We start from the raw sequence: 87,896 nt of genomic DNA, 5'->3' as shown, positions 1-87,896 counted from the left end.
CAGAGACAACCCCCCGTCGACCGACTGCGAAGGAGCCCCGTCATCGTCATCAATGACCACCCGCAGCGCCTCCGTCTCCGCGAACGCCCCACTCACCGCGTCAGCGAACACCCCGACATCGACAACCCCGTCAAGCCACACCAGGTCACACACACAGAACGCGGCAGAACCAGGGAACAACCGCTGGGCCGCCCAGTTCCCACGCTGCGCAAACGAGAGAGGCAGCCGCTTCCCACCACCCACCCCCCGATCAGAAGGAACATCTTCTCCAGCCGATGGACTCCCCGCATCCTCACGGGAATCCCCGACCCCGCTCATCGCGAACCCTCACCGCGCTGACCATCCATACCAACAGTGTAAGGTAACCTAACCTAAATTTACATAGCGCAGTCAGAGGCTGACGTCCGCTCCCAGCATCAGTCGTCCGTTGGCCGCTGAGAGCAGCGCGAGGCCCGCGAGCGTGCGCCGGAAGCGTGCAACATCGAGCCGGCCGCTGGTCAGCCCGTCGTACAACGCAGCGTGGCCGCGACGGTGCTCGGGTGCCAGGGTCAGATCGATCAATGATCTGACCGGCCCGTCGGTGCACAGCACCGCGTCCGCTATCGACCGGGAGGACCACAAGCCCCGGCACGCCGTCGAGTGCGGGGTCAACCGGCCCAAACGCCACCAGGCCGTGGCCACCCGGCACCCGGTTCGACGAACCCGCCGTCCGGGACGAGGCCACCCTCCACCTCGCCGTGATCGACGAATGGCTCCGGCCGGCGGCCGGGACTCTGGCCGCTGATGTGATGGACCAGGAAGCTTGCCGCGTAGGTCGGCGACCGTGCCTTGAGGACGGCGGGATGTCCGGTGATGCCGGCCACCCCGAGCACGCTGGTGGTCACGAACCAGGCGATCACTCTGAGCTCGCCGGAACCGCATCCCGGCCCGACCTCGACAGCCCGCCCGCCGGATGTGAGCCAGGCTGGCGGGCCGCACGCCTATCTGGCCATGCCGGTCGCCTCAGCCGACCCTGCGGTCAGTGTTGGACCAGTAGCGCGCGCGCAGCGCCTTCTTGTCCGGCTTTCCCACCGCGGTGAGCGGAAGGGTGTCGACGAAATCGACGCCCTTGGGCGCGTGGTGGGAGCCCTTCCGCTCCTTGACCAGTGCGGCCAGTTCCTCCGCCGCGACGGACGCGCCGGACCGGAGCACGACGACCGCCCGGACGGCTTCGCCCCACTTCTCGTCGGGCACGCCGATGACCGCGGCCGCGGCGACGGCCGGGTGCGTGGAGAGAACGTCCTCGATCTCACGGGGGAAGACGTTGAAACCGCCGCTGACGATCATGTCCTTCTTGCGGTCCACGATCGTGTAGAAACCGTGCTCGTCCATGCGGGCGATGTCGCCGGTGTGCAGCCAGCCGCCGGCGAGCGCCTGCGCGGTCTGTTCCGGCTTGTTCCAGTAGCCCTTCATGACGAGTGGCCCCTGGACGCAGATCTCACCGGGCTCGCCGTCGGGAACCGGCTCACCCTGATCGTCGAGCAGAGCCACCCGCACCCACGACACCGGACGCCCGCACGAGATCAGCCGGGCCGGATCGTCCGGGTTGTGTTCTTCCTTGCGCAGGACGAACACGGTCTGCGGGGCCTCGGTCTGCCCGTAGAACTGGAAGAAGACCGGGCCTATGCGCCCGATCGCCTCCCGCAGCCGGCCCGGCGACATCGGCGAGGAGCCGTAGAAGACCGTTTCGAGGCTGGAGAGGTCGGTCTCGGCGAAGCGGGGATGGTCGAGCAGGGCGTAGATCATCGACGGAACGAGGAAAACCGACGTGATGCGGTGCGCCTCGATGGCCTCGAGCACCTTGCCGGCGTCGAACTTGGGCACGACGACCACGGAGCCGCCCTGGTGCAGCACGGGAACGATGAACGGCGCGCCCGCGTGGCTCAGCGGTGTGCAGACGAGATGACGCAGCTCCTTCGGCCACTGCCATTCCGTGAGCAGGATCTGCGTCATCGCCGCGCTGCCGCGGTAGGTGGACATGACGCCCTTGGGCTGGCCGGTTGTGCCACCGGTGTAGGCGATCGCGGCGATCGCCTCCGGGTCGAGCCGGGGCGCGGTCAGCGGGCGTGGCTCGTAGCCTGCCGCCAGTGCGACCAGATCCGCGCCGACGTCGCTGGGCCCGAAGGACAGCAGCCGCTTCAGGGTCGGTACCCGCTCGCGCAAGGCGGCGGCACGCTCGGTGAAGGACGGGTCGAACACCAACGTCTCGATCTCGGCGTCGGCGAGAACGTAGACGTGGTCGTCGAGGGAGCCCAACGGGTGAAGCGCCGTGTTGCGCCCACCGGTGACCATGTAGGCGCCCATGGAGTAGAGGACCTCGGGCCGGTTCGTGGACAGCATGGCCACGCCACTGCCGGGCCGCACCCCCTGCGCCGTGTAGACCTGCGCGTACTGGCTGATCCGGGCGGCCAGCTCCCCGGCGGTGAGAACGCTTTCCTCGAGGTAGATGGCGGGCTTCGCCGGGTCGCGTCGCAGTGCGCCGATCAGAAGGTCCGGGAGGAACGCGCCGCGATAGAGGTCGTCCGCCGCCTCGGGTAGTCCGCGACTCATGATGGTCCCGTCTCCTGCCTCCCAGCCGCTCACTTGGCCGGGAATCGTTGTGCGCCGTCGAGCCGGATGTTCTCGCCGTTCAGATACGGATTGCGCAGGATCGCCTCGACGAGCAGGGCGAACTCCGCCGGGTGGCCCATGCGGTGCGGGAAGATGATGCTGGCGACGAGCTTGTTCTGCAGTTCCGCGGACGCGCTGCGCATCAGCTCCGTACCGATGGTTCCCGGGGCGATGGCGCAGACCCGGATGCCCAGCGGCGCCAGGTCGCGGGCGAGCGGCAGGGTCATCCCCAGGATCGCCGCCTTCGCCGACGCGTACGCGACCTGCCCGGCCTGGCCCTCCAGCCCGGCCAGCGAGCCGGTGTTCACCACGACCCCGCGCTGACCGTCCTCGTCGGGGGTGTTGGCGGCCATCGCGGCCGCGGCGAGCCGGGTGACGTTGAACGTCCCGACCGCGTTCTTGGCCATGGTGGCGACGTACGTCTCCAGGTCGTGCGGGCTGCCGTCACGGGCGACGGTGCGGGCCGGCCGGGTTCCGCCGCCGGCCACGTTGATGACGTACGACAGGGTGCCCAGCGACCGCGCCGCGGCGATGGCCGCCTGAACGTCCGCCTCGACGGTGACATCGCCGGGGACGGCGACGGTCATGCTCCCGAGCTCCGCGGCGAGGGCGGCGGAGCGCTCGCCGTCCAGGTCGACGATCGCCACGGCGACCCCCAGTCCGACGAGATGGCGGACGGTGGCCGCCCCCAGCCCGCCGGCCCCGCCGGTCACGATCGCCGACGCGCCCTGCAACCTCATCGGCCCTCCTCTCCAACCTCTGTAACTGGTCCAGATGTTTCGGGTCGGCCTGGCAAACCAGGCAAGCCGGACAGCTGCGTGCCGGCCGGAACCGTGATGGTCTTCGGCTCCAGGTAGGAGCTCAGCCCCTCGGGCCCCAGCTCCCGGCCCAGACCGGACTGCTTCATCCCACCGAACGGCGCCGCCGGGTCCAGCGACAGGCCGTTGACCCCGAACGTTCCGCTCCGGATGCGCCGCGCGACCGCGAGCCCACGCTGGATGTCGTCCGTCCACACCGTGCCGTGCAGGCCGAACGGAGTCCCGTTGGCGATCGCGACCGCGTCGTCGGTGTCCTCGTAGGGGATGAACGCGACGACCGGCCCGAAGATCTCCTCCTGCGCGATCCGCATGCTCGGGGTGACATCACGGAACACGGTCGGCTCGACGTACCAGCCGGTTTCGAGGCCGGCCGGCACCCCGCCGCCGGCGACGAGGGTGGCGCCTTCGCGCCGCCCGGTCTCGATGTAGCCGAGCACCTTGTCCCGCTGGCGCTGCGAGATCAGCGGGCCGAGGAACGTCGCGGGGTCCGTCGGGTCCCCGACCCGCAGCTTCGTCGTGATGGCGGCGAACCGCTCGACCGCCTCGTCGTAGCGCCGGGCGGAGACGAGGACGCGTGACTGGGCCGTGCAGAACTGCCCGCTCAGGAACAGGCTCACGGTCATCAGCCGGGCCATCGCCGCCTGCAGATCGATGTCGTCGAGCACGATCGCAGCGGACTTGCCGCCGAGCTCGAGGGTGACCCGCTTGAGCTGGTCGCCGGCGAGGCTCGCGATGCGCCGGCCGACGGCGGTGCTGCCGGTGAACGCGATCTTGTCGATGCCCGGGTGCGTGACCAGCTGCTCGCTGCCGCTCGGGCCGGCGGCGAGCACGTTCAGGACGCCCGGCGGCAGGCCCGCGGCGTCGGCGGCCGCCGCGACGATGTTCGCGTGCAGCGGCGTCTCGGGGGCGGCCTTGAGCACGACCGTGCAGCCGGCGGCCAGCGCGGGGGCGAACTTCATCGCGGCCAGGAAGAACGGGACGTTCCAGGGAACGATCGCGGCGACGGCCCCGACCGGCTCCTGGCGGACGACGACGGGGGAGTAGCGGCCCGCGCGCGGCGTCTCCACCGCCAGCGTCGCCGCGGCCTCGGTGTAGAAACGCAGGACGTCGAGGCCGTTGTCGACCTGGCCGGGTTTCACCAGCGACGTGGGTGTGCCGTTCTCCAGCGTGATCGTCCGCGCCAGCTCGTCGGAGCGCGCCTCCAGCTGGGCCAGGAACTCGGCCATGATCGCGGCTCGTTCGGCCGGCGGCAGGCCGGGCCACGGCCCGTGGTCGAACGCGTCGCGCGCGGCCGTGACCGCGGCCTGGATGTCGCCCGTGTCCGCGTCCGGGACCTGGGCGATGACCTGCCCGGTGCTCGGCGACCGGACCTCGATCTGACGTTCCGACGTCGCCGGAACCCACTTCCCGCCGATGAACACCTCGTTGGCCGCCCGCATGCGCGTGCTCCTCTCGTCGCCCGGTGCCCGCTCGCCGTGGCCCATGACCTGTGACCCGCCGTGGACCCCTGACTTGAGACAAAAACTACTAGATGTCGCACGGCACGTCGAACTATTGCGGGTGTCTCATTCGCTTCACCCCAAAGGTCGGACCAGGCGGCTCTACGATGGCTCCATGACGGTGATCACGGGCGACGAGGACGGGGGGCAGCGCGCACCGGGGTGGTGGGGCAGTGACAGCGCGCTGCTCGACGACGAGGAGGCGCGGCGGCGGCTTGTCGCCGCGACGGTCCGCTGTGTCCTGCGGCGTGGCTCCGGCCGGATCCGGGTCGAGGAGGTGGCGGTCGAGGCGGGCGTCTCGCGGTCCACCGTCTACCGGTATTTCAAGACCCGTGACGAGCTGATCCTCGCCGTCCTGCTCAGCCGGGTCGACGCGGCCATGAGCGGGGTGCTGGGCGGTTTGCGTGACCCGAGGGATGCGGCGGGGTCGCTCGTGGCGGTGTTCGTCGACTCGATGGCCATGGTGAACAAGGACACCATCAGTGAGGCTCTGTTCTCCGAGGGTGGCCGTTCCGCGGTGGAGCTGCGGGAACTGACCGCTGAGCCCATCGTCGACGCGGTGTACCGGCACCTGGAGCCGCTGCTGAACCGGTGGAGCGAGAGCGGCCAGCTGTACGAGGATCTGGACGTGCGCGAGACCGTTCGATGGCTGATCGCGGTCGGGTCCATCCTGATGGTGCCGCCGTGGTCCACCTGGTCGCCGCAGCAGCAGCGCGTCTTTGTGAACAGCCACGTCGTGCGCGCTCTGGTCAGGCCTTCCTGAGTAAGGCCTTCCTGGATGCGTCAAGTCGAACTTGACGTCAACCTCGACATACTTCTACGGTGCGGAAGCGCCCACTGCCCGGCCCGTCGAGGACGCGGGTTCACGAAAGGCGGCTGCCAGATGGTCAGTACACGCGCGGCGGTGCTCCACGGCCCCGGCCAGGATTTCAAAATCGAGACGGTCGAAATCGATCACCCGCGGGCTGGCGAGGTTCTCGTCGACCTTCGGGCCTGCGGATTGTGTCATTCCGACGAGCACGCCCGCACAGGCGACATGCCGATGCCGCACTATCCCCTGATCTGCGGCCACGAGGGCGCCGGCGTGGTGGAGGAGGTCGGCCCGGGGGTCACCTCGGTCCAGCCGGGGGACCACGTGGCGCTGTCGTTCGTACCGTCCTGCGGAGCCTGCCAGTGGTGCCGGACGGGCCGGGCCTTTCTCTGTAACGACGGCGCGAAGATGTTCGCGATCGGAATGATGACGGACGGGCGTATCGCCCACCGCCTCGGCGATCAGCCGGTCTCCCGTTACACCCAGCTGGGCGCGTTCGCCGAGCGCCAGCTGCTGGCCGAGACGTCGATCGTCAAGGTCGACCCGGAGATCCCGTTCACGGCCGCGGCGCTCGTCTCCTGCGGGGTCGCCACCGGTTTCGGTTCGGCGGTGAACCGGGCCGAGGTGAAACCGGGGGACACGGTCGCCGTCCTGGGCATCGGCGGAATCGGTGTCAGCGCGGTCCAGGGCGCGCGGATCGCCGGTGCCCGGCAGGTCTTCGCGGTCGACCCGGTCGAGTTCAAGCGCGAGCAGGCACTGCGCCTGGGGGCCACCCATGCGTTCGCCTCCCTGGCCGAGGCCACCGAGGAGATCAGGCGGCTCACCGACGGGGTCATGTGCACCTCGGTCATCTGCGCCTACTCGGTGATGCACTCCGAGCTGCTCGAACCGGCGCTCGCGCTGACCGCGAAGGACGGCACCTGCGTCATCACCGCGGTCGCACCGATCACCCAGAAACAGGCCGACGTCAACCTGTTCATGCTCGCGATGTCGAACAAGCAGATCCGCGGCTGCCTGTACGGTTCGCAGAGCCCGCGGGTGGCGATTCCGAAGCTGCTCGACCTCTACACCGCCGGCATCCTCAAACTGGACGAGCTGGTCACCCGCACCTACACCCTTGATCAGGTGAACGAGGGCTACGCTGATCTGGCGGCCGGCCAGATCCTGCGTGGCGCGCTCGTCTTCTGAGGCTCCCTTGTTCTGAGGTTCCCGCGCGCACCGAGTCCACAACCGGGAGTAGGTATGACGTCCGAGCAGTCGTTGGCCGGCCGGCGGATCCCGCTGGTCGACTACCTGGTGCTGGAAGGCGAACCGCATCTGGTGGCGCATGAATGCGTCACCTGCGCGGCCAGGTATTTCGACCGGCGCAACGCCTGCGCCTCCTGTGAGCAGGCCGAGTTCCGCGTGGTGGATGTGCCCACCGAAGGCGAGCTGCGCGCGTTCACGATCGTCTCGTTCGCCGCACCCGGGGTGCCGGTGCCGTTCGTGGCCGGGGTGGTCGACTGCGGCGGGACCACCGTCCGCGGCAACGTAGTGAACGTTGCGCCGGACCCGGAGCACATCCGGCTGGGAATGAAGCTGCGGCTGACCACGACGTCGCTTGGCACCGACGCCGCGGGCGTCGAGGCGATCGGGTACGGGTTCGAGCCGGCCGCCTGACGGCACACGCGAGAAGAGAACGAACGGGAGAAGTCGTGGCGGAGAACGTCTGGATCCTCGGCATCCACATGACGAAGTTCGGTAAGCACCCCACGCTCGACCCGGTCGACCTCGGCGTCGAGGCGATCCGGGGCGCACTCGCCGACGCCGGCCTGCGCATGCGGGATGTCGGAGTCCTCGCGGCGGGCAACCTCATGGGCCGGGGCGGCTCCTTCGGCCAGCAGCTGCAGAAGCAGACCGGGCAGACCGGCATCCCGGTGTTCAACGTCGCGAACGCGTGCGCCACCGGCGCGACGGCGCTGCGGGTCGCCGTCATGGCGATCCGGGCCGGTGAGACGGAGGTGGGCCTCGCGGTCGGCGCGGAGAAGCTGTCGGGGGCGGGCCTGCTCGCCGGCGGTGCCCGCGAGGCGGAGGGCGACACCTGGGCGCCGAAAGGCCGGTTCGGCGCGGTCGCCGCGCTCGACGGCCGGGTCGGCACCGAGACGATGCCCGGGGTGTTCGCGCAGATCGGGATGGAGTACGGGCACAGGTACGGGGGCACCAGCTTCGAGCTGTTCGCGCGGATCTCGGAGAAGAACCACGCGCACTCGACGCTGAACCCGCTGGCCGCCTACCAGAAGCGGTTCAGTCTTGAGCAGATCATGAACGACATCATGATCGCGTACCCGAACACCCGTCCGATGTGCTCGGCGAACTGCGACGGCGCCGCCGCGGCCGTGGTCGTCAGCGAGACGAAGCTGCGCACCCTGTCACTGGAACAGCAGCGCCGCGCCGTCAAGATCAGCGCCTCGGTGCTGACCAGCGACCCCTGGCAGGAGGCCTGCCAGGTCCTGCCCGACGTCAACACGCTCACCCGCGTCGCCGCCGAGCAGGCCTACGAGCAGGCCGGCGTGGGCCCGGAGGATCTCGACCTCGTCGAGCTGCACGACTGCTTCGCCACCGCCGAGCTCGTCCACTACGACAACCTGAAGCTGTGCCCGCAGGGCGGCGCCGTGGACTTCTTCAACTCTGGCGCGACCTGGCGGGACGGCAGGACCCCGGTGAACGTGTCGGGCGGGCTGGAGTCGAAGGGCCATCCGATCGCGGCGACGGGCATCGCCAACGTCTGGGAGGTCGCCACCCATCTGCGCGGCGAGGCGGGCGACCGCCAGATCGCCGGCGCCCGGGTCGGCCTCGCCCACGTCATCGGCCTCGGCAGCGCCTGCGGCGTGCACATCCTGGAGAAGGCGGCGGCCTGACCCCCCTGGGGAGCCGCGCCGCCGTCACCCGCGGCCGGCCCTATCTGATCCGAGGCCCGCCGGCCTCCGCCACGCTCAGCTGAGCAGCTTGCTGATCTCGGTGGAGGCCGCGCGGGCCTCGATCCGCATCAGGCCGAGGTTGGAGTTGAACGGGCCGGACAGCACCAGCACCGCCTGTTCACCCGCCGCGTACACCACCAGGTAGCCGTGGTCGCCGCGGACCACCGTCTCCTGCATCTCACCGAGTCCGGTCCGGTCCGAGATGCGCTTGCCCAGGCCGAGAGCCATCGCTGCCATCGCCGCCATTCGTTCGGCGTCCGGCTCGGGGAAGTCGTGCGCCACGGACAGCCCGTCCACCGACGCCACCATGGCGCCGTTCAGCTCCGGAATCGACCGCCGCAGCTCCGACACCACGCGCGACAGCTCCGACTGAATACTCACCGATGCACCTCTGTCCTGAACGGTTTCGATTGACCTGGGTGGCTCCGGCGCCGGCTCCGGAGACGGATCGTCCGGAGATGGATCGTCCGGGGACGGATCATCCGGCGGCACTGCTACGGCTGGCCGCACCCGCAAGGGCGTCGTGACATCCGCGAGGCGGGTACCGGGGACGGGCCGCGCCGCCTCGGCTGGCTGCCCCGCGCCGGGCGGCTGCCCCGCGGCGGGTGGCCCGCCGTCGTGGGCCTCCGCCTCGGCGGGCTGCGATGTCGTCGAGGTCGGGGCCCGGTTGCGCCACGACCGTTTCGACGTGCTGCGGTGCCGCGACGGACTGCCCCCCTCGTCCAGCATCGTGACCGGCCGCCTTCGTCCGCCAGAGACGTTCCGCGGAGGTCACGCTCGCCGAGCCGCCCTCGTCCGGTACCTGTCCGCGGCGGACAAACCGGCCTTGGCGGTCGACATTACCCGTCCGACTTGGACTTTCCGCCGGGGCCTTCCGCGGAGACGTCCCAGCCGCCCGACGGCGCCGTGTTCGGCTGCCGCACGACACGACACCGGATCCGCCAGGAGGTCGCTTTCGCTGGTCAGCGGCCCCGAGAGTCGTGGCGATCGGAATGCGGAATATTCTGCGTACGATGCCGACCAAGCCTGGCTGACGCCGGGAGAAGCGGTCAGCCACACCGCGGAACGACCGTCGGGTGTGACGCGGCGTGCGACTCCCGGGTTTCCCTGGACGGACCATCGACAAGGTTGGAGATGTACGTGCGGAAGCAGTCGGTGACCTCCATCCTGCGCGAGCTCAACGCGTCGTCCGAGGACATCGAGGCCTCCGCGCTGGTCTCGATGGACGGCCTGCTCATGGCGTCGATGCTGCCACCCGAGTTCGAGCAGGACCGCGTGGCCGCGATGAGTGCGGCCATGCTCGCCCTGGGCTCGCAGACGAGCATGGAGCTCAACCGCGGCGCGCTCGACCAGATCCTCATCCGGGGCCAGCGCGGTCATGTGCTGCTCACCCGGGCGGGCCCGGAGACCGTTCTGGTGGTCGTCACCCGGCCGAACGCCCAGCTGGGCACGACGTTTCTCGACGTGCGCCGGGGTGCTGAGGCGCTGTCCGCGGCCCTTTAGAACCCCTGGACCCATGGACCTCTGAACCTCTGAACCGCGTGCGCCGAACGGGCGGGACAGGCACCGGGCAACGGCGGACAACGGCCGGGCTGACAACGGCCGGTGGGGGCGCAGCCGGCCGTCCCGCGTGCTGGATCACTACAAAGCAGGAGACGACGGGTGGACGGCCACAGGGCGGACAGAGCGGAGCTCCCGGCGCCGCGACACGACGCCGGACCATTACGGCCGGCCCCGTACCCGTGGGCCGGTGCCGCGGCGTCGTCCCGCGGCGAACCGTCGATCACGGTTCGTCGCTATGACCCGGCGCGGTACCTGCAGGGACTGGTGGCGTCCGCATGGCGCCAGGCGGCGGATCGCGGCCAGGCGGTGTACATCCAGGGCGACTGGCCGGGAATCGCCGTCTACCCGCGCAGTCTCACCGCCGTCGTCTACGGAGGCGAGGACAGCCTGCGGCCGTACGCCGGGACGGAGGACCTCCCACTGCGCGCAGGTCTGGTCTTCTCACGTGAACCCGAATACGACCTCAACCACCCGGGCATGGTGCCGCTCGACGTCCTGTTGTGGAAGCTCGCGCTGGGAGCATCCCGGGGCAGGCTGCCGCTCGACACGCCCCTCGACACCCCGTGTGCCCTGTGGGAGTGGCCCAACTTCACCCGGCTGATCGTGACGCCGGGCGCGATGAGCGTGGCGGCCCTCTGGGCTCGGCAGGTCTGTACGCTCAGCGAGACGATCAGCCTGTTGCGCCTGCCAGCCGAGGACGTCTTCGTCTTCTACAGCGCCGCCGTCGCGGTCGACCTCGTCCACCCGGAGCTCCCGTCGCGGCCGGCCCCGCTCCGCTCGTCCGCGCAGCCGCAGCCGCAGCCGGTCGATGTCCCGTCGCCAAGACGAGGCCTGTTACGCAAGCTGTTCGACAGACTTCGCCCGACCGACAGCCCCTCCTCCGACACCACCCCTTCGAGTCATCCGTAGAGACACACGTGACCCACAACAAGATCGTTTTCTCTGGGCCGGTGGGTGCGGGGAAGACCACCGCGATCGCGGCCATCAGCGACATTCCCCCGGTCACCACCGAGGCCCGGCCCACGGATGGGACCAGGGACATCAAGGCGACGACCACCATCGCCATGGACTACGGCGTCGTGCGGCTCGGCGGTGCCGAGCGGATCCACCTCTACGGCACCCCGGGCCAGGACCGTTTCACCTTCATGCGGCACATCCTTGCCGAAGGGGCGATCGGCGTCGTCCTTCTGATGACCAACACCCGGCCGACACCACTCGCCGACCTGGCCGAGTTCGTCGGCACCTTCCGAGCGGTGATCGACGAAACGGCGCTGGCGGTCGGCGTCACCGGAATGGACCTCCGCCGCGCGCCCGGTCTGGACGACTACCACCAGGTCCTGGCACGGGTCGGCATCACCGCGCCGGTCTTCGAGATCGACGCGCGGCGCCGCGGGGACGTCGCCCTTCTCGTCCAGGCACTGCTCCTGAGCGTCGACCCGGGACTCGCCGGGGAGATGGCCCCGCCCGGCACCGGGCCGGGCACCGTCCAGCGCGCCGCCGGAGACTACTGGTGACGTCTCCGCGGCGGCTGCTGCCCGCCGACACCGGCGCTACCTGCGGATACTGTGGTCACCCGTCTCCGCGGCGTCTGTTCGTGACCGACGCGACGCCCACGAACCTCCTTCACGAAAGGCACCGATGACGCCGAACGGCCGCCAGGACAGCCACGTCGCGGCACCGGCGACAGCCCTGGTGCTGGGCGCGTTGGCCGGCACCCTCGCCAGCCGGCTTCTACGCCCCCGCTCCGCCGGCGGGCGAACACCCGAACTGAACGACGCCGGGACGTCCACCGGCCCGGTGGCCGCGCCAGGACGACCGGACGAGAGCTCGGCGAGGCTGCGATCGGTGACCCGCCAGCTCGACGAGACCCGAGCCGCTCTCGCCGAGGCCCAGGCCGAGATGCTGCGGATGAGCGGCACGACCAAGGCGATGACCGACCGGGCCGAGACCGAGATGGGCAGAATGGAGAGCGCCGCCATCACCGCCCTGGAGTCGGCGGCGGCCTCGAACCGCCAGGAGGTCGCGGGCCTGCGGCGCAGCCTGGCCGCTGCCGAGGACGCCGCACGGGTGCTGCGGGGCGACCTTGACGCGGAGCGTCGACGGGCGGCGTTGATCGAGTCGGCGCTGGCCGGCCGGGACGCCCAGCTCGCGGACCTGCGTGCCAGCCTCCGCACCGCCGACGCCGACGAGGTCTGATAGTCCGGCCCGCGAGCACCGTGCCTGTGCCCGTCCGCCCGTGCCCGTCCGCCCGTGCCCGTCCGCCCGTGCCCGACAGCCGCGGATGTCGGGCACGGGCGGACGGTGAGTGGCGTCAGATGAGCGCCCGGTGCGGGCGTATCTCAAAGGTGCAGGTCGGGTCACCGGCCCCCTCACAGGCGGTCTCGGTCCCCTGCATGACGATGCCGGTCACAGCCTGCAAGGCCCCGACGAACACACCCAGCGTGTAGGCGCACATCGGCTCCGTCGTCTCCATCTGGTGGCTGCACGCCCCTTCGACCAGCCGCACCACATACGTCCCGGCGTCGTCCGACGTCACCTCGGTCACCAGGCAGAGCCGGGTGCCCTCGATACCGAACGTGTCGACGAACAGGCGCAGGAGCTTCTCGTCATCCAGCCGGGACCCGTCCAGGCCGAGATCGGAGATGACGCCCTGCCCGCGCATCCGGCCAGCGCCCAGGACGGGCCCGCGGCCGACGAGATCCTCGGTGTAGATCCGCATCTGCTGCAGACAGGTGGCGGAGACCATCGGCCCCAACGTGGGACGCTGGTTGACAGGCATGGGATAACTCCCGGTTCAGGGCACGCGTCGAAGTGACGGGCGCGAGCCAGCGGCGCGGCAGGCACGCGGCGCTCACCGCAGGTCAGGCGCCGACTCTATCCAGCCCGGAGCAAAGCCGAAGAACCCGGACCTTCCGGCGGGATCTCAGCCGAGGGTGACCGGCAGGCGTTCCCAGCCGCGGGCGGTGGAGGTGTGGGCCAGCTTCGCGTTGCCCCAGTCGACGTCCCAGTCGGTCCAGCGGTTCAGCAGCTCGTCGAGAGCCACCCGCCCCTCCAGCCGGGCCAGCGAGGCACCGAGGCAGAAGTGGATGCCGTACCCGAACGACAGGTGACGGTCGATCCGGCGGTGGATGTCGAAGATGTCCGGGTCGGGGAAATGGCGCTCGTCGCGGTTCGCGGAGGCGTTGAGCAGCGTCATGATGCTGCCCTCGGGAACGGTCTGCCCGTACAGCTCGACGTCCCGGGCGACGGAGCGGGCCTGGATCGGTGACGGCGCCTCGAAACGCAGGATCTCCTCGATGGCGTTCGGGAGCAGTGACCTGTCCCGGGCGATCTCCCGGCGCTGGTCGGGATGCTCGGCCAGCAGCTTTCCGGTCCAGCCGATCAGCCGGGTCGTCGTCTCGTTCCCCGCGCCGGCCAGCAGCGTGACGTAGGTGAGGATCTCCTCGCGGGACAGCCGCCGGACGGTGCCCGTCTCGTCCTCGAACTCGGTGTTCAGCATCTCGGTCATCAGGTCATCCGACGGATGCTTCGCCCGCCAGTCGATGTACTCGGCGAACATGGAGCCGTCGAGGAACCCGTCGCCGTACATCTCCTCCGAGCTGGTCTCCTCCAGGTTCATGCCCTTGTCGAGGCGGTCACGGATCGCCTCCTGGTCGCTCTCCGGAATACCGAGCAGGAAACCGATGGTGCGCATCGGCATCTGCGCCCCGAGCTGCTGGATGAGGTCGAACGTGCCCGCCCCGACCAGGGGGTCGAGGCAGCGCACCGTGAACTCCCGGATCTTCGGCTCCAGCGCGCTCATCCGCTTCGGCGTGAACACCCGCGCGAGCAGCCCGCGGTGGATGTCGTGCAGCGGCGGGTCCTCGAACAGGATCACCCCCGGCGGGATCTCGATGTTCGCCCGGATGACCTCCAGTACGGACCCCTTCCCGGACCGGTAGGTCTGCCAGTCGGTGAGCGCGGGTGCCACGTCGGTGTATCGGCTCAGCGCGTAGAACTCGTACCGCTCGTTGTAGTAGAGCGGAGCCTCGTCGCGCAGCCGTCGCCAGACGGGATACGGGTCGTTGTCGATCTCGAAGTCGAAGGGGTCGTAGTAAAGGTCGTCCGCGCTGATGGTGGTCAACGGGCCCTGCCCTTCCACGTGCGGCTGTCGGACTATCCTGATCCCGAAGCCCAGCCCGGCTTCGGCACCCAGCGCCGGCCGGACGTCCGGGCACGCGACCACATACACGTACCTCGAACTTGACCTCGATATCAATTTCCTAGTCTCCGGCGAACGATCCGAGACGTCAACCCATCCGGGCCCCGGCCCACGGACCGGCGATGCGAACTGCTGGAACCCGGTTCGGGTCGTGCTCGTGCAGGTGCTCGATCCGAGTCCGGCGCCGGCGATCGCCGAGACCGCGCCGCACCCTGAGTGGGGAAGGGGAGCTCGGACTCCGCCGCTTCCGGGTGACTCCGGCCTTGACGGGCTGGCACACTCCCGCCGTGGGAATACGCCTGCCGGGGCTCGGTGCCGGGCGAAGACGGCCCGAACCCGTTCCGTTCCGGCTCGGCGTCGACGTCGTGTGGAAGGCATTCGCGGCTGGAGTCGTTCTGCTGGCCCTGGCGGCATACTGGTTCCACTGGAACGTGACCTACGCTGAAGACGGAACAGCCGTGACCGCCGAGGTGCTCGACGCCGGCGGACCGAAGGAGCGGCCGACGGTCCGTTTCGTCACCCGTAATGGCGTGCCGACTGTTACGCAGCTCACGGACTACGGTGATTATCCCAGTGTCGGGGAAATCATCACGGTGGAATACGACGAGCGTGATCCGGGTCGCGCCCGGCGATATGAAGGGTCGTGGTACTGGGCGTACCCCGCGGGCGTCACGGTGATCGGCCTCGCGGTTCCCGTTACAGCCGTGTGGATCTTCTGTCGGCGCCGTCGCGAGTTTCCCGGGTGGGAACCGCTGGCGATGGCCGACGTCACGGAGATCTTCTCGTCTCTTTCGGCACCCTGGTGGGCCGGGCCGCGGTCAGCCGGGTCCTCCGAGGGGAGCGTCAAGCAGAAGAGAAACGACTCCCGGGACTGTCAGAAAGCCCATGCCCTGATGCTGCGCCGAGACCAGCAGGAGATCCATCGGGCGTTGCCTGGCTGGGATCTCTGGGGGGTCGGAGCAGGGCCGAGTGTTGAGCGGTGGCGCGCCGGTCAACGGCTGAGCATGGCCTACGACGAAGTATGGTGCCGCCGTCGCCGTGGTGAGACATGGCGGCTGAAGATCAGTCTGGTGGAATCCGCACCGCCCACCGAGGCGACCGGCCGACAATGAGCCCGGTGGGGAGATGTCTGGTCAGGCTGGTGCCGGTGTCCGTGGTGCTGGTAGTCGTTCTGGTCGTTGCCGGTCGGCTGATCACCGATGGTGCCGCCGGGGTGCGGGCCGCGGACGAGGATGCGGCGCGTTGGCTCGCCGTTCACCGCGAGCCGTGGCTTCTCGATGTGACCCGGTGGGCGACGTACCTGGCTGACCTGTGGGTCGTGGTGGGCGCCGGCGCGGTACTGGTGGCGGTCACGGCCTGGTGGTCGCGTGGATGGTGGATACCGGCCGGCGTCGTCGCGCTGATTGCCGGCGAGGCGGCGATCTACGAGGTGTCGAACACCCTTGTGGCCCGGCCGCGCCCGGCCGTCACGCGGCTTGATCCGGGTGATCCGATGGCGAGTTTCCCCTCGGGTCATTCCGCGGCCTCGGTCTGCCTCTACGGTGGCCTGGCGTATGTGCTGCACGGCATCGCACGTCACCGGGCCGCTGGCCCGTCCTCCGAGCGACCCGCGGCTGCCCGGCGTGGGGTCACGATCGCCCGGTGGCTTTGGCTGCCGGCCGCGGTCGGCGCCGCGGTGCTTCCGCTGGTCGTGGCCTTCTGCCGGACCTACCGGGGAATGCACTACCCGTCCGACGTCGTCGCCGGCCTGCTCCTCGGAAGCTGCTGGTGCTTCGCGGTCAGCGCGGTGGTGCTGTCCCGAGCCTGGCGCACCAGCTCCCCGGAAACCGCCAGCTCCCCGGAAACCGCCAGCTCGCCGGAAACCGCCAGCTGCCCGGAAACGGGGACGTCGTTTTAGCGGGACGATCTCGGGTACCCGGCTTCTCGTGTCGCGATAGCTCCGCGAAGGCGCGAAAGGTCGGTGTGTTGTGTCCCTGCTTGCCTGGGCCATCCTGGTGGTCCTGCTTCTCGGTGCGGCCTTTGCCGCGGCCGTTCTCGTCGACCGCTCCCGTTCCGCCCGGCTGCGAAGCAGATTCGGGCCCGAATACGAACGAACACTTCAGGAGTCCGGCGACCGGCGGAGGACCGAACGGCGCCTCGCGGGTATCGCGCGTCGCCGGGACCGGCTCGACATCCAGCCGCTGGGGGCCCCGCGCCGGGGGGAGCTGAAGACGAGGTGGACCACCCTGCAGGCCCTGTTCGTGGACGAGCCGGTGACCGCCACCACCCGCGCCGACGAGCTGATCACCACTGTGCTGCGCGAGCGCGGGTATCCGACCGACGACCGTGCCGAGACCGCGGACCTGCTCGCCCTGGACGATCCTGCGCTGGCCGCCGGGCTCCGCAGGACGCGTGACGGAACAGCCGGAGCGGGCGCCCCCGGCGGCAGCGCCGGGGCGGGCCCGGCCGGGACCGGCACGGAGGCGATGCGGCTGCGATTTCTGGCACTGCGAGCGGTGTTCGACGGCCTCATCGCGCCGGCCGAGGAGCACTCCGCCCCTGGCCCGGCGGGCCTGTCTCGTTCGACCGACACGGGCTTGCGGGCCTCGGCCGGTGCGCCTCCCACAGGCCCCGGAACGGGCAGTGGTGAGGCCGGTGATCCGGCGCCTCACGCGATTTCGTCCACCGACGGCCCGCCGGCGCGGGTAGCGGCGCTTCCTGGCCGTCGGCAGCGTTCCTGAGAGCTCCGAGAGTGGGAGGAAGTTCGATGAACCTCGACGATCGCTCAACCCGCACCGGTATGTATCCCGCCGTTCCAGGAGCCGTCGCCGACCGTCCGGCACACCGCCCGCCTGGCGTCGGCGCCGAAAAGGCGGAGAGGGGGAAGGCGGAGACGGAGCAGGAGAAGGCGGAGAGGGAGAAGACAGCGCGGCCGGAGGGACTCGGCAAGGCCGAGAGGACGGAGACGGAGGCGACCGCGTCCGGCCGGTTGCGGGAGCGGTGGCAGGAGGCGCTGCTGTCGTTCGTCGACGATCCGCGGGAGGCGGTGCGGCAGGCCGACCAGGTGCTCGACGACGCGGTCAACCAGCTCACCGCGGCGGTGCGACGGGAGCAGGAGCGGCTGCGTGCGGCGTGGCGGGAGGACGGGGACGCGTCGACCGACACGCTGCGTGAGGCGCTGCGCGGCTACCGCGACTTCCTGGAACGAGTGGTGGCGACGCCACGCTGAGGTGCTGCTTCTGCCGGGCTTCCGGTGACCTTTCGAGGCGGATTGGCCACGCTGGCAGAACGTCCTCCGAAGCGTCGGTGGTCACGCCCAGGAAGATCAGTGAAATGTGATTCTGTTCTCATTTCCGAGATCGTCGCCATCGTGGGAAACGGCGGGCTAACACACGTGGGTTCCCTGTTTCCGCGAGGTCTCGGTGGGGTGCGGCGAAGGGAAATCTTAACGCGGTGTGATCTCAAGGTTCATGTTCGCCCGGCAGCTCTGGTACTGGCAGTTCGGCATAGTACGGAGATTCCGAAACTCCGAGATTCGGACTTCTTCGGCCTCACTGGTGTCGCCGACTGCCAGTATGAAGATTTTCTGTGAGGGTGTGTTCCTGTGACGACTCACATCGAGCCGGTGGCGCCGGCTGTACGGCGGCGCGCGGTTCGGGCCGCCCAGGGCCTGGCGCCGTTCGACCTGCTGCTGACCGGCGGGACGGTCGGCGTCGTCGACGGCGACACGGGAACGATCGTGCCCTCCCTGCTTGTGTCTGCCGCGGCGAGCGCATGACCATCCATCGAGAACCGTTCTGGCGGGAGGTCAGGAAATGAGCGGTCCGGTTCCGGCCACGACCGAGGAGACCGGGGTTCCGGTCATCGACATCGCGGGGCTCGCCGACCCCGGGCTCCGCCCGCCGATCGTCGCCTCGATCGGGGCGGCCTGCGAGCGCGTCGGCTTCATCGTGATCACCGGCCATGGTGTGCCGGGCGAGCTCATCGACCGGATGTACCAGGTCAACCGGGAGTTCTTCGAGCTGCCGCTGGAGCACAAGCTGCGGTCCGCCTCCGCGCGCGGCAACCTGTACCGCGGGTACGGGTCGGTCGAGGCCTTCGGCCGGGAGTCCGTCGTCGAGGGCTTCGAGAACGGCCGGTTCGACGACGCGGCGGACGTCGCCGCGGCGGGGTACGGCGCCGAATGGTCGGAGGACTTCGAGGGCAACATCTGGCCCACGCAACCGTCGGCCTTCCGCCCGGTCTGGCGCGAGTACTACGAGGTGATGGAGGGGCTGTCGGCCCGGCTGATGGCCGCGTTCGCCGAGGCCCTCGACCTGCCGGCCGACTGGTTCGACGACAAGTTCGACCGGCACACCTCGTATCTGAACGCGAACTTCTACCCGGCCCAGCCCGAACCACCGGAGGAAGGCCGGATGCGCCGCGGTGCGCACACCGACATCGGCAGCCTCACCATCCTCTACCAGGACGGAATCGGCGGCCTGCAGGTCTTCGACCGCAGCGGGCGGTGGTGCGACGTCCCGCCGGTGCCCGGCTCGTACGTGATCAACCTGGGCGACATGCTGGCGAAGTGGACGAACGACCGCTGGGTCGCGACCGAACACCGGGTGGTGAACCCGCCGGCCGAGATCGCGCACCAGCCGCGCATGTCCATCCCGTATTTCCAGCACCCGAACTTCGACGCGCTGATCGAGTGCATTCCGTCGTGCACCAGTGCGAACAATCCGCCCCGCTACCGGTCGGTGCTGGCCGGCGACTGGTCGAAATACCGGATGAGCCTCGCCGTATGAAGAGCCCCGCCCGGCCCAGCTCGAACGGGCAAGCCCGCTCCACAACTCCGCCGGCACGCCGGGGTGGCGCCCACCGAGCGGCGAAGGCGCACGATCATCCCACCGAGACGGCTTTTCCGGCTTCAGGCGACGTGACGCGGCCGCCTTCGGCCGGCGCACCGACCACCGGATCGGGCAGGTGCGTCCGCCGGGGCAGGCACAGGGGAGTGCCGAGGAGGAGGACGCCGGCGGCGGTGATGGCGGTGAGCGGGCTGGTGAACGTCGCCAGGCCACCCCAGATCGCCATGAGCGACGCCTGGGCGACCTTGCTGCTGATGCTCCATGCACTGAGGATCTGTGCGGTGTGGTCGGCGGGCGCACGCCGCAGGCGTTCTGTGGCGCTGATCGGATTGAAGACGCCCATACAGATGATCAACAGGGCCTCGGTGATGATCACGATGACGAGTCCGGCGACGCCCGGACGGGTCAGGGCGAGGCCGAGCGGAAAAATCGAGCGCAGCCAGCCGGAAACCATCAGGACGCGGTACTGCCCGTAGCGGGTGACCAGTCGTGCGCAGCTACGGGCACCGGCGAGGCCGCCGAGGGCGGGGAGGCCGAAGGCGAGGCCGTACTGCCACGCGGGCAGGTGGTATTCGTCCAGCAGAAGGACGGTGAGAAGCGGGCTGGTGGCCATGATCAGACCGTTGACGGTCATCGCGTTCAGGAACAGACGTCGAAGCGCGCGGTCGCGGAAGATGAACCGCCAGCCGTTCAGCATGCCGAGGGCACGTGCGCTGGTGGCCGCCTCGTGGGGCGCGGCGGTGCGGGCAGGTGCGGTGCGGGCAGGTGCGGTGCCGGGCACTGGGGTGAGGAGCACCTGGGTGCGGGGCGCTGCGACATCGCCACCACCGATTTGGAGGATCCCGAGCGCGGAGAGCAGATAACTGACGGCATCGGTGGCTACGGTGACGACCGGGCCGAGCAGCCCGATGAGCGCGCCGCCGAGTGGCGGGCCGGCCGCGGTCGCCATCCAGCTCGTGCCTTCGAACCTCCCGTTCGCGACGAGGAGATGCTCCGGGCCGACGAGGTGTTTCAGGTACGCGCCGGAGGCGGCGGTGAAGGCGATTCCCGCCGTCGCGGAGATGACGGAGACGGCCAGCAGCTGGCCATAGGACAACAGGTCGAAAAGGTAGGCGGCCGGAACGCTCGCCATGGCGAGGAAGCGAACCAGATCCATCGCGATCAGCACGGAGCGCTTGTTCCGGTGTTCGACCCACGGACCCAGCGGAATCGCCACCCCGGCGGCGACGACGAGGCTGGCCGCGCCCAGAAGGGAGACGGCGAAGGCCGGCGAGTGCAGCACGCGGACCGCGAGGAGCGGGAACGCCCCGAAAGCGATCCACGTGCCGTAGGTGCTCACAGCGTAGGCCGCCCACAGCCAGCCGAACCCGGCCCCCAGTCTCGTGCGCACACGGCTCCTTCTGACAACCAGCAGTTCGGATGCCCGAATCAGATCAGCCGCGCCACGAGACGATCAAACAACGACTTCTCGGCGTGTCACAACGATCGGTTGTGTGCTCCTAAGGTGAGCCGGTGGACACCGAGGCAGTGCGATCGTTCGTCCGGGCCGCCGAGCTGGGCCAGCTGCAGCAGGCGGCCGACGAGCTGGGCGTGACTCAGCAGGCGGTCTCGAAGCGGATCGCGGTGCTGGAGCGCGAGCTGGGAGTCCGCCTGTTCACCCGCTCCGCCCGCGGGGTTGAGCTGACGCTCGACGGCCAGGCGTTTCTCCCGCACGCGCGGAGCATCGTCACCGGGGTCGACCGCGCCATCGCCGCGGTCAGGCCGGGCTCCCGGGCGCTGCGGATCGACGTGCTGGGCCTGCGAAGCGCGCAGGCCGTCGTTCTGCACGACTACTGGCGGTCGCATCCCGGGACCGACCTCGACGTGGTGACCCTCAGGGTCGACGACCCGCGGGTGGCGGCCGCCGCTGTCGGGACAGGCGAGATCGACGCCTCGTTCCGCACCGTCACCGACCAGGCCCTGCTGCCGCGCGACGTGCGGATGATCCACGCGTTCGACTCGCCGCTGGAACTTCTCGTGGGCCCGAGACATCCACTCGCACCCGCGCGGAGCGTGACACCGGCGCAGCTGCGCGGGCATCGGATCTGGATTCCGGGCATCGCGCCCGGCAGCGAATGGTCGGATTTCTACGACCAGCTCGCGGCCGACTTCGATTTGCGCATCGACGCGGCCGGCCCGCACTTCGGCGACGAGGTGCTCCTGGACGTCCTCGCGGATTCCGCCGACGCGGCCACTCTCGTCGGGGAACGCGACCGGTACCTCTGGCCGACGAACCACGACCTGCGCCGCATCCCCATCGTGAATCCGACGCCTGCCTACCCGCTTTCGCTCATGCTCCCCAGAACGAATCCCCACCCGGGGCTTGATGCGATCATCACCCATCTCGGCAGCCTTCCGAGGCTCCCCGCGACGGCCTGGCGCCCGTCCTGGGCAGGACGGTGACGACGCCGGCCCGTTGCTGAAGCGGTGCGCGCGCCCGATCCAGGACGGATGGAACTCCTCAGCTGGTCGTGGCCGTGGAGCCCGCGAGCAGGTCAGGGAAGCTGCGCAGGGTGTGCCCGCCGTCGACGGCGAGGTGCTGGCCGGTGATCCAGGACGACTCCGGGCCGGCGAGGAAGCGGATGGCCGCGGCCTGGTCGTCGGCCTCGCCGTGTCGGGCCAGAGGCTGGCCGGCGAGAAACGTGGTGCGCACGATCTCGCTGGCGAACATGCCGGTGGTGCTGTCGGTCCGGGTGAGGCCGGGGCGCACCGAGTTGACCCGGATACGGCGGGCGCCCAGTTCGTCGGCGGCGATCCGCACCAGGGCGTCGACCGCGGCCTTTCCTGTGCCGTAGCTGGCAAGGCCACGGGTGGAGAACGCGGCCGCGGTCGACGAGGTCGCGACAATCGACCCGCCGGCCGTCATCGCCGCCGCGGCGTATCTGATCAGCAGGTAGACGGGCCGGATGTTCAGGTCGACCTCGCGGCTGAACTGGTCCGGGTCGTAGGCGAGCACGGGGGAGAAGGAGCCGCCGCCGGGCACGGTCACCGCGATGTCGAGGCGCCCGTCGGCGTCACCGGCCGCGATCTCGACGGCCCGTTCGACGTCGGTGGCGACCATGGTGTCGCAGCGTGCTGCGCGCAGGCGCAGGCCCTCGGCGTCCGCGAGCCGCGCCGCCGCGGCGTCCAGCTTTGCCTCGGTGCGTCCGGCGATGGTGACCGTGGCGCCGTCCCGGGCGAGCTTCGTCGCCGTCGCCAGCCCGATTCCGCTACCGCCGCCTACGACCAGGGCTCGCAGCCCGTCCAGCCGACCCCAGGGCATCGAGTCTCCTCCCAGTCCTCGACACCAGGCGGTCGAGGGGCGATTGTTCGTTTCACTTCGTCGGGTCGTCGGGTCGTCGGGTCATCGGTTCGTCGGGTCACAGGGGTATCGGATTCGTCCGGTGTCGGGGTGCGTCGCCAGCTCGTACGCGCCGGAAATCAGCCCGGGTCGGCTGACGGAGCCGGCTCGGCGACGGCGGCGACCTCGTGGTCGAGCAGGCTGCCGGTGACGGGGTGCGTCGACTGCCAGAGCGCGGTCGCGGCCCGGTGTGCGAACCTCCACAGGCCGTCGTCGCCGCGTACGCAGTGGTCGGCGTAGCGGACGAGCATCCGCAGGTCGGTCGGCGTCCCGTCGGTTTCCCGGTACAGGTGGTGGGCGACGCAGTAGACCTCCGCGGTGGCGACACCGGCTGTCGCCGAGATCTGGGCGCGGTGGTTGCCGACGATGTGGAAGGTCGTCGTGAAGCGGGCGGCCAGGGCGCGCACCACGGCGGGCAGCCGCTCGGCGCCCGCGAACGTCGCGTACGGGTCGGCCTCCGGTGTCCCCTGGCGAACCGTCAGCGCCCCATCCGGGGTGAACAGCGCGACGAACAGGTCCGTGTCACGGGCGTCGACGGCGGCGGCGTAGCTTTCGGCGAGGTCACGCAGCGCCAGCCGGTCGGCGATCGGCCCCGCCGACCGCCCCGTGAACCTGCCTGGAGCTGGGGTCGGTGAGGTCAGCCCCACAGCTTCTCCCAGCGGCGGCCGAGGGCGGCGACCCAGGCCGGAACCGCCGCCGGATCCCGGACGAACGCCGCGACCGGCACCGATACCTCGGTGACACCGGCCTGCGCCGCCGCCCCGGCACCCGCCAGCGTGCGGTCGAGGCTCAGCCCGCCGTCGCCGTCGTGTTCCAGGGGCAGTGTGTGCCGCACCCGCGGGACCTCGTCCCCGCGCCCGGCGGACGCCCAGCTCTCGCGGATCCGGGCCACACCCTCGGCCACGCCGGCCATCGGCTCCCCCATGATCGGGATCCAGCCGTCGCCCAGCTCCACGATCCGGCGCAGGTTCCGGCGGGTCAGCGGGCCGCCGAAGAGCACGGCCGGGCCACCCGGCGACACCGGTTTCGGGTCGCACCAGATCTTCTCGAAGGAGATCGTCGGCAGGTCGACGGCGGCATCACCGCCCGGCGCCCACAACGCCCGGCAGGCCGCGACCGTGTCATCGAGCAGCTGGGCACGCGCACCGAAGTCGAGGCCCATGGTCTCGTACTCCTCCGGCTGCCAGCCGGTCCCGACACCGAGCTCGAGGCGGCCCCCGGACAGCGCGTCGAGGGTCGCCGCGGACTTCGCGAGCAGGGGCGCGCGGCGCAGCGCGGCGATCAGGATCCCGGTCGACAGCCGCACCCGCGACGTCGCCCCGGCGATCACGGCCAGGGTGGTGAGCGGTTCCAGCCAGGGCGAGCCGTGCGGGTACTTGAACGTCCCGAACGGGTAGCGGTCGGTGCGCTCACCCATCACCAGATGATCGCTCTGCACCAGCGTGTCGATGCCGGCGCCGTCGGCCGCTTTGGCGAGCTCGATGATCCGGTGCTGCTCGCCCGCGCCGTACACGGCGGTGGCGACCGGTAGCCCGAGCGCGAGCCGCGGGCGGGCGCCCGTCACGAGTGACACACTCGGACAAGGATGTATGTATATAGAGACAGTGTTCTCGACACAGGACACGGTAGGACGTGTCGCGAGGAGGCGTCAACGCATGCCCACCCAGCCGGCACGCTCCGTCCAGCGGGCAGCGCGGGTCCTGAAGGTGCTCGCCGCCACCCCGGAGACCGACCGGACCCTGTCCGACCTCGCGCGGGCGGTCGGTATGCCCCGTTCGTCCTGTCAGGCACTGCTGCTCGCACTGTGCGACGAGGGGCTGGCGCTGCGCCGGGAACCCGGGCCGCACTACCGGCTCGGCCCCGAGCTTCTCGGGCTCGGCCGGGCCGCGAGCCAGGCTGTCGTCCTCGCCGACATCCTGGCCGACGAACTGCCGCGGCTACGGGACGAGTTCCAGGCGACCGCGATGGCCGGCGCCGTCCACGGCGACGCCGTCGTCGTCACCGCGGCCTACCCCGTGCCGCATCCGTACGGACTCACCGCCAGAAGCGGGTCACGACTGCCGTTTCGTGCCCCGGTCGGCCCGATCTACGTCGCCTGGGCCGGCGACGAAGCCGAGGCCGGCTGGCTGGCCCGCGCCCAGCCGGCGCTGTCCGCCCCCCAGTGCGACGTCCACCGCGCGGCACTGGCCGAGGTGCGGGCCCGCGGCTGGAGCGCGACCGTCCAATCCCACCGCGATCAGGCCACAGCCCACGAGGCGGTGCAGGCCCACGACGTGCCCGCGGTCCACGAGATCACAGCCACGGACCTGGTCGCGACCCGGCTGCACGTGATCGGGGTGAGCGCCCCCGTCTGGGCCGCGGACGGGACGCTGGCCTGCTCCCTCGCGCTGACCGCCCTGCCCCGCGACCTCAGCGGTGCCGAGACGCGGCACATCGCCGCCCGCCTGGTCGAGGTCGCGGCACAGATCACCACGAACATCGGGGGCGCTCGCACCGCAGGCCCCGGCAGTCGCTGAGCTCGCTCCCGGTCGAAGCCCGACCCGCGCCGGACGATGCGAAGCGGCCCGCAGGGCCGATCGCGCGAGACTATCGACCAGCTCCACCGGGCGACCGCACGGCCGGAACCGACGCCGTGTCGCTCCCGCCAGTCCTGGGACTGGTGCTGGTGCCGGTGCTGGTGCCGTCGGTGGTGGCCGCGGCCGACGGCTTACCGTCCGACGACCCGCCGCTCAGCAGGGAGCGGGCCAGCTGCAGGCCTGTCGCGCCCTGGGAGAGCGCGGCGGCCAGGGTCTCGCTCAGGCCGGCCGCCCCGTTCAGGACGATCAGCTGGTCGATCGCGCTGAACTGCTTGGCCGCGGCCTCCACGATGGCCGGCCACTGCTCGGCGAGCTGCTGGCCGATGACGGCTTCCTGGTTTGTGGCGAGTGCGTCCGCGCGGGCCTTGATGGATTCCGCCTCGGCCAGGCCCCAGGCCCGCAGCGCCTCGCCTTCCGCCGCGCCGACAGCACGGCGGGCATGGGCGTTGGCGTCCCCGACCGCGCGGGTCGACTCCGCCTCGGCGGTCGCCAGCATCCGGATCTGGGTCGCCCGGGCGTCCGCGTCGGTGCGGATCCTGGTGGCGTCGGCGGCGGCGGCGAGCTCGACCTCCCGGGCCGCGGCCTCTGCCGCGCTGATCTGCGCGTCCCGGGTGGAGCGTGCGAGCGTGGTCTGCTCGTAGGCACGGGCGTCGGCAGGCTTGCGGATCGAGGCCTGCAGCCGCTGCTCCTCCAACTCGGCCTCGAGCTCGGCGACCCTCGTCTGCTCCACCACGACCTGCTGGTGCGCGGCGGCCTCGGCCAGCGGGCCGGCCTGGGCGGCGCGGGCAGTGGCCTCGTCGATCTCGGCCTGGAAGCCGGACTGCTTGATGGAGCTGTTGCGCTGCGCCTCGGCCTTCAGCGCCAGCGCGATCTGCTCCTGCTCGGTGGCCTCGCGGTCGGCCTCGGCCTCGGCGATCCGGGCCTGCGCGGCCACCGCGGCCACGTGCGGGCGGCCGAGGTTACGGATGTATCCGGTGGGATCGTCGATTTCCTGGACCTGCAGCGAGTCGACGATCAGGCCGAGCTTCTCCATTTCGGTGCCGGAGCTGGCCCGGGTCAGATGGGTCAGCTTCTCCCGGTCACGGATGAGGTCCTCGACGGTGAGCTGCCCGACGATGGCGCGCAGGTGGCCGGCGAAGACGTTGTGCACGCGGGTGTCCATCTTGTCCTGCTGGTCGAGGAAGCGGCGGGCCGCGTTCGCGATGGAGACGTAGTCGTCGCCGACCTTGAAGATGACCACGCCGCGGATTCCCACCGGAATACCCTGCTGGGTGACGCAGTCGATGCCGAGCTGGGCGGCCCGCAGATCGAGCGACATCCGGCGCACGGTCTGGACGCCGGGCGGAACCAGCACACCCTTGCCGGTGACAATCTTGAAGCCGAGGCTTTCGGCCACGGCGTCGTCCGCGCCCTTCCTGTCCAGGGCTTCGGGTTGGGAATCTTGGTGGCGAGAACAGTCGGGAATGACATGTCCGGTCGCGCCCGGTGAGATCGGGCCGGTCAGGACGGGTGGGCCGGGTCGGCGACGAAGCGCAGGTAGCGGTCCGCGGAGCGGTGCATGGCGGCGCGGCCGTCGGTGCGGACGATGGTCTGCCAGAAGGCACCGTAGATGGCCTCGAAGGCGAACGGCTCCAGCAGGCGGATGGCCCGGCGGACGGTCGCCGGCCGCTCCGGGATGTAGTTCGGGTACGAGTACATGAAGCTCACATACCGACGGTCGAGAACAACCTGCAGGATGTCCCCGGAGAACAGCGCCCCCTGGCCGTTCTCGCCGCCGGCGTGGTGCAGCACGGTGCCGCCGTCGAAATGCACGCCGCCGTTGACGAGGGTGAGGCCCTCGCCGACGGTGAGGGTGTCGCCCGTCCACAGCTCGACGGCGGGGGAGCGGCGGCCGAGCCACTGTTCGTCGGCGGCGTGGACGTAGACGGGCACATTCCCGAACGCGTGGCTCCAGTCGATCATCGAGCCGTAGAAGTGCGGGTGGCTGACCGCGATCGCGCTGATGCCGCCCAGAGCGTTGACCTGGGCGATCAGGTCGTCGTCGAGGTAGGGCACGCAGTCCCAGAGGATGTTGCCGCCCGGGGTGGTGACCAGCAGTGCCCGTTGGCCGATGGAGATCTTCGGTTCGGCGCCGATGCCGTACACGCCCGGGCCCTCGGGTTCCAGCCGGCCGTGGAAGCCCTCGGCGCGCAGCGTCCCCAGGGTGGTCCAACGCTGACCGTCCCAGCCGACGTACTGGCGCTCGTCCTCACAGACCGGGCAGTCGGGCCGCGGCGCGTCGTACTGCACGCCGCAGGTGGCACAGATCGGCAGGTCGGTGGCGAGGTCCATGGAGTGCCTTCCGTGCGGCGTTCGGCCGGGTGGATGGGCAGGTCGATGGGACGACCGGCCCCGCGGTCAGATCCTGCCAGCGCGTCACCGGCCAGAAGCCCGATCACGGTCCGGTGGATCCGGGCCCGCTGGGTCCGGGTCCGGTGGGTCCGGCGGGGCGGCGTGGGTCAGAACTCCAGCAGGTTGTCGCGGAAGTGGGGGTAGGAGTAGCCGTCGCGGATGAGGCCGCGGCGGCGCAGCGCCGGAGCGAGGCCGTCGGTGATCTCGCTGATCGCACGGCGGAACATCGGCTGCTGGATGAGGAAGCCGTCGCCGCCGACCTCGACCATCACCTCGCCCATCTGGGCGGCCACAGCGTCCGGCGTGCCGACCAGTTCGACGGCGCCCCCGGACGGATACGAGGCGAACTCGCGCAGCGTCAGGCCGGTGCTTTTCGCCTGCAGGTTCTGCGTGGTGCTGCGGCTGGCGTTCGTGTGCATCTGCGGCATCGGGGCGTCCAGGTCGAACTTCCCGAAGTCGATGCCGCTGTAGTAGGACATCCAGCCCAGGTTCGACTCGATGTTCGCCTCGCGGGCGGCGACCGCCGCGGCGCGCTTTTCCTCGGCCTCCCGCTGGGTTTCCCCGAGGACCGGGGCGACGTTGAACATCACCTTGCAGGAGTCGGGTTTGCGGCCGAAGGTCTCCAGCCGGGCGACCAGGTCGTCGCGGAAGGCCTTCATGGTGTCGATGCCGGTGACGTTGGTCATCACCAGGTCGACGTTGCGCGCGGCGAAGTCCTTGCCGCGGCCCGATCCGCCGGCCTGGGAGAACACCGGGCGCCCCTGCGGTGGGTGCAGCGAGTTCAACGGGCCCCGGGAACGGTAGAAGCGGCCGGAGAAATGGATTTCGTGGACCTTCGCCGGGTCGACGTAGACGCCGTTGTCGCGGTCGACGGTGAGCGCGTCGGCGTCCCAGGAGTTCCACAGCTCGGTGACGAGCTGCACCCATTCGTCACCCTGGTCGTAGCGCAGGTCGTGGTCGGCCTGTCCGTCCAGGCCGAAGTTCTGCGCGGTGCGGTCGTTGTGCGACATGACCAGGTTGGCGCCGCCGCGCCCGCCGGAGAGGTGGTCGAGGGTGGCAAGCGTGCGGGCCGCCATGTAGGGCGGGTGGAAGGTGGTCGTCAGCGTGGGGAGGATCCCGAGGTGCTTCGTCGCGGTGAGCATGAACGGCGTCATCACGAACAGGTCCATCTTCGGTGCGTGGAAGCCGTTCTTCAGGGCGAAGTCGGTGTTGCCGCGGAAGACGTCGGGAACGAAGTGGGCGTCCTCCAGGATGATGCAGTCGAAACCGGCCCGCTCGACCGCCCGGGCCACGTCGATGTAGAGCTGTGGGCTCATCCAGTCGGTCGCTCCCTCGCCCGACCACATGTCCTTCCAGGACTGCACGCCGCATCCGGTGAACAGGCCGAGGTGGAACATCAGAACTCCAGCAGGTTGTCGCGGAAGTACTCGTGCGTGTACGACTCGCGGATGAGTCCGCGGCGCTTGAGGGCCGGGGCGAGGCCGTCGGCGATCTCGGCGATGCCGCGCCGGTCGAGCTCGTTGGAGATGAGGAAGCCGTCGCCGCCGACCTCCTCCATCGCCTCGCCCATCAGCGCCGCGACGGTGTCGGGGGTGCCGACGAGCTCGAGGGAGACGGTCGTCTCGTGGGTGGCGGCGAGCTCGCGCAGGGTCTTGCCGTCCTCGCTGTCCTTGGCGTAACGCGACATCGACGACTGGTGGCCGTTGACCTGGCCGGTGAGGTCGGGCAGCGGCTTGTCGAGGTCGAACTGGGAGAAGTCCAGCCCGGAGAAGTAGGACATGACGGCGAGCTGGGTGGCGATGGCGTCGTCGGTGCGCTGGGCGGCCTGGATGCGCCGGCGCTTCTCCCGGGCCTCGTCGTCGGTCGCGCCGAGCACCGGGCGCACGAGGTAGAGCACCTTGCAGTCGGACGGCTTGCGCCCGTTCGCGATGAGCCGGGCGGACATGTCGTCGCGGTAGGCCTTCATCGCCTCCACTCCCAGCGGCACGCAGATGACGGTGTCGGCGTTGCGGGCGGCGAACTCGCGGCCGGCGGGGGAGCCGCCCGCCTGGCAGATCACCGGGCGGCCCTGCGGCCCGGGCACGGCGTTCAGCGGGCCGCGGCAGCGGAAGAACTCACCCTCGAAGTCGACCGTGTGGACCTTGGTGTGGTCGGCGAAGGTGCCGGTCTCCTCGTCGAAGACGACCGCACCCGGCTCCCACGACTCCCACAGCCTCCCGACGAGGTCGATCCATTCGTCGGCCATCCGGTACCGCAGGTCGTGCTCGAAGTGCTTCTCGTAGCCGAAGTTCTGCGCGGCCCGGTGGCTGGAGGAGGTGACGAGGTTCCCGCCGACCCGGCCGTCGGTGAGGTGGTCCAGGGTGGCCAGCATCCGCGCCGCCATGAACGGCGGGTAGAACGACGTGGAAAGGGTGGGAATGAGCCCGATACGGGACGTCGCCTGGCCGAGAATGCCGATGAGCGCGGTCGGGTCGTGCCGCGGGGACTCCATGTTGTACTTCAGGTAGGCCTGCATGTTCCCCTGGTAGGCGTCCGGGATCATGAGGCCGTCCTCGAAGATCATGTAGTCGAAGCAGGCCCGTTCCAGGGAGCGGGCCATGTCGACGTAGAGATCGGGCTTCATCCATTCCCGGGCACCGGAGCCGCCCCACGTGCCGCGCCACGACTGGACGCTGAAGCCTGACCCGACGAACCAGCCCATGTGGAACATGTTCTCTCCCTCGCCCGGGGCATGAAGCCCGTCCATCCGCGCGTCGCGCGGCCCGTTCTTTCCTGCAGAAAATCCCAGCCGTGTTTCGGTCGGGGTGCCGCCGGGTTCGTCCGGAATTACGCCGGCGGTCGTGGGTGGGGAGTGCGGTCCGGCCCGCTGCGTGGCCGCAAAGGAATCCGCCGTGCCGGCGAAATTGCGCCGGCACGGCGGAGGGAAAGCGGGAGCCAGGCGGCTACTGGGTCTTCGAGAGCGCGGCGAAGTCGATCGCGCTGTCCGAGCGGTAGTAGTAGCCGTCGATACCGGCGCCGAAGACCACGTTCGGCTGGATGAACGCGACCGGAACGGTCGGCTGCTCGTCCTGCCAGATCTTCACGGCCTCGTTCCAGGCCGTGCCGGCTGCCTCCGACAGCGGGTCGCCGGCGGCGACGCCCTTGTCGACAGCGGCGTAGTAGGCGTCGTTCGCGAAGCCGGTGGCGTTGAGCGGCGAGCCCTTCGTGAACGCGAGCAGCAGCTCGTACGGCGGCGACTGGCTGATCGCCTTGTCGGTCACCAGCTGGATGTCGTACGTGCCGTTGGAGCGCTGGTCCTGCACCGCGGTGGCCGGCTGCTTGTCGATGGTGAAGTTGAAGCCGGCGTCCTTGGCGTACGACTGGATCTGGACCGCGGCCTCCTCCAGCGCCGGAATGCTGTTCTCGACGAGGATCTTCGCCGAGACACCGCTGACACCGGCCTGCGCGAGCAGGCTCTTGGCCTTGTCCGGGTCATACGATCCGGTCCGCAGGCCGTCGGTGGTGTATCCGGGGTAGCGGGGGTTGATGAAGCCGGTCATCGCGTCGGCACGGCCGAGGAAGACCTGCTTCATGATCTCGTCGTAGGGGATGGCGTAGCTCAGCGCCTGCCGCACGAGCTTGTCGTCGAACGGTGCCTTCTTGATGTTGATGTTGGTGTTCAGGTACTCGATCGAGTCGATGTTGAAGGTCTGCAGGCTGTCGTCGTCCTTCATCCCGTTGACGTCCTGCGGGCGAAGCTGGACGGCGATGTCGGCATCACCGTTGGTCAGCAGGTTGGTGCGGGTTCCGGGGTTGGCGACCACCCGCTGCGTGATCGTCTTGATCGCCGGCTCGCCCGCCCAGTAGTTCGGGTTCGCCTTCAGTGTCAGGCTCTGGCCGGACTTCCAGTTGTCGAGCACATAGGCGCCGTAGCCGAAGTTCCCGTTCTCGGCCGACCACTTGACCGCGTACGGATCGTCCGTTGTCACGTGCTGCTTGAGCAGGTCGCTGTCGAAGATGTCGCCGCTGACGTTGGCGAGCAGGGACAGCAGCGTGAAACCGTCACCGGCGCGGTCGATGGTGATCGAGACCGTGTAGTCGTCGATCTTCTTGAACTGCTTCGCCGGGTCGGTGATCGCCGGGGCCGAGATGGCCGGTGCCACCGACGTCGAGTTCCACTTCCGCTCGTACGACCAGAGCACGTCGTCGGCGGTGAGCTCGTTGCCGGCGAACGACTTCACGCCCTTGCGCAGGTGGAAGGTGTAGGTCAGCCCGTCGGCGCTGACGTCGTAGCTCTCCGCCAGCTCGCCCTCGAACTTGAAGAAGTCCTGCTCCTGCGACCCGTCGGCGCGGTCCGCCGTCACGATCGGGTTGCGGATGAGCTGCGCCTGGGTGTTGATCTGGAACTCGAAGCCCTCGTAGGTGAACGCGCCGGCGTCGTAGGCGAACGCGGTCGGCAGCGCGGCGACAGCCTCGACGATGCTGTCGGCTCCGTTTGAGGAGCCCTCGGACGACGAGGAGGTCGTCTCGCCGGAGCAGGCGGCGATGAGCGCGATCGCGACTCCGCCGGCGGTGATCGCGGCGCCCGCGCGGCGCAGGCGCCGCCCGTGCTGCCCTCGAGAGCTGGTCACGACGGGTATGGCGACCGGATCACCGGCGCCATCATTACCCCCTGGTCGGAGGGTGTTGTGGGCAGGCATGAGAGAGCTCCTGTCGATGGTGAGAGATCTGCGGTGGCCACCACGTCGGCGTAGTGGTGCTGCTGGACGGACGGCCGCCTGATCGGGAGGCAGCCGGTGGAGGTGGTGGTGGCTGATGCGGTCCCGGCATCAGCCACCAGCCGCTAGCGGCGGCGGCCGAACAGTTTCGCGGCCGAGGAAGCCATGATCGCGACGGTGAGAATCAGGGCGATGGTGGGGAAGGTGGCGGGCCACCAGCGGCCGACGGCCGCGTCGGTCGCACCGCGGGAGATCATCGATCCCCACTCCGGATGGGGCGGGGGCAGCCCGGCGCCGAGGAAGCCGAGCGACGCGGTGAGGATGATGCTCACCGCGAAGATCACCGAGATGTTCTCCAGCGCCGGCCGGCAGGAGTTCGGCAGGACATGGCGCAGCGTGAGCCGCAGCTCGCTCAGCCCGGCGAGCCGGGCCGCGTCGACGTAGGCGTCCGACCGGACCCGCAGGACCTCGGTGCGCACCAGCCGCGCCTGCAGCGGCGCGAGCACGATCGCGAGCGTCGCGACCAGCGTGGTCAACGAGGCCCCGTAGAAGGCCACCGCGACCAGGCCGACCAGCATCCCGGGCACGGCCTGGACGAAGTCGACGGCCCGACCGATGATCCGGGCCAGCACCCCGCGCGGGCCCCGCGACGACTCGTTCATCCCGGTCAGCAGGCCGAGGAACGCGCCGCCGACGGTGGCGAGCAGGACGACGACGGTGGCCACCCCGACGTTGGTACGGGTCGCGGCGAGCAGCTGCGACAGGACGTCCAGCCCGGAACCGTCGGTGCCGAACCAGTGGTCGCCGCTCGGCCCCTTCGACGACGGCCCCGCGACCCGCTCGGGGTCGTAAGGCGTGATCCACGGGCCGATGACGGCGACGACGGCGAGCAGGACCAGCGGCAGCAGGCTGATCAGCAGGCGCAGCCAGCCCGGGCGCCCGCCGCCGGCGGCCACGGATGCCGCGTCGGTCGGAGCCGGGGCAGGAACCGCGGAAGTCGCGGTGGATGCGGGTGTCTCCGGACGATCGGCGGTGTCGACGACAGCCATGGTTACCCTTCCGCCCGCACGCCCGGCCGCCGGCGCGGGTCGAGCGTCATGTTGACCAGGTCGACAGCGAGGAAGACCAGCAGGGAGACAGCGGCGACGATGACGAGGAAGCCCTGCATCGCCGGGATGTCACCGGAGGAGACCGCGTCCGCGAGGTAGCCGCCGATCCCGGCGAAACCGAAGATCGACTCCATGATCACCGCGCCACCGAGGGTGTAGCCGAACAGGGTGCCGCAGGTGGTGACCGCGGGCGGCAGCGCGCGGCGGAACAGGCTCGCCCGCACCGTCGCCGCCGAGGCGCCCGTCGCGATCCGGAACCGGGTCGGCGCCGAGTCGACGGCCTCCTCCAGCCCGGCCAGCAGCATCTTGATCAGCACACCGGACTGGCAGATCACCAGCACGCCCACCGGCAGCACCAGGTGACCGAGCATCGACCAGGTCGCGTCGAAGCGCAGTGTCAGGACCGTGTCGAGGAACGGCATCCCGGTGACCTTCGGAACCTCCGCGATGTCACCGGAGAGACGTCCGAGCGGGGCGGGTGCCCAGTGCAGGGTGGCGTAGAAGACGAACACGGCGGCGACGGCCACCGCGAACTCCGGCAGTCCACCGGCGATCCGGGCGAAGCCGCGGACCAGGTAGGCGAGCGGGCTCTTCGGGCGCATCACTGCCAGGTAGGCGAACGCCACCGCGACCACGATCGACAGCAGCACCCCCATCAGCGCGAGTTCGACGGTCGCCGGGAGCCGCTCACCGAACTGGTCGGCGACGGACTGCCCGGACATGATCGAGTTGCCCAGATCGAAGTGGATGACGTTGCCCAGGTAGTGCAGCAGCTGGTGGAGCAGGCTGCCGTCGAGGCCGAGCTCCTTCTCGATGGCGGCGCGGTTCTCCTCGGTGGCCTGCCCGCCGGTCAGCACCGCGACGGGATCGCCGGGAATGCTCTGGACCAGCAGGAACGACACCGCCGCGAACACCAGCAGCTGAAACGGCAGCGCGACGATGCGGCCCAACCACCACCGCTGTCGGCGCAGGATCTCCATATGGCCGGTGGTCCTTTCTCCGGACGGACGGTCGGGCGAAGGGGGAGTGGAAGCGGAAGCGGACGGGACGTGCCGGGAACAGCGGCCGAAGCGGGAACAGCGGCCGAAGCGGGAACGGGAGCAGGAGTGGTCAGGCGGCGCTGCGGGCCCCGCCGCCGCGGAAGGCGGCGAGCAGGCTGGCGGTGTAGGGATGCTTCGGCTCGTGCAGCACCTGCCGGGTGTCGCCGTGCTCGACGACCTTGCCGTGCCGCATGACGACGAGCTCCGAGCAGACGAACGCGGTGGCCGGCAGGCCGTGCGAGACGAAGACGAGTGCTGCCCCCGACTCCAGGCAGTACCGCTTGAGCAGGTTGAGGATCGAGCCCTGCACCGACACGTCGAGCGCGGAGACCACCTCGTCACACACCAGCAGCCGCGGACGGACGACGAGCGCCCGGGCGATCGCGAAACGCTGCCGCTGCCCGCCGGAGACCTCCGCGGGATGCCGGTCCACCAGCGCCGGCGCCAGGCCCAGCAGGGCGACCGTCTCGTCGACCTTCGCGTCGGCGTCACGGCTGCTCAACCCGAGCAGATGCTGCGCCGGCTGGCGGATCGAGTCGCGCAACGTGCGCAGCGGGTCGAACGACGACGTGGTGTCCTGCGCGACGAACTGCACCTCCCGGCGCAGCTCCACCCGTGAGGCCCGCATCTTCAGCAGGGTGCCCATCGCGACGCCGTTGAAGGAGATCTCGCCGGCCGCCGGCCGCTCCAGGCCGACCATCATCCGGGCCAGGGTCGACTTCCCGGAACCGGACTCGCCGACCACGCCGAGGCGCTGGCCCGGCTCGACCGAGAGTGAGACGCCGTCGACGGCGGCATGCCGACTTCGGGCGGGCCCGAAGTACTTCACCACGGAACTGACCGCCAGCTGCGCGAAGGCGTCCACTCTTACTGCCCTTCTCGGCGATCGGTACGGATGAGGGGGCGCCGCTGTGCGGGCGCCACTGGCGTGCGCGCGGGTGCGGGCGGTGCGGGTGCGGGTGCCTTCGCGACGGGTGCCGTTGCGGGTGTCGGTGCCGGTGCGGCGGGTGCGCTCGCGGCGGCGACGCTCGCCAGCGTCGGGAGCTCGTCGAGCTCGGCGCTGTCGAGCGTCGGTACGCACCGCAGAAGGCCGACTGTGTACGGATGGGTGGCCGTCTCGGCGAGTTTCGCCGAACTGCGCTTCTCCACGATCCGGCCGCCGTACATGACGAAGGTGCGGTCGGTGTACTCCTGTGCCAGCAGAATGTCGTGGCTGATCACCAGTACCGACGCACCCGATTCCCGGGTGAGCCCGAGCAGCATTTCCATGGCGTCGCGGGCGAGGGAGGCGTCCAGCGCCGAGGTGGGCTCGTCGGCGATGAGCAGCCGGGGTGAGCCGCACAGAGCGATGGCGATCATCGCGCGTTGCCGCATGCCGCCGGACAGCTCGTACGGGCGGGCTCGCAGCACCCGGTCGGTGTCGCGCAGACCGACCTTTGTCAGCCAGTGGCGCGAGATCTCACGGATGGCCGCCCGGTCCGCCCGCCGGTGCAGCCAGCGGCGGCCAGCACCAGCACCAGCACCAGCGTCGGCCCCGTCGGTGCCGGTGGCGCCGGCGCGCTGAGCCCGGATGACGGCGGCGAGCTGGCTGCCGATCGTCCAGACCGGATCAAGGGTGGTCATCGCGTCCTGGAACACCATGGAGAGCCCGGGTGTCCGCACCGGCAGCCGGGTGCGGACCACGCGGGAGACGGGCACGCCGTCGAATTCCAGCCGCTCGTGCGTGATGTGTACGGACGGCTGGGTGAGGAAACCCGCCAGCGCCAGCCCGAGCGTGGTCTTGCCCGAGCCGGACTCGCCGACGAGGGCAACCCGTTCGCCGCGGCCGAGCGAGAAACTCACGTCGTCGACGGCGACGACGTCGCCACGAGACGAGTCGTAGCGGACGGTCATTCCCTCGACGCGAAGAATCGGTGGGCCTGATTCCTCGGCGAGATCCTCCCGCCGTGCGGTGTCGCTGATCACGGTGCCAGTGGTCATCACGGGCCACCTTCCGGTCGATCGCTGCCCCGAAGCCGTCCCGGTGCCGGGCGTCGGAGGCCTATATTTCCGCCGCATTGTTTCTCTGCGGCGCGGGAGCGGTAACCCGCGCTTTGCGCCACACGAAGTGTGGAGAAGTACCTGGCACACAGCGTGATCCAGATGATTGCGCCGCCTGCCGGGTGCCTGCTGGGCGGCCGGGAGCCGGCCTGGAAGCATGATCGAACGAGGTGCGGAGGGATGTTCATCGAAAGGCGGGGAATTTCGGCCTGGATAAGCCCTCCATACCCGGATGACGGAGATCCCGCGGGGGATTGGCGTCGGGTCGGCGAGGATTGCTGCCGGTCCTCGGAGGCGGATTGCCACCGGGCGCCGGCAGGACTATTCCGGTCGGGCCGTGGCGGCCGTGGCGGCCGTGGCGGCCGTGGCGGCGGTGGCGGCGGTGGCTCGCGATCCGCTCGCCGACCGGGCGCACAACACGCATGCGGCGCAGAGCAGAACGCACATCGTCGCGCCCAGCGGCAGAGCGCTGGCGGACCCGAAGGCGCCGGCGATCGGGCCGACCAGACCTCCGAGCGCGAACTGGATGAGCCCGAGCAGCCCGGAGGCCGTCCCGGCGTTCGCGGACTGGGAGCGCATCGCCTCGGCGGAGGCGACCGGCATGCACATGCCGATCGACGCGACGGTGAACCACAGTGCGGCGATCACCAGCGCCGCCAGGTGCGTGGCCGCACCCACCATGATCAGGAGACTGCCGAGGGCGGCTGTCGGCAGGCTGCGGCCCAGTGCGCCCAGCGAGCCGAACCGTGCCGACAGCGCGGCTCCGACCTGGCTGCCGCCCATGAAACCGAGCGCGTTCAGGGCGAACAGCAGCCCGAACTGGGTCTTCGACACCCCGTAGGCGTCGGTCAGCACGAACGAGGAGGACGACACGTAGGAGAACATCGCGCCGTAGGCCAGCCCGACGACCAGCGCCGCGGTCAGGAAGGACCGGTCGCCGGCGATCGTCCGGTACGTCCGGTACGTCGCGACCGGTCGCAACGGCACCCGCCGGGCCGGCGGCAGGCTCTCGCGGATGCTGACGGCGCTGGCGCCGGCCAGCACCACTCCGAGCAGCGCGAGCACCACGAAGACACCGCGCCAGTCGGTGACGGCGAGCAGCGCACCGCCGAGGTTCGGAGCCAGGATCGGGGTCAGGCCGCTGATGATCGCCATCCGGGCGAACAGGCGGACCAGGCGTTGGCCCTCGGCCAGGTCACGGATCGCCGCGCGGGCGATCGTCATGCCGAACCCGGCGAACATGCCCTGCGCGCAGCGCAACGCGGCCAGCGCGGGCACCGACCACATCAGCGCGCAGCCGGCGGACGCGGCGGCGTAGAGCGCCATCGCCGCCAGCAGCGGGCGGCGGCGCCCGGCCGCGTCCGAGATCGGCCCGGCGATCAGCTGGCCCACCGCGATCCCGACGACGCACGCGGTCATCGTCAGCTGGATGGACGGCTGGGAGGTGCGCAGGTCGTCGGCCATGTCGGGCAGGCCCGGCAGGTGCACGCTCATCGAGAACGGGCCGAGCCCGGTCATCGCGCCGAACAGCACCAGCGCCGCCAGCGGGACGGTCCGCGCCAGCCCGGTCTCGCGCGCGGCCACCTTCGGCTGGGACGTCGCCTGTTGCCGGAAGGCCAGCCGCGATCGGGACGTCGTCCGCGGGCACGCCACCCCGGATGCGGCGCCAGCCTCGGGTACCGCGCCAGCCTCGGATACCGCGGCTACCTCTGGTACCGCGGTCCCGTCAGGCAACGTCGGCCCGCGCGGACATCGCTCCCGCCCGCTGCGCGCCCGTAGCCGCCGCACCCGTCACGCGTGCGGCGGCCGCCGGGGCGCTCGCCCGTGCCGCCGTCGGCGCGTCGACACCGAAGGAGAGCGCGACGCGATCGCCGCGGAAATGGGTCCAGTGCAGGTCACGGGCACGTCCGCTGCTGTCGCGGACGACGACCTCCCGCAGCAGGACCGGGGTTCCCGGCGTGACGCCGAGCAGTCGCGCGGTGCGCTCCTCGCAGGGAACGGCCTCCACCACGGCCCGCCCGCCGCCGTACGGGGCGTCGAAGAGCTGCTCGAACAGGGCCTCGTAGCGCGGTGGGCGACGGTCGATGGCGACCACGTCGGCGAAGTAGCGCTCAGGTGTCGCGGGCAGCGGCACGTAGCCGGCCCGGACGCACAGCGGCTCGCCGTCGAGGCGGAAGACCTGTTCGATCATGACCACCTCGGCGTCCTCGATCTCCAGCCGCTCACGCAGCAGCCGGGTCGTCGGGACGACGCACTGGCTGATCTCCTCGATCTCCAGCCGACGCCAGCTCTCCTCCTCGTGCAGCTCGCGGGGCAGCATCTCGCCCTCGTGGACCTGGACGATGCCGCGCCGGACTGTGGTGCCCCGACGCGGGGCGCGGGTCACCAGGCCCTCGTCGGCCAGCATGGACAGGGCGCGGCGCACCGAGTTGCGGCTGATCCCGAGGGTGTTCACGAGGGTGTTCTCGGCGAGCTCCTCCGGGCCGTCGAAGTGCCCGGCGCGTAGGCCGGCGCGCAGCATCTCGTAGGCCCGCCGGGACGAGACCTGAAGCTGGCGCCCGGCGCTCTGCGCCCGTCGGGCGCGACTGAACTCGACTCGGGACCGCTCGATCTCCGCGGATCGGTCCGCTGCCATCGTGCCCTCCTGGTGCCTCGTCCTATCTGCCCTGCGCTACACACCGCTACCGATCCGTCCTCCATGCCTGGTGGCCCAGGTACGGCCCCAAGGCGGAAGAACTTCTCGACTCGCCGTCGACTGTATACGGTTGTGGCGTCACAGGGAATGCCGAGGGTTGGCGGGAATCGCGAAACATGCACGTCACAGCGTGTTCTCCCAGTGAACGGACGGCTGTGGGGGTAGCGGCGGAGCGGGGCTGTCGGTATACAGTCGACGAACTTCGTCGGAGGAACCGGGAGGGTTGAACGTGACCGTGGGCGACACAGTCGAATCGCTGCCAGTAGTCCGGCCACCGATCGTGACCAAGGCCTTCGACCACATCGTGTTGAACGTCGAGGATCCGGAGCGTTCGGTCCGGTGGTGGGTCGAGAAGTTCGGCATGCGGACCCACCGTCTCGAGGCCTGGCGCGAGGGCCGGGCGCCGTTCCCGTCGGTCGAGGTGGCACCAGGAGTGATCATCGACCTGGACGCCCGCACCCCGCGTGGTGGCCCCGGTCGCAACGTGAACCACTTCTGCGTCGTCATCGAGCCGTGTGACCTCGCCGAGCTCGCCGCGTCCGGGGTCTTCGACGTCGTCGGTGGCCCGTTCCATCGCTACGGCGCCTACGGCAACAGCGATCTGCTCTACATCCGGGATCCCGACGGCAACGTCGTCGAGCTCCGTCACTACGGTCCGTCCCAGCTGGACGGACCGTGCTGAGCCAGCCGGCAGCGACCACCGAGGTGACCTCCGGCGGGACGGCCTCCGGCGGGACGGCCGCGCCCTGGGCCGGGGACGCGGTCGGGCTGGTGGACAGCTACCGGCGTGGGGACCGCGACCCGGTCACCGAACTGGAACGGGTGCTGGGCGCGCTGGAGCGGTCGCGGCTGGGCGCGGTGTGCCATGTCGACGCCGACGCGGCGCGCCGGGCGGCCGCGCAGGTCGACCTCGCCCTGCCGCTCGCCGGCGTGCCGTTCGCGGTGAAGGAACTGGAGCAGGTCGCCGGCTGGCCGCGGGCTGACGCGTCGGTGCCCCTGCGGGGGAGGCGGTCCGCCCGCCACTCGACCCAGGTTCGGCGGCTCGTCGCGGCCGGGGCGATCCCGGTGGCGCAGACGACGTCCAGTGAGCTGGCCCGCGGCGCGCACACCGCGAGCCGCCTGCACGGCATCACCCGCAACCCGTGGCGGCTGACGGCGTCCGCCGGCGGCTCGTCGGGTGGCAGCGCCGCCGCGGTGGCCGGTGGCCTGTTCGCGCTGGCGACGGCGACGGACGGCGGCGGCTCGACCCGTCAGCCGGCGGCGATGTGCGGCCTGCCCGGGCTCAAGGTCAGCTGGCGGATCGTGCCCGGTGGACCGGAGCCGGTGCTGGAGCCGTTCACCGTGGTCACGACCACGCTGAGCCGTTCGGTGCGCGACATCGCCCGCGCGCTCGACGCCACCGCCGGCTTCGACCCGCGTGATCCGTTCAGTGCCCCGATCTCTGCGCGGTTCGAGGTCGGTCTCGGGACAGTGCCCACCGCGGGCCTGCGGGTCGCCTGGCTGCCCGACCTCGGTGGCGCCGCGCACGACCAGGGCGTGGTCACGGTGGTGGAGCGGGCGCTGCGCGACCTCGTCGCGGCCGCGGGCCTGCGGCTGGCCGCGCTGGCGACCCCGGTGGTCCCCGGACCGTCGGCGGCGTTCGCCGCGATCGGCGCGCTGCGCATCCGGCGGTTCCTGGGCCCCTACTGGCCCGCGTGCGCGGACGAGCTCACGACGGAGATCCGCGACGTGATGGTGGCCGCGGACAGCCTCGACGCCCGGGTCCTCACCGAGCTGGACACCTACCGGATCGACGTCATCGAGACCATGGCGGCGCTGTTCGACGACGTCGACCTCGTGGCCTGCCCGACGACGGGAGAGGCCTTCGACGCCGAGACGGGCAGCCCCGCGCCGGGCCCGCTTCCCCTGGCGAACATCAGCGGCTGCCCGGCGATCTCCATCCCGGTGGGGACGGGCCCGACCGGCCTGCCGGTGGGCCTGCACCTGTTCGCGCCGCACCACCGCGACGACCTGCTGCTCGAGCTTGCCGCGGCGGTCGAGCGCGACCGCCCCTGGCCACTCGTCGCGCCAGCCTCGCCATGGTGACGGCCGTTCGGCGCGTTCGCGCCGCCGCTGCCACACCGCTGACGCCTCCCGCGGCACTGACGTATCCGGTGGCACTGACGTATCCAGTGGCACTGACGTCTCCGGCGCTGCCGGCAGCCCTCGCGGTGCCGGCGCCATCGAGGGAGCCGGCACCGGCATCCCGGCTAGGCCGGCGGCTTCTCCTTCTGGTAGCGGTGCGCCGCGCCGTTGATGTGTGCGCGCATCTCCGCCTCCGCCCAGTCCGCGTCCCGGGCGCGAATCGCCTCCAGGATGCGGCGGTGCTCCTCCCAGGCGCGCCCCGAGCGGCGCGACACGCCGACGGAGAACAGCAGCTGCAGCCGGTTCTGCAGGTCACGCAGGACCTCGACGAGGTGGTTGTTGCCGCTGGCCCGCGCGAGCAGGTCGTGGAAGCGGGCGTTGAGCGCGGAGAGGCGCTCGTAGGCGCCCGCCTCGGTGACGCCTTCGCCCTCGACCAGCACCGCCTCGAGCTCGGCGTCGATCTCGGCGGTGATGCCCCTGGTCGCCGCCCGGCGTACCGCGGTGACCTCCAGCGCGGCGCGGACCTCGATGAGGTCGTCGGCCTCCTCGCCGCTGATCACCGTGACCATGACGCCCTTGCGCGGGGTGACCTCGACGAGGCCCTCCGACTCCAGCAGCCGGATCGCCTCGCGGACAGGGTTGCGGGAGACCCCCAGCTCCTCGGCGAGGCGGTCCTCGATGACACGGCTGCCCTGGGTGAGCTCGCCGCGAAGAATGCGACCGCGCAGCTCGTCGGCGACGAGCTGCCGCAGCGGACGGTAGGCCGCGCCGATCGTCGTCTTCATATCTCCCACCCGTGCACCTCAGCCGCAGAATTGTGGACAGTATACAGAAATGAATCGACGTCGTCGTCGGCTGGAGTGAGCTCCTGTCCCTGGCCGTCGAAACCACCCTGACGCACCCGGCGGAAACTCGTGTTCCACGGTGGAACCCCACAGTCTGGAACAGTTTTCGCACGATAGCACGAAAAATGTCTCAAGGCTGCACTTTCGACTGTGATTTCAGCGTCTACCGACGATATAGTTAGGTGGAGGTGCCGGTGCTCGCCGGAGTGAACTTCTTCCCCACGGTCTCGCCCGCCGAGAAGTCTGCTGTGCAGTTCTTTGACGAGGCTCTCGATCTGTCGATCCTCGCGGACCGCCTCGGCTACTCCTCGGTGAAGATCGTCGAACACTACTTCTACCCCTACGGGGGCTACAGCCCGGACCCCGTCACCTTCCTCGCGGCCGTCGCGACCAGGACCGAACGTATTCGGCTGATAACCGGTGCGAACATCCCGGCGTTCAACCACCCCATCAAGCTCGCGGGGCAGCTCGCGATGCTCGACAACCTGTCCCACGGCCGCCTTGACGTCGGCTTCGCGAGGGCGTTCCTCCCCGGCGAGTTCGAGGCATTCGAAGTCGACATGGACACCAGCCGGGCGCGGCACCAGGAAGGTATTGCCGCGGTCCTCAAGCTGTGGACCGAGACCGATGTGGTGTGGAACGGCACCTTTCACAGGTTCGGTCCGGTGAGTATGCTTCCCCTGACCTACCAGCGGCCCCATCCGCCGGTCTTCATCGCGGCGACGTCCACCCCGGAGAGTTTCGTCTGGGCGGGCAGCCAGGGCTTCAATCTGATGTTCATTCCGTTCACCTCGACGAACGAGAAGGTCGCCGGGCTGCTCGACCTGTACCGGAAGGCCCGCCTCGACGCCGGTTACCCGGCCGGCTCCGAGCGGATTCAGATGGGGATCCACTGCTTCGTCGACACCGACGGCGACCGGGCCCGGCGCAACGCCGCCGTGCATTACGCCGACTACGTCGACAAGATGGCCTCCACCTGGGAGGACTACATGGAGCGCAGCCCGTCGCAGTACGCGGGCTACGCCGACATGATCACCGGGATGCGCAGGAAGACGCTGGCCGAGCTCGAGGACAAGGCCCAAGTCTACGTCGGCACCCCGGCGGACGTCCGCCAGCAGGTGGCCGCGACCCTCGAGGTGTTCGGCGACGTCGAGCCCTCCATGCAGATCAACTTCGCGGCGACCCCGCTGTCGGATGCCCGCCGCACGCTGGAGCTCTTCGCCGCCGAGGTCATGCCCGCCTTCCCGGCGCCGGACAACGGTGTCGCGGCCGAGGCGGCGGCGGCGACCGCGGTCGCGGCGGCGTCGGTTCCGGTGACCGCGAGCAGCTGAAGAGGCTCAGCAGCCGAGCAGCTGAAAAGCTCAGCCGCCGAGCAGCTGAACGGCTGGGCGGGTCGAACAGAGCCGCCCGCTTGGCCCAGCCAGCCAGAGATACCGGATAGCCCGGCCGGCCAGTCGGTCGGCCGCACATACCTGAGGAGAAACCGTGCGCTTGTCCACTGTCCGTCGTCCCGGTGGCGAAACCGCCGCTGGTCGCGTCGAGGGTGACGAGATCGTCCTGCTCCCGTTCGCGAGCGTGGGCACTCTGATCGCCTCGGGCCCGGACTGGCGCCAGGCCGCCGCCGTTGACGGCGAGAGGATCGAGCGTGACGGCGCGGACCTGGCACCGCTGGTGCCGCAGCCGCCCAAGATCGTCTGCATGGGTCTGAACTACGCGACCCACCTGAAGGAGATGGGGCGCACCCCACCGACCCACCCGACGCTGTTCGCCAAGTACGCCAGCTCCCTGATCGGCGCGCGCGACGACATCATCGTGCCGCCGGTGAGCAGCGAGGTCGACTGGGAGGGCGAGCTCGCCTTCGTCATCGGCTCCACGGTTCGTTTCGCCGACGAGGACACGGCCCGCGCCGCCATCGCCGGCTACACCGTGATGAACGACATCACCATGCGGGACTGGCAGTTCCGCACCCTGCAGTTCCTGCAGGGCAAGACTTTCGAGGGATCGACCCCGCTCGGCCCCGAACTGGTTACTCCCGACGAGCTCGACAATGCGGACGACCTCGCCCTGCGCACCCTGGTGAACGGTGAGGTGATGCAGAAGTCGCGTACCTCGGACCTGCTTTTCCCGCCCGCCACGATCGTGGCCTACGTCAGCCAGTTCATCACACTCGCGCCGGGTGACGTCCTCACCACCGGAACCCCGGGTGGTGTCGGGCACGGCCGTGACCCGAAGGTCTATCTCGCCGACGGCGACGTGGTCACGGTCGAGATCGAGGGTATCGGCACCACGCAGAACACCGTCCGTTTCTCCTGATCTCCCGATTTTCCTTCCCATCCTTCTGTTCTCTTCGTCGGGGCTAATTCCCCGGGCGCGACCAGGTGCCGATCCGCCGCTGATCCGGCGCAGGGCCTGGTGCGAAGCGGGCCGTGATCCGGCGCGACATATCTGTTGTCAGCGTGACCGGCCGTGCCGAATCCAGTCAGCGCCGGTCTCCCGAACCGTCGCGCCGCGGTATCTCCGGAGCATTTTGGAACACGATTTCATGGCTCCGAGACAGACGAGACAAAACCCCGAAACATGGTGCACGGAGCATGAAAACCGCCGGCCGGGCGCCCGGCCGGCGGGGCTTCACGAATTCGGGCCGTGCCTCGGCGCGCGGCGGTTCGTGGGCTCATCCCGGCCCGACGGGGAGTCTCCCGGGACCGGCGCCCCTGGGGGGAACGGAAGGGCCGCGGCATCGCGGCACAGCGGCAAGCCACACCGGTGAGAGGTGCATCGTGCTCGTTCCCAACCAGGCCGCCGACGGCGGCACCCTCACAACCCTGTTCCGCCGTGCGCTCGAAGGCTGCGACGTGCGGCCCGGCGAGACGGTGGCCGTGCTCGGCAACGCCCAGTCGCCGCCGCTGTACCTGGAGACCACCGCGGCCGCGGCCGCGTCGCTGGGCGCCCGGGTCTTCACTGTCATGCTGCCGTCGATCACCCGCTCGGCCGCCACGGTCCCCGGGGTGGGCGAGGTGTACGGCCTGACCGGCCTGACCGGCCTGCGCCCGGTGGTCGAGGCGCTCAAGTCGGCCGACATGGTGGTCGACCTGTCCATCCTGCTGCATTCGGCGGAGCAGGAGGAGATCCTCTCCGCCGGCACCCGGATGCTGATGATCACCGAGCCGCCGGAGATCCTGGAGCGGCTGTTCCCGACGGACGACCTGCGGCGGCGGGTGCAGGCCAGCGTGGCCATGCTCAGCGGGGGCAGCGAGCTGCGGATCACCTCGGACGCCGGCACCGACATCACCTTCGGCCTCGGCCAGTTCGGCGCCGGCGGTGGCTGGGGGTTCACCAACGGCCCCGGCACCCACGCCCACCTCAGCGCCGGTCTGGCGGCGGCCTACCCGAACGAGGGCAGCGCCAACGGCCGCTGGGTGATCAACAGTGGCGACATCATCTTCCCGTTCAAGACCTACGTGAACGCGCCGATCACGATCGACGTCGTCGACGGGTTCATCCGCTCCATCGAGGGCCCCGGGGCGGACGCCGAGCTGTACCGGGACTACCTGGAGAGCTGGGGCGACCCCGAGGGCTTCGCGATGTCCCACATCGGGTGGGGTCTCAACGAGAAGGCCCGCTGGAACGCGCTGGCGCTGCTCGACCGATCCGCCACCCAGGGCATGGACGGCCGCTGCTTCGCCGGCAACGTGCTGTTCTCCACCGGGCCCAACAACGAGGCCGGTGGCAGCCGGTTCACCCTCGCGCACTCGGACGTCCCGGTACGCCGGTGCAGCGTGTGGCTCGACGGCCGGCAGATCCTCGACCACGGCCGTTTCGTCGTCGACGAGCTGCGGGTGGACGACGGCGCCGCCCGGCTCGGTGCCCCGCTCGTCGGCGCGCTCTGACCGGTCGGCCCCGGTCCGACCGCCTTGCCCGTCCTGATCACCCGTTCTGATCGCCTGCCCTGATCGTCCGTCCTGTCCGGAGGAGAGAACGTGACAGCTGAAGCCGTCGAGAGCCCCGCACCGGCCGCGTCCACCGGCGGGCCGCTGCTCGGGCCGCTGTCGTGGAACCTGGTGTACGTCGACGACCTCGCCGCCATGCGGGCCTTCTACGAGGGCGTCCTCGGCCTGCCGGTGAAGAACGCCTCGCCGTACTTCGCTGCCTACCACACCGGCGGCTGCACCCTGGAGCTGATGGCCCGCAAGGACAACGGGCCGGCCGCGGGCAGCCCGGCGCGGGGCTGGGACCGCAACCGCGTGCTGATGTCGTTCAAGGTCGAGAACATGACCGCGGTCGTCGCCGAGCTCACCCGGCGCGGCGCGACGCTGCTGCACGGCCCGTCACCGACGGTTTCCGCCGACGGGCTGCCGCCGGAGGGCCAGGTCGCGCAGTTCATCGACCCCGAGGGCAACATCTTCGAGCTCTGCGACGAGCCGCTGTTCTTCTGAGCTCAGCCCCCTCTCGTCTCGCCCCATCTCGCCCCTCGCCCCATCTCGTCCCTTCGACCTCCCGCCGAGGAGTGATCACGTGAGCATCAGCGTTCCCGAGCAGGCCTCGGCGAGCGAACCGACCCAGACCCAGGCCCAGGCCCGGCACACCGAGCCGACCGCCGCGGGCATGGCCATGGCCAACGAGCTCGCCGAGCAGACCCGGGACCAGGTCGACCGGGTCGAGGCCCCGCCGCGCCGGGCCAGGCCCTGGCAGCGTTACCTGGAGGCGAACCTGGGCCTGCGCGAGTACTGGTATCCGGCGGCACTGTCCGACGCGCTGCCCGAGGGCGGCACCCACGCGGTGACGATGCTCGGCGAGGAGATCCTGCTCGTCCGCAAGAACGGCAAGCTGTACGCGGTCGAGGACCGGTGCGCGCATCGTGGCACCCGCTTCTCCGAGCGCCCGCTGGTCCTGTCGGAGGACACCATCACGTGCTGGTACCACACGTGGACGTTCGACATGGAGAACGGCGACCTGCGCTGCATCCTCAACGAGCCGGAAAGCGCGCTGGTCGGCAGGACGGGCGTGCGCGCCTACCCGATCGTCGAGGCCAAGGGCCTGCTGTTCGTCTACATCGGTGACGAGGAGCCGCCGCCGCTGGAGGCGGACGTCCCGGGGAGCTTCCTGGCCGCCGACACGGTCATGCACTACGCCCAGCCGGACATCATCCGCGCGAACTGGCGGCTGGCGCTGGAGAACTCGTTCGACCCGGGCCACCACTTCATCCACAACTGGTCGCCGTACGTCATCGAGTCGGGCTTCCCGATGACGTTCGGGTACGTGGCGAAGAAGGGCGAGGAGGCCGGCGAGACGACCTACGTCGTCGACGCACCCGGCCCGAAGGGCTTCTCCCGCTGCACCGCGACCGCCGAGCTGATCTTCTCCGCGGTCATCCCGGGCAAGGACGGCCGCCCGGACACCACCTACACCGCGCCGGCGGCGGTCGGGAAGAGCCGGGAGGAGCTGATCTCCTCCTTCCTGGCGATGCCGCCGATCGAGGTCGGCATCTGGCTGCCGTCCTGCAACGAGACGGTGAACTTCCCGTCCGACATGATCACTTTTGACTGGCTGGTCCCGATCGACGAGAACCACACCCGCTCCTTCATGTTCGGGGCGAAGCCGTGCGCGACCGAGGAGGAGGCGGAAGCCTGGCGCGGCGAGACCGGCCACACCGAGTGGTACGTGCCGACCGTCGAGAAGTTCCTCATCGACGACAACAAGGCCCGGGAAAGCATGCAGACGTTCTACGAGAAGGAGAACGGCTGGGACCGGGAACGGCTCTACCGCCCCGATCTGGAGATCACCATGTTCCGCAAGTTCTTCAGCGAGCACGCCCGGGACATCCAGACTCCCGACAAGCTGATCAAGCCGCGCAGCCGCCGCAACCCGACCCGAGGACGGTCCTGATGGCCACGGAGCAGACCACCACCGGGCAGACCACCACCGGGCAGGCCGCCGCGGAGCCGATTCCCGGTTCGCTGCTGGCCGGGAAGGTCGCCCTCGTCGTCGGCGGCACCCAGGGCATCGGCATCGGGATCGCGCGGGCCTACCTCGCCGCCGGTGCCCGGGTCGCCGTCGCAGGCCGGGACAAGGCCCGGATGGACGCCGTCGTCGAGGACCTCGCGAGCGTCGCCGGGCCGGCGAACATCACCGGCATCCAGGTGGACGTCCTCGACGTCGCCGCGAACACCGCGGTCGTGCAGGCCTGCGTCGCCCACTTCGGCGGGCTGGACATCTTCGCCGCAGTCGCCGGCGTGTTCCGCCCCGCCGAGCTGGTGGAGGTCACCGAGGCCGACTTCGACGCGCAGATCGACCTCAACCTGAAGGGCACCTTCTTCGGCGTCCAGGCGGCCGCGCGGTACTTCCTGGCGGACAGGCGTCCCGGGAAGATCCTGACGGTGAGCTCGGTCGCCGGCAGGCGGGCGTTCCCAGGGTCGTCGGTGTACGGCGCGAGCAAGGCCGCCGTCGAACACCTCACGAAGGTCTTCGCCGGCGAGCTGGCCCCGCAGGGCATAAACGTGAACTGCCTGGTCCCGGGCAGCATCGAGACGCCGACGAACTGGCTGCTGAACAGGCCGGGCGCGGCCGAGGAGTCGGCCGCCGCCACCCCGGCGCGGCGCAACGGGCTGCTGGTCGACATGGGTGCCGCCGCGGTCTACCTCTCCTCCGGCGCGGCCGACTTCGTCCACGGCACCACGCTCGTCGTCGACGGCGGAGTCGCGGCCGTCGCCTGACCCTCCCGTCGCCTGACCACCGCGTCGCCTGACCACCCAGGTCCGCCGGTCCGCCGCTCCGTCTGCCCTCCCGGCCGGGCCGGCGGGCTGGCTGCTTCCGTCCAACGCATCACAGAAAGAGGCCACACGGCATGCCACTCGGAGCGATCAGCTGGAACCTCGTGTGGGCCCATGACATCAGCCTGATGACCGGCTGGTACCGCGACGGCCTCGGTCTCAAGGTGCTGTCGACCACCGAGCAGTCGGCGGTGTTCGACACCGGGCCCTGCATCCTCGTGCTCATCGGCCGGCACGACAACGGCCCGTCGGGCAACCCGGACCGCACGGGCTGGGAGCGTAACCAGGTCCTGTTCACCTTCAAGGTCGACGACATGGACGCCGAGCTTGCCGAGCTCGCCGAACGCGGCGTCGAGCCGATCCACGTCGCGCCGGTCGTCATCGACGGCATGGACGCCCCGCGCTGGCGGGTCGCGCAGCTGATGGACCCGGAAGGCAACATCGTCGAGCTGTGCGACGAGCCGGTTCGCTGGCACCCCCACATCTATGCCTGACCAGCCACCTGTGCCTGACCGGCAGCCGGGGAGCCCGAGCCCGAACCCGTCCGTGGAAGCGGAATCGGATCCGGGGGCGGGCGCGGGGGCGGCGCTCGCCGAGCTCGACCGGCTCCGGGCCCGGTTCGCGGCCTCCGGGATGGTCGGCCGGGTTGGCTGGGGTGAGGCACCGGCCGTCGTGGTCGTGGACCTGATCCGCGGCTTCACCGACCCCGCGTCGCCGCTCGGCGGCGACCTCGGTGATGTGGTCGAGGCGACCGGCGTGCTCGTCGCCACGGCCCGGCGGGTGGGCGTCCCGGTCTACTGGGCGGAGGTCGCCTACGCCCCGGACATGAGCGACGCCGGGGTCTGGCCACGCAAGATCAGCGCCCAGCGGCTGCTCGTCGAGGGCGGCGAGTGGACCGGCCTGGACACGCGGCTGACCCGCCGGCCGGGGGAGCCACGGGTGGTGAAGAAGCACGCCTCGGCCTTCCTCGGCACCGACCTCGCCGACCGGCTGCGCCGCGACGGCGTCGACACCATCCTCGTCGCCGGCTGCACCACCAGCGGCTGTGTGCGGGCCACGGTGGTGGACGGGTGCGGGCTCGGGTTTCGCCCCATCGTCGTGCGTGAGGCGGTCGGCGACCGTTCGGCGCTGGTACACGAGGTCAGCCTGTTCGACCTGGATGCCAAGTACGGCGATGTGGAGGACCTCGCCGGGGTGCTCGACACGCTGACGGCCGGCACCCGCGACCGGGGCGCGGCGTGAGCCTGCCAGCCAGCTCACCGACCCTTCCCGCAGGGTCGGCCCGCGACGTGCCGGCTGACGACGCACTGGCCGGGGGGACGTCTGCCGGCCGGATGCCGGCTGGCGGGATGTCCGGCGGCCGGATGTCTGCCGGCGGGATGCTGCCCGGGCTGGTCGCGACGGCGTGTCGGGTGCTCGCGGCCGACGGCCAGGACCATTTCTGCTTCGGGCATGTGAGTGCGCGCGGGGCCGACGGCGGCCTGTTCGTCAAGGCGGTCGGCCCGTCGCTGGCACGGGTCACCACCGCCCGGGTCGCCGAGATCAGCCCGGACGGATCACTGCGCACCCCCGGTCTGCGCCTGCACGAGGAGACCGCCCTACACCAGGCCGTGTACGCCGCCCGCCCGGACGTCGGCGCGGTCGTGCACACCCATCCGCTCGCGGTGCAGAGCGCGACGACGCTCGGCCCGTTGCCGGACGGTGTCTTCAGCCAGGACGAGGTGCCGTTCGCCGCCGGGCTCGCCTGGTACGACGACGCGGACCTGGTCGCCGACACCGCCCGCGCGCAGGGGTTCGCCACCTGCCTCGGCGGCGCGCGAGGCGCGCTGCTGCGGGCACATGGCCTGGTGACGGTCGGCGCCGATGTCGCGGAGGCCACCGCGCTCGCGCTGCTGCTGCACCGGGCGGTGTCGGTGCGGCTCGCGGCGATGGCGGTGGGCCGCCCGCGCCCGCTTCCACCGGTGACCCTCGACCGGCTCCGCGGCGCTTTCGAAGCCGGCCACCGCGGCCGGATGACCGCCATCTGGGCGGACGCCTGCGCCGGCATCGGAGCCGCCGCGGGTGACGGTGAGGGTGACGGGGAGGACCGATGAGCACGACAGCCGCGACACCCACGGACGCCGCGCCGCCCACGGCACCGGAGGCCCCGCCGGCGGCGTCGCCCGCGACCACCCGGTGGGCGCACCCGACATCGCTCGCCGAGGCGCTCGCCGAGCTGGCCGTGCCGGGCAGCGTCCCGGCCGCCGGCTGCACCCAGCTCGCCTTCGCGCTGGCCGACCCGCGCCGTCGGCCCGGCCGGCTGGTGGCGCTCGGGGGCGTCCCGGAACTTTCCGCCGTCCAGCAGATGAACTGGGCGGACGGCCGGGGAACGGTGGTGCTGGGCGCCGCGGTCACCCACGCCCGGGTGGCCGCCGACGCCGACCTGCGGGCGGCCGTGCCGCTGCTCGGAGACGTCTTCTCCCGCGTCGGCAACGTCCGGGTGCGGTCCGTCGCCACCGTCGGCGGTGTCCTCGCCGGCGCGGTCTACGCGTGGGATCCCCCGACGGTGCTGCACGCGCTCGACGCGCGGGTGCGCCTCGATGGCCCGAACGGGCGGCGCACGGTGGCCGTCGAGGACTTCTACCCCGCCGGGGGCATCACCGTGATCGAGCCGGGGGAGCTGCTCACCTCGGTGGAGATCGACGTCCCGCCGCCGCGGACGGTGAGCCGCTACCTGACGCTGAAGACCCGCTCGGCGGAGGACTCCTCGGCACTCGGGGTCGCGGTCGTGCTCGGCTTCGACCCGTCCGGGGTGTGCGTGCGGGCCCGGCTGGCCGTCGGCAGCGCGACGGACCGCCCCGTCACCTTCACCGACCTCGACGCGCTGCTGCTCGGTGAGGGCCGCGGCTCCACCTCGGCGAAGGCCGTCGCCGACGGGTACGCCGACCGGGTGACCTGCGTCGACGACCTGCGCGCCGGTGCCGCCTACCGGGTAGAGATGGTCCGGGTCTATGTCCGGCGGGCGATCGCCGCGGCCTACGAGGCGGGTGCGGCGTGATCGACCCGCGGACGAAGGTCGCCGGTGGGCTGCCGATGCTCGCCGACCTCATGGACGTCGGCCCGGGCCTGCTGCACGCCCGGCTGCTGACCGCCCCCGTCGCGCACGCCCGGCTCGCCGTCGACACCGCGGCGGCCCGGCTGGTGCCCGGGGTCGCCGCGGTGTTCTCCGGCCGCGAGCTGGAGGCGGCGCTCGGTGGACGTCCACTGCGCTTCGGCCCGGTGCTGCGCGACCAGCCGCCGCTGGCCGTCGAACGGGTCCGCTACGCCGGGGAGCCGGTGGCGGTCGCGCTGGCCACCGACCCGGATGACGCCGACGAGGCGCTGCGCCACGTCGGCGTCATCTACGACCCGCTGCCGCTGGTCACGGACCCGGTCGCGGCGCTGGACCTGCCGCCGTCCGGTGCGGTGCTGCACCCGCGCGACGCCGAGCCGTCCGCGGCGTTCCCCGAGATCCGGCTGCGCCGGGAGCCGGGCACCAACCTGGTCAACCACTTCGTCATCCGCAAGGGTGACGCTCCCGGCGCGCTCGCGCGGGCCGACCACGTCTTCACCGACACCTTCACCACCCCGGCGATGCACCACGGCGCGCTGGAGAACCACATCGCGCTGGCGGTGCCCGACGCGGAGCGGCTCGTCGTCTGGTCGGCGACCCAGACGCCGTACAAGGTGCGGGTCCAGCTCGCCGAGATGCTCGGCGTGGCGCTCGACCGGGTGACCGTACGCACCCTCCACCTGGGCGGTGCGTTCGGGGCGAAGTGCTACGCGAAGATCGAGCCGCTCGCCGCCTGCCTCGCCCGGGCCATGGACCGGCCCGTCCGGGTCAGCCTGGACCGCGCGCAGAGCCTCACCACCGTCACCCGGCACGCCACCCGCTCCACGATCGAGACCGGGGTCCGCGCCGACGGCCGCATCACCGCCCGGCACGTCACCGCCTGGTTCGACGCCGGCGCCTACGCCGACATCAGCCCGCGCGTGATCAAGAACGGCGCGTACGGCTTCGGCGGGCCCTACGACATCGACGACATCTGGGTCGACGTGTACGCCGTGTACACCAACCGCCCGCCGGCCGGAGCGTTCCGCGGGTACGCCTCACCGCAGGCCGCGTTCGCCTACGAGGGCCAGACCGAGCAGATCGCCCGCCGCCTGGGTCTGGACCCGCGCCAGGTCCGCCGGGTGAACCTGCTGCGCGACGGCTCCCGCAACGTCACCGGCGAGTCGATGACCGACTGCCACTACGACACCCTTCTCGACGTCGCCGAGAACGCGTTCGGCCGGGAGCCGATCCCCCCGCAGTGGCCGGGAACCGAGTGGCCGGGAACCGAGGTGCGGGAGGCCCGCGGCCGGGGTCTCGCGCTGACGGTCAAGGGCACCAACACCCCGTCGGTCTCCCAGGCCGCGGTGCTGCTCAACCGGGACGGCAGCCTGCAGGTGCTGACCAGCACCGTCGAGATGGGCCAGGGTGCCCACCTGGCGCTGGCCCGGCTCGCCGCCGAGGCCCTGGGCATCGGTGAGCGGATGGTGTCGGTCAGCCTGCCCGACACCGACGTGACCCCCTACGACCAGCAGACCAGCTCGTCTCGGTCCACGATCGCGATGGGCGGCGCCGTGCGGGACGCCTGCCGGAACCTGCGCGAGCTGCTCGCCCGCCTCGCCGCGGACCACTGCGGCGTTCCCGTCGAACAGGTCCAGGTGGGGGGTGGCCGGGTCCAGGCCGGGACGGCGGCGTTCGGCTACGGCGAGCTGGTCACCGTGCTGCGCGCCGGCCAGCTGCGCTGCGAGGGCGAGTACGCGTCGACGGGCGGTCTGGACCACGAGACCGGCCAGGGCATCGCCTCGTCCCGCTGGCACCAGGCGAGCGGCGCCGCCGAGGTCGCCGTCGACCTGGAGACCGGGCGGGTCCGGGTCCTGCGCTACCACGCCGCGGTCTGGGCGGGCCGGGTCGTCAACCCGGTGGAGGCTCGCATGCAGGTCGAAGGCGCGGTGATCCTGGGCTTGGGCTCCGTCCTCGGTGAGGAGCTCGGCCTCGACCCGGCCGGCGGCCAGGCGCAGCGTGACCTGCTCGACTACCGGATGCCCGCGCTGAGCGACCTCCCCGAGATCACCGTCGACCTGCTCGGCGGGCCCGACGACGAGATCTACGGCCTGGGGGAGACCGCGGTGCCACCGGTCGCGCCCGCCGTCGCCGCCGCCGTCGCGGACGCGACCGGCGTCGTCCTCACCGACCTGCCGCTGCGCCCGGAACGGGTGCTCGCCGCACTGCGCGATCCAGGCCAGCACCAGCACCAGCGCCACCGCGACAGCTCCCCGGGTGACCGGGCCGACTACGAGAGGATCGCGCGTTGACGGCCAACGACGACCCGCGACAGCCGCTGCGCCTGGTCGTGAACGACGACGAGGTCGAGGTCCGCCCGCGCGGCCACCACACCCTGCTCGACGTGCTGCGCCGCGAGCTCGACCTGTTCGGCGCCCGGCCCGGCTGCACCGCCGGGGCCTGCGGCTCGTGCACGGTGCTGGTCGACGGCGCGCCGGCGAGCTCCTGCCTGCTGCCCGCCCAGGTGGTCGGCGCCCGGCCGGTGCGCACCGTCGAGGGACTGGCCCGGCCGGGGGAGCTGCACCCCGTGCAGCAGGCGTTCATCGACCACACGGCGTTCCAGTGCTCGTACTGCACCCCTGGGTTCATCCTGACCGCGGTGTCGCTGCTGGAGCGGGAGCCGGACGCCTCCCGCGACCGCATCCGCGCCGAGCTGTCCGGCAACCTGTGCCGCTGCGGCAGCTACGTCAAGATCATGGACGCGGTGCTCGACGCCCGTGACCGGATGCGCGGCCACCACGACGACGGCACCCCCTACACGGGCCCCACCGCCGGCTACGCCCGCCCCTCCGCCGCCGCGGGCGCGGGCGCGGCGCAGGTGGCACACCCGTGACCCCCGAGGCGGACACCGCCCCCCGCGCTCGGGCCGGTGGCCACCCCGGGATGAAGGTGGCCGGGCGCAGGGTGGACGTCGGTGACGCCCGCGACCGCACGATCGGGCGGTTCCCGTACCTCATCGACCGGGTCCCGGCCGGCTGCCTGCACGCGGTGCTGGTGCGCAGCCCGCACGCCCACGCCCACCTGCGCTCGGTCGACGTAACGGCCGCCCGGGCCACCCGCGGTGTGGTCGCGGTCGTCACCGGTGAGGACCTGACCCGCTGGCAGGAGCAGCCGGACGGGCCCTTCCCGTACTACGGGCCGGTGCTGCCCGACCGGCCCGTGCTGGCCATCGGCCGGGTCCGGTTCGCCGGCGAGCCGGTCGCCGCGGTCATCGCCCGCGACGTCGACACCGCCCGCGAGGCCGCCGCCACCATCACCGTCGACTACGACGTGCTGCCGGCGGTGTTCACCCCCGACGCGGCGATGGCCCCCGACGCCCCGATCCTGCACGAGCACGTGCCGACCCGGGACGTCATGACCTTTCCCGACCTCGTCCTGCACACCGACGACGGCGGCAACGTCTGCAACCACTTCAGGCTGCGTCGCGGCGACGTCGACGCCGGGTTCGCCGCCTCCGACCACATCCTCTCCCACGAGTTCCGCACCCCCCAGCAGCAGCATGTGCCGCTGGAGCCGCACGTCACGATCGCGACGGTGCGCGGTGACACGGTCGACATATGGACGTCGGCCGCCTCCCCCTTCACCGTGCGCAGTCAGGTCGCCGAGACGCTGAGGCTGCCCGAGAGCCGGGTACGGGTACGGGTGCTCAACGTGGGCGGTGCCTACGGGGCGAAGACGTACCCGCGGCTGGAGCCGCTCGTCGCCGTGCTCGCCTGGGCGGTCCGCGGCCGGCCGGTGCGCGTCGAGCTGACCCGGGCGGAGGAGTTCGCCACCGTCGCCCGGCACAGCTCGGTGGTGCGCATCCGCACCGGCTTCCGCTCCGACGGCACCCTGCTGGCCCGTCGGGTGGAGGTGCTGTGGGGCGCCGGTGCCTACGCCGACATCTCCCCGCGGACCATCAAGAACGGCGGCTACAGCTCCGCCGGGCCCTACGACATCCCGAACGTGTCGATCGACTCCTACGCCGTCTACACCAACACCACCCCGTCGGGCGGGTTCCGCGGGTACGCCATCCCCCAGGTTGCCTGGGCGTACGAGAACCACACCGACCTCATCGCCGAGCACCTCGACCTCGACCCCGCCGAACTGCGCCACCGCGTCCTGCTCCGCCCGGGGGATGCGTTCGCCACCGGGCAGACCATCGAGGACTTCCACCTCGCCGCGCTGCTCGACACCGCCTGCGACCGCATCGGCTGGAAACCCGGCCCGGCGTCCGCCCGGCGGGTCGTTGTCGCCCCCGGGATCGTGCGCGGCAAGGGCGTCTCGACCATCCTGAAGACGACCGTGACACCGTCGACGTCCACCGTGGCGCTCAAGCTCGACGAGGACGCCAACCTCACCGTCGTGTGCTCCACGGTGGAGATCGGCCAGGGCGCGCGGACGGTGCTCGCCCAGCTCGCCGCCGACGCGACCGGCGTCCCGCTCGAGCGGGTGCACGTCACCTACCCGGACTCGGCCGTCACCGCCTGGGACCAGACCACCAGCTCGTCACGCTCGACGCTGATGATGGGCGTGGCCGTCGAACGCGCCGGAGAGCGGCTGCGCGGCGAGCTCGCCCGCCGCGCCGGTGCGCTGCTGGGCGTGCCGGCGACCGCGGTGGACGTGCGCGCCGACCGCATCCGCAGCGGCCTCGGCCCCGGTCTGAGCTACGCCGAGCTGATCTCCCGGGCGAAGCTCGGCGGCGTCACCGTCTCCGAGGTGCACGCCAGCGACGGGGGCCTGGACCCCGAGACCGGTCAGGGCGTCGTGACGCCGCACTTCTACCATGCCGCCGCGGCCGCCGAGGTCGAGGTCGACCTGGAGACCGGCACGGTGCGTGTCGTCGACCTGCACGTCGAGTCGTACGCCGGGCGGGTCGTCCACCCCACCTTCGCCGAGCTGCAGTGTGAGGGGAACGTCGCGTTCGGGATCGGGCAGGCCCTCTCGGAGGCGATGGTCTGGGGCGGCGAGTCGGGGGCGCTGCTCAACGACAGCCTGCTCGACTACCGGGTCCCGTCGGTGCGCGACCTGCCGGAGACGTTCACCGTCGGCATGACCGAGGACCCGGCCGGACCGGACGGTGCCCGCATCCACGGCCTGGGGGAGACGGGCTCCCCGGCGGTGCCCGCCGCGATCGGCAACGCGGTCGCCGAGGCACTCGGCACCCACATCCGCGAGCTTCCCCTGCACCCGGAACGCGTCTGGAAGGCCGCCCAGGCCGCCGCCGAGCCGTCAGCCGGGACGTGACTCACCGGACCATTCGCCGCACCCGGCGTCACCCCCCGCGGCCCGGACGCGGTCATCGCGCCAGATGACCGCGGTGCGAGGCCCCGGGCTCACGCTGATGATGCCGTCAGCGGGCACCGCCCGGGATGTGGCGCCATCTGGGTGGTGGCCCCGTCAGTTGCCGTTCAGGTCGTCCGCGAACTCCTGGGCGCACTGGTCCTGCGCGGTCTGGCTGGTGCCGGCATCGTCCAGACAGGTCTGGAGGTCCTGCACCTCGTCGGAGATTGCGACAACCGCGATCAGGAAGATCACGGCGAGCACCGCGCCGAGCGCGCCGGTGATGATGCCGGCCAGCGCCATGCCGCCGTTGGTGGCCTCCTGGCGCTTCGCCCGGCCGCGGCCGAGGAAACCGCAGACCAACGCTGCGATGCCGAGCAGGATGCCGCCGATGACGGTCCAGCAGGTCAGGATCGCGATCACGCCGAGGACCAGCGCGGCGACGCCGAGACCGTTTCGGGGCTGCACTCCACCGCCGTAGGGGCCGTAGCCCGGAGGCGGGTAGCCCTGACCACCGGGCGGATAGCCGAATCCCGGCGCCGGCTGGTTACCCGGAGCAGGCGACGGATATGCCGGATACCCCGGGTTCTGCGGGTTCTGCGGGTAGGCGGAACCGCTGCTCGTGCCCTGGTCCGGGTATGGCGGGTAGCCCCCGCCAGGCCCGCCCTGACCCGGTGCCGCCTGGCCCGGGTTCCAGGGGGATCCCTTGTCGTCGCTCACGTGTCGTCCGGCTCCCCTCGTCGCGCCGCCCTCGCCATCGCCGTGCGGGCGGCATCCGTGCCGGAATCCAACCATCTCCGCATGGAGCCGGTCAGCTGACCGGAGGAGTTTGCCGCGGTCACCGGCGGATGTCGGCGGTTGGTTGTCGCCGGGCCGACGTGAAGGCGGTGTCCGGCCGGTCGTCATCGTCCGCCGGACAATGCCCGCCGCGCGGTGGTCTCCGTGCGGGCGGCGGCTTTCCGCATGCCGTCCACGGGTGGTGTGGCCGCGAGCGAGTGAATTTCGTATCAGGGTTCGACAAAGTGGCGAATCGCGGCGGGTATGCGGTTGCGGTAGACTGGTCGTTCGTGGCGCCTTCTCCTGATTCTTCGGACGTTCGCCCTGATGCACGTGGCGTCAACACCCGCCAGCAGCTGCTCAGGGTGGCTGAGCGACTGTTCGCTGATCAGGGAATCGCGCGGACCTCCACTCGGCAGATCACGGCGGAGGCCGGCGTCAGTCGGGACGCGATTCATTATCACTTCGGCTCCAAGGCCGGGTTGGTGAGCGCGATCCTTGAGGCCCGGACAGGGGGGCTCCGCGCCGATATCGAACGAATCTTCGCATTGAACGTCCCGGATCGCGATGTCAGTTTTCGTGACATCGCGAACGCGATGGTCGTCGCCGCGAACGAGATGGCCGGCCACGAGACCGGCCGGTTCTACCATCCGTTCCTGATCGCGGTGATGAATGATCCGGAATACCAGCACCTCACCACGTCGAAGGCCACCCCGCAGAGCGAGGCGGTCGTCGAGCTTCTCACCCCGCTCACGCCAGGGATCAGTGAGACGGAACGCCTTTACCGAGTGGCGAGCGCGCTGTTGTTGGTGTTGTTCGGAACCGGTGACGGCGGAGTTGTCAAATGGGTCAGTGCACAGGTGGAGACTACGCCGGGAAACCTTGCGATGATGTTGACTGATGTGGTGGCCGATGTGCTCTCGGGCCGCGGTTCCGCCGCCGGTGGCAATCCGGTGGGCCGCCGGTGGCGGCAGGGAGCCGGTGACGATGATTCCATCGCGGTCGGTGACGCGGTGGTGGGAGCTTCTCCAGCCGCTGCGCGGTAGCGGCTTTCCGCATGGATATCCGCGTATCCGCGATATCTGCGACCGCTGGTGAAGCGGCCCTGTGAGTCGCCCGCACCACGCCGGTGCGGGCGACTCACAGGGGTCGGGCCGATGCCGCCAGCCCAACCGCCGGGCGTCGTTCCTGTCGGATCACGCCGCGTTGCAGCGGCCGGGCTCAGTCCTCGATCGCGGAGACCCCGACCGGCGTGTAACCGGCCGGCTGGCCCTTGTCGTCCAGGGTCGCGACGAGCCCGCCGCGGACGCACACCGCGGGCTGCTCCGGGTAGGCCTTGCCATTGCACCGGAAGCTCAGGCCCTCGGCGCCCGGCAGCTCCTGCGCCGGCATCGCCTTGATCGCGGCGGTGACGGACGCGGCTGTGACGTCCCCGGTGAGCTTCTCGACGGCCGCGCCGAAGGCGGCGACCACGGTGAACATGCTCATCGTGCCAGCGCGCCTGACGTCGATGTCGTGGCCGTAGGTGCTCACGACGGCCTGGAGCAGGCCGGTCGAGGAGTTGTCGGTGCCGACCGGCGCGGTCGCGCTGACGGACATCCCCCTGAGCGTGGACGCCGGCACCGCCTTGCGTGTCGCGTCGGTGATGCACAGCCCGATCGCGACCGTCGGGCCGTCATAGCCGACGGCCCGCAGACCGTTCAGCGCGCTGATGCAGAACGAGTCGCCGCCGATGATCGACACCACGCCCGGCTCACCGGAGGCGATGTCCTGCATCTGCGCCGTCATGTCGGCCGTCCCGGCGGGAACGGCGACGACGTCGAGAGTGAGGCCCTTTTCCCTGAACATCCGCGGTGCGATCGACTTGTAGAAGGCCGTGGCGGTCGGGACGTCGATGACGACCGCGGTCACCTTCCTGACGCCGGCCTCCTTGGCCTTGTCGGCGGGGAGGTTGATCTGGCCGAAGTACGGGTCGGTCAGATTGAAGGTCGTGTCACTGTCCTTCAGCGGCCCGGTGGCGGTCGTGTTGGCGAACATCAGCGGGATCTTCGCCTGGTGCAACGGTTCCCAGATGCTTTCCCCGACCGAGGATGATCCGACGACGACGGCGACGACGTCCTCCTCCACCATCCGGTTCGCGCAGTCGGTTCCCTTGCCCGGGTCGGCGAGGGTCTCGCACTTGACCAGGCTGATGGGGCGGCCGGCGATCCCGGAATGATGTTCGTTCAGGTAGGCGATCGTGGCGTCGGCCACTCGGCTTTCGTAGGCGAGGTCCGAGACCGGGCCCTTGCCATCGGAGATGATCCCGATCCGCACCGGGTCGCCCTTCGCCGGAGCGGACGGCCCGAGCACGTCGGATGCGTTGGCGGTGCCAGCACCGCTGGTGGCCGTGGTGCTGGAGTCGTCGTCACCACTGCCGCAGGCCGCGACCGTGAAAAGGCTCGCGGATAACGCGGCCACCGCGGCTAAGCGCACTCGCGTTCGGTGTCGAGCCTCTCTGTGACTGGGCACGGTCGGGCGAGAGATCCTGGTGCGCTTCATGATTCAGCCAATCTGGGTGAGGTTGGTTGGAAAAGGTTCATCCGGCGTCGTCGAGAACGGCGTCGGTGTGCTCACCGAGCCGGGGCGCGCGGCGTGAGATCCGCCAGGGGGTGTGGGTGAAACGGTAGGGCGCGCCGGGGTGCATCTCCTCGCGGCCGGTATGCGGGTCGGTGACCTTCGTGGCGAAGTCGCGGGCGACCAGGTGCGGGTCGTGGATCACCGCCTCCGGGGCGGCGACGAACCCGGCGACCAGGCCGCGGCGCTGGCAGCCCAGGAAGTACTCGTAGGCCGGCGTCCGCTCGGCCAGCAGCACCATGGCGTCACGGGCGGCGTTCCAGATCTGCTGCGCGATCGGATCCGTCCCGAGCTCCACGACACCGACCCCGCCACGCTCGACGCCCATCTCCAGCAGCACGGCGTCCGGGAAGTCGTCGCGGATCCCGACGAGGTCGATCCATTCGAGGATGGACGCGTAGTCCTCGGCCGCGCGCGGCGGGAAGCCGAGCACCACGTAGTTGCCGTCGGCGGCGCGGACCTGGGTCGGCGCCGTCGGCGTCACCATCGCGTGCCGTCCGGTCTGGCGCTGCACGACACCACCGTCGGTGAGCTGGTGGGTGGTGGCGGTCTCGCAGGAGACGTTCAGCGCCGCGTCGATGCTGACGTCGACGTGCTGACCACGGCCGGAGACGGTGCGGTTCAGCAGCGCGGTGAGGGCGGCCGTCACCGCGAACATCCCGCCGACGTGCACGCTCTGGTTGCCGCCGCCGCGGACCGGTGGCAGCGAGTGGTCGTCGTAACCGCAGGTGAGCACCGGGCCCCCGCCGGCCAGCAGGGTGAGATCGGTGGTGGGGACGTCCGGTGGCGCGCCGCGCCGGCCGAAGGGTGTCACCGAGACCCAGACGAGAGACGGGAAGGTGGCCGTGAACGTCCCCGGGTCAAGCCCGAGGGCGGCGGTGACCTCGGAGCCGGGCATTCCCTCGATGAGGACGTCGCACTTCGCGAGCAGGTGGTGGAGGCGCTCGCGGCCCGCGTCCTCGGTGAGGTCGAGGACGATCCCGCGTTTGGAGGTGTTGTAGTGCCGCCAGTACAGGCTCGCCTCAGGCCCGGGCTGGTCGTCCGCGAACGGCCCCCGGGAACGGGTGGCCGCCCCGTGCGGTGGTTCGACGACGATGACGTCGGCCCCGAGGTCCGCCAGGAGCTTGCTCGGGTACGCGGAGAACTCCCCGGCGATCTCCAGGACCCGTAACCGGTCCAGCGGGCCGTTCATACGACGCCCTCCGCTGCCAGCTCACTCAGCTCAGCGTCGTCGACACCCAGCAGGTCACCCAGGACGTACCGGTTGTGCTCGCCGAGCCGGGGTGCGCCGCGACGCAGCGACCAGTCGGTCTCGGACAGGTGCACCGGGATCCCGTCGACCCGGGCCGGGCCGATGTCGGGATGCTGGACCGTCGGCCACAGACCCCAGTCGGACGTCGCGGGCGTGCCGTCGGCGCGTTCGGCTGCTGTGCCGTCGATGCGTTCGGCCGGCGTGCGAACCGGGCTGGCCGGGATGCCGGCGGCAACCAGCCGGCCGGCGAGCTCGTGGTTGTCGAAGCCGGCGGTCCAGGCGGCCAGCCGGGCGTCCAGCATGTCCTGGCCGGCGAGCCGGGCGGCCAGCGTCGCCAGTTCCCCGGCGGTTGCCCACGGCTGGCCGATCTCGCCCGCCAGCAGTCGCCAGTCGTGATCATCGCGGCAGGCCACCGCGATCCAGCGATCCTCCCCACGGGCGGGGTAGATCCCGTGCGGCGCCATCGGGGAGTCGGCATCGCGGTTGGAGTCGACCGAGCCGGCGGCGCGGGGCGGTCGGCCGTTCACATGATGATCCAGGATGTCCGGGCCGGTCAGAGCGAGTCCTGCCTCGACGCCGGACAGGTCGACCCACTGTCCCTCGCCGGTTTGGTCGCGGTGCCACAGCGCGGCCAGGATCGCGACCGCCATCGCGTAGGCGCCCATGTGGTCCATGTACGAGAAGCCCCAGCCGGTCGGCGGATGTCCCGCCAGCCCCGAGGTGAAGGTGAGGCCGCTGACGGCCTGCACGATCGGCCCCCAGGTGCGGAAGTCCCGGTATGGCCCGGTGGCCCCGAAGCCGCTGTGCGAGACGTAGACGATGTCGGGCCTGATCTCCCGCAGCCGCTCGTACGGGAAGCCGAGGCGGGCGAACACTCCGCCGGCGAAGTTCTCGGTGACGACGTCCGACACCGCGATCAGCCGGGTGAGCAGGTCCCGGCCGCGTTCGGTGCGCAGGTTGAGGGTGACTCCCAGCTTCTCGGTGTTGTGGTTGTTGAAGGTGGCGCCGAACTCGATACCGCGGCGATCGTCATGGAACGGCTGGGCCCCGCGGACGATGTCCCAGCCGCCCCTGGTCGCCGGGTCCTCGACTCGGATCACCTGAGCGCCGAACGCGGCGAGGAGCCTGGTGGAGCCGGCCCCGGCGAGCTGGCCGCTCAGGTCGCACACCCGGATGCGTCGTAACGCGTCCGACCGTGCTTCGAGGTCAGGTGGGCACCCCGCCCAACGGTCGACCGTTTCTTCCGCGGGTCCTGACGACTGTCCGACCACGCGCTGCCTCCTCGGTTTGTACCTCGGCGGATCTGCGGAGCCAGTTTCTATCAAGCGCTTGACAGAAAAGTCCATAGGCCTGACCTAATTGCTGATATGTGTCCTGGTATGTCCGATTGTGGCTGCGCCCCATCCGGAGTAAGCCTCGTGACCGGCCGCGCCGATGACCGCGGATCCGGTAGCCATGAGCTGGGGATCGATTCACCTGTCGACTCGGCAATATGCTGGCGGCAGCGCCGAAGCGAATCCGTTCTCGGTGATGTGTTGCGCCATCGGGGGGCGGCCGGCATGGAATCGCTGCGCACTGACGACCCGGTCCGCATCGGCCCGTACCAGGTGGTGGGGCGGCTGGGCGCCGGTGGGATGGGCCGGGTCTACCTGGGGCGCACCGCGGCCGGGAGGCTGGCCGCGGTGAAGGTCATCCGGCCCGAGCTCGCCGACAGTCCTGACTTCCGCGCCCGGTTCGCCCGGGAGGTGGCGGCGGCCCGTGCGGTGGGCGGCCGCCACACCGCGGCGGTCATCGACGCCGATCTTGACACGACGTCCCCGTGGCTCGCCACCGCCTACGTCTCCGGCCTGTCCCTCGCGGTGACGGTCACCCGCCACGGACCGCTCCAGGAGGCGGCGCTGACCACGCTTGCCGCAGGGCTCGCGGAGGCGCTGATCGCGATACACGATGCCGGCATCGTGCACCGTGACCTCAAACCGTCCAACGTCATGCTGGCGGTGGACGGCCCCAAGGTGATCGACTTCGGTGTCTCCCGGGCCGCCGACGCCAGCGTGCTCACCAGGACCGGTGCGGTGATCGGCTCGCCCGGCTTCATGTCACCCGAGCAGATGACCGGGGCCGAGGCGGGCGCGCCCAGCGACGTCTTCTCCCTCGGCGCGCTCGTCGCCTATGCCGCGACCGGCCGCGAGCCGTTCGGTGTCGGCCCGACGCCCGCGCAGGTGTACCGGGTTGTGCACGCCGAGCCGGATCTCGACGGGATCCCCGGCACACTGCGCGGGATCGTCGCGGACTGTCTCGCGAAGGAGCAGGCCGCTCGACCGACACCACGCGCGCTGCTGGAACGTCTGATCTCGGCCGACCAGGCGACGAAGGTGCTCACCGGTCCGTCCTGGCCGCCAACCGTGCTCGCCGCCGCGCTGCGCGACGAGGACTCCGCCGTGGCGACGGCGCTTGCGTCCTGTGTCACGGAGAACGCGGAGCCAATGGCCGGCGCCTCACCCGCGCCCGCCCGACCCGGGGCTGCCCCACCTGCCGAACGGGTGCCGGTCGGCTGGTCGCCTCGCCGATGGAGCCGCGGCCGACGAGGGCGCCTCGCAGCGGGGTTCGTCGTGCTCGCGGTGGCAGCCATGGTCACCGCGTCCGTGGTGGTCGCGGGCGGGAAGCCGGATCATCTGACCGGCACCGCGACTGTCGGCGCGCCGCTCTCCACCGCCTCCGCGTCCTCCTCGGCCGCCGCGGCCCCGTCGGTGACGACATCCGGTCCCACGGCGGCCGTCCTGTCCCCGTCTCCCTCGACAGCCCCGCCGGTAGATGGGCCGCCGCGGGCGAACACCGAGACCGTGCCCGGGACAGCCCGCGGCACGGCTCACGCAGGGACCAGCCGGCCCCCGATCACGCGCGATGAAACGCCGGCCGCGCCGGGGTCGCCGGCGCAGACCGCCGCCCACGTCTTCTCCTTCACCGGCTCTCTCGCGCGCCGGCCATGCGCGGACGAGGGCGCTGTCACCTCAGGTCGTACGACGACGGGTGTCCGGGTGACCTTCGTGAACCAGAGCCCGGAACCCGTCCGGATCTACTGGCTGGACTTCTACGGCGCGCGGGTGAGCTACGCGCCCGTCGTCGCACCGGGCGAAAGCTACAGCGCCAACTCCTACCAGCAGCATCTGTGGCTGATCGCCCGCGCGACCAGCTGCCTGGCCATCGCCGACGCGGGCGCAGCGGGGGGATCCCTCACGATCAGCTGACGCCATCCACGGTCCGCGTGGCGCAGCTGGGTGGGCGCGTCGTCTGGGTGGGCGTGTTGCCGCCGGGCTTCAGCGAGGCTCCCGGTCACCTGAGCGGGTGAGATGGGTGAACAAGGTGAGCATGTGTTCCATGGCCTGGTCGACGCCTTCCTGGTCGCCGGTGGCGAGGAGGTCCAGGAGGAGCCCGCGGGTGGCGGCGAGTGAGAGGCGGGCCTGGGCGCGTGCGGCGGTGGGCTCGAGGCCGTCGCGGGTGAGGAAGTCGGTCATCGGGCCGAGCCAGTCGTCGACGACTCCGTCGAGCAGGGGCTGGGCGTAGGCGCGGCCCTGCAGCGCCTGGGTGTAGATCTCGAAGAAGAGGCGCTCGAACGGCGCCAGCTCCGGCTGGCGCAGCTGTCGCCACATCCGGCGGCCCAGCTCGGCGGCGGACGTCGCCGGCTCACGGCGCATCTCGGCGAACGCGGCGCGTTGCTGTTCCTCCATCGCACGGACGACCTCGACGAGGAGGCCGTCGCGGGAGCCGAAGTGGTAGATGAGCATGCGGTGGCTGGTGCCGATCGCGGTGGCCAGCTGCCGCAGGCTCACGTCGCCGATTCCGTGTGCGGTGAGGTGGGCGATGACGTCCCCCAGCAGGCGCTGTCGCGCGCTGTCGGGCGGGCTGTCCGATGGCGGACCTTGCGACGACATGTACCGGATGGTACATGTACCACGTGGTACAGAACGTGGGCGGCTGCGGGTAGCCGTCCATGAGCCTTTGATCGCGCCTCTGGGAGGTATCCCCGATGTACTACGAGACCTCGGTGACCATCGACGCCACCCCCGATGAGGTCTGGGCCGTGATGCGGGACGTCGAGCGCTGGCCCACCTGGACTCCGACGATGACCGCCGTCGAAGCCGTCGAAGCCGTCGAAGCCGTCGAAGCCGTCGAAGCCGTCGAAGCCGTCGAAGCCGCGGGCGGCGAGCTGCGTGAAGGCGGAAAGGTGCGCATCCGGCAGCCCAGGCTGCCGGTGGCGACGTGGACCGTGACCGATCTGCTCCCGGGTGCGGGCTTCACCTGGACCTCCCGCGCGACCGGAATGACCACCGTCGCCGACCACCGCATCACGCCCGACCCGAACGACGGCCCGGTCACGGTGCGGCTGAGCCTGCGCCAGACCGGGCCGCTGGCGCCGGTGGTGGCTCTTTTCATGGGGCGGCTGGTGCGCCGCTACGTCGACACCGAGGCCCAGGGTCTGCGCACCCGCTGCGAGGAACGAACCGGCGCCGACCGAAGTGAAGCCTGATGCGTGCCGTTCACAAGGGCGAGGGCGCCGAGGAGTCATAAAGCTCTTGTTGTTCTGGTCGTGGAATGTCTCGCAGCCGGGCGGCGAGGGCTCGCCCTGCGGGTGTCAGGAAAACCTGGTCCTGGCCCGCGCTGACGTCGTGTGCGTGGTCGAGCAGGCCACGCGTCCTCAGCTCGTGAAGGGCCTCGAAGAGTTCCAGCTGTCGCGCCCGCCACACTCGATGCGCCCGGTTGCGGCCGTCCCCGACGGGTGGCGGAGGCGACAGCGCGGCTCGGAGGTCGGTGGTGTCGACGCTGCCTGAGCCGACAACCAGGCGAAGTATCTCGATGTACGTCTCGTTCAGCGACTCGGACGGCTCGGACGGCTCGGGTGGCGTGCTTGGTTCGGCCGGCTCCGGCTCCGGCTCCGGCTCCGGGTTTGGGTATGGGTTTGGTTCCACGTTTGCTTCCACGTCGACGTCGCCTGGTGGCCGCGGCATGACGCGGGTGCGCAGCGTGGAGCTGGGCCTGGTCGCGAGCCAGCTCTCGAAGGTGCTTCGGCGCCATCGTGGCTGGCTGGGCACCGAGGCGTCGTCGGGGGCCGGCAGCTGTCTCAGTCGGCGGTACCTGCGAAGCGTGGCCGGGGTGACCCCGGCCCGCTGGGCCATCTCCTGGTAGCCGACCAGCGGATCCTCCGCCTCCCCGGCGGGGTGGGTCTGCGTGGAATGTGTCGAGGCGTCGATCATGCCGGTCAACGTACCGGGCAATCCTGCGATATTTGCTGTGAAGCAAGTGGCCTTCATGGGTCTCGTCAGGTCTCGCGGTCGGCCGGCCGGATCGTTAGCGTCCATCACGTGGATCTGAGCGAACAGTGGACCTGAGCGAACAGGAGTGCCGCCGCCGGTTCGCCGCGGCGCGGGTCGCTCGCCTCGCGACCGTCGGAACCGACGGCACACCCCACCTGGTTCCGGTGACCTTCGCGCTGGCCGGCGATCAGGTCGTGACCGCTGTGGACCACAAACCGAAACGCACGGCGGCGCTGCGGCGACTGGCGAACATCGCCGCCAACCCGCGGGTCAGCCTCCTCGTTGATCAGTACACCGACAACTGGCACGGCCTGTGGTGGGTCCGGGCCGATGGCCAGGCCCGCATCGTCGACACGCCGGGCGGCGAGAGATCGGCGGCGATCCGGCACCTGACGGCGAAGTACGACCAGTACCGGGCCGCCGTTCCAGCCGGCCCGGTGATCCTCGTCCAGATCGAACGGTGGCGGGGATGGGCGTACGCCGACCGAGGGGTGAGCCGCGCCGCGGATCCGGCCGCTGCGACGGATGCCGTTCCAGACCGCCCCGCCCAGGTTCAGATAGGGGTGATCGGCCCCGGAGCCGGCGAGGCGACGCCGGCCCAGTACGAGCTGGCGCGCCAGGTGGGAAATCTGTTGGCGCACACCGGCGCGCGGGTGGTCTGTGGCGGCCGCGGGGGCGTCATGGAGGGCGTCGCGCTCGGCGTTCAGGAGGCAGGCGGCCTCTGCGTCGGCATTCTGCCCGGCCACGACCGGACCGCCGCCAACCGGTATCTCGGCGCCGCGATCTGCAGCGGTGTCGGAGAGAAACGAAACGAGATGGTCGTGGAGTCGTCCGATGCCATTCTGGTGATCGGCAGCAACGCGGGCACGGTCATCGAGGTCCTGCTCGCGAAGAAGAACGGCGTGCCGGTCTTCGGCCTCGACTTCGCCCCGGTCGCCACCGGCGGAAGGCGACTGGATGCGGTCGTCATCGTCGACGACCCGGCGGAGGCCGTCACCCGAGCGTTCGAGACAGCCCGAGCCCGAGCCCACACGCGCCTTCACCCGGAGTGACCCCGATGGTGCATCGCACGCGTTTTTCGGACAAGTCGGTTCCGCCGATGCGGTGAGGTCGCGATCCCGCCCTGCGACTGAGAGTATGCGGATAGTCGCGTCGCGTCAGTGCTGTGAGGGGTGGGGCTGTGGCGGTCAATACGGCGGCGGGCCGTGCGGTACCTGGCGTGGTGCCCGGCCACGCGGACGTCATCTTCTTCGGAGGGCCGATCGTCACCGTCGCGGACACCCCGGTGAACGCGGGTTCACCGGAGGCGGTGGTGGTGAAGGCGGGCCGGATCGTGTTCGTCGGCGACCGCTCCCGGGCGCTGGCGGACTGGCGGGGCGCGGATACCCAGCTGCGCGATCTTCGCGGCCGGGCGTTGCTGCCGGGCTTCATCGACGCACACGGTCACCTGACCGGTACCGGATTCCAGGCGTCCGTCGCCAACCTGCTCGCCGAACCCGACGGGAATGTCACCACGATCGCGTCGCTGCGGGACGCGCTGGCGGAGTTCGCGGTGAGCGAGGTGGGCCGGCGCTCCGAATGGATCATCGGTTTCGGCTACGACGACTCGATGCTCGCCGAGACGCGGCATCCGACCCGTGACGAGCTGGACCTGGTGTCCACCGACCGGCCGGTCCTCGCCATTCATCAGTCGTTCCATCTGGGCGCGGTCAACAGCCGTGGACTTGAGCTTCTCGGATACGGCGCCGGCACACCGAACCCGGCCGGCGGGGTGATCCGGCGCCAGGATGCGGCGCCGCAGTACGGGACACCCGACGGTGTTCTGGAGGAGAACGCGTTCAACCCGGCCGCGGCCAGGGCGATCGCGGGCATGCACGCCGACGACCAGGCCCAGTTCCTGCCCAGGGGGCTACGGAGGGCCGCGAGTTTCGGTTTCACCACCGTGCAGGAGGGGGCCGCCACGCTCGACCAGCTGGCCGCTATGCGCAAGGCCGCGACGGAGTTCCCCGCCGGGCTTCCCATTGACCTGGTCGTGTACGTCAAGGCGGACGAAGCCGTGCAGGATCCGGATCGGCTCCAGGAAGCCCAGGAATACAGTGCCGGCCTGCGGGCAGCGGGAATCAAGATGTTCCTGGACGGTTCGCCGCAGGGCCGCACCGCCTGGCTGACCCGGCCCTACCTCACTCCACCGCCCGGCACCGGCGCCGACTACGCCGGTTACCCCGTCATCACCGACGACGTGGCCGAACGGCAGGTGCGGGCCGGTTTCGAGCGGGGCTGGCAGGTCCTCGCGCACGTCAACGGGGACGCGGCCATCGACCAGTTCATCGCCGCCATACGGAATGCCACGGCGGCTCTGGGACCCGCCGACCGCAGGACGGTCGCGATCCACTCCCAGACCGCCCGGGCGGACCAGCTCGACGCCTTCGCGGAGCTCGGGATCATCCCGTCCTTCTTCTCCATGCACACCTACTACTGGGGCGACTGGTATCGCAGCACCGTGCTCGGCGAGGAACGCGCGGAGAACATCTCCCCGGCCAGGTGGGCGCTGGACCGCCAGCTGCTCTACACCAGCCACCATGACGCACCGGTCGCGCTGCCGAACTCGATTGCGATCCTGGCCAGCCAGGTCACGCGGGCCACCCGCTCGAACCACACCCTCGGTGCCCACCAGTGTGTGTCCGCCCTCGACGCGGTGAAGGCGATCACCATCAACGCCGCCCACCAGTACTTCGAACGGGACACCAAGGGCAGCATCGAGGTGGGCAAGCTGGCCGACCTCGTCATCCTCGACCGAAATCCCCTGACGGTGCCCGCGGAGACCATCCGGGACCTCGTGGTGGAGGAGACCATCAAAGCCGGGACCACCGTCTACGACAGCCACCGCGACGGGAACGCCCCGGACTGATCCGCCCACCGAAAGCTGGTGGTGCGCCGGCGTTCTGTCGGGCCGTGACAATGCCGCCGTGAGTCGGCATCTCAGCGCAACAGTTTGTTGTCATCGGTCGGATGTGATCGGGATTGTGCCGAGGCCCGCTAGGATCGGACGCGTTGCGTGACGGTCCTTGGGGGGCGGAGTGGCGTACGAGGGCAGTTTTCCTCGATGCGAGGCCGGGACCGGGGCCGGGGCCGCCTCATGATTGAGGACAAGGCCCAGATCGCGGCGGCGTTACCGGGATACGAGATCGGGGGCCGGCTGGGGCGGGGTGCGTTCGGGCTGGTGCTGGCCGGGCGGCATCGCGAGCTGGGCCGCGATGTGGCGATCAAGATTCTGCCCGCGGACCAGGGTGGCGTCGCCGGGCGTAGCTGGAGCGAGGCCCGGGTGCTGGCCTCGTTGGATCATCCCCACATCATCCGGGTCTATGACGCCCTCACCATTGGTGATCTTCATCTGCTGGTGATGGAGCTGCTGGCCGGTGGCCCGCTGACCACCCGCGAATACGACATGACGGTCGAGGCGGGCTGCGCGGTGGGGCTGGCGGTGGCGGCCGCCCTGTCCTACGCCCATGGGCGTGGGGTGCTGCACCGCGACATCAAGCCGTCGAACGTTCTCTTCGACGCGGCTGGCCGGCCCAAGGTGGCCGACTTCGGCATCGCCAAGATCGCGCAGGGGACGGTGACCACCGCGAGCGCGGTGAGCGGCACCCCTCGCTACATGGCGCCGGAACAGATCCTCGGCGGCCAGCTCGGGGCGGCGACCGACCTCTACGCGCTCGGCATCATGCTCTACGAACTGCTGGGGGACGACCCGCCCTTCGACCCGGCGCTGCCCGCCGCGGGTTTCATCCATCATCACCTCAACGTCATGCCCGCCCCGCCGACGGGTGTGGCGGAACCGATCGCCGAGGTGGTGATGCGCTGCCTGGCGAAGGATCCGGCCGACAGGCATCCATCGGCGCGCGCCTTCGCCCTGGACCTGGCCGCGGCGGCCGCCGCGGTGTGCAGCCAGGGCTGGTCCGACCGCGCCGGCATCGGACTCAGCATTGACGACGCTGTCCGAGCCGCGGCCGAAGCGCCCGCCACCCGTGTACTGGCGCCGCACATCCCGGACGGCGCCGAGCCACAGCCGGACAGCACCTCGGACCTCCCCACCCAGCGGGCCGCCCACCCGTCCACCCCGGACGTCGCATCAGACTCGGACGGGGCAACACGTGAAGCACGCACCTGGCGCCCCGGTCGATCCCTGCCTCGGCGGTTCCGCCTGCCTGCTGCCGCCGCGGCGGCCCTGCTCGCCATCGTCGGTGTCATCCTCGCCCTGACCCTTCCGACGGGAGGGGATCCCGCCGCACTCTCAGCCGGAGAATCTCCCGCCTCCGGTGCGTCGGCCGGCACACCCACCTCGACGACGCCCACGGCCTCCAGGCGATCGACGGCTTCCCAGGCGCCGACGGCGAACCCCGGGCCCATCGCCCCCCTCAACCCCCGCCCGGTGAGCTCCGCGCTCACCGGTCATACCAACGTCGTGTCCTCGGTGGCGTTGTCGCCGGATGGCCGCACCATGGCCAGCGCCAGTTGGGACAGCACGGTGCGGCTGTGGGATGTCACCGACCGGAGCGCGCCCCGCCCGCTGGGCTCTCCGCTCACCGGTCACACCGGCTACGTGTTCTCGGTGGATTTCTCGCCGGACGGACGCACTCTGGCCAGCGCCGGTTGGGACAGCACGGTGCGGCTGTGGGACGTCTCGGACCGAGATGCGCCCCGTCCCCTGGGCGCCCCGCTCACCGGCCACGCCGAAGGCCTGTATTCGGTGGCGTTCGCGCCGGACGGGCGGACTCTCGCCAGCGCCAGTGACGACAACACGGTGCGGCTGTGGGATGTGACCGACGTGGCTGCGCCCCGGTTGCTGGAATCCGCGCTCACCGGTCACACGGACTACGTGTTCTCGGTGGCGTTCTCGCCGGACGGGCGGACCATCGCCACCGCCAGCGGCGACTACACGGTGCGGCTATGGGATGTCACCAACCGGAACGCACCCCGTTCACTGGGCCCGGCGCTCACCGGCCACACCAACCCCGTGCGGTCGGTGGCGTTCTCGCCGGACGGGCATGTCCTGGCCAGTGCCAGTGACGACAAGACGGTGCGGCTGTGGGACGTGACTGACCTGGCTGCGCCCCGGCCGCTCGGGGCACCAGTCACCGGTCATACGGAGTACGTGTTCTCGGTGGCGTTCTCGCCGGACGGGCGGACCCTCGCCAGCGCCAGTGGCGACTTCACGGTACGGCTGTGGGATGTCACAGAACCGGGTGTGCCGGTCCCCGTGGCGTCTCCGCTCACCAATCACGCCAGCTACGTCTACTCGGTGGCGTTCGCGCCGGATGGACGGACGATCGCCAGCGGCAGCGGCGACTTCACGGTGCGCCTCTGGGCATTGAACTGATCGGGCCACCTCCGGTCAGGGCCGGCGGGCCGTCGACCGCTTCGTCAGTGTGGCCTGCTGCCGCTGAGCGGAGCCGGCCGCCGCTTGGCGGCGGGCGAGGCCCGGCTCTACCGGCGGCCCGTGGTACTCGACCGGTAGTCCGTGCTCGTCCGACCGGCCGCGCTCACTCGCCTGCAGTCAGCCGGCCCGTCTCGTCGTCGTGAATTTTATTATTCACTAGATTATATCGAACTGATGCTGGAGATATTGCTCGCCACCTGCGCGAGATGTGGTTTTGTTGTGGTCGCAGAGGAAGGCTGGTGAGTGCGGCCCGTTTTGCGGGCTAACGTGGATCATCCCCATCGATGGGGCGGCCCCGCCCGGTGTTACGAGCACCGAACGGGGCCTCGATCCGCACCCTGCCAAACCAGGAGTCCGAACCGTGGCCTCTAGCATTCCACAACGTTCCGCCGTATCCGCGCTCTACTCCCATGTTCGCGCGATCCGGCTCGTCCCGACCGTCGTCTGCGGGCGCATGGTGTCGGTGCGCGTGCTGCGTTCCACGCTGCTCGCGATCGCCTACTACCTCGACGCGGAGGACTGGTCGGGTGCCTTCCCATCGATGCCCACACTCGCCGCGCGGGCCGAGGTCTCGGAATCGACGGCCCGGCGCGCGGTGCGTGCGCTGGAGGCCATCGGCATTCTGGCGACCGAGCGGGGCGGCGGCCGCCGATCGAACCGCTACCGCATCGTCTGCCCTCCGGGCTCGGTGGAAGAAGCGGAGCCAGCCCCGATGTCATCAGAGGCGGAGACGTCGGTCCAGGACCGGGCTCCCCAGTCCTCAGGACCGACGACCTTCTGTAGATCTACCTCGCGTTCTCCCAGAAGGAGAACGCGGCGGCCCCGCCGGCCGGCCGCCGCGTCGCGGCGGGGACGCATGGTGCCCGAGGACCTGCTACCGCTTGCGGACGCGTTGGCGGCTCGCGGGCTGCGCGCCTCGTACGCGCTGACCGCTGAGCAGACCGAACGTGTGCGTGCCGCACTTCGGCGTGTCGGCGTCGGAGCCATGGTCTCGGCTTCCTACCGGGCACACCGTGCGGCAGATCCGGCCAGGTGGTGGTCGGCCTGGCTGGACCTCTGGTCGGGCCTGCACGCCGAATCCGTGCGGTCCATGCGCGCTACGCCGGTCGGCTCGGCGTCGATGCCCGGTGATACGGCGGCGGGGGCTGCCGCCTGCCGTGCCGCACTCACTGCTGTCAAACGTGATGGGATCGGTAGAATTCCTATATTCGGGAGGTGAACCTTTGGCCCAGGTCGAGGACTCCACACCGCGGGCGGCAGACGCTCAGACGGTGTTCCATCTGCCCTTGCTGACAGTCACAGTCACCACCACTGATCCCGAGGCTGCGGGTGTGGCGCTCGACTACTGGCGGCACTCGTACAGCGTCTACCTCCCGGGTTATCCCGCGTGGGCCGTCAAGGTCGCCGAGATCCGCGCGAGGACGAAAGGGCGGACGGTCCGGCTTGACGAGTACATCCGCACGTTGTGCGTCGCCACGCACGAGAAGCCCGACTGCGCGGAATGTGGTGGCAGTTTCGTCGCGCTCAACCGCAGTCAACTGGATCTGAAGCTGGGGTCCCGGTGCGCCCGGTGTGTCGCGCTGTCCGGCCACCCCGTCGCTCCCGCGGACAACCCCGCCGCCTCGGCGGCAGGACCGGCGGAACGCTCAACGTCCGGCCCTGAACAGGTTGGCATCGACGGCGCTGTGCTCAGGTTCTTTCCGATTGTGGAGACGGGCGTGCTGGTGGAGGATCTGCGACGCTGTGACATGACCTGTCTCGCGGTCCTCGACGCGTTGACGATGTACGCGCCGTGCCATGACCCCATACCCGCCGTGGTGGATCCGTCCTGGTCGCGCCCTTTAACTCCTGGTTTCCAGGTGGATTATCTCGATCGCGTGGTCGACTCTGGTTTTCTGCGCGTTCATCCAGCTTCTCCCGCGAGCGCTTTCATGTGGCCCGACGGTGAGAGTCGGCCACCTGTCATCGGCGATATCCGAGATGTCTCCTGGTATGTTGCCGGTGAAGGAACGTCGGTGGAGCGGTTGGCCTTTCTGGACCTTTCCGTGGCCGAGATCTTCGCTGGACCCTGGACACTCGCGCAGTATGAGGACGTGATCGCGACCGTTCAAGATCTGGTCGCGGCGGAGGTCCGGGCCTACGTGATGCACCGGCTGCGCCGAGTGGGGCTCGGCGATCTGGCTCCCGAGGACTCGGCGCGCCTTGACATGACCATCGAGTCGATCAGCGGGCGCCACAGCCTGGGGGCGTGCTACAGGTTCGTGGCGAGCGTGGCCCGCGACCTGCCTGGGCAGGTGGAGGCCGGCGACGAGGGCATCGTCAGGCGCACCCTGAGCCGAGTGGCGGGCTATGCGAACTGGGCCGAAGAAAACCAGTTCGAGGGTGACAGGGAAAGTCCGAAGGACTTCCCGATCTCGGCATCGACCTTGGCGCTGTTCAGGAGGCTGGGGTTTACGAATCCCGTGACGGTAACCCTGGACGATGTTCACCGTGTTGCCTTCGAAAGAGTCGACTCGACGGGGCGGGCCAAATTGATCATGCGGGGCGGGCCCCCGGATCCTGCTGCCGACGCCGTGCTGGCGATGTTGTCCGTCGAATATGTTCCGGTGGTCGGGCGCCTACTGCGATCCGACGAATTCCCGGCAAACGTCGCCGCGGTCGAGGCGCTGCTCGAAATCCTTGGAAACACGGTCGAGGTCGCCGTCGGCCACCTTGAACAGGGTGTGCCGGCGGGGTGTGCACTACAGATTGCCTACTATAGCCTCGACCATCTGACCAAGCTGCTTCCCGACTCCCACAAGCCCTTGATCGGCGACATCTCCGGGAACCGGCTCCGAATGGCTGCCGAGGCGGCGCAGGGCATTATTGAGCGCGCTCTGACCGCAGGCCTGCGGATCGACTCGGACGAGGTGGCCCGGCTGCGGAGTCTCCCGTGAGCGGCCACCTCTGGATCGGTGTCACCTGAGCCCTGATGTCGCTCGTCCAGCCGGGAGTCGCCTGGGAACGGATCCGCGACCGCCGCACGGCCGGGGAGATGACGGTCGTTTCCCTGCTCGTCTTCCTGTTTGCTGTCTCCCTGATGCCCACCGAGGACGAGTACGACTACGACGGATCTGCGGTCGCGGCGTCCGGGGTGCTGGGCTGGCCCAGCCCGCCTTTTACGACGACCACCGAGATCGGCCTCGGGCGCTGAGCCTTCGTCAGGCACACCCCTGCTCGGCGGTACCCCTGTGGTGTCACCGGGGTTTTGGACATGCGAGACGACAAGCTGTACGTGTCATCTCGGATGCGGAACGTTCGCCTGAGGCTCAGTCCGTCATGTGAGCCAGGTAGGTGGCAAAGGGATCCAGGCCGGCCGCGGCGCGGCGGGCGTCGAGATGTTCCGGGTCGGCGATGGGGCGAGGGCCGAGGGCGTCGGTGCCCTGTGGTCCGCGCCAGAACTGGGTCCCGTAGATCTGTGGCTCGTCGCGCGCGCAGAGCACCCGATCGGTCAGGTAGGCGAGGTGCGTCGTGGATGCGTCTCCGGCCGTGGCTGCGGCTCGCAGGAGCTCCAGGCACTCCGCCTGGAATTCGGGGTCATGGTCGGCGTGCTGGGCGATCAGCCAGGCATCGCTCGCTCCGACCGGCCCGACCAGGCTCTCTCCCAGCCAGCCGTGCTCGGCGATGACTGCCCGAAGCCAAGCGGTGTTGTTCGCGTCAATCTCGCGCATCCGATCAGCGAGTGCCTCACGCTCGACTGCCTCGGCTGCGCCGTCGCGGCCGGTGGGGCCGCCGTGCCGGGTTGAAGTGAGGGCCAGCCAGGCGTTCCGCACTCGCTGGTCGGCCTCTGCCCGCCGTGCCAGTTCCTCGCGAAGATCCTCTCGCATTGGCTCATTGTGGGTGAGGCGGGAGACGGCGGCGGCCCCATCGACTCCGAAGAGCCGGGCTGGCTGCCGCCGGCCAAGCCGCAATCGCTGCTGCCCGACGCGGTCAGATCCGATGGCGCCCAGTCGCGAAGCTGCTGCTGAGCCCGCAAGTGCACGCCCTGGCTGGTCCGCTTTGTCTGTGTGCCGACGGACCGGGCACTCTGACCGTCGGGATCCCTACGGTGAACGTTATGGGGATCAGACACACGTTTCTGGCAGGCGCTGTCGCCGCCGCGTTGGGGAGCGGTCTGCTGACGGGCTGCGCCGGGCTGGACTCGACATCCGACTCGGACGGCATCGTGGCTTCCGCCGGCCAGCAGGCACTGCCCGCCGGAAGCTGCGGAGGCGCCGTCGAAACGGTGCAGGACGTCGAGGCGATCATCGCCGAGCCCGCGGGCTGCCCCGGCGCGGTGAACACCTACTGGGCAGGCGAGTTGGGTGAGAAGTGGACCTCACCTCACTACATCTCCTACCGCGACGGGGAGATCCCACCGATCGCCTGCGCGCAGGGCGAATCCGACCCGGCCGCGTTCGCCGACAACGCCCTCTACTGCCCACTCGACGACACCATCGCGTACAGCGTCGACTTCATGACCGAACTGCACGACACCGGTGGCCCGTCCTACCCGATGTATGTGCTGATGCACGAGCTGGCTCACCGGGCCGCCACCCTCTCCGGCCGCACCGGAGTGGTTTCCCGCTCGGAGGAGAACCAGGCCGACTGCCTTGCCGGCGGCCAGGCCCGCACGGCCGCCGACGCCGACCGGCTCGACCTCGGCGATGCCCTCTCCGGCGTCGTGCTGTTCTTCGGCCTCGGCGACAACCGTGACCGGGGCTGGTTCGACCGCGAAACCGCCACGTCGGATGGCGCCCACGGCACGTCCCGCCAGCGCGCCCAGGCGTTCACCTTCGGCTACCTGCGCGACAACGACACCTGCTTCCGCCTCGGTGAATCACCCACCGGCAGCGTGCTCTTCTGACCGTTGACGGCCTGATGGGTTGAGCATGGCGAGTCCCTGGCTGGTTCAGCCCGTGGCGGCCTCGGTGGCCATGCGCAGTTGTTCGGCGTCAACGATCTGGCGTGCCAGCTCCTGCTCCGATACATCGACGGCGTCGGGGGTGCGCTCGGCCACGGCACGACGTGCCGGCCGGGTTCCCCGCCGCCCGAGCCATCGAGCTCACAGCGATCTGCCCCGGTCACCTGGGTGATGGTGCTGGCGGCGTGATGCCGGGCCCGCCACGGTGGCAGACGCCCCCTGGATCGGCGCTGCCTGAGCCCGGGGGATACCCTGACCCGCTCTTATTTGAATGAGCGTACGGGGGAAAAAGAGATTGACAACGACATGCGGTCTGTTGGAGTGCGGGCGCCGAGGCCTTCTCGCAGGGAAACGAGGCACGCCCGATGGCGGTGTCCTTCGCATGAGCACGCCGGTCCGTCGCGGCCGGCCCGCTCGCCGCGGAAGTGAGGTCGAGCTGTGACGACGCTTCTCGGGTTCCTGGTGTTCTTCGCCCTGATCGGCTTCGTGGTGGGCCTGATCGCGTTCGCCCGGCGGGGACTCGCCTGGGCGCGGATCCGGGACCGCCGGACGGCCGCGGGCGTGACGGCCGTCGCCCTGCTCGTCTTCCTGGTGAGTGCTGCCCTGATGCCGACCGAGGAGGCGGATGAGAGCGACGGATCGGTCGTCGCGGCCTCCGCGGTACTGGGGCGGCCCAGCCCGCTTTCCATGACGTCCCCGAGCGCCGGTGGCACCCTCACGGCGACAATCACGTCGGTCAGCCCGACGGCAGCCGTCACGTCGGCGACGTTCGTGCCGCAGGCGCCCGCGAGCACGGCGGCCGGGAGGCCCTCCGACAGGTCGGTGTCGCCGGCGTCGCCGCCGACCACCTCGACCGCGGCGGCTGCGGTCCAGCCTGCACCGGCTGCCGCGCCGCAGCAGCCAGCGGCGGCCGTCCAGCAGCCGACGGCCGCTGCCGCGCCGCCACAGGCAGTGCCGCCACAGGCCGCGCCGCCTCCGGCCGCGGCCCCCGCGCCGGACCCGCGTGCCGGGTGCGAGCCGTCCTACCCGGAAACCTGCCTACGCAGCGGCATCGGCGACTACGACTGCGCGGGCGGCAAAGGCGACGGCCCGAACTACATCCGTGGCCCGCTGCGCGTCACCCCGCCAGACCCGTTCGACCTTGACCGAGACGGCGACGGTTACGGCTGTACCAGCTGAGCACCGGCCGCCGCCCGGTTACCGCCCAGCCGACCCCGGATGTCACGATCACGCTGTCTGCGTCGTCAGGGCAGCATGGACGAGATTGTGATCAACGGGTCCGCGGGTGTCATCGGGCGGCGGCTCGTCCGTGAGCTGCTGACCGCCGGCTACCAGGTCCGGGGGCTGACCCGTTCCGCCCGCGGTCGGGAGCAGCTTGAGCGCATCGGGGCGCGGGCCGTCGAGGCGGACGTGTTCGACGAGGCGTCGCTGCGCCGTGCGTTCGACAGGTCGGACGTCGTCGTCAACCTGCTGACCCACATTCCCGGCGTCGAACGCATGGCCGATCCGACCGCCTGGGAGGAGAACGATCGGCTGCGTGTCGTGGCGTCGGAGGCGACCGCCCGCGCCGCCCAGGGCGCGCCGGGGCGCGCAGGCTGGTGCAGGAGTCGATCTCGTTCGTGTACGCCGACGGCGGCGACGGGTGGCTCGACGAGGACGCGCCGGTCGCCGGTGGTGGCCCGACGACATCCGCGCTGACGGCTGAGCGCAACGCACGTGAGTTCTTCGACGGCGACACCGTCGTGCTCCGCTTCGGGCTGTGCGCGCGGGCACGGAGAGCCGCGTTTCGCCGCGTCGCCCGCGGAGCACGATCGCGCCGTGCGGGCGTTCGCGCAGGCGGTCACCGAGGGCGACCTCGAGAGCCTCGTCGCCGTGCTGGACCCGGAGGTCGTCTGGACCTCGGACGGTGGCGGGCGTGCGACGGCGCTACGCAAGCCGCTGCACGGCCGGGAGCGGGTCGCGCGGGTGTGGGCGGCGCTCGGCCGGGAGTCCCCGCACCTGTCGGTCGAATTCATGATGAACGGCCAGCTCGGGCTGATGCTCCCCAGCGACGACGGTCATCGCGCGGTGTTGTCGTTCGTCGTCAGCGACGGACGCATTGCCCGCATCGACACGGTTCGCAACCCGGACAAGCTGCGGCGGGTCTGAGGGTACTTCTCTGGGCCTGCCTGGCGGGCGGATATTCGTGGCCAGGCCGGAACGCATCGACTGCTGATGTGCTTATGAGAGATCAGTGGGTGATCGGCAGATAGGCTCATGTATGTCGGTTCATGTACGCCGCATCGCGGTCTGTTTCGGCGGAGGTTCGGATGTCGAGCGGTTTCTACCCGAGCCAGCGACAGCTGTTCCGAGCCGGCGGCTTTCGCGCCGGACGGGCGCCTGGTGCTTTCGCCTGCGGTGATGGCCGTCTGCGGGTTGTGGTACGTGCTGGACGGGATCGAGACTCGGCAGCTTAGCGGCTCCTTTACGGGCCACACGGACGAGGCGTTCTCGGTGGCGTTCGCGCCGGATGGTCGCACTCTGGCCAGCGCCGGTTGGGATGGCGCGGTGCGGCTGTGGGATTTGTGTTCGAAGTGGGCCGTGCCGGCCTGGTGGACCCCTGTGGCACCAGCCGGGCGACGGTCGCAGTCGTGAGGACTGCGTGTGCGCGATGCTCTTCTCGCAGGACGGGAACATTCCTGCGAGTTCCACAGGGGATACCGCGGTGCAGCTGTGGGATGTTTCCATCCGGATTACCCCGCACCCGCTCGGCTGTGATCGTACGGGCGGCCGTCATGACGAGGCGCTGGCGGTGGCGTTCGCCTCGGACGGGCGCACTGTTGTGCGGGTCAGTGAAAAGCGCCCGCTGCGGATGCGGGAAGATGACTGACCGCGGCGGCGTCGCCGGGTTGCGTGCCGGCCACCGGGCCGATTTCCTCGAAGGAGATGTTGTTCATCATGTCCGATGGCCTGGAGAACCCGGGTACTCCACCCGGGCCGTGGCCTCCGCCTCCTCACCCGCCCGCGTCGCCCTTTGCTCCGTCTCCGTCTCCGTCTCGGCCGGGCCCCGCAGCACCATGGCCAGAACCAACGGGCCCGGTGATGCCAGGGCCTGCGGCGTCTGGGTTCACCGGGCCCGGACAGGTCTGGCAGCCCCCGCCGCCGGCGTCTGCGCGGACGCACCGCGGACCGGCCGCGCCGGGACCAGGGGGAGCGTCGGGTGATTCCAGAGCCGAGGCCACCGCCTGGGTGGCGGCCTCGGTGCCGGTCGTCGGGCTGGTCGCCGCCGTGGTCGTCGGCGTGATGTTCCCGGGCCTCGGCATCGCCACCGCGGTATCGCTGGGACTTCTCGTCGGCTGGGGCTGTGGCGTGCTGGTCGCGGTCATCGACCGCCGGTTCCTGCGGGTGCTCGGGGAGGATCCGGCGCACTGGGCCTGGGCGTTGATCGCGCCCTGGGCGTATCTGTTGGCCCGCGCGCTCCGTCGGCGGCCCGCACCCCGGACGACCTGGGCCGCCCTCGGCCTGTGCGTCGGGCTGACGCTCCTGAGCGCTGTCCTCGCCAAGCCGCTGACGAGGAGTGTGTGGTCGTCGACTGCCGTGTTCAACCGGGACCGGGTCCAGCAGGACGTCGCGGCGGAGGTGGAAAGACAGACCGGGATCCCGGTGATCGTGTCCTGCCCGGAGGACCCGCGTCTGTCGGCCGGCTCGAGCTTCCACTGCGCGGTCAGAGGCGACGATCTGGTCGCCGTCGCGGTGGTCACCATGGCGGACGACAGCGGCGGCTACACCTGGATTCTCATGTGATCGGCTACCGCACTTCGCCCAGGTCAGCGACGGTTTTCCGGTCGGATTGACCTTCGTCCAGGTGGCTCGGGCTCATTCGTCGATGCCGTCCGCTGGTGATGTCCGGGCGCGTAACAACGCGCGAACTTGCTTGCGGACGGCGTCGCCCTGTGCCTATCCTCTGGATGCCTTCCTATATGAAGCCCGGGCTGCGCGGTGGGCTGACATGCATGCGATGTGACTGTTCTCGGAACGATTGGAATGTGGACTGGGATGTCCATCCAACTGGTCGGGTCAGGTAACGCGAGGCGGGGGACTGAAAGCAGGTATGGATCCGCGCGCCGGGGATCCACTGCTCGCGGTGGCGTCGCGGGTTTAGGTGGTGCCGCGGGTTGATCCCGCTGTGGAACGTTGCTGGCCGGATCCCTGCCGATGATGTCGCGTTGACCAGCCGTTCTCCATGTCGGTGTGCGCGCCGATTCGCACGGTACCTCGCCGCCCCCTGCTCCCTGCCGCCACCGGTCCGGTCATCTGAACCCCGACAGGGCGATCGTGTTCTGTTCGGTCGACGGATCCTTGTACCCGGTCTGATTCCGTCGCCGTTTCTCTCCGCCTGAATTCCTGCACCTGGTCGGTGATATCCGCCGCCCGGGGCCTGTCCTCACGCGTCGGACCTTCATCCCGGGAGAATCGTTGGCCGGACAGCACCGTTCCACCTGGCGGGAGACGCTTCTCGGTCTTCCGGAGGTCGAACAGCACCGGGTCCTGCTGGACCTGTTGCGCCGAAACCTGGTCCACGCTGTCGGTGACGAGGGCGAACGGATCCCGTTCGATCCTCGTGTTCCCTTCACTCGGCTGGGGCTCGGCGGTGGAAGCACCGCCGGCTTCCGGGACGCGCTGAGCACGGAGCTCGGGCTGCCACTTCCCGCCACGCTGCTGTTCGATCATCCGTCGCCGGAACGTCTCGCGAGCTATCTGCGGGACCGGGTGCTGCGGACATCGGTGTCCGCCGGCGTCGCCGGCGGGTCGTCGCCCGGCGGCGAGGCCCGGCCGGATCCGGTGGACGACCCCATCGTGATCGTCTCCATGGCGTGCCGGTTCCCCGGCGGTGTTCGGGGCCCCGAGGACCTGTGGGAGCTGCTTGTCGAGGGGCGTGACGCCGTCGTCGACCTGCCGACCGACCGCGGCTGGGATCTCGCCGCCGGCTACGACCCCGACCCGAGCCGGTCCGGCACCTTCTACACCAGCCAGGGTGGCTTCCTCGACGACGTCGCCGGCTTCGACGCGGCCTTCTTCGGTATCGCGCCCCGGGAGGCGCTGGCAATGGACCCGCAGCAGCGACTGCTGCTGGAGGTCTCGTGGGAGGCGCTGGAGCGGGCCGGTATCGACCCATTCTCGCTGCGCGGCAGCTCGACGGGAGTGTTCACCGGCATCGCGGTCGCCGACTACAGCCCGCCGTGGCGGGCCGCCCCGGCCGCCGTCGAGGGCCACCTGATGAGCGGAACCCTGCCCAGCGTCGCCTCCGGCCGCGTCGCCTACACCCTCGGCCTGGAAGGGCCGGCGGTGACAGTGGACACGGCGTGCTCGTCCTCGCTGACGGCCCTGCACCTGGCGGCGCAGGCGTTGCGTGCCGGTGAGTGCACGCTGGCCATGGTCGGTGGCGCCACGGTGATGTCCACCACCGACGTGCTGGTGGAGTTCAGCCGCCAGCAGGGCCTGGCACCGGACGGTCGCTGCAAGTCCTTCGCCCAGGCGGCGGATGGCACCGGCTGGGCCGAAGGCGCGGCGGTGGTCGTGCTCGAACGGCAGTCGGACGCCCGCCGCAACGGCCATGCGGTGCTGGCGGTCGTCCGGGGCAGCGCGGTGAACTCCGACGGCGCGTCCAACGGGCTGACGGCGCCCAGCGGGCCGGCTCAGCAACGGGTGATCCGGGCGGCACTGGCCGGGGCCGCCCTCACCCCGTCCGACGTGGACGCGGTGGAGGCGCACGGCACCGGGACCAGGCTCGGTGACCCGATCGAGGCACAGGCGATCATCGCCACGTACGGGCAGGACCGCGCGGCCGACCGGCCGCTGTGGCTGGGCTCGCTCAAGTCGAACATCGGGCATACCGTCGCGGCCGCGGGCCTCGGCGGCGTGATCAAGATGGTGCTGGCGCTGCGGCATGGCCTGCTTCCGCGCACGTTGCACGTGTACGCGCCGGCATCCCGCGTCGACTGGTCCGCCGGGCAGGTGCGTCTGCTGACCGAGCCGGTGCCGTGGCCGCGGGCCGCCCGGGTGCGCCGGGCCGGTGTCTCGGCGTTCGGGGTCAGCGGCACGAACGCCCACGTCATAGTGGAGGAGGCGCCCCACGTCGCCGATGCCTCCGTCGCCGGTGCCTCCCTGGACGGCGTGTCCCTGGCCGGTGTCTCGGTGGCCGACGTCCCGGCGGCGGGCGATGGCGGGCTGGGCCGGCACCTGCCGTTTCTGCTCTCGGCCCGGTCGGAGCCGGCGCTGCGCGAGCAGGCGGCCCGCCTGCTGGCCCGGGTGACCTCCGAGCCCCGACCGGCCCTGGCGGACGTCGGCTGGTCCCTGGTGACCGGCCGAGCCGTACTGGAGCACCGCGCCGCCGTCGTCGCCGCGGACCTCGCCGGCATGCTGCGCGGGCTTGACGCGCTGGCCGCGGGGGAACCTTCCGCGTCGCTGATCCGGGGTGTGACCCGTCCCGCGCGCCACACCGATCGCCTCGCCTTCCTGTTCACCGGCCAGGGCGCCCAGCGGCTGGGCATGGGCCGCGAGCTGTACGGTCGCCACCGGGTGTTCGCCGAGTCCTTCGACGCGATCTGCGCCGCCTTCGGCCAGCACCTGACCCGCCCGCTGCGCGACGTCGTGTTCGACACCGACCGTGTGCCGCCCGACACGGCGCTGGACCGCACCGAGTACACCCAGCCGGCGCTGTTCGCCCTGGAGGTCGCCCTCGTCGACCTGCTGGGCTCCTGGGGCGTGCGCCCGGACCTCCTGCTGGGCCATTCGATCGGCGAGCTCGCCGCCGCCCACGTCGCCGGGGTGTTCTCCCTGGACGACGCCTGCGCGCTGGTGGCGGCGCGCGGACGGCTGATGCAGGCCATGCCCGGCGGGGGCGCGATGGTGTCGCTGCGCGCGTCCGAGGCGCAGGCGCTCGACCTGATCGCCGCGTGGGGTGGGCTGACCGGCCCCGGCGCGGGCCAGGTGGACGTCGCCGCGGTGAACGGGCCGGAGTCGGTGGTCCTCTCCGGTGATGCCCGGGCCGTCCTGGAGATCGCGCGGCGGTGGCGCGCGGACGGCGGCAAGGCGAGCCGGCTGCACGTGTCGCACGCGTTCCACTCGGCGCATATGGACGGCATGCTGGCCGAGTTCGGTGAGCTCGTCCGTGGCCTGAGCATGCGTCCGCCGGAGATTCCCCTCGTCTCCAACCTCACCGGTCAGATCGCCGACCCGGACGAGCTCAGGTCGGCCGACTACTGGGTCCGCCAGGTCCGGTCCGCGGTGCGTTTCCGGGACGGCATCGACCGCCTGCACGAACGGGGCGTGCGGACCTTCCTCGAGATCGGCCCGGACGCGGTGCTGACCGGAATGGGCCAGGAGTGCCTGGTGGGCGACACCGACGCGGTGTTCGTCCCGACGCTGCGTAGGGACGTCGGCGAGCACACGGCCCTGGCCCGCGCGCTGGCACTCCTGGCGGTGAGCGACGTGGACGTCGACTGGTCGGCGATCTTCGCCGGCACCGGCGCACGCCGGGTGGATCTGCCCACCTACCCGTTCCAACACCGGCGGTTCTGGCTCGGTGACATCCTCTCCACCCCGGCGCTCCCCGGCGGCCTGACCGGCGCGGGGGCCGGCACCAGCAGCGGCGTGGGAGCGGCGGGCCCGCAGGAACGGGCGGGTGAGGCCGGTGAGCGGACCTTCTGGGACGCGGTGGCGCGAGGCGACCTCACCGAGGTGCTGGACGTCCCCGCGGACGCCCCGTTGCACACGGTGCTGCCCGCGCTCGCGGCCTGGCGGGCGGGCCGTCGTGGCCAGGAGGCCGTCGACAGCTGGAGCTACCGGGCGGTGTGGCGGCCGGTAGCGATGCCGCCCGTCGAAGGCGCGCCTGGCCGGTGGCTGCTGGTGGTCCCCGCGGACGGCGTTGGCGGCCCGCCCACGAACGGCACGGCTGCGAACGGCATGCCCACGAACGGCACGTCCACGAACGGAGCGGTTGTCGACGGCGCGGTCGTGGACGGGTGCGTGCGGGCCATCGAGGGGAGCGGCGGTCAGGTGATCGCGGTGCTCCCGGTAGGGACGGACTCCCGCGAGGCTGAGCGTGACACGATGGCAGCACTGCTGGCCGAGGTGGACACCGGCGGCGGTCCGCTGGCCGGGGTGCTCTCCCTGTTCGCCCTGGACGAACGCGACCGGACCGACCATCCGGCCGTCTCCCGGGGCCTCGCGGCCACCCTGACGCTGCTCCAGGCACTCGGCGACGCCGGAATCGACGCGCCGCTGTGGTGCGCGACGCACGCGGCGATGCCAGCCGGCCTGGTCGGTGCCCATCCCGCTGACGGCGAGCCCGCTGACGGCGACCCCGCTGCCGCTGAGGACGCGCCCGGTGTGGATGGGCCGTCCGCCACAGGTGACGCCGTTCCCACGGGCGATACCGCATCCGACACCGAACCCGTCACGGCTGCTGCTGGGCTCAGCGCGGTCCAGGCGCAGGTGTGGGGCCTGGGGCGGGTCGCCGCGCTGGAGCTGCCGCGCTCGTGGGGCGGCCTGGTCGATCTGCCGCCGGTTGTCGACGGCCCGGCGGCCCGTCGGCTGGCGGCGGTCCTCGTCGGCGCGACCGGCGAGGACCAGGTGGCGATCCGCGACTCGGGAGTCTTCGCACGGCGACTAATCCGGACCCGCCCGGACCCGGCCGGCGTCGGCTGGCGGCCCCGCGGCACCGTACTGATCACCGGCGGGACCGGTGCGTTGGGTGCCGCGGTGGCGCGTTGGTGCGCCGACCGGGGGGCCGCCCGACTCGTTCTCACCAGCCGACGGGGCATGGCGGCGCCGGGCACGTCCGACCTGGTGGCCGACCTCGCCGGTCGGGGCGCCGAGGTGACTGTGGTCGCCTGCGACGCGGCGGACCGGGACGCGCTGGCGGCCGTGCTCGCGGCCATCCCGGCGACCAGCCCGCTCACGGCGGTCGTCCACGCGGCCGGCGTTGCCGGGCAGTTCACGGGGCTGCCCGACATCGACATCGCCGAGTTCGCCGACGTGGTCACCGGCAAGGTCGCGGGGGCGCGGCACCTCGACGAGCTGCTGGGGGCCCGGGAGCTCGACGCGTTCGTCCTGTTCTCCTCCATCGCGGGCACCTGGGGCAGCGGCGGCCAGTGCGCCTACAGCGCGGCCAACGCCTGCCTCGACGCGGTCGCCGCGCACCGTGCGGCGCGCGGGCTGGCCGCGTCGGCTCTCGCCTGGGGGCCGTGGGCGGAGGGCGGCATGGCTGTCGACCCCGAGATCGCCGGCCACCTGCGGGAACGCGGCCTCCGCCCGCTGCGCCCGGAGCTGGCGGTCGCCGCGCTGGAGCGGGCCGGCGGCGCCGCGGGCCTGCGGACCGTGGCCGATGTCGACTGGGACCGCTTCACACCGATCTTCACCGCGGCACGCCCCAGCCGGCTGCTGGCCGATCTGCCCGAGGCCGGTGCCGCACTGAGCCCGCGGGCGGCGAACCCGCGGGGAGCGAGCGCGCAGGGAGCGCTCACCTCGTCGACCGCCGGTGCGGCGGACACCGGTGGGGGAGCGGACCCGCTGCGCCGTCCGGCCGGGATGTCCGACGCCGACTGGCGCCGGCTGCTGCTCGCCGTGGTGCGGGCGGAGACCGCGGCGGTGCTCGGCTACGACGAGGCCGACCAGGTCCCCGCCGACCGGGCGCTGAGCGAGCTCGGCTCGACCTCGCTCACCGCGGTGCAGCTGCGTGCCCGGCTGGCGGATCGGACCGGGCTGGCGCTGCCCACCACGGTGGTCTTCGACCATCCCACCCCGGCCGCGCTCGCCGGATTCCTGGCCGGTGAGCTCACGGGCGTGCGGCCGGCGCCGGCGCCGGAGCCGGCCGCCCCTGACAGCGGCGGCGATCACGCCCCTGGCGGCAGCGGGGATCACGGCGGGGACGCCTTCGCGGATCGTCCGCCGGTCGGTCCCGCGGCCTGGGCGGTGGCCCTGGCCGGGTCGCCGACAGCCCCCCGTACCGGGTCCGGTGACGACCCGATTGCGATCGTGGGTATGGGGTGTCGTTTCCCGGGTGGTGTGTCGTCGCCGGCGGACCTGTGGGATGTGGTGGTGCGGGGTGGGGATATGGTGTCGGGTTTTCCGGTGGATCGTGGCTGGGATCTGGGTGCTCTTTTCAGCGAGGATCCGGGTGTGCCGGGTCGGAGTGATGT

78 protein-coding genes and 1 pseudogene are annotated in these 87,896 nt (G+C 70.9%); 48 read left to right on the top strand and 31 right to left on the bottom strand.

Translation table 11 applies throughout. The annotated features are described in order from the left end of the window. Positions 1–396 precede the first annotated feature (396 nt). The 5 genes and pseudogenes from AWX74_RS42185 to AWX74_RS34165 form a co-directional block, all read right to left on the bottom strand. Positions 397–600 (bottom strand): annotated as a pseudogene (locus tag AWX74_RS42185) (transposase); the annotation flags it as partial. A gap of 47 nt (positions 601–647) precedes the next feature. Further along, the gene (locus AWX74_RS41760; protein ID WP_091285130.1) at positions 648–899 is read right to left on the bottom strand and encodes a KUP/HAK/KT family potassium transporter; all 252 of its coding nucleotides are present in this window, start codon (positions 897–899) and stop codon (positions 648–650) included. 103 nt (positions 900–1,002) lie between these two features. After that, on the bottom strand, positions 1,003–2,589 hold the full coding sequence (locus AWX74_RS34175; protein WP_091285162.1) for an AMP-binding protein: 1,587 nt from the start codon (positions 2,587–2,589) through the stop codon (positions 1,003–1,005). Positions 2,590–2,618: 29 nt separating this feature from the next. After that, on the bottom strand, positions 2,619–3,389 hold the full coding sequence (locus AWX74_RS34170) for an SDR family NAD(P)-dependent oxidoreductase (protein ID WP_054566411.1): 771 nt from the start codon (positions 3,387–3,389) through the stop codon (positions 2,619–2,621). Further along, on the bottom strand, positions 3,386–4,906 hold the full coding sequence (locus tag AWX74_RS34165; RefSeq protein ID WP_091285129.1) for an aldehyde dehydrogenase: 1,521 nt from the start codon (positions 4,904–4,906) through the stop codon (positions 3,386–3,388). Before AWX74_RS34165 ends, AWX74_RS34170 begins: the two co-directional genes overlap by 4 nt. Positions 4,907–5,081: 175 nt before the next feature. Here AWX74_RS34165 and AWX74_RS34160 point away from each other — a divergent pair, with 175 nt between their 5' ends. The 4 genes from AWX74_RS34160 to AWX74_RS34145 all read left to right on the top strand — a co-directional run bounded on the left by AWX74_RS34160 (position 5,082) and on the right by AWX74_RS34145 (position 8,674). Further along, positions 5,082–5,729: a TetR/AcrR family transcriptional regulator gene (locus AWX74_RS34160; RefSeq protein WP_091285128.1), complete on the top strand. Its 648-nt coding sequence runs from the start codon at positions 5,082–5,084 to the stop codon at positions 5,727–5,729. Between the two features lie 120 nt (positions 5,730–5,849). After that, on the top strand, positions 5,850–6,965 hold the full coding sequence (locus AWX74_RS34155) for an NDMA-dependent alcohol dehydrogenase (RefSeq protein WP_091285127.1): 1,116 nt from the start codon (positions 5,850–5,852) through the stop codon (positions 6,963–6,965). A gap of 54 nt (positions 6,966–7,019) precedes the next feature. Beyond that, entirely contained in the window at positions 7,020–7,436 is a 417-nt protein-coding gene (locus AWX74_RS34150) for a Zn-ribbon domain-containing OB-fold protein (RefSeq protein WP_054566415.1), read from the top strand. A gap of 35 nt (positions 7,437–7,471) precedes the next feature. Beyond that, the gene (locus AWX74_RS34145) at positions 7,472–8,674 is read left to right on the top strand and encodes a thiolase family protein (RefSeq protein ID WP_091285125.1); all 1,203 of its coding nucleotides are present in this window, start codon (positions 7,472–7,474) and stop codon (positions 8,672–8,674) included. Between the two features lie 75 nt (positions 8,675–8,749). Here AWX74_RS34145 and AWX74_RS41755 read toward each other — a convergent pair whose 3' ends face one another. Then, a complete protein-coding gene (locus AWX74_RS41755; protein ID WP_091285123.1) occupies positions 8,750–9,115 on the bottom strand; it encodes a roadblock/LC7 domain-containing protein in 366 nt (121 codons plus the stop codon). Between the two features lie 753 nt (positions 9,116–9,868). Between AWX74_RS41755 and AWX74_RS34135 the strand changes: the two genes are divergently transcribed. The 4 genes from AWX74_RS34135 (at position 9,869) to AWX74_RS34120 (ending at position 12,493) form a co-directional block, all read left to right on the top strand. Further along, positions 9,869–10,237, top strand: a complete 369-nt coding sequence (locus tag AWX74_RS34135; RefSeq protein WP_207550478.1) for a roadblock/LC7 domain-containing protein — start codon at positions 9,869–9,871, stop codon at positions 10,235–10,237. A 159-nt stretch (positions 10,238–10,396) separates the two neighbouring features. Next, positions 10,397–11,206: a hypothetical protein gene (locus AWX74_RS34130; protein WP_091285121.1), complete on the top strand. Its 810-nt coding sequence runs from the start codon at positions 10,397–10,399 to the stop codon at positions 11,204–11,206. 8 nt (positions 11,207–11,214) lie between these two features. Continuing rightward, entirely contained in the window at positions 11,215–11,811 is a 597-nt protein-coding gene (locus AWX74_RS34125) for a GTP-binding protein (protein WP_091285119.1), read from the top strand. 124 nt (positions 11,812–11,935) lie between these two features. Beyond that, a complete protein-coding gene (locus AWX74_RS34120; RefSeq protein WP_091285118.1) occupies positions 11,936–12,493 on the top strand; it encodes a methyltransferase type 11 in 558 nt (185 codons plus the stop codon). A 115-nt stretch (positions 12,494–12,608) separates the two neighbouring features. Here the strand turns inward: AWX74_RS34120 and AWX74_RS34115 are convergent, their stop codons facing one another. Together AWX74_RS34115 and AWX74_RS34110 are read right to left on the bottom strand one after the other, a co-directional pair. Further along, positions 12,609–13,076 (bottom strand): V4R domain-containing protein, encoded by a 468-nt coding sequence (locus AWX74_RS34115; protein WP_091285117.1) that lies wholly within the window; start codon positions 13,074–13,076, stop codon positions 12,609–12,611. Between the two features lie 144 nt (positions 13,077–13,220). Beyond that, positions 13,221–14,420 carry a cytochrome P450 gene (locus tag AWX74_RS34110; RefSeq protein ID WP_091285156.1) on the bottom strand — a complete coding sequence of 400 codons (1,200 nt, stop codon included), beginning with the start codon at positions 14,418–14,420 and terminating at the stop codon, positions 13,221–13,223. A gap of 341 nt (positions 14,421–14,761) precedes the next feature. Between AWX74_RS34110 and AWX74_RS34105 the strand changes: the two genes are divergently transcribed. From AWX74_RS34105 to AWX74_RS34085, 6 genes are all read left to right on the top strand, one after another. Beyond that, on the top strand, positions 14,762–15,610 hold the full coding sequence (locus AWX74_RS34105) for a DUF3592 domain-containing protein (RefSeq protein WP_242666553.1): 849 nt from the start codon (positions 14,762–14,764) through the stop codon (positions 15,608–15,610). 44 nt (positions 15,611–15,654) lie between these two features. Then, positions 15,655–16,395, top strand: a complete 741-nt coding sequence (locus AWX74_RS34100; RefSeq protein ID WP_242666552.1) for a phosphatase PAP2 family protein — start codon at positions 15,655–15,657, stop codon at positions 16,393–16,395. Positions 16,396–16,465: 70 nt separating this feature from the next. Next, complete coding sequence (locus AWX74_RS34095) at positions 16,466–17,218, top strand: hypothetical protein (RefSeq protein WP_091285115.1); 753 nt, start codon at positions 16,466–16,468, stop codon at positions 17,216–17,218. A 26-nt stretch (positions 17,219–17,244) separates the two neighbouring features. Continuing rightward, positions 17,245–17,706 carry a hypothetical protein gene (locus AWX74_RS34090; protein WP_091285114.1) on the top strand — a complete coding sequence of 154 codons (462 nt, stop codon included), beginning with the start codon at positions 17,245–17,247 and terminating at the stop codon, positions 17,704–17,706. A gap of 375 nt (positions 17,707–18,081) precedes the next feature. After that, entirely contained in the window at positions 18,082–18,255 is a 174-nt protein-coding gene (locus AWX74_RS40415) for a hypothetical protein (protein WP_165615903.1), read from the top strand. Positions 18,256–18,292: 37 nt separating this feature from the next. Next, complete coding sequence (locus AWX74_RS34085) at positions 18,293–19,267, top strand: isopenicillin N synthase family dioxygenase (protein ID WP_091285113.1); 975 nt, start codon at positions 18,293–18,295, stop codon at positions 19,265–19,267. Between the two features lie 94 nt (positions 19,268–19,361). On the opposite strand, the gene AWX74_RS34080 is transcribed toward AWX74_RS34085, so the two are convergent. Beyond that, a complete protein-coding gene (locus tag AWX74_RS34080) occupies positions 19,362–20,717 on the bottom strand; it encodes an MFS transporter (protein WP_091285112.1) in 1,356 nt (451 codons plus the stop codon). Positions 20,718–20,839: 122 nt separating this feature from the next. On the opposite strand from AWX74_RS34080, the gene AWX74_RS34075 reads away from it, so the two are divergent. Beyond that, positions 20,840–21,769, top strand: coding sequence for a LysR family transcriptional regulator (locus AWX74_RS34075; RefSeq protein ID WP_091285108.1), 930 nt, complete (start codon positions 20,840–20,842; stop codon positions 21,767–21,769). A gap of 58 nt (positions 21,770–21,827) precedes the next feature. Here AWX74_RS34075 and AWX74_RS34070 read toward each other — a convergent pair whose 3' ends face one another. The 3 genes from AWX74_RS34070 to AWX74_RS34060 all read right to left on the bottom strand — a co-directional run bounded on the left by AWX74_RS34070 (position 21,828) and on the right by AWX74_RS34060 (position 24,270). Then, positions 21,828–22,628, bottom strand: coding sequence for an SDR family NAD(P)-dependent oxidoreductase (locus tag AWX74_RS34070; RefSeq protein WP_091285105.1), 801 nt, complete (start codon positions 22,626–22,628; stop codon positions 21,828–21,830). Between the two features lie 158 nt (positions 22,629–22,786). Continuing rightward, positions 22,787–23,353: a nuclear transport factor 2 family protein gene (locus tag AWX74_RS34065; protein WP_242666551.1), complete on the bottom strand. Its 567-nt coding sequence runs from the start codon at positions 23,351–23,353 to the stop codon at positions 22,787–22,789. Continuing rightward, the gene (locus AWX74_RS34060) at positions 23,344–24,270 is read right to left on the bottom strand and encodes a TIGR03619 family F420-dependent LLM class oxidoreductase (protein ID WP_091285102.1); all 927 of its coding nucleotides are present in this window, start codon (positions 24,268–24,270) and stop codon (positions 23,344–23,346) included. The genes AWX74_RS34065 and AWX74_RS34060 overlap by 10 nt, the downstream gene beginning before the upstream one ends. Before the next feature lie 91 nt (positions 24,271–24,361). Between AWX74_RS34060 and AWX74_RS34055 the strand changes: the two genes are divergently transcribed. Then, positions 24,362–25,222, top strand: coding sequence for an IclR family transcriptional regulator (locus tag AWX74_RS34055; RefSeq protein ID WP_165615907.1), 861 nt, complete (start codon positions 24,362–24,364; stop codon positions 25,220–25,222). A gap of 70 nt (positions 25,223–25,292) precedes the next feature. On the opposite strand, the gene AWX74_RS34050 is transcribed toward AWX74_RS34055, so the two are convergent. The 11 genes from AWX74_RS34050 to AWX74_RS34000 form a co-directional block, all read right to left on the bottom strand. Beyond that, complete coding sequence (locus AWX74_RS34050) at positions 25,293–26,678, bottom strand: SPFH domain-containing protein (protein WP_242666550.1); 1,386 nt, start codon at positions 26,676–26,678, stop codon at positions 25,293–25,295. A gap of 104 nt (positions 26,679–26,782) precedes the next feature. Next, complete coding sequence (locus tag AWX74_RS34045; RefSeq protein WP_091285098.1) at positions 26,783–27,613, bottom strand: MBL fold metallo-hydrolase; 831 nt, start codon at positions 27,611–27,613, stop codon at positions 26,783–26,785. 167 nt (positions 27,614–27,780) lie between these two features. Further along, the gene (locus AWX74_RS34040; RefSeq protein WP_091285095.1) at positions 27,781–29,070 is read right to left on the bottom strand and encodes an NtaA/DmoA family FMN-dependent monooxygenase; all 1,290 of its coding nucleotides are present in this window, start codon (positions 29,068–29,070) and stop codon (positions 27,781–27,783) included. Further along, positions 29,070–30,419 carry an NtaA/DmoA family FMN-dependent monooxygenase gene (locus AWX74_RS34035; RefSeq protein WP_226930918.1) on the bottom strand — a complete coding sequence of 450 codons (1,350 nt, stop codon included), beginning with the start codon at positions 30,417–30,419 and terminating at the stop codon, positions 29,070–29,072. The genes AWX74_RS34040 and AWX74_RS34035 overlap by 1 nt, the downstream gene beginning before the upstream one ends. 196 nt (positions 30,420–30,615) lie before the next feature. Then, a complete protein-coding gene (locus AWX74_RS34030; protein ID WP_091285092.1) occupies positions 30,616–32,352 on the bottom strand; it encodes an ABC transporter substrate-binding protein in 1,737 nt (578 codons plus the stop codon). Between the two features lie 143 nt (positions 32,353–32,495). Then, positions 32,496–33,419, bottom strand: coding sequence for an ABC transporter permease (locus AWX74_RS34025; RefSeq protein ID WP_091285088.1), 924 nt, complete (start codon positions 33,417–33,419; stop codon positions 32,496–32,498). A 2-nt stretch (positions 33,420–33,421) separates the two neighbouring features. Then, the gene (locus tag AWX74_RS34020) at positions 33,422–34,459 is read right to left on the bottom strand and encodes an ABC transporter permease (protein ID WP_091285083.1); all 1,038 of its coding nucleotides are present in this window, start codon (positions 34,457–34,459) and stop codon (positions 33,422–33,424) included. Positions 34,460–34,589: 130 nt separating this feature from the next. Next, complete coding sequence (locus tag AWX74_RS34015) at positions 34,590–35,384, bottom strand: ABC transporter ATP-binding protein (protein WP_091285081.1); 795 nt, start codon at positions 35,382–35,384, stop codon at positions 34,590–34,592. Positions 35,385–35,386: 2 nt separating this feature from the next. Then, positions 35,387–36,499, bottom strand: coding sequence for an ABC transporter ATP-binding protein (locus AWX74_RS34010; protein WP_091285078.1), 1,113 nt, complete (start codon positions 36,497–36,499; stop codon positions 35,387–35,389). 381 nt (positions 36,500–36,880) lie between these two features. Then, positions 36,881–38,143: a Bcr/CflA family efflux MFS transporter gene (locus AWX74_RS34005; RefSeq protein WP_091285143.1), complete on the bottom strand. Its 1,263-nt coding sequence runs from the start codon at positions 38,141–38,143 to the stop codon at positions 36,881–36,883. A 142-nt stretch (positions 38,144–38,285) separates the two neighbouring features. Next, positions 38,286–39,194, bottom strand: a complete 909-nt coding sequence (locus AWX74_RS34000) for a GntR family transcriptional regulator (protein ID WP_091285075.1) — start codon at positions 39,192–39,194, stop codon at positions 38,286–38,288. 295 nt (positions 39,195–39,489) lie between these two features. Between AWX74_RS34000 and AWX74_RS33995 the strand changes: the two genes are divergently transcribed. Further along, the gene (locus AWX74_RS33995; RefSeq protein ID WP_242666549.1) at positions 39,490–39,936 is read left to right on the top strand and encodes a VOC family protein; all 447 of its coding nucleotides are present in this window, start codon (positions 39,490–39,492) and stop codon (positions 39,934–39,936) included. Beyond that, complete coding sequence (locus tag AWX74_RS33990) at positions 39,930–41,339, top strand: amidase (protein WP_091285074.1); 1,410 nt, start codon at positions 39,930–39,932, stop codon at positions 41,337–41,339. The genes AWX74_RS33995 and AWX74_RS33990 overlap by 7 nt, the downstream gene beginning before the upstream one ends. A 164-nt stretch (positions 41,340–41,503) precedes the next feature. Here the strand turns inward: AWX74_RS33990 and AWX74_RS33985 are convergent, their stop codons facing one another. Beyond that, positions 41,504–42,163: a GntR family transcriptional regulator gene (locus AWX74_RS33985; protein WP_091285071.1), complete on the bottom strand. Its 660-nt coding sequence runs from the start codon at positions 42,161–42,163 to the stop codon at positions 41,504–41,506. Positions 42,164–42,405: 242 nt separating this feature from the next. On the opposite strand from AWX74_RS33985, the gene AWX74_RS33980 reads away from it, so the two are divergent. The 13 genes from AWX74_RS33980 (at position 42,406) to AWX74_RS33920 (ending at position 57,346) form a co-directional block, all read left to right on the top strand. Next, positions 42,406–43,554, top strand: coding sequence for an LLM class flavin-dependent oxidoreductase (locus AWX74_RS33980; RefSeq protein WP_242666548.1), 1,149 nt, complete (start codon positions 42,406–42,408; stop codon positions 43,552–43,554). 154 nt (positions 43,555–43,708) lie between these two features. Next, positions 43,709–44,536 (top strand): fumarylacetoacetate hydrolase family protein, encoded by an 828-nt coding sequence (locus tag AWX74_RS33975; protein ID WP_091285068.1) that lies wholly within the window; start codon positions 43,709–43,711, stop codon positions 44,534–44,536. 464 nt (positions 44,537–45,000) lie between these two features. Continuing rightward, entirely contained in the window at positions 45,001–46,110 is a 1,110-nt protein-coding gene (locus AWX74_RS33970) for a 2,5-dihydroxypyridine 5,6-dioxygenase NicX family protein (RefSeq protein WP_091285065.1), read from the top strand. A 90-nt stretch (positions 46,111–46,200) separates the two neighbouring features. Beyond that, positions 46,201–46,656: a VOC family protein gene (locus tag AWX74_RS33965; RefSeq protein ID WP_091285062.1), complete on the top strand. Its 456-nt coding sequence runs from the start codon at positions 46,201–46,203 to the stop codon at positions 46,654–46,656. A gap of 79 nt (positions 46,657–46,735) precedes the next feature. Next, entirely contained in the window at positions 46,736–48,106 is a 1,371-nt protein-coding gene (locus AWX74_RS33960; protein WP_091285058.1) for a Rieske 2Fe-2S domain-containing protein, read from the top strand. Then, entirely contained in the window at positions 48,106–48,933 is an 828-nt protein-coding gene (locus AWX74_RS33955; RefSeq protein ID WP_091285055.1) for an SDR family NAD(P)-dependent oxidoreductase, read from the top strand. The genes AWX74_RS33960 and AWX74_RS33955 overlap by 1 nt, the downstream gene beginning before the upstream one ends. A 131-nt stretch (positions 48,934–49,064) precedes the next feature. After that, on the top strand, positions 49,065–49,484 hold the full coding sequence (locus tag AWX74_RS33950; protein ID WP_006541787.1) for a VOC family protein: 420 nt from the start codon (positions 49,065–49,067) through the stop codon (positions 49,482–49,484). A 52-nt stretch (positions 49,485–49,536) separates the two neighbouring features. Beyond that, a complete protein-coding gene (locus tag AWX74_RS33945; RefSeq protein WP_242666547.1) occupies positions 49,537–50,232 on the top strand; it encodes an isochorismatase family protein in 696 nt (231 codons plus the stop codon). After that, positions 50,229–51,083, top strand: a complete 855-nt coding sequence (locus tag AWX74_RS33940) for a class II aldolase/adducin family protein (protein WP_091285052.1) — start codon at positions 50,229–50,231, stop codon at positions 51,081–51,083. Before AWX74_RS33945 ends, AWX74_RS33940 begins: the two co-directional genes overlap by 4 nt. Next, positions 51,080–52,027 (top strand): FAD binding domain-containing protein, encoded by a 948-nt coding sequence (locus AWX74_RS33935; RefSeq protein ID WP_091285049.1) that lies wholly within the window; start codon positions 51,080–51,082, stop codon positions 52,025–52,027. Before AWX74_RS33940 ends, AWX74_RS33935 begins: the two co-directional genes overlap by 4 nt. Beyond that, a complete protein-coding gene (locus tag AWX74_RS33930; RefSeq protein WP_091285045.1) occupies positions 52,024–54,372 on the top strand; it encodes a xanthine dehydrogenase family protein molybdopterin-binding subunit in 2,349 nt (782 codons plus the stop codon). The genes AWX74_RS33935 and AWX74_RS33930 overlap by 4 nt, the downstream gene beginning before the upstream one ends. Further along, a complete protein-coding gene (locus tag AWX74_RS33925; RefSeq protein WP_091285042.1) occupies positions 54,369–54,953 on the top strand; it encodes a (2Fe-2S)-binding protein in 585 nt (194 codons plus the stop codon). Before AWX74_RS33930 ends, AWX74_RS33925 begins: the two co-directional genes overlap by 4 nt. After that, positions 54,950–57,346: a xanthine dehydrogenase family protein molybdopterin-binding subunit gene (locus tag AWX74_RS33920; RefSeq protein WP_091285038.1), complete on the top strand. Its 2,397-nt coding sequence runs from the start codon at positions 54,950–54,952 to the stop codon at positions 57,344–57,346. Before AWX74_RS33925 ends, AWX74_RS33920 begins: the two co-directional genes overlap by 4 nt. A gap of 153 nt (positions 57,347–57,499) precedes the next feature. Here AWX74_RS33920 and AWX74_RS33915 read toward each other — a convergent pair whose 3' ends face one another. Next, on the bottom strand, positions 57,500–58,102 hold the full coding sequence (locus AWX74_RS33915; RefSeq protein WP_242666546.1) for a DUF4190 domain-containing protein: 603 nt from the start codon (positions 58,100–58,102) through the stop codon (positions 57,500–57,502). Between the two features lie 302 nt (positions 58,103–58,404). On the opposite strand from AWX74_RS33915, the gene AWX74_RS33910 reads away from it, so the two are divergent. Further along, a complete protein-coding gene (locus tag AWX74_RS33910; protein WP_242666545.1) occupies positions 58,405–59,205 on the top strand; it encodes a TetR/AcrR family transcriptional regulator in 801 nt (266 codons plus the stop codon). 175 nt (positions 59,206–59,380) lie between these two features. Here the strand turns inward: AWX74_RS33910 and AWX74_RS33905 are convergent, their stop codons facing one another. The 3 genes from AWX74_RS33905 to AWX74_RS33895 are packed head-to-tail and all read right to left on the bottom strand — an operon-like array spanning position 59,381 to position 63,298. Continuing rightward, positions 59,381–60,700: an ABC transporter substrate-binding protein gene (locus AWX74_RS33905; RefSeq protein ID WP_091285028.1), complete on the bottom strand. Its 1,320-nt coding sequence runs from the start codon at positions 60,698–60,700 to the stop codon at positions 59,381–59,383. Between the two features lie 37 nt (positions 60,701–60,737). Then, entirely contained in the window at positions 60,738–61,967 is a 1,230-nt protein-coding gene (locus AWX74_RS33900; RefSeq protein ID WP_091285024.1) for a CaiB/BaiF CoA transferase family protein, read from the bottom strand. Continuing rightward, positions 61,964–63,298, bottom strand: a complete 1,335-nt coding sequence (locus AWX74_RS33895) for a CaiB/BaiF CoA transferase family protein (protein ID WP_091285021.1) — start codon at positions 63,296–63,298, stop codon at positions 61,964–61,966. The genes AWX74_RS33900 and AWX74_RS33895 overlap by 4 nt, the downstream gene beginning before the upstream one ends. Before the next feature lie 288 nt (positions 63,299–63,586). On the opposite strand from AWX74_RS33895, the gene AWX74_RS33890 reads away from it, so the two are divergent. Next, positions 63,587–65,272 carry a protein kinase domain-containing protein gene (locus AWX74_RS33890; protein ID WP_091285018.1) on the top strand — a complete coding sequence of 562 codons (1,686 nt, stop codon included), beginning with the start codon at positions 63,587–63,589 and terminating at the stop codon, positions 65,270–65,272. A gap of 69 nt (positions 65,273–65,341) precedes the next feature. On the opposite strand, the gene AWX74_RS33885 is transcribed toward AWX74_RS33890, so the two are convergent. Continuing rightward, the gene (locus AWX74_RS33885) at positions 65,342–65,956 is read right to left on the bottom strand and encodes a TetR/AcrR family transcriptional regulator (RefSeq protein WP_091285015.1); all 615 of its coding nucleotides are present in this window, start codon (positions 65,954–65,956) and stop codon (positions 65,342–65,344) included. A 95-nt stretch (positions 65,957–66,051) separates the two neighbouring features. Between AWX74_RS33885 and AWX74_RS33880 the strand changes: the two genes are divergently transcribed. Further along, positions 66,052–66,552: an SRPBCC family protein gene (locus AWX74_RS33880; protein WP_091285012.1), complete on the top strand. Its 501-nt coding sequence runs from the start codon at positions 66,052–66,054 to the stop codon at positions 66,550–66,552. A gap of 10 nt (positions 66,553–66,562) precedes the next feature. Here the strand turns inward: AWX74_RS33880 and AWX74_RS40965 are convergent, their stop codons facing one another. After that, positions 66,563–67,285 carry a helix-turn-helix domain-containing protein gene (locus AWX74_RS40965; protein WP_193209686.1) on the bottom strand — a complete coding sequence of 241 codons (723 nt, stop codon included), beginning with the start codon at positions 67,283–67,285 and terminating at the stop codon, positions 66,563–66,565. Positions 67,286–67,401: 116 nt separating this feature from the next. Here AWX74_RS40965 and AWX74_RS40960 point away from each other — a divergent pair, with 116 nt between their 5' ends. The 6 genes from AWX74_RS40960 to AWX74_RS33845 all read left to right on the top strand — a co-directional run bounded on the left by AWX74_RS40960 (position 67,402) and on the right by AWX74_RS33845 (position 75,966). After that, entirely contained in the window at positions 67,402–68,388 is a 987-nt protein-coding gene (locus AWX74_RS40960) for a TIGR03668 family PPOX class F420-dependent oxidoreductase (protein WP_091285009.1), read from the top strand. 128 nt (positions 68,389–68,516) lie between these two features. Further along, a complete protein-coding gene (locus tag AWX74_RS33865; RefSeq protein WP_165615906.1) occupies positions 68,517–70,244 on the top strand; it encodes an amidohydrolase in 1,728 nt (575 codons plus the stop codon). 228 nt (positions 70,245–70,472) lie between these two features. Next, a complete protein-coding gene (locus AWX74_RS33860) occupies positions 70,473–72,713 on the top strand; it encodes a WD40 repeat domain-containing serine/threonine protein kinase (protein ID WP_091285133.1) in 2,241 nt (746 codons plus the stop codon). Positions 72,714–73,134: 421 nt separating this feature from the next. Beyond that, on the top strand, positions 73,135–73,992 hold the full coding sequence (locus AWX74_RS33855; protein WP_131799606.1) for a helix-turn-helix domain-containing protein: 858 nt from the start codon (positions 73,135–73,137) through the stop codon (positions 73,990–73,992). A 4-nt stretch (positions 73,993–73,996) separates the two neighbouring features. After that, a complete protein-coding gene (locus AWX74_RS33850) occupies positions 73,997–75,709 on the top strand; it encodes a hypothetical protein (RefSeq protein WP_091285001.1) in 1,713 nt (570 codons plus the stop codon). 35 nt (positions 75,710–75,744) lie between these two features. Next, positions 75,745–75,966, top strand: a complete 222-nt coding sequence (locus AWX74_RS33845; protein ID WP_091284999.1) for a hypothetical protein — start codon at positions 75,745–75,747, stop codon at positions 75,964–75,966. A 115-nt stretch (positions 75,967–76,081) separates the two neighbouring features. Here the strand turns inward: AWX74_RS33845 and AWX74_RS33840 are convergent, their stop codons facing one another. Continuing rightward, positions 76,082–76,639 (bottom strand): DUF6624 domain-containing protein, encoded by a 558-nt coding sequence (locus AWX74_RS33840; protein ID WP_091284996.1) that lies wholly within the window; start codon positions 76,637–76,639, stop codon positions 76,082–76,084. A 230-nt stretch (positions 76,640–76,869) separates the two neighbouring features. Here AWX74_RS33840 and AWX74_RS33835 point away from each other — a divergent pair, with 230 nt between their 5' ends. From AWX74_RS33835 to AWX74_RS40400, 8 genes are all read left to right on the top strand, one after another. After that, the gene (locus AWX74_RS33835) at positions 76,870–77,658 is read left to right on the top strand and encodes a neutral zinc metallopeptidase (RefSeq protein WP_091284995.1); all 789 of its coding nucleotides are present in this window, start codon (positions 76,870–76,872) and stop codon (positions 77,656–77,658) included. A 495-nt stretch (positions 77,659–78,153) separates the two neighbouring features. Beyond that, positions 78,154–78,894, top strand: a complete 741-nt coding sequence (locus AWX74_RS33830; protein ID WP_091284992.1) for a hypothetical protein — start codon at positions 78,154–78,156, stop codon at positions 78,892–78,894. A 75-nt stretch (positions 78,895–78,969) separates the two neighbouring features. Further along, the gene (locus AWX74_RS33825) at positions 78,970–79,413 is read left to right on the top strand and encodes an SDR family oxidoreductase (protein WP_207550477.1); all 444 of its coding nucleotides are present in this window, start codon (positions 78,970–78,972) and stop codon (positions 79,411–79,413) included. Between the two features lie 120 nt (positions 79,414–79,533). Then, positions 79,534–79,863 (top strand): nuclear transport factor 2 family protein, encoded by a 330-nt coding sequence (locus tag AWX74_RS33820; RefSeq protein WP_242666543.1) that lies wholly within the window; start codon positions 79,534–79,536, stop codon positions 79,861–79,863. Between the two features lie 108 nt (positions 79,864–79,971). Beyond that, complete coding sequence (locus tag AWX74_RS42325) at positions 79,972–80,349, top strand: WD40 repeat domain-containing protein (protein WP_091284986.1); 378 nt, start codon at positions 79,972–79,974, stop codon at positions 80,347–80,349. A 16-nt stretch (positions 80,350–80,365) separates the two neighbouring features. Then, on the top strand, positions 80,366–80,584 hold the full coding sequence (locus AWX74_RS33810; protein WP_091284984.1) for a hypothetical protein: 219 nt from the start codon (positions 80,366–80,368) through the stop codon (positions 80,582–80,584). Between the two features lie 371 nt (positions 80,585–80,955). Beyond that, entirely contained in the window at positions 80,956–81,498 is a 543-nt protein-coding gene (locus tag AWX74_RS33805; RefSeq protein WP_242666542.1) for a DUF4333 domain-containing protein, read from the top strand. A gap of 672 nt (positions 81,499–82,170) precedes the next feature. Further along, on the top strand, positions 82,171–87,896 hold a 5,726-nt coding region (locus AWX74_RS40400), incomplete at its 3' end, for a type I polyketide synthase (protein ID WP_165615904.1).

The organism is Parafrankia irregularis (genome assembly GCF_001536285.1).
In the GTDB taxonomy this organism is placed as follows: Bacteria; Actinomycetota; Actinomycetes; order Frankiales; family Frankiaceae; genus Parafrankia; species Parafrankia irregularis.
The sequence above is the reverse complement of the archived record's forward strand: the minus strand, read 5'-3'. Positions and strand labels throughout refer to the sequence as shown.

Coding starts and splice junctions, on each gene's coding strand:
- AWX74_RS34175 (WP_091285162.1), bottom strand. CDS start 2,589: ATGAGTCGCGGACTACCCGAGGCGGCGGACGACCTCTATCGCGGCGCG.
- AWX74_RS34170 (WP_054566411.1), bottom strand. CDS start 3,389: ATGAGGTTGCAGGGCGCGTCGGCGATCGTGACCGGCGGGGCCGGCGGG.
- AWX74_RS34165 (WP_091285129.1), bottom strand. CDS start 4,906: ATGCGGGCGGCCAACGAGGTGTTCATCGGCGGGAAGTGGGTTCCGGCG.
- AWX74_RS34160 (WP_091285128.1), top strand. CDS start 5,082: ATGACGGTGATCACGGGCGACGAGGACGGGGGGCAGCGCGCACCGGGG.
- AWX74_RS34155 (WP_091285127.1), top strand. CDS start 5,850: ATGGTCAGTACACGCGCGGCGGTGCTCCACGGCCCCGGCCAGGATTTC.
- AWX74_RS34150 (WP_054566415.1), top strand. CDS start 7,020: ATGACGTCCGAGCAGTCGTTGGCCGGCCGGCGGATCCCGCTGGTCGAC.
- AWX74_RS34135 (WP_207550478.1), top strand. CDS start 9,869: ATGTACGTGCGGAAGCAGTCGGTGACCTCCATCCTGCGCGAGCTCAAC.
- AWX74_RS34120 (WP_091285118.1), top strand. CDS start 11,936: ATGACGCCGAACGGCCGCCAGGACAGCCACGTCGCGGCACCGGCGACA.
- AWX74_RS34115 (WP_091285117.1), bottom strand. CDS start 13,076: ATGCCTGTCAACCAGCGTCCCACGTTGGGGCCGATGGTCTCCGCCACC.
- AWX74_RS34090 (WP_091285114.1), top strand. CDS start 17,245: ATGAACCTCGACGATCGCTCAACCCGCACCGGTATGTATCCCGCCGTT.
- AWX74_RS34085 (WP_091285113.1), top strand. CDS start 18,293: ATGAGCGGTCCGGTTCCGGCCACGACCGAGGAGACCGGGGTTCCGGTC.
- AWX74_RS34070 (WP_091285105.1), bottom strand. CDS start 22,628: ATGCCCTGGGGTCGGCTGGACGGGCTGCGAGCCCTGGTCGTAGGCGGC.
- AWX74_RS34055 (WP_165615907.1), top strand. CDS start 24,362: ATGCCCACCCAGCCGGCACGCTCCGTCCAGCGGGCAGCGCGGGTCCTG.
- AWX74_RS34045 (WP_091285098.1), bottom strand. CDS start 27,613: ATGGACCTCGCCACCGACCTGCCGATCTGTGCCACCTGCGGCGTGCAG.
- AWX74_RS34040 (WP_091285095.1), bottom strand. CDS start 29,070: ATGTTCCACCTCGGCCTGTTCACCGGATGCGGCGTGCAGTCCTGGAAG.
- AWX74_RS34035 (WP_226930918.1), bottom strand. CDS start 30,419: ATGGACGGGCTTCATGCCCCGGGCGAGGGAGAGAACATGTTCCACATG.
- AWX74_RS34030 (WP_091285092.1), bottom strand. CDS start 32,352: ATGCCTGCCCACAACACCCTCCGACCAGGGGGTAATGATGGCGCCGGT.
- AWX74_RS34025 (WP_091285088.1), bottom strand. CDS start 33,419: ATGGCTGTCGTCGACACCGCCGATCGTCCGGAGACACCCGCATCCACC.
- AWX74_RS34020 (WP_091285083.1), bottom strand. CDS start 34,459: ATGGAGATCCTGCGCCGACAGCGGTGGTGGTTGGGCCGCATCGTCGCG.
- AWX74_RS34010 (WP_091285078.1), bottom strand. CDS start 36,499: ATGACCACTGGCACCGTGATCAGCGACACCGCACGGCGGGAGGATCTC.
- AWX74_RS34000 (WP_091285075.1), bottom strand. CDS start 39,194: ATGGCAGCGGACCGATCCGCGGAGATCGAGCGGTCCCGAGTCGAGTTC.
- AWX74_RS33985 (WP_091285071.1), bottom strand. CDS start 42,163: ATGAAGACGACGATCGGCGCGGCCTACCGTCCGCTGCGGCAGCTCGTC.
- AWX74_RS33955 (WP_091285055.1), top strand. CDS start 48,106: ATGGCCACGGAGCAGACCACCACCGGGCAGACCACCACCGGGCAGGCC.
- AWX74_RS33950 (WP_006541787.1), top strand. CDS start 49,065: ATGCCACTCGGAGCGATCAGCTGGAACCTCGTGTGGGCCCATGACATC.
- AWX74_RS33935 (WP_091285049.1), top strand. CDS start 51,080: ATGAGCACGACAGCCGCGACACCCACGGACGCCGCGCCGCCCACGGCA.
- AWX74_RS33905 (WP_091285028.1), bottom strand. CDS start 60,700: ATGAAGCGCACCAGGATCTCTCGCCCGACCGTGCCCAGTCACAGAGAG.
- AWX74_RS33900 (WP_091285024.1), bottom strand. CDS start 61,967: ATGAACGGCCCGCTGGACCGGTTACGGGTCCTGGAGATCGCCGGGGAG.
- AWX74_RS33890 (WP_091285018.1), top strand. CDS start 63,587: ATGGAATCGCTGCGCACTGACGACCCGGTCCGCATCGGCCCGTACCAG.
- AWX74_RS33885 (WP_091285015.1), bottom strand. CDS start 65,956: ATGTCGTCGCAAGGTCCGCCATCGGACAGCCCGCCCGACAGCGCGCGA.
- AWX74_RS33880 (WP_091285012.1), top strand. CDS start 66,052: ATGTACTACGAGACCTCGGTGACCATCGACGCCACCCCCGATGAGGTC.
- AWX74_RS33860 (WP_091285133.1), top strand. CDS start 70,473: ATGATTGAGGACAAGGCCCAGATCGCGGCGGCGTTACCGGGATACGAG.
- AWX74_RS33845 (WP_091284999.1), top strand. CDS start 75,745: ATGTCGCTCGTCCAGCCGGGAGTCGCCTGGGAACGGATCCGCGACCGC.
- AWX74_RS33840 (WP_091284996.1), bottom strand. CDS start 76,639: ATGCGAGAGGATCTTCGCGAGGAACTGGCACGGCGGGCAGAGGCCGAC.
- AWX74_RS33835 (WP_091284995.1), top strand. CDS start 76,870: ATGGGGATCAGACACACGTTTCTGGCAGGCGCTGTCGCCGCCGCGTTG.
- AWX74_RS33825 (WP_207550477.1), top strand. CDS start 78,970: ATGGACGAGATTGTGATCAACGGGTCCGCGGGTGTCATCGGGCGGCGG.
- AWX74_RS42325 (WP_091284986.1), top strand. CDS start 79,972: ATGTATGTCGGTTCATGTACGCCGCATCGCGGTCTGTTTCGGCGGAGG.
- AWX74_RS33810 (WP_091284984.1), top strand. CDS start 80,366: ATGCTCTTCTCGCAGGACGGGAACATTCCTGCGAGTTCCACAGGGGAT.